Genomic DNA, 113744 nt, shown 5'->3' with positions numbered 1-113744 from the left:
TGGCAGCGCACCCCCGAGAGTCATCGCCTGCAGATTCCATCCATCCGGCATCTCCGCAAGCGCGCGCCCGGCCTGCGCTTGGCTCTCACTCACTTGGACGTGCGCGACTCGATGCGCTTCCGAGGTGGGTAGCCCGATCCAGGCGTCCCCGGTCCACTGAGCGGTTGCGCGTCCGAAGTGGTCGCCGATTGACTCGGATGTGACACGGCGGATGACCTCTCCGGCGAGCCACCCGTGCGTGATCGCGTGGTAGGCATAGCCGGTGCCCGGTTCCCAGAGCGGGTCCTGCAGGGCCAGCCGGGAGGTCACATAGTCCCAGTCGAGGATCTGCTCGGTAGTGAATGGAATACGGGGAGCCGACAGGCCGGCCCTGTGGGCGAGGAGCTCTCCGACCGTGACATTCCCCTTGCCCGCCGTGGCGAACTCGGGCCAGTAGAGGTGAACGGGGGCGTCGTAGCGCAGCCGGCCTTCCTGGACCAGCCGCGCGGCAAGAATCGAGACGAGTCCTTTGGTGCAGGAAAACACCACGGTAGCGGTGTCTTGCTCCCACAGAGATCCCGTTCTTTCATCGGCAACTCCACCCCAGAGGTCCACCACCGTTTCTCCACCGACGAGGATAGCCAGGGCCGCACCCATGGTAGGACGGCCGTCGAATGCTCGGATGAAAGCTTCAGCCACCGGCTCGTACCCAGGTGCGACGGTTCCTTGTGTCTGCGTATGCGTCACTTGACGGCCTGCCGCTCTTGAAGCTCTGGGGCGAGCACAAAACCGTGACCATTCCATTCCACATCGCGCGGATCGGAAATGCGCCCGACGAAGTCACCCGTACCGGAAAGGTTCTCGAAGGCAAGAAGAACCGGACGCCCTGAACGGTTATGCACGATCCGACCACTGTAGAGGTGCTCGTCTGCCAGAAGGCTGGCCTGGTCGAGGTCGAAGGGACCGAGCGGTGAGGCTGCAGGGGCGAGCCATATCCCGCCTGGTAGCCCGGCCCGGGGCCCGGCGAGATGACTCCCGTCGCATGAAAAAAGCAGCCAGTCGCTCCCGGACAGCTCGACAATCTGGGGAACTTCGAGGTGAGCGAACCCGGCACTTCCTGTCAGCGCGGTGCCCACACTCCAGTTTTCAAGGTCGTCGGAACGCGCGTATCCGATAACGCCCCGGTTTCGCTCGTCGGGTCCACTCCGGCCGCGGGCAGTGATGACCATATGCCAGGATCCCGACGCGCTCTGAAATACCCAGGGGTCGCGCCAAGCTTCTTCGTGCCAGACGCTGTCGTCCAAGGTTTCATAGCCTCGCGGATCAGCATTCAGGGCGAAGTCAGCGGACTTGTGCCAGGTGTGCAGGTCGCGAGAAACCGCTACGCAAATGGTCTCGATATTAGTGATGGCGTCCGGACGTAGGAATCTCGAACCGGTGTAGAACATCCGCCAGAGCCCATCATCGCCACGTACGACACTTCCCGTCCAGGTTGCCGAGGCATCCGGTTCCGACGGTCCTCCGTGGACGAGAACCGTGCCGTGGTCCCGCCAAGTATGCAGATCCGCGGAGGTGGCATGGCCGATGGATGCGTTGCGGTGTCGAAGCTCGGGGTGGCCGAGCGATTTCGGGGCCTGCAGGTAGTAGAGATGGTAAGCCTCGCCATCGTCGGCGATCCAGAAATCCCACACCCAGTGGTCGTTCTTTGCGAATGTCATCGAGCGAACACCTGCTGGCGCGTCGCATCGAAATCTCGGCGCCGGGGAGCAATCGAAAGCATGAAGGAGTCCTTGTCTTTATCCGAAGAGTTGCCCGAAGAGGCGGTTTAATTCCTTGGCTAAAACCATTTAGCACCATATTCATGTCCAACCAGCAAGATGTCAAGCTCCACGGAGCACCTAGGTCGCGCTGGTTCCGTGGCGCCGCGCAGTCAAGTCGAAAGGCTGGTGCGATACGAGGAACCTGCAACCCGGCAAAAACTACGGTGACAAGGCAGTCCTGAAGGAGAAGCCGTCCATCACGGAGCAAACCAGCCCTGCCGAGGGCACGGTCGTGACCTGGCTCTTCCATGTGAAACCCACGGCTATCTGCACGGCTCGCGCTTCACGGCCGCGGGCAAACCGCTGGAGGGGCCGGCCACGCACAATTTGTTCAAGCTGCAGTAGGGGTTGGCGGGCTGGAACTCAGCGCGGGTTGAGGCCCAATCGTGCCGCCAGCTCGCCGGGGCGGTTGAAGCGGTAGAAGAATGGACCGAGTTCTCCCCTGTCCAGCGTTGAGGTCAGGGCGATGAGGCTTTCCAGCAGTGGAGCCTTCGTCAAGTCGCCGAGGTGGATCGGCTCGAATCCTGCGTCCCTGATGAGCTGCTCGGCCACCTGGCGAGCATCGGCGTCGGACGCGTAGAGGGTTCCTGGTGGCATTGGCTCGGCGTCGACCGCCTCATAGATCGACGCGAAATTGGTGTTGAAGGCCTTTGCGGTTGGGCCGCCGATCATCGCTTTGACCTGATGGGCGATCGAGTCGTAGCCCGGCAGCCGATCGCCGAAGGCATTGCTGGCATCGATGGTCACGTTGCCGTCGAGGCCGGCAATGTTGGCGAGCCCGACGGCGATCGAGTCTCCCGGGATGGCGACCACCACGACGTCGGCGCCGGTGGCATCACCGCCGTCACGGCTGAGCGCAGCCGCGTCGTGGCCTGCGGCTGTCCAGCGTCGAGCGAGGGCGCCGCCGACGTGACCCCGCCCAATCACGGTAATCCGCATGGATTCCACCTATTCATTTCGCGGCAAGCACCGACGACGGGCGCCTTCCGGAGGCAGCACCGCCGACTATTCGCTGGGGCACACCGGCTCGTGGCCACCCGATTCACCACGTGAATTTCGTTCGGCGTCGAGGCAATCATCGCAGCGACCAACGAATTGATGTGGGCAATCGGGGCCGCCATCGCCCTCCCCGCGGAGCAACGTAACTCTCATTCCGGCATCCTAGTCCCCCGCGCTGATCGTCGGAAGGCGTCCTTGCCGTGTCCTTCCTGGGAACAGCGAATGACCAGCCAGGCGTAGGGCGAGAAAACGCACCCGCAGTCGACGACGCTAATCCTCCTTTTCAAATGCCAAATTAATTACTCAGGTAGTAGGATTTCGCACGAAATTCTCTTTCAACAAAGACAAAAACGCCGTATGATTACTTGCAAGCTGTGAGTCTCAGGGGGGCACCTATATGAATAGGAGTTTACCTTGCAGCGTCTACATATTATTGCCTCAGCTACCGCATGCCTGTCTTTGATTGCGACCATCCTTATTGCCGCACCGGCACAGGCAGGTACTGCTCAAAGAAGCACGACACTACAGGAACGGGTAGATCAGCCGATACGGGCCGATACCAGCCTTGGAGTCCAGTCTGTCGCGTGGGATCAGGGGCTGTCGCCCGGGCGAAGCGCCAGTCCACTGCATGAAAACGCCAAGAAGCACGACGGCGTGTATGTGATGGACGGGAACGCCCCCGGAAGTGCTACTGTCCAAACGCAATCCCCCTCGGGTTCGGTACGGATTACCGTTCCCGGCAAAAAGTCAGAGACGAAACCTGCCCAGCTTAAGGGCGTCCCGATCGGGCACTTCATTGGCGAAGGCGCACCACTTTTGACCACCGCCCTGACCGGCGCGACAACGACCACCTACAGCATTCCACACGGCTCGCAAACATTGATCACAGTCGAATCGGACAAGGCACCTCGCTATTACCGATTCCCATTAGCTCTCTCGGCCGGATCCACCGCGAAGGTGGAAGCTGACGGTTCGGTACTCATTCGAGACGCCGCGGGAAGAGTTACAGGCACATTCGTCTCCCCGTGGGCATTCGACGCCGACGGCAAACCGGTGCCAACGACATTCAGGATTGAGGACGGTACCTTAGTTCAGCGCATTGACTTCAATTCCTCGAACGCATTTCCCATAACGGCCGATCCGAGCATTCAGTGGGTACCGTGGCCAGTCCTCGCGATCAGCGGCGCCGAGTTGCAGGTACTAGCGGGCCTCACGGCCACGGTTTTCGTCGGCGGAACGTGGGCAGGCTGCACATTCAGCAAGCTGACCGGGTGGATCGCAAAAGTCGTGAGCCAGATTTGTACCGTGATCGGCGTGGGTGGTGTTGCGTCTGTGATCGCTATCATCAATGGCACGTTTAGGGGTGCCAACCTTGTTGCCACAAAGTGCTATGGCATTAATCTTTCCAACCCGTCCTCTCCGCTACGGGATATGCCTGGGCGAGACTGCGGCTTCTGAGAGAAGGCAATCGTGAAATGGTACAGCTACGCGCATCCGCCGATCTTTATGGTTTCCCTGGCGATCCTTTTTATGACCAATTGGGACCTGTGGCTTCGAATCCTCTTACCATCGGTGGTTCTGGTGTTGTACGTGGTCAATGAAGCAGTTCTTCACAGGAGGAAGAAGGCCGCACGTGCACTCGCAGCCGAGCTCGAGCGCACCGACCCGATGGTGCACGCCTACCGGGAGCCGCCTTCCTAGTCCCTCGATCGACGATGCCCAATCATGGCGCGGAGGGGAGCGTCCCACCGCAGGGTGGGGCGCTCCTTAGGTCAGGCGGGGACTAAAAATGAATCGGAACTTCAATCGCAAACACCACATATTTTTTACCCAGGTAAGAAACCGGCTGCTCATTGTTGGCGTCATTGTCTGCACGGGCGGAATGCTCTTCGAAACGTTGGCCACAAACTTACGTTCGCTTCTTTTCCCCTCCAAGGCGGGGCCGGCGCGGGCGTCGGGCTATGGCTGACAGGCTTCATCGGTTCAGTCGTGCGCGTCTGGCTTGCCCTACTGAGCGCATCACTCGTAGCTCTGGGCATCGCAGCACACATACTTCGAAACCATATCCCGGACCTTCTCAACAACGATGGGAAGGACGGGTAGGCGGCAGCCAACCCGGTCGCAATACCCGAACCCCGGCAGGCGAGCGCAGATTCAGCGGCGATATCCTCGCGGCATGGGGAACTACAGAACGGGATATCTGGCCAGGGATGAACGGCGTGAGCGTCGGAGAAGGTTTCAGCGGAGACTGTCCTACGTTGGATTGGCGATTCTGGCTGTCGCCACGGGCGTCGTTGTCACGATCGCCCTCCGCCACTGAGACCGTCGCCTGGGGCAAGCACTCCGGCAGGCGGCGTCGCGAAGCGGACCGCGAGCGCGCCGCCGTCGTAATCCATCCTGAGTTGTAACAACTGGCTGCTGCCGGTGAATCGAAGGGCGTGCTCGGATAGCCTTCAACCATGGGGGCTGTGGGGTGGGTTCGGCGGGTGCTGGTTGTCGAAGATCAACCATTCATGCGCGGGCTGGTCGCCGAGGCCTTGAGGGGCGCGGAATTCGACGTCCATGACTGCGCGTCCGCGTCCGAGGCGATCTCCATGTTTGCCGCCGTCGATCCCGATGTTCTTGTGACGGACATCGATCTGGGAACCCGGCCCAACGGCGTCGAACTGGCGCATGTGGTGAGGTCGCTCTCGCCGGGGTGCGCGATCGTTTTCCTCACCAACTATCCGTCGGAGGCTGCCTTTTCCGAGTTGCCGGCGGGATCGACTTTCGTCAACAAGTCGTCCCTTGACTCCGTGGACGGCCTCATCAATGCCGTGAATTCAACCTTGGTGGAGCTTCCGGTCACCGTGACTCCCACTTTGTCGGCGGACGCAGCGCGGATCGGCGCGTTGACGCGTGTACAGCTGGATATCCTGCGCATGATTGCGGAGGGCTGGTCCAACGCTGAAATCGCGAAACAACGGGGAAGCAGCATGCGATCCGTGGAGAAGGCCGTTTCGCGCACGTTCGAGGCGCTCGGCTTGAACCGAATTCCGGGCGTGAACCCGCGTGTTGCCGCAGCGACGCTGTATGCGCGCACGTTCGGGTGGCCGGACCCTGCCGATAGCGACAAATGAGCGGCCGCTCCCCTGCACTCTGGGCCCGGGGCATCGGCGGTGACAATGCCCTGAGTCTCTGGTCGTGGCTTCTGACCCTGCCCTTGTCGCTGACTGTCATGAACGTGTTCGCCGGATCGAACACGCTGTCCGGGACCGGATCGGCCACGATGGTGGGGGAAAGTGCCGGCATCGCGATCCTGCTTCTTGCGCACGTCATGCTTGGTCTTTTGGGGATACTCCTCCGCCCTTTGATCACGGCACGCCCGAGCCTTAAGGGCAGGATCACGACGGCGTTCGGCACCTTCGCGTTGTTGGGCGCCTGCCGCCCGGTCCTCGTCGCCTGGTCCGCGCAGGTTCTGAACATTGCGGACCTCAGCGAAAATCTCTGGGCCCGCATCCTCATCAACGTCGGGATGGCCCTGGTTTTCCTTTCGGCGATTGCTATTCTGACGGACTGCATCCGCGGGCACGCCGTGCTTGAACGCCGGCTCCGCGCCGCGCGGGCAGCGATCGAGACGCAGCTCGGATTCGATGAGAACCGTCTGCGCTCGATCCGATCCGACTATGTCACCGAACTCTCCTCACGCCTTGACGCGGCCCTCCCTGCCGGGATGATGACAAGCCTCGACAGAGCCGAGGCCTCACGCCTGCTGCGGACGATCTCCGATGACGTCGTCCGCCCGATGAGCCACCAGCTCTTCCACGACCACTCACCTTGGCCCCATGACACGGCCCCTCCGCAGCGGCCCTCCCGGGCAGAACGCACCGAGCGACTCACGGATTTGATCCAGGCTTCACCGCTCGCATTGCCTGTGCTGCTCTTCGAATCACTCATCTCAGTGCGTCTGCTGACCGAATACGACGTTCTCTTCCTGCTGGTTCAGTGGGTTGTGGGCGGGGCCATTCTGCTCGCCGGAAACGCCGCGACGGCCCGGACGGTGCGGGGGATCACCAGTCCCCTGCGGCGAATCTCCGCCATGACCCTCTGCTACGCGGGCACGGCCGCAATTGGAGCGTCGGTGACCTGCCTGCTGCAGGACGCATTCGGCTATGCCCCGTACTTCTACTGGTCCGCCATCTGGGCCTATCCGCTGACTGCGCTCACGGTGGCGGTTCTTCGAGCTGCCGAGAGCCAACGACGGCGGCATGAGGTCAGGCTGGCACGCTCGCTCAACGAGCAACTCAAGCTAGCCGACCGCGCGCACCACAAGCTGCTCCACACCCGCCGGCGGGTCGCCCGGATTCTGCACACCAACCTTCAGGGAAACCTGGTTTCGAGTGCCCTCGCATTGACTGCTTCCGGAGGGAACGATCACGAAAAGGATCTTGCCCCGCCGCGGGTGAGGGACATCCTGCGGTGTGCCATAGCTGCTGCGGAAAGTGAGATCCTGGAGGAGTCGCCCGGGCAGTCGGTGCGCGGAGCAGCGAGTATCCAGGACCTGCTGAGTACCTGGGGGCGCGTTCTGAAGCTGTGCTGCGACATCGACCCTGGTGTGTGGGCCTTATGTGACGAGGACGCTGCCAGGGCTGAGGCAGTCATCGAAGTGCTCTCAGAAGGCTTCACCAACGCCATCCGCCACGGTGAACGAAACAATGTCCGCGTCACAATGTCAACGGACAACGGGGCCCTTCACATAAGCATCAGTTCGCCTGGCCGTCTCAGGGGCCGGATCCGCCCCAACCTCGGAATGACGACGCTTCAGGCCCTGTGCAAGGAGGTAACGCTGAGCCAGGATGGCGGCGACGTGGTTCTCCGTGTCAGCCTTCCATGAGTCAACGATGGGTCTCCGTGCCGGCAGATAGTAGTCTTGGACCCAAGTGCAGCACTGCCGCCCACATCCCGCTTTGGTAAGAGGACGGTATGACCCTTCTCCGCGATCCCGAAACACAGGCCACACCGCCTACCCGAAAGAAGCGTTTGTTCTTTCGGTCGATTGCTGTCGTTGCAACCTTGGCGATCGTCTGGGCCGTTGCCGGAATCTTTCTTTATGTGGCTCCGCCGTCTGATGAGCCGCAACACGCGGATGTGCTGTTCGTGCTCGGGCCGCCAGATCAACGCATGGTTTATGCCGAACAGTTGATGCAGCAAGGCTATGCACCCACGCTTGCGGTCTCAAGCCCGGTGGATCAACACGGCCGATTCGAGGCCGGCATATGTGGTGATCACCGCTCGTACCGAATTATCTGTTTCAACCCCGATCCATTCACTACCCAAGGCGAAGCGCGGGCGCTTAAAAATCTGTCTGTCCAGTATGGCTGGAAAAGCGCCAACGTCCTGACGGCCCAGTTCCACGTAACTAGGGCCCGCGTGATCGTCTCCCGCTGCTACACAGGTGACCTGCAGATGGTCGCTGACCGACGGAGTTTGCCGGTAATTTCTTTGATCAACCCCACCGATTCGTGGGCCTACCAGTACCTCTACCAAACAGCGGCATTCGTGAAAGTTGCGATCCACCCGAGTTGCTGAAGGTCAATGAGTGAGCGCGATAGCCGACACCACGGCGGCGATAACGAAGAACGTCACCAGCCCTAGATAGACAAACAGCTCCTGGCGAGTCCTCCGCGCCCGCTTGCGTCGCCATCCCGAACGGTATCCCCCATTGTTCATGGTGTCAGGCTAGAGGCGTCCAAAGAGTCGAATTAAGAGTGATGAGTACCTGTTCTTCCAGTCGCTTTTGAATTCGAGCTTGAGATTATTGAAGGTATCGGACTACAAATCCGCCAGCACTGTCCCCGGGTTCTCGATCGCGTCCGCAACATACCTCAGGAACCCAGCAGCCGTTTCCCCATCGCAAACCCGGTGATCGAACGCAAGCGTCAGCTCGGTGACCTTCCGGACGGCAAGTTGCCCCTCCACTACCCAAGGCTTGTCGATGATGCGGCCTACGCCAAGCATCGCTACTTCGGGGTAGTTGATGATCGCTGCAGAACCGTCCACGCCGAACACGCCGTAATTGTTCAAAGTGAAGGTGCCGCTAGCCAACTCCGTCGGCGTTGCCTTTCCCTCACGGGCGACGGCGGTGAGACGGCGGATCTCAGCATCGAGTTCCCGGGCGTTCAACAAGTGGGCATTGCGGACCGCCGGAACCACGAGGCCCCGGTCCGTCTGCGCCGCGAAGCCAAGGTTGATGCCGTCGAACGCGATGATCTCCTGCATTTCGCCGCCGGCCGTATCCTCTGCTGTGACAAACCGGGTGTTCAGCTCCGGGAATTTTTTTAGCCCAGCTGTGACAAAACGAGCGATGAACGCGAGCAGCCCAGGAGCGCCGTGCGGATCACGCTTCTTGAGTTCGGCACGCATCTCCAGGAGCGCAGTGGCGTCCACGTCGACCCAGACAGTTGCTTCGGGGATCTCGGCGCGGCTGCGGGTCATGTTCGCGGCTACGGCCTTCCGTATCCCGCGGACCGGAGTGCGCGAAGCCACCGTCAGGCCGGTACGCGAATCCTGGTCTCCGGTAGAGGACTGGACAACGGCGGGCACCTCTACCGGCATGGTCTCGCGCGTGGCCCCTCCGATGGCAGCCTCAATGTCGCGACGCAGGATGAGCCCGCTCTCCCCCGAGCCAGGCACGGCGTCCAACGAGACACCATGGTCTCTGGCCATCTTCCGCACCAAGGGGGAAATCACTGCAGAGAGCTTCCCCGGAATCCGCGTACGGGACAAAGAGAGTTCGGCAAAGTCTGGCTCCGGGCTCACCGGAATGGCAGAACCGGCAGAAACCTTCCGCGGCCTGGTGCGGCGGGCCTCGCCACCTCCGGATGTTCCGTAGCCAATGAGGACGTTCCCGGATCCGGCCTTCTCTTCGGTGCGGTAGGTTTCGGCAGCTGCGGCGACCGCGGATGGCTCGGAGACCTTTTCTTCCACAGGCTCGGGCTCAGCCTCTGGTGCAGCCGCAATCGAAGCACCAACAGGAGCGACTGAGATCAGCGGCTTGCCGACGTCGAGTGTCTGGCCGGCTTCGCCGTGCAGCACGGCGACGATGCCCGCGTACGGCGAGGGCACCTCCACCATGGACTTGGCGGTCTCCACCTCGGCGATCGGCTGGTCGACGCGGATCTCGTCGCCCACGGCCACAAGCCAGTTGACGAGTTCAGCCTCGGTAAGGCCCTCCCCGAGGTCCGGAAGCAGGAACACCTGCATTTCTGCGCTCATGGTCAGTTCTCCCATTGAAGGTCGTCAACGGCGTCGAGGATGCGGTCGACGCTTGGCAAGTAGTAGTGTTCCAGCTTCGGAGCCGGGTACGGGACGTCGAAGCCGGTCACCCGGCGGATCGGCGCGGCCAGGTAGTGGAAGCAGCGTTCCTGCACGCGGGCCACGATTTCGGAGGACACGGAGGCGAATCCGTGGGCCTCGGCGATCACCACAGCGCGCCCGGTCTTGCGCACCGACGCGCAGACGGTTTCGTCGTCGAAAGGCACGATCGAGCGGACATCGATCACCTCGAGGGAGCGGCCTTCCTCAGCGGCTGCAGCCGCGGCGGCGAGCGCCGTCGGGACCGAGGGGCCGTAGGCAATGAGCGTTGCATCAGTGCCGGGACGCGCGACGGCGGCGCGCCCCTCACTGCTGGAACCTGTCTCAGCGTTCGCGGCATGTTCGGCCCGGAGTGCGCCCAGGTCCACTTGGTCTTTGGACCAGTAAAGCTTCTTGGGTTCCATGAACATGACCGGATCGTCGGAATCGATGGCCTCGCGGAGCATACGGTAGCCGTCCGCGACGGTCGCCGGCGTGTAGACCTTCAGGCCTGCGGTGTGGGCGTAGTAGGACTCGGAGGAGTCGCAGTGGTGCTCCACGCCGCCGATCCCTCCCGCGTAAGGGACACGGATGACCATGGGCAGCTTGACGGCGCCCTTGGTCCGGTTATGCATCTTGGCGACGTGGCTGACGATCTGTTCGAAGGCCGGGTAAGCGAAGGCGTCGAACTGCATCTCGATCACGGGACGCATTCCGTTCATGGCCATACCTACGGCCATGCCCACAATGCCTGACTCGGCCAGAGGGGTGTCGAAGCAGCGCTGTTCTCCGAAGGTGGCCATGAGGCCGTCCGTGATCCGGAAGACGCCGCCCAGGCGGCCAACGTCTTCACCGAATACAAGGACGGAAGAGTCGGCTTCCATGGCGTCCGCCATCGCGGTGTTGAGCGCTTTGGCCATGGTGATGGTCTGGGGACCGGAGGCTTCGGCTACGGCTGCTGCACTTGCGGCCGCACTGGCGGTGGCGGAGCTGACATCGCCTGTTGCTGCGCGCTCGGTTGCCTCAGAGGATGTGGTAACGGCGGGGCTCATTTGCCTGCCTCCTTCTGGCTGGATGCCTCACGGGCGAGTTCATCGGCGAGCAGGGCGGACTGCTCTTTGAGTTGCGGGGTGGGTGTGGAGAAGACGTAGCGGAAGAGATTCTGTGGGTCTACCGGGACGTCCTCCCCCAGGCCTTCGCGGAGCTGGGATGCAACGGCTTCGGCCTTTGCCGCGATCCGGGTGGAACCGTCGTCGTCGAGGAGTCCGCGGTCGGTGAGGTACGCCGTCATGCGGGTAATGGGGTCCTTGGCGGTCCATTCGGCAACTTCGCTGTCCTCTCGGTAGCGGGTGGCGTCGTCGGCGTTGGTGTGGGCCTGCATGCGGTAGGTGTGGGCCTCGATGAGGAGGGGACCGGAGCCATCGCGAGCGAGTTTCACTGCCCGGTCCAGCACGGCGAGCAAAGCGACGAGGTCGTTGCCGTCAACGCGCTCACCGGCCATGCCATAACCGACGGCCTTGTGCGCCAGCGACGGCGCCACGGACTGCTGGCTCAGGGGTACCGAGATAGCGTACTTGTTGTTCTGTACGAAGAAGATGACAGGCAGGTGGAAGACGGCAGCGAAGTTGAGGGCCTCGTGGAAGTCGCCTTCGCTCGTGGCACCGTCGCCGCACATCGCCAACACCACGGTGTCCTCACCGCGCAGTTTGGCGGCATGCGCAACGCCGACAGCGTGGAGCAGCTGGGTGGTCAAAGGCGTGCACTGGATGCCCACCTTGTGCTTGGTGGGGTCGTAGCCGCCGTGCCAGTCGCCGCGGAAGATGGTCATGGTCTCCACAGGGTCGACGCCCTTGGACATGACTGCTACGGCATCACGGTAGGTAGGGAAGAGCCAGTCGCCTTCGCGGAGGCACAGGGCGGCGGCTACCTGGCACGCCTCCTGGCCGTGGCTGGAGGGGTAAACGGCCATGCGGCCCTGCCGGACGAGGGCGGAGTTCTGGCCATTCACGCGGCGCCCGACGACGAGTTGTTCGTAAGCAGCCATGAGTTCAGCGTCGCCAGGGATGGGATATTCGTGACCGGGCTCCGTACCCTGCTCAGCTTCGGGCTTGAGCACACCAGAAGGATTGACCATCTGGATCTGATGGCGTGCAGGCAGCATGTAGTCTTCCACGCTGATTCCGAACTTGCGCCGCACTTCGGAAGCCTGGTCGTTGGCTTCGGTATCGTCCGGCCGAGCGTCAGCCAGACCCTGGGCCTCATGGTCCGCGGAGATCGTCATTGGTCCGTCCTTCTGTATCCACTATTTGTCACCAGTATGTTCCCTGGAGAAGTTTCGTATCCAGCTCTGGGCAGAATCGTGGAAAAGCTTGCCTGAAACCCTTAGTCTGGAAGACGGATTGCAAATGTGAGCTGGGTAACGGGCCCACGCTGTGGACGAATTGGAGATGCAATGGCCGAGGTCGAAGCGGATCAGGCAGAGGTTCCTCTCGACCAAGTGGACAGGGACATCATTGCCGAGCTGACGCGGGACGGCCGCATGTCGGTTACCCAGGTGGCGGAAAACGTCCACATCAGCCGGGCGCACGCGTACTCAAGAATTTCCCGGCTGACGGGCGAAGGCGTGCTCACAAAGTTCACCGCGCTGGTGGACCCCATCAAGGCCGGCTTGAAGTCATCGGCCTACGTCACGCTCAAAGTGCAACAGCACTCCTGGCGCGAGCTTCGTGAAGAGCTTCGGCTCATTCCGGAGGTACAGCACATCGCACTGGTGGGTGGAGATTTCGACGTCATCCTGCTGGTCCGCGCCACCGACAATATTCACCTACGCAGGGTCATTTTCGACAGACTGCAGTCAATGCCAGGGGTGCAGGACACGCAGACGTTTTTGGTGTTCGAGGACTTGGATACGAGGTAGGACTGTATCCAGCCTCAACACACGACCTAGGACTTCCCCTTTCAGGCAATCACAACGAACGCCGAGCAGTGCCGGACCGTTGCGTGATGATTGCCATCGATAACAGGCCGAGCAGAATCCCCAAACTGCCCCATGCTGGGGCAGTTTCTTGCAGAGCCGGAAATGCAACGTATACGAAGACGAGCATTACCGTCACAAACGTACCCGTGACAATCGCAGCAGTCGTGATCAGAGCCTTTTCAGACATTAGAAATTGAGCCACTTCTCTCCGTTGCCGACTAGATCGATACCACCAAAACATTCATCGGCCCAACGCCTTCCGCGAAAGGGCGGCCGTCCATGTCGGTACGTTGGCTGACATGGCAAAATAATCACTCCCTCCACTGTCCAAGGATTCGGCTCCGTAAAATAGACACCGCTCGACGCATGAAGCGAGGGTGTCTTAGAACACGAGCGACTAGTTTGACAATGTTTCTTAGCTGCGCAGTTCGAAGTGAGACCATTGAAATCGGAGTCGCAGTCCGGTGTACAACAAAGTGCTCCAAGAGTTGCCTCGGCGATGTCCGGATTCCACGAACCTCGTTTGCAAGGTTCTTTCCGTGAATCATTTGGAGCCACATGGGATGCGGATCGAGGCCTCGAATGTTCCCATAGTTTGTCAGCTTGTCATGCCCGTCAATATGGACTGTTCTGGGCGCGCCGTCTACCGATCTTTTCTCGATAAGCGATATGAACGGACCCGATAGGTCCGTCCACCTGAACACGGCTCCGTCCTCTGCGAGCTGAAGGCCGGAGTTGAAGTTGATGAATTCAAAATCCTGACGAGCAAACTCATGCTGAATACGTTCAATAAAATCCTTGGCAACAGCATCATCGTTGTCCACACGGGTGGTGATTAGCCACGGGGAGGATGATCTTCCCTGAACCTCATCAGAAATTAGGTCCGTGGTGAGCGCGCCATCCACCCAAATCGGCTCAAACGCACCTTCGGAAAGCCTGTCGACTTCACGCTGGAACCATTGATCGCGTTCAGAGTCGAAAAACACTAGCCACCTGAAGGAATCGCTTGACTGCGCCCTCACAGAGGGCAGACAGAGGTCTTCAAAAAGTTCTAGTCGATGACGCAGCCATCCGTCACCGGCCCGCGCAGGGCCCTGTCGGGCATTGAAACGGGTCAACAAGAAATGATCGAAGTCAGTCATGATATCCCGCACCCTTTATGTCGAATGTTACAGACCAAAATCGCGTCTCCCTAAATCTCTTCTATGAAGGTTCTCAGCCCTTCCCCCCAAAGAGAATAGTTCCAGCTCTTCTCGGCAAATTCGCGTCCGCGCTGTCCCATTTCCCTCCGTAGTCCTTCGTCCCTTAGGAGATTCAAGGCTGAAACCCAGCCATCGATGTCACCGGGATCCACAAAAATGGCGGCGCCAGACCTTTCTATAGCGAGGGGGAGGAAACGGGAACGTGTCACGATCATAGGTTTCCCTAACGCCAGCGCATCATTTATTTCCGTCAAACCGGTCAATCGATTCGGCAACAGGGCCGGAACGGCCACAACGCTTGCCCTGGCGATGTCACCGATGACCTTTCTCGCTAAGTACACTCCGGGCGAGGCAGGATCTTCTTCAGAAAGGCCCGGCCGCACCAGATGAACGTTGGAAGGTGGGTCCGAGATAAGTTCCGCAGGATCGTAAACGACCGCCGCGTCGCCGGATCGGGCTAATCCCTGAACAAGCGTCGCAAGGTCCCGATTCGACTTACCCGCGCTTACGATGCCAAGCGATTCGTCTTTGGACTCATAAAGGGAACTGTTGAGTTCCGGTCCCCATGGGAGCGTGATCGACCTGCGCCTGACACGCATCGGAAGACACGAGCGGACATGCTCCGAGAGACAGATGAAACCAGCATGCAGTTTGGTACTTATGTTGCTCAATGCGCCAGGTTGAAGGGAATGGTGCATCACCGAAATGACTGGACGTCTTCTCAAAAAGGGAAGCGCTCTTGCGCTCCCCTGGTCGGCCGAGTAGTAAATATCAGCTTCCGTGCCAAGAGCGAAGGCTTCTTGATCCAGCTGGCCGAGAGCATACCTGGTTTTCCCAGAGAACTTAGCCAGCAGACCGCGTTCGTGCGGTTCTTGGAAGGGCGCCAAAATCATCTCATGACCCGCCGACGAAAGAGTATCCACTCCCCATGCGTGTTGCCGCGGTATACGGCCTTGATCGGCCATTCTCCACATTTTGTCGAGTGGGTAGTTATTCAGGCAGCAGATGCGCATGGCTCGATTCTAGGGGTACTCGAGCAAGGAGCTATGGCCAACATTTCGCATGAACCGTCAAAAAAGTCTTACTCAGCCCGGGGAGGAGGCGCGAGAGCAAATCATAACGACCGTTGCCCCACCGACGTGGTCCTTGATCAGACTAGTCTGAGCCCGGGTTGGCGCCGCTGACAGCAATTCACAGTCGGGTGCCCGTGTGACCGTCTCGGATAGCTTCCGAAACGTGAGCTGTACCGTGACGGAGTCGGCAATGAGGACAGTTACTATTGGAGTGACAGCACGCACATCACATTTCCTAGGTCGTGCCTGCGGGCGCCAGCCATAGCAATTGACTCAGGGGGACCTCAATTTGGACCTACGCGATTACCTTCGCATCGCACGCCGAAGCTGGATCTTGATCATCGCCTCAGCGCTTGTTGGTATCTTGGTCGGCGGCGCCGCGTCTGTGCTCATCCGGCCGACGTACACGGCAAAGACTCAACTGTTCGTTGCAATACAGAGCTCTGGATCAATTCAAGAACTCCAGCAGGGCAACACGTTCAGTCAGGCGCGAGTGCAGTCGTATGTCAAAACAGTCGACTCTCCGATCGTGCTGCAGCCCGCTATCGACGCTCTGGGGTTGACAATTTCGCCCGAGGAGTTGGCCAACCAGGTACAGGCCAAGACTGACCTGAACACCGTGCTCATCGACATCGACGTCTCTGACAGTTCTCCAGTTCAAGCGGCAGCGATCGCCCAAGCTGTGGCTAAGAGCCTTATTTCCGCCGTCGACTCCTTGGAGAGGCCAAAAACCGGCGGATCGTCGCCTGTTAGCCTTTCTATCATCAGCCCGGCGACGGCGCCAACCGCGCCATCTGCTCCAAACACTCGGCTTAACCTGGTTCTCGGTCTCTTGATTGGACTGGCAGCCGGTATCGGCTCCGCCATCCTGCGTGCACATCTCGATAACAGGATCCGGGGCGAGGCCGACCTCCGCCGAGTGACCGAGGCCTCTTTGCTAGGGGCAATCTCGTTCGATCAAGACGCGACTAAAAAACCGCTACTGACCCAAGCACCGGCACAAAGCCCGCGAGCCGAATCATTCCGCCAGTTGAGAACCAATCTTCAATTCGCCAACGTTGCTGGCCATGCACAAACCATTCTGGTTACTTCTTCGCTTCCTGGGGAGGGGAAAAGCACCACGGCAACCAACCTCGCAATAGCTCTCGCCCAGGCTGGGCAAACCGTATGCCTTGTCGACGCCGACCTCCGTCGTCCTATGGTCGATGAATACCTCGGGCTCGATCGAAACGCTGGCCTTACGACCGCTCTGGTTGGGGACGCGGATGTCGCCGACCTCATGCAGCCTTGGGGGGAAGACAACCTCTTCGTTCTCACATCAGGAAGGATCCCACCAAACCCGAGCGAACTTCTGGGATCCGGCGAAATGCAGAATTTGATCTCCAGGCTTGAACAGTCGTTTGATTCTGTGATTATCGACGCGCCTCCTCTCCTCCCCGTGACTGATGCCGCTGTTCTTTCCCAGCACGTTGGCGGAGTAGTCGTGGTAGCCAGCGTTCAAAAGATTCGTCAACACGATCTTGAGAAGTCACTTGCCGCGCTTCGCTTGGTAGATGCGAAAATCCTAGGTGTAGTGCTGAACCGCCTCCCGGCGAAGGGGCCGGATTCATACGCCTACGGGTACTACGCCGACACTGAGCGACCGAAGCAAGGATCCTTCCGTGTCGAATCGCGCGAACGACCGGAGTCGCTCAACCAATGGGTCTTGGATTCAGGTGATCCTGATGTCACTGAGGAGTCGAGGCCGGCCTCCCATTTCCCGTCAGACCGGTTGAGGCGCGGATAACATCCGCCACGGCCCTAGGGAGAAAGCAGCAGTCTCTCTGGGACTGCCCTACATATGCAGCAGTTAGTCGATGCTTGACGGTGCCCCCCGGTCTGCTCGGTCGAACCGTTCGACTGCTAACCGTGCGACGAAGTGACGGCATGTCACAAACCCAGCCAACGAGCGATCACGTTCGGTCCATGCTGACGAGAACACTCGCGACGACGGGTGTCCCCTCTGTGGGGGCATTTGGCCGCGAGTCGCGCGGAAAAATGCGAGCCGAAGCAGTCTTCGCTCTCGGGCGTTTTCGGCGCCGGCCTGCCGGTAGGAATGCGGCCGTCACCCCCTCGGACTGGCTCAGGTAGCGGACTCCGTCATCGGCGAGATTGACCTAGTTGTGGAGGCCGGCTTTGGTGGCTCTTCACGGTTCGTGGTGATTGTTCTGCCGTGATGGATGTTCATGCCGCTGGTTTGGCGGCACTGCGCAACAGGATACGCGTCTTGTAGTTGCGTGCGTTGGTGAATCCCCGGCCTGTCCGTTTGATGTGTTTGATGGCTGTGTTGTTGGCTTCTACTTTCGCCGTGGTCGCACCGGTGACAATGAGGACTTCGATTTCTTTCCACCACCGGCAGATCGTGCGCCAGAGCCGGTTCGTTTCCGGCTGCGCGGCTCGTTCGACCAGTTCCTTCAGGTGGTCTTTCGCCGCGGCCGCGTCGGCAAGAGACCCGGTGGCGAGCAGCGTCCGGAGCTGTTCTTTGACCAGCCACGCAGCCTGCAGCTTCCCGGTGGCGAACACGGTGCTGAGCCTGTTCCGTGCCCGGTCCGAGAGCGTGTCGGCGCCGCGCAGGAGCAGCCGTCGGTTGGCCCAGACCGGGTCGATGGAGCGTCCCCGCCGGCCGTGGACCTGCTGGGTGAGTCGTTGCCGGACTTCGGTGAGCATGTCGAGCGCCGGGCTTGACCAAATGGAACGCGTCGACCGAGACCGCGGTGCGCGGGAGCCACATCCGCAGTGCCTTGCGGAATGCCGCTGACGGGTCGATCGCGACGACCTGCACGCCCAGACGCCACTGCAGCGGCCGGGCGAACAGCCAGTCCCCGACGCCCTCACTGTCACGCCCGTCCACGATCCCGAGCACTTGTCCGCTGTCCAGATCGACAATAGTCGTCATCCAGGGTAAGTACCGTTTCCAGGCGTTCGTTTCGGGATCCCGGAAGAACCGCACGGACCGGTAGCGGTGTTCATCGATGCCGAGCATCCGTGGCGCCAGGCCGTCGACATCGGGCAGTGTCAGCGCCGCGGAATCCAGGGCCCGCTGGACCAGCCACCATGAGACGCCGAACGATGCGGCCGCTTCCGCAGCGGCCCTTCCGGATCCAATGACGGCGGACACGAGGGCATCGCGAAGCCGGCGGGTGGACCGGGCGCGGCGCGGCACCTGGGCAGTCTCCTCCGCGAACGTCCGCCGCGGGCACAGATACTCATCGCAGAAGAATCTCCACTTGGACCAGATCACTTCGACCGGGCCGGCCACCGGGATGTCACGCAGGCGTTGGGGGCGGCGTGAATGCACGCGGGTACTGATGACGCCACAGCACGGGCACCCGGCCTCGGCCGTGGCTTCGACGCGGACCCGCCGCTGCCCGAAAGCGAGGACCTCAGCTCGTAGCTCCTGACTCTTGATGAATGCGTAGAGAACATCCATCACAGCAGGGCTACGAGCCCTTCAGCTCTCAAGACACGGAATCCGTTTCACCACGAACCACGGAGAGCCGCTTTGGTGGTGGAGGGTCAAGGAACAGCTGCGGGTCTTGCTGCGCACCGGCTCCCTGGAAGACGCCGCGACGGCGAAGAAAGAACTCGAAGAACTGGTCAAGGCAGCCGCTCGACCGGAGACGAACAGGCTCTACCGCACCTTCTGCAGGTGGTGGAAAGAGATTGAGGTACTGATCTTTACCGGCGCCACGACGGGCAAGGTCGAAGCCAACAACACAGCCACAAAAAAATATCAAGCGCACCGCCCGTGGCTATCGCAACCCCGCCAACTACAAATCGGTTATTCTCTTGAGAAGTGCTGCCCGGGCGGCGGCATGACGCCCATCCCAGGGATCTATTTCCCCACGAACCGTGAAGAGCCCTCAAACATCACCGCGAGCCCACCTCAGCTTCCACGACCCGCCGAGCAATACCAGCCGATCATTCCTCGAGACCAGCAGATTCAGGACCCAGATAAACACTCAAATACGACAAACTCTTAGAACTTAGTGTTTTGGCGTCCGAGACCTTGAACCGAAAGACCATTCGTCGAAGCGCGGGACAGTATCCCGAACGCGATACCGAGCAACGCAGGCCACCGCGAAGTTGTCATCATGAACGGTGCAGTGAAAGATGCAATCAGATAGATCGGAATAAAGTATGCTGCACAATAAAATATTGTGCTAAATTCCAATCTAGGACGCAAAACAACCGCGAACGATGTCCTGGTAAATATATAGATGATTACGGCACTTAGTACGAGGCCTGTCAGCCCAAAACGAAGCCAATTCAGCAGCACCTCGTCATGAACATATATACTCGACCCCTGGGTTAGAAAGCCAGGAAGCTGGGGCGATGCTGGACCGTATCCCCCTGGATTGGCAAACGCATAATCTAAACCAATTCTAATGTCATCAACGTGCCCCTGGGTGGATTCATCCGAAGCGGCACCGCCTAGTGTCTCGTACGATGAAACAATACGATCCCAGAAGGAAACAATCAGGTTTTGAACGGTCAACAGGCCCAAAAGTACTAAAGCAGTGCCAACCGCGATCACCCTTAAAATCACTCTGCGAAACGCTCTATTGACCAGGCCAGTTAGCAGTAATATCAACACGAGCGCGACAAGGACTGATCTCCTAAAAGACACCAGCAAAACGACCGCCGAGCAAATCGCGGCAGCCACCGTCACCGCCGACCGAGCGCGTTGGCGAAGAATTGCCAAGAGAACGGCTGCAGCAACCGCCGCCGTAGCCGTGTCATAGTACACAAGCCGGCCGCCGAGACTCAATCCGCCACCCGTCGCCGCTACCGGAAGACCAACCATCGCCAGCCCGACCATGCTCAGTCCAACAACCACCGCAAGGGATTTACCACCGGCCTCCTGCGGAGAGTATGCACCTACGAGCCAAGCGAGTAGAAAAAGCATGAGCGGGCGAGCGACTTGGCCAAACACTGAGGGGATATTCAAACCGGCGAAAAGTCCGATTGAGATCGACAAAGCCAAGAATATTAGTATAACCAAGAGCGGTCGCTTGTCGGATGCAGCGCTAAGCTTGTCCGACCAGTCGTATTTTATGGCTGCTACGACCGCAGCCGCGACGAAGAAATAGAAAACAATTGGCAGGCTTCCGAACTCTACAAAATAGAATTGGTAGCCTAAGACCGTTAGACCGCCTTGGCCAAACTTAGGATTTATCTCTTGACACACAACCAAAGCGAGTGTCGAAAAAAGTAAAGGTCGCCAGAAAAGTGCAGCACAACCTACAACAGCGGCAATAACCATCAATCCGGTTGAGGTAGTTGCCCCAAATGCCCCGATTGCAGCGATAATAATCGTTATGAAAACAGCTACGAAACTCATAATCGGATCCGAAATCCCTCCGGAAAAGATCCGACGGACATTCCGACCGCTATCATTCCCTTCAACACGGGCACGCAATTCAGTTATCATAACGCCCCACATCGCACATAGCTGCCGGACTTCTCAAACAGGTGGGAGCCACATGTCTGGAATAATAATCCAATCCAGAGTTCGTTATTCCGAACCTACTCGGAGTCGTGATCGCGACACCCACCTCAACAACTGCTCTCTCACAAGGTCCCATCGACCGAACCAGACTTGGAGGCTAACAGCCGATCCAGCATACAGCACATTTCGGCAGTTCGTTCTCTGTACGTATATTTGGATGCCAACGTCCGAGCGTTATCGCGCCAATTCCGTGAAACCGTGGAGGCTACCTTCACATACTCGACGAACTGTTCGTCAGTGTCTGCGATGAAAGCAGAGTCTCCGAACTTCTCTAACGCGGGAATTCTCGTAGACACGACCGGTATTCCGCATGCGAGGTATTCGAAGAACTTCATGGGAAACATTGACCTGGTGTAGGGGTTGATCGGTACCGGAAGCAGCGCGACATCGAAAGTCGAGATTATCCCCGGCAATTCACTATAGGGTTTCGGGCCAAGGAGCTTTACGTTCGTGAGATCCTTCAGCTCTGCGAGTGTTTCACCAGGCTGGCCTTCGCCGATCTGGCCAATAAGCACAACGTCCGCATCCGGATATTTTTCCGCGACGCGCCTCAGTAGTTGCAGGTCGACTTTGTATCTGCTGAGCGCTCCTACAAACCCAATCGTTCTTGGACTTGGACGCCTCGAAGACTCCGAATCATCACGCATCCGGTATTCCTTACCAAAGTGTTCAAAGTCGACCACATTTGTATGTTCAATGACGTTATCGGCGCCCATCCGACGCAGGCGGTCGGTAAGATCTGGAGCGGTCGAAAAAATGAGATCGGCTGTATGAACCAGTTCCGTTTCGTAACGATCGATGGCTTCGGCGGGCATCAAGGGCTGGGCGGCGATGTTGTCGACGCAGTGATATAAAACCGGGCGTGAATCGGCTGAGATCGCCGCGGTCGTGATGGGACTGTAGGTCCAGATTGCGTCCCACTTGCCCCAACTGACCTTCCAAAACCACATTTGAAGGCGCATTAGGATCCGGTTTAGGGCGACAATGCGTTTTCTAGACCAAAGCGGGATTACCAAAGGAGAAGCAACGTGGATGGACTGCGCCACCGACCGTGGGCGTCTCAAAAACCGTCTAAGTCTCCGAAACACTCTCGTAGCGTCCTGAACAGATTCTCGGCTGAAGGAACGTATGCCGAGGCTTTCAACATACAAAACTTCGTGACCGAGTGAAGCGAGCGCCGTAGTTACATGTTGCTTGTTCGTCCAGAAAGGATGGTCCCAGTCGGCTGTCGAGAGCACCAAAATTCGCATTAGGCCTGCTTCCCTTTCATCCATCCACGCAATGATGCAGTCTCGAATTGCCAGTCGTGCTGCAAAGCGTATTGAGCGATTTTTTTCTCCACGATGTGACGATCATTGAGGTTCTGGATCTTTCTAATAATCTCAGCCGCGACATCGTCTGATCCGTTGATGGCATCATCCGGCAGTCCTGGTCTGCGTTCCCGATTCAAGAAGGGTGGCCCGACAACGGCCCTCGCATGCCCTAGAGCTTCAGCCACTTTCAGCTGTCGGCCGGCCCCGCTACGTGCGGGAGCGAGGAACAAGGTCGAATTATTGAAGAGCTCAGTCAAATCATCAGCAAAACCAACTCCGGCGACGTTGTTCAGATGGCTAAATCTCTCCGCGATTTCGACGGAACCGTTCCCTGCCAAGACCAGCTTGGCCTCCGGCAGAGCCTCCAATACGGTGTGCCAGTCTGTGTCTAAGAAGTAAGTCATTCCCTCCCGATTCGGTCCATAGTCCCAATTAGCGATCGACATCACGACGGCATCGTCGGGCGAGAGCTGCCAAGGGCTCCCTGGTAGGGCATTTTCTACCAACACGGATTTACCGCCGAAGCTGTTGAGGACTTTCTCGTCCGTTGAAGAAATGGCAACGCACAGATCCATCCCTCGTGCAATCCTACGTTCCCATCGGCATGCTTTGAGAAACTCTACGAATGCCGATGCGCGATGCTTAAGAGTCCCTCGCTTCGAGATTGACAAGAAGCGGTCGCGTTCGATGTTTGCAAACTCCACGATTTGATACGCAGAGGTTTCAAGCTTTCTTGATCCAACAGCTGCAAGGTAAGAGTGACTCCAATAGATGAAGTCGGGCTGGAAACTGGCCACCAGAACCTGGAGGTCGTCGAACCGCGGAAGCGTAAAGACACCGAGCCATGGTAGCCAAGTCAGCCTTCTCAATGGACTCACGGGTGACCACTTCAGGTCGACCTGTTCCACTCCGCACGGAGCCGGGCCAGAACGAACTCCCGGTCGCCTGGCGTATGCGACTCGCACGTCGAACCCGTCGCCAGCCAATGTTTCGACTATCTTGCCTGTCCTGACCCTGCCCCCATGCGTTGAAGGCCAAAGCGGTTCAACGGTAACTACCAAGACCTTTTGCCTCATGTGACGATGTCACTCCTTTTCTTCGGCCGTGCAGGCCCACTCAACGCGAAACTGATGAGCTGACTTTGGTATATAGATCTGAGACTTCCAACGCGATTTTGGCCCAGCTATAGGCACTCAGATCCGGTGATGATCCGTCAGTCTCAACGGCAGCCTCCAGCGCTGAGGCAAGTCCCTCGGGTGTGAGCTCCTCGTATGTCATTACCCACTCAGGTCCGATTTCATGCGCGAGCTCGCGAATGGAACCCTTGTTCGCAGCGAATACAGGACGGTCCAAGGACAATGCAAGGAGGGCGCTTCCGCTATTCACTATTTTTCGATAAGGCAGAACGACCAAGTCAGCTGCGCATACAAATTCCTTGATCTTTTCATCGCTTAGCAATTTCAGACAGAGCGTGATTCTGGGGTCGCCTGCTGCAGCATCGCGGACGAGGCGTTCCTCGTCGTCAGTTGCCATTCCTGCGATTACGAGCTGAATGCCATCTGAGGATAACAATCGGAAAGCCTGAATCAGATCCGTAACACCCTTGTAGGCTCGCACCTTGCCGCAGAACACCACAGTTCGCTTGTCCGCGTCGAGTTTCAAAGCCGTCCTCGCAACACTCTTCGAAAAGGCTTCTCCATAAACATCTCTGTAGTGTCCATGGTTCGTGACGGTGTACGGTTTCCCCGCCAGATCCGCATAGTGCTCAACGACCAGTGCTCGCGACGACTCGCTTATATAATGCACACCCGCGACCTGACGATAGAAAATGGGCCAAAAGATTTCTTCTACCTTCCGATTGCCGGTTTCATGGCCCCGAAGGTTGTGAGCTGTCCATACTATTGGCGTGCGAGATAATCGGGCTTTCTGCAGCAGCACGAGCAAGGCAATTAAACGTGCCCAGGCGCTCAATCGGCTACGCTGGCTGAATTGACCATCCGGCCAATGCCAATGCCAGAGGTTTGCACGTCTCACCAGCGACTTCAGGGGCGAAAACTCACGAACCTCCCAGCCAAGGAACTGCATAGCGTCGCTTAGCAAAGTTTGGAATGGGTTATGGGCCGCGTTCGATCGAGCCGGCCAGCCCTCTACGGTTCCTTTGAATAACTTCACGGCGTCAACGCTTCTTACGGCTCAGAGCTTCTGAATAGATATCGTCATACTGACTCCAGATACTGTCCCACCCAAAGTCTTGCGCTAGAGCATTAGCCGAGTCTCCCAGCCGAAGCCTAAGGTCACGGTCATCGATGAGCTGAGTCAAGGACTTGGAAACGGCCGCGTGAGAGTCCGAGTTTGGCACAAGTAATGCGTCGGCACCGTCCGTGAAAACCTCAGATGCCATGGCGACGTCCGTGGTAATCATCGCCAACCCGGCAGCGGCGGCCTCTAAGATCGCCAAACTTGCCGCTTCATATTTGGTTGGGAAGACGAAGATGTCCGACGCTCGAAGAAGGTTTGGAACATCCTCTCGATGCCCTAGAAATGTAGTCATTCCTTGCACGCCCAATTCGTTAGCCAAGGCTCGATACTTCGTGGTATCAGCACCGCCAACGACTAGTAAATGACACGCATCCGACCCAACACTGGACAACGCTCTCAAAACCACGCCGAGTCGTTTCCTCTCAAATTCATAGCCTACAAAAATCAACACAACCTTCTCTTGAAGATCGACTCCGATTTCCCTCGACAGGCGCTGCTTAGCCTCAGGTCTTCCAGAGGGCTTAAATTTTTCCAAATCGACGCCGTTATATACAACATGGATCCTCTCTGGAGCGATGCCGTGTTCTCGAATGAGCTCCGACTTAATCGATCCTGAGACCGCCACAATCTTTGAGCCTGAGCGATACGCGAGATTGGACATCATGATGCCGGCAACATGCGGGGGGAATACGTGGCTCAAGAATCTTCTTGGGATATCGGCCGCAAGTCGTTGACCACCGATGTAGCCCTTAAAGCAGCTATGCGCGGTATATATGTCAGCGCCAATAAGCTGAGGGTCGTGCGCGTGGATAATGTCTGGTAATGAAGCCGTTACTCTAGGACGTGCCGCTGCGGCAAAACTTGGAATCTGAGCCCAAGCCGGTTTAGTGATCATCGGTACGGGCACCTTGTGGAGATTTGAATTCCAATCCAAATACTCATTTGCTGCAACGGACACCCGATACTTAGAAGAAGCTCGAGTGGCCAGTTGGGCCATTACATTTGAGACCCCACCTTGCTGGTTGTAGTAGCGACCAACAACGGTAACCGAATTCTTCATCTCAGCGGGTCCGGCTGTTGGACTAACCATTCGGCTCTCCATCCTTCGCACGATGAACCCCGTGAATATATTCTGACCATGCCTTCCCAAAGGCTTCAAGACTATTGTTATTTCGCACAAAACGGCTCGCCTTTGAAATTCCATGATCGTTCCTATCAGCTTCGCGCAAGGCAGTTGTGAAACGACCAGTATCATTAATTGGCGAAACCAGTGCGGAATATTCTGGAACGGCCTTTAGTAGGTCCGGGACCCATCCCGCATCGGTCGTGACCACGGGAGTACCCACCGATAACGCCTCCAGGAACGCCAGTGAACATGCCTCGTACTGGGTCGGCATCAAAACAACGTTAACCGCGGCGATGGCAATCGAGAGCTGTTCTGGTGAGAGCTTCCCCAACCAATGCATTCCCTCATACGGCCGCCCAGCCGCTAGGTATAGCGTGTATCCGTTTTCTCGGGCCGCGGTGATGGCAATATCTGGCCGTTTCCTCCATTCGGGGCGCCCAACAAAGAGGGCCGCTCGGCCGTCTTGCGGAATACCAAGCCGATCTCTCGCATCCTCTCGATCACTTTCACTAAAAACTTTGGTATCAATACCATTCTCAATAACGTGACTGCTCAGGCGGTACCATCTCTTGAGCTCACTAGCGCAACTGTTTGAAACAGAAACACGATTGGCGCCCAGTCCGTTCTTTATCTCTCGAAAAGCGGCCTCGATCATGAATTTCAAGCGCCACTGAACAGAGGCCTCCGCGTGACTTCGCATAATTTGAGGAACGTGGCATCCATGATAGACATGGATTTTGGGAAGTCTCGTAGTTACCGACACTAGTGCGTTCGTCAAGACTACATCGTACTCCGAGGGACGAAAGCTCGCTTCTGCGATTACGCTTCCATCAATCATGTAAGGCGAAATACTGTCTCTAAGCGTGTGGCAAAACCTCTCAACACCCTGAGAGTTATCAGATGGGTCAGGGCTCACGATCGCGAGTCGCACTCTACTTGGCATGCTGAACTTCCTCTTCTTTTGCTGGTTCGAGCACATCTGCTCGGTGTAGCAGCGTTTTCATATCAGCCCATGTGACAACCCTAAATAACATCACCAATCCCGCCGCAACGGTGCCACCCAGAATGATCGTCAAGACCAGACCGAATTGCCGGAGATAAATAGTCACCACTGCGGTTACGGCGGCAGCCCCAAGAACTCGCAAAACAGTCGCAGCAGGAATCGCCAGTCGGGTGGTGCGATACACCAGTGCAATCAGCAGCACCATCACCAGTGTTTCAGTGCCGACCGAGATCCAAGCCGCGCCCTTGGCGCCGAACTCTGGAATTAAGAGGAGTGACGCGGCAACACTTAGAAGAGCCACCGAGAAAACGAGCTGAGAATAAGCCTTGACCTGCCCATGCGCAGTAATCACGCCGGTCAGAAGCCACCCCATGCACACGGGAGGAAACGCGAGCATCAAGATACCCAGGAGACTTGCAGATTCCGAGTATTCCTTCCCGTAGAGGAGATCGATTATCGGTTCAGCAAGCAGACCTACAAACAGCGAGGCCATCACCGCTGATGTCAGCAATAACTTGAGCGCCAACCGCCAAACCGTTTCAGCCCGATCTCGTGTCCGCATTGCGAAACTTCTGGCCATCAGGGGCAGAAGCGTTGCGCTGAGGGTCGCCGGGATGGCCTGAAGGACATCAAGAAAGCGAAATGCTGCCGAGAAGCTCCCTGCTGACTCTGGGCCTCCGTCTGCGTACAAGATGATTCCAGTTAAGCGGTAATACGCAGTCACAGCCAAGGACCCAAGCCCTAAAGGAAGGGCCTGCTTAACCAACGGCCAAGCTTCCTTTGTTCCAGCTCTCCAATCAAACCTCAGACCGTTTCCGCACAGGGCCCAGGTTGTTGCTCCTTGGACAACTGCGCACAAAAGGAAGGCAAGTCCAAACTGCGCCAGACCGGCGCCGACAAGCGAGAGGATGGAAACCGCTGCGAGCCAAAGGAAGTTTTGGAGGACGAGCAGAGAATTCACGGCGGCGAAATGCAAGTTGGCTTGGCTGAGCGCCTGCATAGCGGTCAAAGACCCCAGTGGTAGTGTAGCGAGGACCAAAACCGCAGTAGAGATCCCTTCCGGAGTCCGAATGAGGAAGGTTGAAGTCGCGATTCCTAGAAGTGAGAGTAGGACGCCGACCAAGAATCTCGAAGTCAGAAGGCCGCTAACTATCTTGGCGCGGTTGTCTGGCTCGGCGGAGAGCCGCCGAATGGCGGTGTTCATGATGCCCAGGTCGCTGAGTATTATTGCCATCGCGTTAATTGAAAAGATTATGGATAGACTGCCGAAGTCGGAGACAGACAGTGACCTCGCTTGCAACGCTGCGACAAGCGCCCCACTAAACATTCCCGCAACACGAATTACGAGTTGCACGAGTGAACCCATGGTTACGTCCCGGCGCTTAGGCACGACGACTTCCTTTCATGGGCGTGACCCGGCGACCACTTCTCGAAGCCAACCGGTCGATCAAGACCGCTAGTAAAACGCTGGCCGATACCTCGGGTTGTACTTGAGACTCGACGACCGCTCACCGACCCTCCTGGCTGGTACCCCCGCTACAATCTCGCGGGGACGAACATCTTGCCGAACTAACGAAGCCGCGGCCACAACGGCCCCTTCGCCGATCCGGCTTCCCTGCAAAATCGTGGCTCGGGAAGCGATCCACGCAGAGTTGCCGATGTCAACCGGCAGGAACACTGCGTCAAAGCCATCAGAGTGGACGTCGTGGGACCCCGTGATGATCTGGACATCACTCGCAACAACCACCCGATCACCGACGGTTAGACCGCCTCTTGAGTCAAGAACACACCTAAACCCAATCGAGGTATCAGCTCCAATGCGCAACTTGTCGGCCCCGAAGATCTTGGTCCCCATGAAGATGGACGAGCCGAGCCCTATCGATGATCCTGCTGTCTCCATCCAATGCTGCCGCACGAAATGTGATGGAACGTAGGTGCCAACCCAATTGAAAGTGACTTCGGCAGCGTACCTAATCCGGCGCTGAATCGCCTTCTTAACGTTCACGGACGTGTCCTAAGAACGTGGAAGGGATCCGCCCGACCAGAGGCGCACCTTGCCTGTCCCGACGGCGTAGAGAGCACGGCGCAGCCCGCCGATCTTCCGTGGAATGCATGTGCCAGTTACCCCCGTTGCGACTCACCTGCGCTGGTCAAGTCCAGCTGACCGCTCAGGCTCAAATGCAGATGCCCGTCATCTTATCGGGTATTTTGGTTTCAAAGGACATGACCAAAACAGTGTCGTCATGTCCGAGTCGAAAAATGCATCCGAGTCCAAGATCGGCACATATGAGGCTAAGATTTGGGCGAAAGACACAGGGCCGTCGTTAGGATCGCTGCCTCGGGGAGGCAAGGGGCGACGGGCACTCTGAATACACACCGATGGGGGCTCGGAATGCAGGGAGTTTTGGTCCACGAGTGGATCGATGTCAACGGCGGATCGGAAAAAGTCCTGGATGCAATGGCCGAGGCGTTTCCAGACACCGATATCCACTGCCTCTGGAACGACGCCCCGCAACGTTTCCCTGTAAGAAGGGTCAATGAAACCTGGTTAAGCCGCACTCCACTCCGCAGGCATAAGGCTCTGGCACTTCCGCTAATGCTCTTCACCTGGCGACGGCTTCGGTCTCAATCCGAGTTGGACTGGATGCTCGTTAGTTCTCATCTGTTCGCCCACCATGCGTTCTTCCCGCGAAACGTCGGAAGCCCACGTAAGTTTGTCTATGTTCACACACCTGCGAGATATATCTGGGTTCCAGACCTTGACGCCCGGGGCCATCATCCTTTGGCTCGGATAATTTCACCCGTCCTCAAGGCGATCGACCGCCGGCGGGCCAATGACCGCGAAGTCGAGTTCGCAGCCAACAGCCACTTCGTAAAAGAGAGAATCGCTGCCGCTTGGGGTCGAGAGGCCCCCGTGATATACCCGCCCGTTGATGTGATGGATATACAGTCAGTTCCAGACTGGAGGACCAGTCTGACCCACGATGAGAGAGCTTTGGTAGATCGACTTCCAAAAGATTTTGTACTTGGCGCATCGAGGTTTATCCCGTATAAGAAACTGGATCTGGTCATAAAGGCAGCCGATCTGGCGGGAGTGCCAGCTGTCATTGCAGGTTTAGGACCATGTGAGGAAGAGCTAAGAGCCCTCGCCGCGAAGGCGCAAGTCCAGGTCGAGTTCGTTATTTCCCCGAGCACTAACCTTCTGTATGCGCTCTACCAAATGTCCTGCGCGTTCATATTTCCCCCGATCGAGGACTTTGGCATTATGCCAGTTGAAGCTATGGCGGCGGGCGCTCCAGTCATAGCCAACAGCCAGGGCGGCGCCGCCGAGACGGTCGTCCACGGGGTGACAGGCTTGCTCTTGTCGAGATTGACCCCAGAATCAATCGCCGAGGCCATCGGTCAAATCCACGAGATCGACCGAGAGGCAGTCCGTTCGCGCGCTCGGGCTTTCTCTAGGGAGCGGTTTCTCGAGGAGATCCGCGCTTGGGTCGACGGTCAAGCAGGCTGACGTCTTTGCGAAACAAGGCAGAGCGCCAACAGTTAAGGCCAATAATCGCGAGAGGTCAGAGGTGAACGCATGACGTTATGCATTCGTCCAGGATCGCTAACACGACCTAAGGATGCCGAGGGAGGACACTCTTGATTCGGCAGACTCGACTTGGGGAAGCCCGAGTTATGAAGAGAATTGCGACGTGGCGATCGAAGTACGCAAGGCGCCTCAGGCTCGCAGACGGATTTGTGGTCCTTTGGGCTGTTGCAGGGGCCTTTGGCATACGGTTCGGATTCACAGACTTTGGCGCCGGCCAAACACACGACATAGACTATTTTTCCTTGGCAATAGCGCTGGCTGTTGCTTGGTGGCTCGTACTCGAGTTTTGGGGATCCAGAGAATCCAAGGTCCTCGGCTCCGGAACGGAAGAGTACAAGCGAGTCTTGGCAGGTTCGGCGTGGCTTTTCGGATTCGTGGCCGTCGTTTCCTACGCTTTGCGAATTGATATCGCCCGCGGATTTGTGGGATTGGCCTTCCCAGCCGGTGTCGTTGGGCTTCTCGCGGCGCGATGGCTCGTCCGGCAGCACCTCAGCCTCGAACGGAGACTTGGCAGAAGCAGTTCACGAGTCCTTATCATCGGGGACCGTCACTCGGCCGCTCACCTCGTTCGCTCACTTCAGAGCGTGCCCGAAGCGGGTTATGTTCCAGTCGCCGCCCACCTGCCTGGGGCCCCAGCCGACCGAAACATGTTCTCCGACGTATCCGTGCCCGTGACCGGGGTGGACACGGAGTTTGAGCGTATCCTCGCCGTCATTCTCGAATCGGAAGTCGATTCGGTCGCGCTATCGGCCGGTGTGAACATGCATCCGCGAGACCTTCGCAAGCTTGGTTGGGAATTGGCTGCGCGAGACATCGGAATGATTTTGGCTCCTGCACTCACCGACATTGCAGGTCCAAGAATTCATACTCAACCCGTGGCCGGTCTTCCCTTGATACACGTATCGACACCAAAGCTTACTGGTGGCAAGAAGGTGGCCAAACGGACTTTTGACCTTGCCATTGCGGGGCTGATGATATCCGCACTTTCCCCGATTTTTTTACTCTTGGCGTTGTTGATTTGGCTGGCTGATAGGGGTCCAGTGTTCTACCGTCAGGAAAGAATCGGTCTCGGGGGTACGACATTCCGCATGGTGAAATTCCGTTCTATGAAGATTGATGCGGACCTCGAACTTACTGCCCTTCTGTCAGCCCAGGGTTCGGGCCACACTCCACTTTTCAAGGTTCAGGAGGATCCCCGGATCACTCCTCTTGGACGGATTCTTCGCAAATATTCACTGGATGAGTTGCCACAACTTTTTAACGTGCTTGGGGGCAGCATGAGCCTGGTAGGTCCGAGACCTCAGCGAGAAGGCGAGGTGGCCCTTTACGATGACGCCGCACACCGCCGGCTCTATGTGAGTCCCGGTATGAGCGGCCTGTGGCAGGTGAGCGGCCGTTCGAACCTCAGTTGGGAAGAGAGCATCAGACTCGACCTCTACTATGTGGAAAACTGGTCGCTGATGGGTGACCTGATAATCCTATTTAGGACTTTTAAAGCAGTATTTAGAAGCACCGGAGCGGTCTGATCTGGATCCGATCCGGCCCGCGGCGCAGTGCCGTCATTCTGGTTATGTGGAAGGCAACATAATGCGTATTTCAGTCATCGGATGCGGCTATCTCGGCGCCGTACACGCGGCTTGCATGGCCAAACTCGGTCACGACGTGGTTGGCATCGACGTGGACGAGCAGAAGATCAGTAAGCTTTCCACTGCCAAAGCCCCGTTCTTTGAACCCGGGTTGGATGCCCTCCTCCGGGACGTTCAGGACACTGGGAGGCTGTCGTTCACCACAGATATGTCCGCGGCCGCCGGTAGCGCCGTCCACTTCATCTGCGTGGGAACACCCCAGAAGAAAGGAGAGAACGGCGCCGACATGCGCTATGTGGATGCCGCCGTGGAAGCGCTCCTCCCTCACGTGGGACCAGACGCCATCGTGGTTGGAAAGTCCACAGTCCCTGTGGGAACCGCTTCCCGTTTAGCTGACATCCTCTCCGAAAGTGAGCCTGGGGCCCATCTCGTGTGGAACCCTGAATTCCTGCGCGAAGGTCATGCCGTCCAAGACACCCTCTCACCTGACCGTTTGATCTACGGCGTCACTGACGGCTCGGAAGATCACGCTGCTGTTTCTATTCTGGACGATGTTTACGCCGTTCCGCTCTCCGCGGGAACCCCTCGATTGGTGACCGATCACCCGACGGCCGAACTCGTCAAGGCGGCCGCAAACTCGTTTCTGGCCACCAAGATCTCCTTTATCAACGCGATGGCTGAAGTCTGCGAAGCGACGGGCGCAGACGTCACCAGGCTGGCCGACGCAATCGGCTTGGACGACAGAATCGGACGCAAATTCCTTAACGCGGGCATCGGATTTGGAGGAGGATGCCTCCCGAAGGATATCCGTGCCTTTATGGCAAGGGCCGGTGAACTCGGAGCCGATCAAGCCCTGACGTTCCTGAGGGAAGTGGATTCCATCAACATGCGCCGACGCACTCGAATGGTGGAGCTGACACGGGATCTCTGCGGAGGAAGCCTTCTGGGGCAGCGCATCACAGTGCTCGGTGCCGCATTCAAACCCGAGAGCGATGACGTCCGCGACTCTCCGGCCCTTAACATCGCAGCACAGCTCCAACTCCAAGGCGCCGTTGTTACCGTCACCGACCCTAAAGCGTTGGAGAACGCCGCGAAAAGATTCCCCGAGCTCCAGTATGAGCCGGATCTAGATAGAGCGATTATGGGAGCCGATGTGCTGCTCCTGCTCACCGAATGGTCGCTGTACAAGGAACTTGATCCTTACGAGGTCGGCAGCGGCGTCATCGGATTGAAAATCCTTGACGGTCGAAACGTATTAGACCCAGCCAAGTGGCGCACAGCAGGCTGGCAATATCGTGGACTTGGAAGGCCCTAGCATGGCCAACACTCGACAATCCGAGACCGTTCAAGTCGAACCCGAACGCCGCCGGAAAAGAGCGAAATCGCTGCCCAACCAGCGCCGCCGTCGGCTTTGGACAGTTGGAATCTGCATCGGTGCCCTTTTCGTGATCGGCGTAACCGCCGTATTGTGGCTTAGCGAGAAGGCGACAACAATTATGTCAGAACTTGAGGCCTCCGCCCAGCTGGTGCCAAAACTGAAAGAGAGCATTCTTCAAAACCGTCCCGAGGATGCTTCCTCCGCAGCCGTCGAGTTAGGACGGCATACAGCGGCTGCCCGCGATGCCGCTGGCGACCCCCTCTGGTCTCTTGCGTCGGCCATGCCGTGGATCGGCTCGAACTTCTCGGCAACTGCTGAAATCGCCCGCTCGGCCGACGACGTCGCATCGCTTGGCGTCACACCCCTCGTGAAGGTCTACGACTCGGTCAACTGGGACAAACTGATCCCGAACGGAACCGGAACCGACCTTGGGCCTATTCGAAAAGCCGCCCCCACAGTTGCCTCCGCCGCAAATGCCGTGCGTGTCTCCGCCCATCGGCTTGACGGAATAGACACGTCGGGTCTCCTCCCCCAAATAGTCGGACCACTGACGACGGCAAGGCAACAGCTCGGGTCCGCTGCAGAAGAGTTGGACTCAGCTGCCGATGCCGCAGGCCTCGCTCCCGCGATGCTTGGAGCTGAAAAACCGCGACACTATTTGCTCCTCGTGCAAAACAACGCCGAAGCCCGCGCTTCCGGAGGGATTTCTGGCGCGTTGGTGGTAGTCACGGCGGACAAAGGCAAGATCAGCCTCTCCGGTGAGAGCAACGGGGGTGCACTGGGCACATTCGATCCCCCGATACCGGTAGACGACGAGCAGGAGCGCATCTACAGTTCCCGCATGGGCATGTTCATGCAGGATGTCAATTTCACCCCTGACTTTCCCACTGCAGCTTCTACAGCTCTCAAAATGTGGGAGAAGAAAAAGGGAGCACGCCTGGACGGCGTCATTTCAATCGATCCGGTTGCTCTCGGCTACATTTTGGACGCCACAGGTCCGGTCAATCTTCAAGACCCCGAACTCTTAGCACTGACTAGGGGGAAACTTCCAAGCCAGCTGTCGGGTAAGAACGTGGTGAAGACCCTGCTGTCGGATGTCTACGCCCAGATCAAGGAACCAAACGTGCAGGACGCTTACTTTGGGGCTGTGGCCAAGGACGTCTTCGGTGCTCTCTCCTCCGGTAAGGGCGAGGCGAAGAGCCTCCTCGCCGGAGTCGGGAAAGGCGTAGAAGAACACAGGATCTTGCTCTGGTCAGCGGACGCGGCCGAACAGTCCGTTCTCGGGAAGTACCCACTTAGCGGCTCCATTTCCGGCCCCAGCGTGCCGGCGGCCCAATTCGGCGCATACTTCAATGACGGCACTGGTGCAAAAATGGACTACTACGTGAAACGCACTGTTCAGCTCGTCCAGCAATGCACTGCCGCCGACGGCTATGGAACCGTCAAACTGCGGATCACCAGCACCAATACCGCACCGGCCGATGCGGCCACATCGTTGCCGGCATACGTAACTGGAGGTGGAAACTTTGGTGTGCCGGCCGGTACCGCCCAAAGCAACGTCATCGCGTACGGGCCCGCCCAGTCCCAGGTGGTAATGGCTACCCAAGATGGGAACAAAGTCCCCTTCGGCGCACAGCAACACGACAATAGGCCCGTTGCAACCCTTTCAGTGCGGCTGGCACCAGGGCAAAGCAGCACCGTGGAATTCACCTTCGGAAAGATCGTGCAGCACAAACAACCCGAAGTGGTCGTGACACCAACCGTCGAATCCGTTGACAAGGTGGTTCTCCCCACCAAATCGGAAACATGCGGCGCCGCAGGATAGACGGCACGTTAACCCTTTGTAACGACTTTGGATTAACTTTGCGGTAAGTACCCTTAGGATGGTAGCTTCTCTCTTGGGTAGGTCTCAGATTTCAGTTCACGTGTTCGTGGTGGATGAAATCACGTCAACACCAATGAATTGCGCATCAGGTCTCAAGCACGTACCAAGGTCTCAGGGGGACAAAAATTGAAGAAATCACTTGCAGCGATCGCGCTTGCGGGCAGCATCGCACTTTCCGCTTCGGCTCCAGCAATGGCCGTTGATTACCCGGCGCCAGCACCGGGCACCGTCTCAGGTTCCATCGTTACGCCCGGCGCAACCATCACCTTCTCCGGCACCGGCTTCAAGCCCGGCGAAACCATCCGAATCACCATCGTCATCACAGCACCCGGCGGGCCGCAAGGTGCAGCAGCACCCGGCGCAGGCGCGGCAGTCATGGCAGTTGGCAGCTCGCTTTCGCTCGCTCCGACCGAAGTAAATACGACTGCCGACGCCAACGGCGCTTTCGCTGTGCCGGTCACGCTCACCGAAGCAGGTACCTACCAGCTGACCGCAGTGGGCGCACAATCCGGGCACACCGTCACGGCGACCGTCGTTGCGGCCGCACCGGCCGCTCTGGCAAACACGGGTGGAGCAGCACTGGCAAACACCGGTGGCGTCGGCCTGGCCAACACCGGCGTCGACTCCAGCCTGATTCTTTGGGGCTTGGTCGGCGCTGGCGCACTCGTCGCCGGCACGGCCTCCGTAGTGGTGGTTCGCCGCCGCGCAAAGAACGAACCCGTAGCAGCAGCCTAGACGCTAAACAAAAGGAGGGGTTGTTTCCGGTGATCCGGAAACAACCCCTCCTTGTTTGCGCCTACGGTAACTTATGAACATGGGGAGACATTGGCGACGCCGCAAGAGGCTGAGCTTCAGAGTGGAGTTGCCTACGATTCCACGTATTCCGGCCATTCCGGGTGAGGCTTGGCCCGTCATTTTTCTGATCCTGCTGGCCATGGTTTCCATCGGCGTCGCTGCTTTCGCACTGATGCGGCATTCCTGATCACGACTCCCGTGTTAACTTGTAAAACACAGGTGCCACGCACGCCTGCCAGCTAGTGAAAGAGCTATACCTTTGGAATCGCCCCAACCCATTCGGATCTTGACCGTCTGCACCGGAAACATCTGCCGCTCCCCCGTGGCCGAACGACTGCTTCAGGCAGGCCTGGACCAGGTCCTCCCCGGCGGCTTCGAAGTCCGCAGCGCCGGTACCCGCGCCATGGTCGGCAGCCCGATCCAACCGCTGTCCGCAGACATCATCCGAACCTACGGCGGCACTCCCGAGGATTTCGCGGCCCGCCAGCTCACCTCGAAAATCCTTCGGGAATCGGACCTGGTACTCACTATGGCGTCCCACCATCGCGGTGAAGTGCTGCAGCTGGACGCCTCCCTGCTCAAACGGACGTTCACCATCAGGGAGTTCGCACGGATGGTGACGGCCCTTGAAGAACGAGGCGACGCGCCGCCGTCGGACTCTGACTACACCCAACTATGGCGGGAACTGCCGGCACGGGCATCCTCCGTGCGCCACCTCGTCCTGGCGGCAACATCCTCGGACAACGACGTCGCCGACCCCTACAAGCAGGGCGCCGAGGCGTACCTGCGGATGGAAGACGAGCTGGCTCCGGCCATCCTCAGGATTCTCCGCTACGCCCGGCTAAGCATGCAGCATTCCTAGCCGAGGAACGCCTTCATCCAGGTTTTGAGGTCTTCGCCGAATTCGGCCCGCTCGGACGCCATGGTGATGACGGCCTTCAAGTAGCTGAGCTTGTCTCCGGTGTCGTAGCGGCGTCCGCGGAAGACGACCCCGTAAACGCCCGCGCCTTCGCCGTCGCCCTTTGCGAGGGTCTGCAGGGCATCGGTCAGCTGGATCTCGCCGCCGCGCCCTGGCCCGGTCTCTTCGAGGACATCGAACACAGCCGGGTGCAGGACATAGCGTCCTATGACAGCCAAGTTTGATGGCGCCTCCTCAACGGAAGGCTTCTCCACAAGGCTGTTGACCCGGACGTAATCCTCCCCCGTGATGGGTGTAACGTCCGCGCAGCCATATGCGCTGATCTGCGACGGATCCACTTCGATGAGAGCAATCACCGAGCCGCCGGTCTTCGCGTGGACGTCAATCATGGTTGACAAGAGCTGATCGTTCTCGTCAATCAGGTCGTCCCCCAAAAGCACGGCAAATGGTTCATCCCCGACGTGCTGCTTGGCGCACAGCACGGCATGCCCCAAGCCCTTCGGTTCGCCCTGCCGAACATAGTGGATGGGCCCGAGCCCGGAGGCATGCTGCACGGCGTCCAAACGGGCTTCGTCGCCCTTTAGCTCCAACGTGCGCTCAAGATCTGGTGCCCGGTCAAAATGGTCTTCAAGTGCGCGCTTGTTACGACCGGTAATCATCAACAAGTCAGTGAGGCCCGCCTCCACGGCCTCCTCGACCACATATTGGATGGCCGGTCTATCCACCACCGGCAACATCTCCTTTGGCATCGCCTTGGTGGCAGGCAAGAACCGCGTGCCCAAACCGGCGGCCGGAATAACTGCTTTACGAACTGATCTCCCCATAGACATAGGCAAATCCTACGAATGGATTATCGAAAGTGCGAATCCCGGAGGCAAGATTCCGGCGCGTCCGGTCGGGAAGTCCTTAGCTCCGGGCGCAAAGCGTGGCCGTCGACAGGTGGTCCGGAGCTTGGTTTGCTGTCCGGCGCCTCCTGCACCAGGCGACCTGGGCTAGCCGACCGAAGTTTGCCGCGGGCCGTCCAGCCCGGACCACTGTCGGCTCGCTCCAGCCCATGGATGGGTGTGGATCTCGGTGGCAGATGTTCGGGCGCTGACTGCATTCGGGAGGTCGGTAACCACCGAATGAGGTCCCATGGATCCCATGCCAGACGAGCAGAGGAGATTGTAAGCATCATTATATTTGCCTGACCACACTATCATTGAATAAACTCCTATTTTCTGCTACCTTCGGGGAACTCACAAAGACGTTTGGAATTTCGGGGGGAAATTCATGCGCACGTCAATAAAAACAACCATTCTCCTTGGTGCAGTCTGCGTTTCCGGCATCACACTTACTGCCGCAGCGCTCAACGCTCCTCCGTCGATATCATCAGCCTCAGACGTCGTCCCGGCTTTCTTATCGCGTCAGGCGGAGTCTGATAAATTACCGGACACATTCATTGCCACCTTTGCGCCAACCGGCGCCGATCTCACAAACGCCCGGTTTCTAGGGGCCGGCCAGAACGCTCGATACTTCGCCGTCACTCGCGGTTCGGACAAGATTTGCATCGCAACCATCGGGAAAGCTGCCGAGCCGCTCGGTTTGGCCTGCACCAACGTCAAGGGCTTCGAGGGCTATGGGCTTCGAGTGGGCAACGATGACCGTAGCGAACAGGCTTGGTTGATATCTCCCCACGGCGCGGCCGGAAATACGCTGAAGAGCGCCGACGCCGTTGCGGCCACGAGCAAGGGCGGCCAATGGAAGCAGATCGCCCCCAGCCTTCTTGTACTGGAGCCGAGGAACCAATAGTACAAAGCGTATTGCACCGTTTGCCTCGGGACATGTGTACTTTGCTGGCTCCGCCAGGACATCGCCGAAACTATTCAAAATTAGGGGAGTTTGACGTGAAGAACAAATTAATTCTTGAATATGTAGGGGATTATCCTTCAGGGGAGTCTCCTGATCCGAGTAACAAGGGAATAATCAGCCTAGAGTTCGCACTCCAACATCATGGCGGATATACATTTGACATGGAACTACCAGACGGCAGCTTCATCCCTGTCTCCCTCGAGGAATTTCGCGGCAAAAATCCTAAAACCACGTTCATTGTCCTCGGGGTTGAATTAATCGACGATGGTCCAGAGGACCTCGCACGTTGGGAAGCCAGGGTCGTTGCCAAGCGCGGGCCTTTTCGGAAAACACCGCTTAGCTAGTCAATGACGTCCTGCGGATCGGATGCTGGGGTCTGTACCTGTGGTGGCACATTAGGCGGAAGAATTCGAGCACCAAGCCTCCACCAGGCTGAGAGGAATCCTGCGACTCCGCGCCCTTCAGGACGACGGACGGGCCTTGCGCACAGGGTGCTCGCTCAGGATAGACAAGCGGTTGAACGCGTTGATGCCGATGCACGCCATGCAGAGCACGCTGATCTGTTCTTCGGTGTAGACCTTCCGCGCGCGTGCGAACAGCTCGGGAGTGGGACGGGCAGTGGTCATGCGCGTGATCTGTTCGGCAAGCTCAAGCGCCACCTGTTCGGCCTCGTCGAAGAGCCCCACCTCGCCATGCACCGACACCAGGGAAAGCCGCTGCTCGGTCTCGCCGTAGCCGATGGCGCGGCGGTGATGCAGGTCCAGGCAGAAGGCGCAGCCGTTGATCTGCGAAGCCCGGTAGTTCAACAACTCGAGTGTGCGGCGCGGGATCCCGGTCCTGTCCGCCTCGGCAGAGACCTGACCCGCGTAGTCGGAGAGGGCCTGATAGAGTCCGGGCTGCTGCTTGTCCAGATAGCCTGCGAGCTTCGGGGTATTTTCACTCATTCGCCGAGCCTATCGGAGAGAGCTACCTAGTTGCTGCGCTACTTGACGCAGGGAATGGCACCGCCTTGGAGCGCCCCGGTGGAATCCGCGTAGACGTTGCTTGGGGGTGCGGGCGGAGCGGCTGGCGCTGCAGCCCCTGGGGCGGGTGCCGCGGGCGGTGCGGTCGCCGCCGTCGAGGCAGCCGCCGTCGTCGGGGTCGCCGTCGGGGTTGGTGCGGGAGCCGGCGGGACCGGGGTGAGGAGATCCTTGACGGTGGCCTGCACCTGGTTGATGTCCACGGTGTTGATGGAGGCGCCATCAGGGGACGTGCCGAAGCCTGTGATCGGCAGGGTGGAGAAGGAGATGTTGCCGCCGGTCAGGGACGTGGCCTGCTGGGCGAGTTCAATGAGGTTCAGCTCGGAATCGACCACGATGTTCTTGCTCACGGCATCCAGGACACCCTGCATCTTCCCGATATCGGTGAAGGTCCCGGCGTCCTTGAGCTGGTGGGAGACCGAGGCAATGAAGGCCTGCTGGCGGCGCTCACGGTCCAGGTCCGAGAACAAGTACGTCGGGTCTGACGTGTCCCGGCGCTGCCGCACGAAGGCCATGGCCTGCTTGGCATTGATCTGCTGCATGCCCGCTTTGAAGTCGGCCCCGGAGAACGTGTCCTGGGTGGCCTTGTTGACGCACACGGTGATGGGCGCGATGGCCTGGGCCGTCTGGTAGAACGCCGCCATGGTGACTTCGAGGAAGTGGTCGATGTGAACGCTGCCCAGGAACGAGGTGACGGTGGCGATTTCAGCCTTGCGCCCGGCGTCGCGCGCCGCCTGGTAGGTGGTGTCGTCGTCGGGCTTTCCCGAGTTGATCAACGAAGTCTTCTCCGCCGCGAAACCGTAGCCGTACGCCTCTTTGATCTTGGCCTTGAACGGGCCGCTCCCCGGGATGCCGTCCACCTGGACGTAGTCATCCCGGGGAATGGAAATGCCCGTGGCTTTGGAACCGTCCGCGGGGATATGGATGAGCATCAGGACGTTGGAGTTGTAACCACCGATATTCTCATCGCCCGCGTGCAGGGCGTCGTACATCTCCGGAGGAAGGGGCTTGCCCTTCTCGTCAACCCTTGTATCGAGGCCCATGACCAGGATGTTCGTGTCCTGGGTCAGTTTCGGCACCGCCGCAGGCTGGGTTTTCATGTCCTTCAAGACATCCGAGCGATGGACGTTGTTGTTGACCGCAACCGCCGTCGCGCCCACATAGGTGACAGCGCTGGCGGCTGCCAGGGCCACGGCGGCGACAACCGCCGTGGCCGAGATCAGGATGATGGATTTACGCCGGGACTTGCGGCGCATGTGGCGAGGGCCCGGCGAGCTTGCCTGGTGTCCATCACTCATGAAATTCTCCTGTCCCCGCCGTTTTGGCGTGGTGGCTCGGTCCGCGGCGCGACCAGCGGGTAAGCAGATTGTAATCGGCCATCCCGGTTATGGCCCCGATGACGCGGGAAACCGTCAGGCGCCAAGCGCGAGCTGAACCACCCGCACAATCACCAGGACCATCGCGATCAGCAGATACGTGCGCAGAACCGTCAGGCCGATCCGGTGCCCGGTGGAGAGTTTGGGGGCAGTGAGCAGGGCAATCGGGGGCATGCGCCACGTCTGCCGCTGTGAGCGGTCGACCGCGTCCGCGCTCGGCGCTGCGGGGTGGATGCCGCGGTAGACCAGGAAAACGGCCCCCGCGACGGCGGAAACGGCGGCACCGCCGACGAGGATGCCCAGGATGGCGTCCGAACCCATGTCCGGAAACAACACCCCGGCGGTCAGGACCAAGGAAAGGATCACCAGGACCGCAATCACGGCCGAGGTGAAGAAGTTCATGAACCGTCCGTTCACCCAGGGCCCCAGCACTTGCTTGTCATTGCACAGAAGCAACAGGAATACCGTGGCCGAGGGAAGCAGGACCCCCGCCAGCACCTGGACCCCGACCGTGAGCAAACCCAAAGGGCTGCCCGGGATCAGGACCACAATGGCCGAGAGGAGCAGGACTCCCGCGAACACTGCGTAGAAGCCTTTGGCGTCCGACACTTTGCGGTGCAGGGAGTGCTTGAGCCCCAGGACGTCACCGAGGGCATACGACGTCGAAAGCCCGACGGCGGCGGCACCGATGATCGAGGCATCGATCAGTGCCAGCGCGAACAGGACACCTGCGACCTTTCCGATGTGCTGTTCCAGGCCGACGGCGACCCCGCCGGCGTCCGTGAAGTTGCCGAACTGTGGGGTACCGGCAAACGTCGCCGCCGTGAAGGAAATGATCGCGGCTGCCCCCACGATGACAATGACGATTCCCAGCCAGAGATCAGCCTTCTCGTACTTCAGGAAGCGAGGGGTGATGCGCTTATCGATGATGTACGACTGCTGGAAGAACAACTGCCACGGCGCCACCGTGGTTCCGACGATCCCGATGATCAGCAACGTCACCGTGGACAGGTCCGCGCCTTTGGGCATGCCGGGCACCACGAAGTCGTGTGCGACTTGTCCGACGTCGGGATGGACCATGAAGATGATCGGCACCAGCAGCAGGGACCCGGCCACCAGGGTCAGGCACACACGCTCGAAGCGCTTGAAGGAGCCGGTGCTTGCCGCGCCCACGATCACCGCGGTGGCCAAGAGGATTCCAGGGATCTTCGGGATGCCCAGGTAGTCCAGGCCCAGGCTGATGCCGATGAATTCGGTGACGATCGTCAGGGCGTTGAGGATGAACAGGTCGATGACGCTGAACGCGCCCCAGAATTTGCCGAACCGCTCCAGGATCAAACGGGCATGCCCCACACCGGAGACCACCCCCAGGCGCAGCACCATTTCCTGATTCACGTACAGCACCGGGACCAGAAGGAGCAAAGTCCAAAGCAGCGACGTTCCGTAGTTCTGACCGGCCTCGGTGTAGGTCCCGAAAGCGCCGGCATCATTGTCGCCGACCATGACGATCAGCCCGGGCCCGATGATCGCCAGCAGGGTCTTCAGGCGCGATTTGACGCCCGAACGCGGCCTTTCGTCATTGACGCGGATAGTACCGAAGGCACCCTTGATGTCACCGACATGGGCTGTGTCGAGGGCTGCGGAGGGAGCTGGCAGCGTCTTGGTTTCGGTCATGATGCACCGGCTTTCTGCCCGGAACCGGGCACAAAAAAGTCGTGGATAAGCCTCACCGGACCAAAGGGCGCGGCGGGCGTGGGTGGGCGTTGCTAAGTAAAGGGGGCACGTTGCGTGCCGTGTGGATCAGGCTCCGGCTGGGTCAGGCTCCGGCGTGGGGGAATGAGTCAGCGCAGGGTTTCAGGAAGCTGAAACGAAGTCCGGAAAACGGGACGGGAGACTGGGTTTATGACCATCGTTCATGATGGAACCGTCACCTCCTGCTGCCGTTGGACGCGCCGCGGGGAGGGCAGGCATTGGAGCCTGCACATGCCCCTCCTCGTAAGACCTTTGGCACTTCGCGGCGTGAACCCGGACTGTGTCCAGGAGCCAATCGGGGCCACCCCTTAATGCCGGGGCGGCCTGTCCTGACCCGGGGCGTCTCTCGACGTTGGGGGTCGCTGGCATGTTTCCGCGAAGGAGCCTCAGCTAACGAACGGCACCTTGCTCAATATGTATACCTCATTTTATCCGTATGAAACAATATAAGCATGGATGCAGATAACGCCGTGTGCGGCCGGGAGCCGGACAGCCAGTACGTCGAGTTAGCCGTCGAGGTCTTTGCGATGCTCGCCGACGCCACCCGGGTCCGCATCATTCTTGCGCTGCGCGACGGTGAGATGCCCGTCAACCAGCTGGCCGAGCTGGTCCACAAATCCCAGGCGGCCGTATCCCAGCATCTGGCCAAATTACGCCTCGGCCGCGTGGTCACCACGAGGCAAGCCGGAACCCGCGTGTACTACCGCCTCGCGAACGAGCACGTCCGCCAGCTCGTCACCGACGCGATCTTCCAGGCCGAGCACTCCCTCGACGGAACCCCGCGCCACCACCACGCCGACGTCTTGGACGAGGTGTGAGCCGCCCACCCGCAATGGCGAGCCTCACCGGCGTCGGGGTTCAGATCCCGGGCCACGGCAGCTTCACGGTGACGGCGGAAGCAGTGCACATGATCGACGTGTTCGGTGGAACCCTGCACTGCTACCAGGGTTCTGCTGGCTGCCGCAAACAAGGCCTCTACTTCTCCCGTACTGAGCCCAAAAAATACCTTCGTTGCCTCCTTGCGGAAGGGCCCGCTCCGGGTTTCGAAACCGAAATAGCCCTGAGTGTGAGCCATAATCTCGCGCCGAAGCTGGACGGTGCGGTTTTGCACTTCGGCAACTACAACAAAATGCAACGGTTCATCTGGCTATCGATGCCGGCAGTCCCGGGACACCCCTGCGTCTGCCGCAGATCCATCGGCGCCCCGGCCGGAAAACGCTCGCCTTGCCTCGATGACTCAGGGGTCGGGCTCAGCGATATCTGAGTTCAGCGGCGCTTGAGCAACACCGCAACCGCGGTCACAATGCCCACTACGACGGCGAGGACCCCGGGCCCGGTCACGGCCTGACCGCGCCACCCTTCCCATGATGGGGCTGTCGGCAGAAGCAGCACGGCAGGGATCCCAGCCAGCGCAAGCGCCGTAATGTTGGCCGCCAGGCGTATCCGGCATCGCAACCGCTCGGGTTTCCCGCGCTTCTGCAGAGGGGTGGGGCGCCAGTCGTCGACGCGACGAGCAGCGGAGCGATCACTCGCAGAAGCGGCCGGGGCGGCCCCTTGCGGCGGTAGGCGGGATCCCGCGAGTAGTAGCGAATGAACCGCCAGCCGGTGCTGGCCGTCTTGGCCACCACCGGGCCCGCCAGGAGCACGCCAACGAAGAAGTGGGCCACCATCAGGCTGCCCAGGGTCGGAACGGTAGCGATCTCCGCCACCGACAGCACCAGCACCACCGCACCTGTCAGTGCGGTGAGGCGCTCGTTGCCGACGACGCCGGAAGCCTCGCCTCGCGCTCGATCCGTCACGCTTTGACGTCCTGGCGTGGGAAGACGACGGCGCTCACCACAACGAAGACGGCAATCCACAAGAGTGCTGCGCCCAGGGCCGCCGGGTAGCCCTGGGGCGGTTCCGGGCCAACCAGGGGCACAGCGGTCCCCACAATGGTGTTGAACACCCGGCCCGGGAACCACTGGGTGACCTGCGGCAATACCACCGCGATGATGCCTTCGACCACCAGGATGTAGGCCAAGGCGATTCCGACGCCGGCCGCGACCGAACGGGTGAGTATGGCGATGAGCATGCCCAGGGCACTCACCCCGACGAGGCACAGCACCTCATTGCCCAAGAACGCCAGGAAGACCCGCAGACCCTCCGGAGAGGTCCAGGCAGCCGTCTGAATCCCTTGGCCTTGGGCAACCACGAGGATGAATGTGCCGCTGATGAGCAGGGTGAGCAGCATCGAGAGCAGCACGAAAAGCACTAGTGCCAGCATCTTGCCCGCCAACCACCGCAGCCGCCGCGGCTCACAGACCAACAAGTTGCGCAGCGTCCCTTGGGACCATTCCGCGGCGAGATTGGCTGTCACCATCACCAGCGCGATGGCAATGATCAAGGATCGGGCCTGGCCAATGATCGAGACCAATCCCTGGGGTGTGGGGAACGCGGTAATCAGGCCTGCCATCTCGCGCCCCGTGGCTCCGGATGCGATCTGGTGGAACGTCAGATAAGCGATAAAGGTGCTCACCACCAGCATGGCTCCCGCGACCGCCAAAACACTCCAACGGCGGAACTTGGGCACTTCGCTGCGGAACGCACGGATCACGGAAATCATGGGTGGTCTCCCTTTATCAAAGCCAGGAACAGCTGCTCGAGGCTGGCTTCCCGTATCCGGAGGGTCAGGTCCGGCGCGCCGGTTTCCCCGGCCATCCGGTTCAAGGTCTCGGCAAAACCGGCAGGACAAGCGATGCGCAAGACTCCGTCCTCCCTCGTGACCGCATGACCGGCGTCGCCCGCAATCCGGGCCACCACATCCAGCTGGATCGCGTCCTGGGATTCGACAACTACTTCGACGCGTTGAGCCAACAGCTCCCGCGCCGGCCCGCAGAACAGGACCTTCCCTTGATTGAGCATAATCAGCCAGTCAGCGAGCTGTTCCAATTCGCCAAGCAAGTGACTGCTGAGCAGGATGGTCTTCCCTTGGCCGGCCAAGCGGCGCAGCATCTCGCGCATTTCGATGATGCCGAGGGGATCAAGGCCATTGGCTGGCTCGTCGAGAATGAGCAGCTCCGGATCGGGCAGCAGGGCCATCGCCACTCCAAGGCGCTGCTTCATACCCAGCGAATACGTCCCGACCCGGTCTCGCGCCCGATCGGAGAGTCCCACCACCTCCAGCAGTTCGGCCACGAGGGATCCGGGATGGCCTCCAAGGCGGGCAAGCACCTCCAAGTTGGTCTGCCCTGAAAGGCCCGGATAGAACGCCGGCGCTTCGACCAGCGCTCCGACGCGCGGCAGGTAGCGCTCGGGTTCCGCGAGTGAGTGGCCCAAAACCGTGGCGCTGCCTGCGTCCGGCCGCACCAGCCCGAGGAGCAGGCGGATGGTAGTCGTCTTGCCTGCCCCGTTGGGACCGATGAAACCCGCAATGGCTCCCGCCGGCACACGCATGGTGAGGCCCTCGACGGCGGTTTGGCTGCCAAAGCGCTTGCTCAGGCCTTGTGTTTCAATGGCGAAACCTCGTGCGGGCTCAGAGGAGAGGGACATAGGAAAGAATGTATCTTGAGGTACCGAAGGGAAGTGTCATGACAACGCAATCGGCTCAAACAACCCTGCTCGACCGGACATTCCGCGTGAGCCTCGTCCTGAAGGGCCTGGATGGTGTTCTGGAACTGATCGGCGGCGTCCTTCTTTTGCTGGTGACGCCCAAACAAATCGGTGATCTGGTCAGGTTCCTCACCCAGCATGAACTCGCCCAGGATCCCCACGACTTCGTGGCGAACAGCCTGGTGCACATGAGCTCGAACCTCTCGGTATCGGCATCAGTGTTCGGCGCGATCTACCTGCTGCTCCACGGCCTGGTCAAAATCGTCCTGGTCTGGGCCGTCCTGAAGGACAAGCTCTGGGCCTACCCGTGGATGATCGCGTTCCTGCTGGTCTTTATCCTTTACCAGGGCTACCGGATCGCCGTGGCCTTCTCCTGGGGCCTTGTCCTCCTGACCGCCTTCGATATTTTCATCGTCTGGATCACCGCCCGCGAATACCGGCTCCACAAGGCACGAAGTCAAGAGTCCTCCCCCACGGCTCAGCCGGCGGACTGAGGTACCGGCCGCAGGTTGAGCACGCGGCCCTGTCACGGGAGGGTCCGGCGTAGGGCTGTGACCATGGCCTGAGCTGCCGGCAGGCCGCCGATCAGCAACAAGGCCAGCGCAACAACGCCGACGGCGGTGCGGCCGCCGTCGTGGAAAGCGAACGCGACGATCGTCAGGGGGCTGCTGGCGATCATCGCCCAAGCCGCCCAAAGCGGGATGGCCCCCGCCCGGTACAACCCGATTCCGAACAGCACGTAGGCAACCAAGTGGCAAACAACGTAGACCACCAGATACGTGTTCATGACCGTGTCATTGGTGAACTGATCCAGCAACGCCGCATAAGAACCGCGGTCCCGAAGCTGAGCCATGGTGCTCGCGAGATCATCCAAGGCGGCCAAGGCAGAGAAGGGCAGCCAGCCCACCACGCCCAGCAGCCCACCGATCGTGGCGAGCCACTGCATGCGACGGTAACAGAGGTAGGCGAGGCCGGCGGCTCCAACGGGGAGCAGGAACGAGGCGATCACGAACGCTGCCACGTGCACGGCGTTCGTGACCGGATCGGCCGCCGCATTCGCTTCAATAGTTGAGGCTCCGGAAGTGTGGATGGCCGGGGCTAGCAGCCCGCCAACGAGGTAGCCCAAGGGTCCGCCGACGATCGCAATCGCGAGGACTATCCGCAACACCCGTTCGGTCCCGCGCATCGCCGGGGCGCTCATGGCCGCGAGCCACTACGTCGATGCACCCTCAGTGCCCCGAAGATTTCGATCAGCAAACGGACCGCGTGATATCCCACCACAAGGGCAATGATCGCCGCGACGACTGGATCAAGCCAATAAAGGCCCTGCGTCACGTAGATGACGGCACCGGCCAGTGCCACCCCGGCCGCAGCCGCGGCGTCGCCGGCGGTATCAAGAAGGACGGCACGCATGTTCAGGTCGCCGCCGGCTTTGTTGCCGCCGTCGCCGTCGTCGTCGTCGCCGCCGCCGTCGTCACCGCCGAGGATAAGGGCGCCGACGAACATCACGACGGCGGCAATCCCGCTGACGATGAGCACCGGCAGCCCGCGAACTTCGCTGGTGCCGGTGATGAGCCGTCCGGCGGCGCCCGCCAGAATCGCGATGCTCAAGACGAGCAACCAGCCGGCATTTACCCCTGCAGCCCACGTCGTGGCCATTGGGTACCCGTGTGGACGCGTGGGGGTCGGCGGCAGCTTCGACACCCGGACAGCCAACAACGACACCCCGATAGCGGCAGCATCTGCCAGATAGTCCGCGCCCTCCGCGAGCACCCCCAACGAATTCGCCGAGATCCCCACGACAACCAACCCGGCCACCAGCACCAGGTTCAAGATCAGGACGACGCTCAGCCGACGTGTACGAGTCACCCCTTCAGGGTAACCATGCGGGACTGCGGGCCCCTTGAAGACCGGCAAGGCTGTGGTCCATCAGCGGTCCCGAAAAAGTTCTACTAATTTTCCTGTTTTTGGGCGCGGGAGGGCCTTTTTGAGCCCATTACTGTCGTACCCCTCTGGAATGCTTTGGTTATGGAGGGGACTCGGGGAACGCAGCTGATCGGAACCGGCGCGCCAGCGGGCAGCGCGGCAGCGGGCAGCGGGCAGCGGGCAGCGCGGTTCCGGTGTCGGGTGCCTGGGTGCGGGACTTGATCGATGCCATGACCTCATTCCGGCCAGACCTCCCGAACGGCACGGCACCAGTTGACCGCGCCGAACTTATCGACCAGTTGCGTGCCCTGGAGGACTTGAAGTCCGCGGCAGCGGCCGCGCAGGCCAGGATCGCCGTCGCGTTCGATGCCGTCCAGCGCAGCGCCGACGCCGCGGCCGGTGTCCCGGCCAACGAACACGGACGCGGCGTCGCAGCCCAGGTGGCTTTGGCCCGGCGGGAATCCCCCGCCAAAGGATCCCGGCTCCTCGGACTCGCGAAAGCGCTGGTCACCGAAATGCCACGCACCCTCGCCGCCCTGAATACCGGGCAGTTGAACGAATGGCGCGCCACCCTGCTCGTGAAAGAAACAGCCTGCCTGTCCGCCGAAGACCGCTGCGCCGTGGACGAGGAACTCGCCCCCGACACCGGAACCTTCGACGGCGCCGGAGACAAAGCCATCCTCGCGGCCGCCCGGGCCGCGGCCTACCGGCGTGACCCCCGCACCGTCACCCAACGCGCCAGCCACGCCGCCACCGAACGGCACGTCAGCCTCCGCCCGGCACCGGACACCATGACCTACCTGACCGCCCTGCTTCCCGTCGCCCAAGGAGTGGCCGTGCACGCTGCCCTGTCCCGGCACGCCGACACCCTCCGCAACGCCGGCGAGGACACCCGCACCCGGGGACAGATCATGGCCGACACCCTGGTCGAACGCACCACCGGCACCCCCGCAGGAATCAGCGGGGTCGAGATCCAGCTCGTCATGACCGACCGCACCCTCTTCCAAAGCGACGCCGAACCAGCCCAGCTCCCCGGCTACGGCATCGTCCCCGCCGGCTGGGCACGGAAACTCCTCAACGACAGCAGCGGCCATGGAACGTCCGCTCCAGGTCAGACCGAGGACGGCCAAGCAGGTCCCGGCCACAATCACGAATTGAAGCTCTGGCTCCGGCGCCTCTACACCGCACCCGCAACCGGGGAACTGGTCGGCGTCGACTCCCGCGCCCGGCTGTACCCGCCCGGGCTGCGGCGCTTCATCCAGGCCCGCGACGACACCTGCCGCACCCCCTACTGCGACGCACCCATCAGACACATCGACCACATCATCCCCTGGCACCACGGCGGCACCACCAACCTGACCAACGGGGCAGGACTCTGCGAAGCCTGCAACCACACCAAAGAACTCCCCGGCTGGACAGCGCGAACCGGTATCGGAACACGGCACGTCCTCGACATCCGCACCCCCACCGGCCATACCTACCGATCAACAGCCCCGCCCTTGCCAGGAGACGGGATGCGGGGCACAGATCCGCCCTATACCGTCGCTTCAGATTCCAGGCGCCACCGACGCAAGCTACCGCACCACGCCAAAGCGCTCAAATACGGCCAACCCGCCAAACCGCAGGCCGCGTGAGTAAACTATGCCGGGCCCGGCGCCGTGTCTTTCGGAGAGGCGTCCTTCGCAGTCGTATCTTTCCCAGCAAGCGGCAGCGTGATCTTCATGACCGTTCCCTGTGGCCCGCTGCGTTCAACCTCCACAGCACCGCGGGCTGCCGTGATGATTTCACGGACCAACGCCAAGCCGATTCCGAAGCTGCGCTGCCCAGGTGCGCCCTCAGGACTGTGTGTCCTCACGAAGCGGTCAAAGATCCGGGTCTGGTCCACTCCCTTGATCCCGGCCCCGGAATCCGCGACCGTGACCACCGCACGGTTGCCGAGTACCGCCGTCGTAATTCTTACTTCGCCGCCGGCAGGGGTGTGCGCCAGCGCGTTGTCGGCCAGGGCAAGGAGGGCGCGGCGGAAGCCATTGCCGTCTATGAGCGCGAAAGGGCGGTCCTTTTCCGTCAGGATGACGCGGACGTTTTTCTCCCCCGCGAGTTGTTGCAGGCTTTCGACGACGGCGCGCGCCACCTTGGCGAGATCGCTCGGCTCTGCGGGGGCATCCGCGGGCGAGCCTGTCGCCGCGACAAGCAATTCGTTGACGATGCCGGTGAGGGTCGCGGTGTCATTGCGGATGCGAGCGAGTGCTTCCCCGGTTTTGGAGTCCGCGGGGGCATCGCGCTGGGCGAGCTGGACGCGTGCGTCGAGGATGGCGAGGGGTGTGCGCAATTCGTGGCTGGCGTCCTGCACGAACCTTCGTTGCAAGGCCAACGCTTCTCCCAGGGGCCTGATGGCACTCCGAGCGCTGAGCCAGCCGATGGCCCCGGCAAGAAGGATCCCCGCAATCCCGGCAACGATCATGGCCTTCAGAAGGTCCTTGGTGTCCAGATACGCGTAGACGGAGTTGGATTCGCCTGGTCCAGGCAGGGATGGATGCTGTGCTTGGTTGAAGAGGTAGATCGCCGCGGCCGCCAGCAGGCAAAGAACTAAAACCGCACACGCCGCGCTGATACGCACCGCGATCTTGAGCGACGCTTTGCGGAGCGTCGCCTGGTCCGGGTTCTCACTCATGGGAATGGTCCTCAATCATGGGGCTCGCCGATCTGGTATCCGAGGCCGTGGACCGTCCGGACCACCGATTTGGAGATCTTGCGGCGCAAGTGGTGGACGTAGGTGTCGATCACGCCGGGCTGGTCCGTGGGGTGGAACAAGGTGTTGATGAGGTCTTCACGGGTGAAGACACGTTCGGGTTCGCCCGCCAAGGTTTCGAGGAGCCCGGCTTCCTTCGCCGTCAGCGTGACGACAGAACCGTACACGGAGCGCATGGAGCGTGCACCGGCGTCGAGCTCCCAATCCCCTATTTCCAGGGTCTGGGGCGGCTGGGCATACGTCCTGGTGAGGGCACGCAAGCGGGCGGCAAGTTCCATGGCATCGAACGGCTTGCTCATGTAGTCGTTCGCACCCGCGTCGAGGCCCCGGATCTTCTCATCGGTGGCACCGAGCGCCGTCAGGATGAGGATCGGGGTGGCAATCCCTTTGGCACGGATGGCCTTGATCAATGCGATGCCGTCCATGACCGGCAGCCCCCGGTCGATGACCATCGCATCCCAACCCTGGGTCAACGCGAGGTGGAGCCCATCGCCCCCATTCACAGCCAAGTGGACAGCGAAGTCCGGCTCCAGGAGTTCGCTGATAAGCGGCCCCAGAGCGGCGTCGTCTTCGACCAGGAGGAGGCACGGCCGCTCAGCTGTTGTCATGCTGTCTATTGTTCCCCGGCGTGCCCGTTTGCGGCCCCCACTTTGACCTTGCGTCGCTTTTTGAGGAACTCGACTCCCCACGGAAGGACTGAGATCAGGACCATGATGACGGCGATCGCATCAATGTTCTTGGCAACGAACTCGTAGTGTCCCAGCCAGGAGCCCAGGAGTGTCACGGAGGTCGCCCAAATGACGGCACCGGCGATGTTCCATAGGGTGAAGGATTTGTAGTTGTAGCGGGCGATGCCTGCACTCAGCGGCGCGAAAGTCCGCACAATGGGGACAAAGCGGGCCAAGACGATCGCCGGGCCGCCACGGCGTTTGAAGAAATCTTCGGCCGTGTCCAGGTGGGCGGTCTTCAGCACGCGTGCGTCGTCCTTGAACCAGCGCCGTCCGAACTTGCGCCCGAGCATGTAGCCGATCTGGTCTCCGGCGATGGCGGCGGCCGATACGACGGCGATCAATACCGGCAATTCAAGCTGCAATTGCTGGTGAAGCAAGCCGGTAGTGAAGAGCAACGAGTCACCGGGCAGGAAGGGGAACAGGAGACCGGACTCGATGAAAACGATCAGCGCCACGACGCCCAGCGCCGCGGGGCCCATGCCCTGGAGGAGGGTGGTGGGATCGAGGAACGCGGGCATGGCGGAAAGTACGTGCATGGGGTCCTCCTCAGGATCCGTGTGCGTTGGTTGCGGTGGCTTCCGACGCGGTTGCTTCCGGGCGGGCTTCAGAACCCGCACCAAACGGCAACCGCGCGAAAACGCGCGGTGAGTACCGGTTCCAAAGCCCGGCCAAGACGATCACTGCGGCGCTGGTGGCCAGGAATGACGCCACAACATCGCTGGGGTAATGGACTCCGATGTAGATCCGGGACCACGCCACTACCACTGCCAGCACGGCACCGGCCCAAGCGGTGATGACTCCCCACCGGGTTCCCCGGACCAGGAAGTACAGGGCGAAGGCGAGCGCTACGGCAAAGGCGGTATGGCCGCTGGGAAAGCTGTTGGAACCCGTCTCCGGAGCCAGGGGGTCGAAAAGAAGCGCGGGGTTGGGCCGGTGGCGGGCAACGATCAGTTTGAATGCCTCGCTGGCAACCCAGCCCGAACATGCGAAGAGCACAAACATGACCGCACGCACGAAGGACTTGCGGACCAGGAGAAGGTAAAAGCCGATCACCAGGACAATGCAAGCTCCCGCTGCGGGGGCGAAAAGGAAATTCAGTGCCATGGCCACGGTGGTCAGTGCACCCACGTGATGGCGGCTGAGTTCCTGGTCCACACCGAATTCACTGGTGGTCAGGCCCGCAACAGACTGAACGCTGAAGCCAATGGCCAGTACTGCCGCGGCCAGGACAATGCCCCACAGAAGCCAGTACCTGGGCTGGGGAAGCAGCGGCACACTGTGACGGACGACGGCGGAAGGGCGGCCTTCCGTGGAAGTGTTGTGCTTGGGGTGTGATCGCATGGTGTCTCCGGTTCGGGGGTGACGGCCGTGGTGCGGCCTGCTTCCACTCTGGCGCCCAGCACTTAAGAAGCTCTTAAGAACTCCTTGTCACCGCCTTTCCCCTTGACCCGCACGTGGCTGGGCCGCAGAGTTTAGGAACCGACTGTCCGCCACATCGAAGGGTCTGGAATGTCCGAATTTGCGATCTCGAAAGACGGTACCCGCATCGGCTACGACCAACACGGCGAGGGGCCTGCCGTGATTCTGGTCGGCGGCGCGATGCAATTCAGGGGCTTCGACGCCAACACGGTGGAAATGGCCAAACTCCTGGCCGCCAAGGGATTCACGGTGCTGAACTACGATCGGCGCGGCCGAGGGGAAAGCGCCGAGGCTCCGTCATTCACCCTGAAGGACAACATCGACGATCTCGCCACGCTCATCGACATTGCGGGCGGCCAGGCCGCGCTCTTCGGGAGTTCTTCCGGCGGCTCTATTTCCCTGGCCGCCGCGGCAGCAGGCCTGCCCGTCACGAAGCTCGCGCTCTGGGAGACTCCGCTGAGCGAAGAACTCGGCACCGGCGGGGCTGAATTCTTCGCCGGGCTCCAGGAACGGGTCGCCTCCGGCGACAAGGCCGGCACCATCGAGTACTACATGAAGGACATGCCGCCGGAGTGGCTGGCCGGCGCCAAGAACAGTCCAGGATGGCCCATCATGATCGAATTGGGCCCAAGCCTTTTGGCCGACGCCGAATCCCTCGCGTGGTCCCAGTCCGCGCCTCGCGCCGAATTGTGGTCCGGCATCACCCAGCCAACCCTCGCGATCGTCGGCGAGCAAACCATTCCGATCATGCCGAAAGCGGCCGACTCCATCGTGGCCAACATCCCGAGTGCCCGAAAGGCCACCATTCCAGGCGCCAACCACGGCTGGGAACCTAGCGTCATGGCCGACGCCTTGGCCGAGTTCCTCGCCGAGTAATACTGCAACCGCTTCCACCATGGAACTGGCCGCGGTCGCCGTCGAGCTCTACACGCTGGTTCCCTCGGCCTTCACGGCAGCCCGCACGGCGCGGGCCAAGGAAGCCAAGTCCGCGGGGGACGCCGAACTGGCGAAACACATCGCCCACTTGCCCAAGCCCTCGACCGCGGCGTGGGCGGTGAACATGCTCGTCCGGCACGGCACCAAGGAATTCGCGGGGGTGTTGGAGCTGGGGGCATCGCTCGGGGAGGCACAGGAGCAGCAGGATCACGACCGTCTCCGCACTCTCGGCCAACAGCGCCCCCGCGTCCTGGGTGCCGCCGTCGAGCAGGCCCGGACAGTGGCGGAAGGCCTCGGCGTCAAGGTCAGTGGCGCTGCCGCCATGGAGATCGAGGCAACCTTGAGGGCCGCCATGACCGATCCCGGCGCTGCCGCGGCGCTCCGCAGCGGGCAGCTTGTGCGTTCGCTCGCCACGAATGGATTGGAACCCGTGGATCTCTCGGGCGCGGTGGCGATTGCGGGCACGCTTCCCGTGGTGGGCCCGGGCAAAGAAGAGCCCGACGACGGCGGGCGGCAAAGCGGGAGGGCAGACTCACAGCGGGCTCGCGCCGACTCGGAGCGCGAACGCGAGAAGGCGCAAACCGCACTCGCGGAAGCACAGCGCAGCGCGGACAAGGCCGACCTGGAACTCGCCCAGGCCGAGCGCGAAAAGTCGGAGGCCGTGCGCCGGAGCGAACAACTCGCCGTCGACGTCAAAGCCGCCAAGGACAAGCTGGCCGCATTGCAACAGGAGCTTGCCGAGACGGAGTGGGCGATCACCCTGGCCGAGCGGAACCGCAAGCTGGCAGCCCGGCTAGCCGAGCGGGAGCGTCGGGCCGCGGAGACGGCGCGGGCCCGGCTGGCGGGGTTCTCTTAGCGGGTCGAACGTCCGGTATACCAGACAATCCGAGGCGTATTCTGGGACGATGTACAGTCACTCCGTGCGGCCCAAGGCGCCGGCCGCGGCCCAGGTGCTGGCGGTTCTTAGATACGTCGCCGGCCAGGCCGGCCCGGTCAGCGCATCAATCATTGCGCGCGATGTTGGCCTGCCTCGGTCCACCACGTATCAGCTCATTGCCTCATTGATCGACGACGGCTTCCTGGTCCACCTTCCCGAGGAGCGGAAGTATGCCTTGGGGGTGACCGCCCATGAGTTGGGGACCGGGTATTCGCGGCAGGCTCCCATTCAGCGGATCGCCCGGTTCCCCCTGTCCCGGCTCGTCGCCCGGACCCGCCGGACTGCACACCTTGCCGTGATGCACGGGCGGGACGTCGTCTACGTGATCGAGGAGCGGGCCCCGCGGCAAAGCCCCTTGGTCACCGACACAGGAGTGCGCCTTCCCGCCCATCTCACGGCGAGCGGCCGGGCGATGATGGCCCAAATGGACCCCGCGCAGGTGGCCGCGCTTTTCCCAGGACCGGAGGCCTTCGCGGAGCGCCACAGCAACGGCCCGCAATCCTTGCCAGCGCTGCAGGATCTCTTGGCGCGGGCACGGTCGCTCGGATACGCCTGGGAGCAGGACGAGGTCACAGCGGGATTTTCCTCAGTGGCCGTCGCCGTCCTCGACCGGCAACGCTATCCCGTGGCCAGCGTGACATTGACGGTGTCGAACCGGGCATTCCCCGGCGGGAGCACAAGGCACAGGGCAAAGGACGCCGAGACGCCAGAGGAACGGGCGGTCCGCATCGAAGACGTCGCCAGGGAGTGGATTCCGGAAGTGACCCGGTGCGCCAGGGAGATCTCCCGCAGGCTAGGCACCCAAGCCTGATCCCGACGTCGTTCCCTCCTTGGCGTCGGGACGCCCGCTCACCTCTACGGCCAAAAGAAAGGACGCCCGCTCACCTCAGGTGAGCGAGCGTCCGCCGAAAACACCCCAAAAGTGAGCGAGCGTCGGAGGGGGCAGAGACTAAACTGACGCGGCGTTCGGCACGGAACCGGCTAGCGGAGCTTCTGCCTCCGAGGCGGGTTCCGTCGGGTAGACCATCTCGGCCGGAGCGTTGGAGTTCCTCTTGGCCAGCGGATAGAACACGATTGCCGTGACCACGAGGCCTACGAGCCAGGAGATGTCCGCCCCGCCCAGAAGGTCCGTCATCGGTCCGGTGTAGAGGGTCTGCGCCAGGAACGGGATCTGGACGACGATACCGATCGCGTAGCTGAGCAGCGCGGTCTTGTTCCAGCGCCCGTAGCGCCCGTTCAGGTCATACAGGGCCGGAATGTCCACCTTCTCCTTGGAAACCAGGTAGTAGTCCACCAGGTTAATGGAGCTCCACGGGATGAAGACCATCAGCAGGAGCAGGACGAAGTTCTTGAAGTTGGCGATGAAATCCGGGGAAGCAAGGACGGCGATGAGCACCGAGAGCCCGATAAAGCCGATCACGTAGGCAAACCGGGTCCATGAAGCTACTGCGGACTTGCGGGTGAACGCCGTGACCGAGGTGAGCATGGTCATGTAGCCGCCGTAAGCGTTCAGCGTGTTGACGGTAAGTTTTCCGGTCACGATCACCAGGTAGATGACCACCGCGATCAGTCCGCCGCCACTCAGGTTCCCGAGGAAAGCGACCTGGCCGTCCAGGAACCGTGCCCCCTTGGGCAATGCGAGGGCAGCGAAGAGCGCTCCCAGGGTCATCGACCACTGGGACCCAATCACCGTGCCGAGGTACGCCGACATGAAGGTCTTGCGTGCCGGGGTTTTGGACGGCAGGTACCGGGAGTAGTCGGCCACGTACGGGCCGTAGGTCAGCTGCCATCCGGCGCCAAGCGAGATGGCGAGCAGGAAGGTGGGGAACTCGAAACCGCCGGCACCCAGGAGTGCGCCGACGTCCTGGCTGGTCAACAACCTGATGCCCAGGTAGGTGAAGCCGAGGACACCCACGACGGTCGCAATGCGGCCCAACATGTGGATGTACTTGTAGCCCAGGGTCGCCACGACGATGGTCAGCACCCCGAAGACGACCATGCCCACCGCCGGGGTGTCCGTGTGGAGGATGAGGCTGATTGCTTGTCCTGAGAGGACCGTTCCGGTCGCCGCGAAGCCGAGGTACATCACGACCACGAGCACCAAGGGAATCACCGCCCCGAAGATCCCGAACTGCGCACGGCTGGAAATCATCTGCGGCAAGCCGAGCTTCGGCCCCTGGGCCGCATGGAGCGCCATGACCGCGCCACCCAAGAGGTTTCCGACCAGGAGGCCGATGATCGCCCACAGCGCATCGGCGCCGAACAGTACGGCCAAGGCGCCGTCGACAATGGCCGTGATCTGCATGTTCGCCCCGAACCAGAGCGTGAACTGCTGGCCCGGCGAACCATGGCGTTCATTTTCCGGGACAAAGTCGATGGAACGACGCTCAACGCGTGGCCCGCCTGATCCCGTTTTTCCTGTGGCCTGCATGCCTAATCCTCACTTTGACAACCGAAGTCCGATGTCCCCAACTGAGAATCAATCAGAGCATGCCAAGTGATACCGATCACGGAAAGGCGTCCAGGATTAGTCCGAAATCCCGGACGATAAGGCAAGAGCCGTCGTTTACCCCATTTTGCGGCCATCGCCGCCGGCTAGGCCCATGAACATCGTCTTGTGCAACACGTCCACGTGCCGCCGCGATACCTCCACGGCCGCGCGATCGTCGCCATCCCGCAGGGCGTTCACGAGCGCTATGTGGTCACGGTTGGATTCGTGGAGGAACTCGATCGGGTACGGGATGAAGTAGGCATAGAGTTCCGCCAACGCCTCGTTGTAGACGTCGACCGCCGCTCCAAGGCCCGACGACGCCGCGACCAGCCTGTGAAACCGCTCGTCGGCCTGGTGGTATTCGGACCAATTGCTTGACCCGGCCATTTCCTGGGTAAGCCGTTCCAGCTCGTCAAGTTGGGCCACCGTGGCATTGACTGCGGCGAAGTGGGTGACCGCGCATTCGAACAGCAGCCGGCGGTCCACCAACCGGTTCACGGCAAGGGATTCCGCGGGCGAAGCAGCGAGCTGCTCAAGCACCTTCTGCGGCGGCTCATCAGCGACAAAGGTTCCGCCGCCGCGCCCTCGACGGCGGACAACGACGCCCTGGTCAGCCAGACTGGCCAGGGCCCTCCGCGCGGTGATCGGACTGACCGACAGGCCCAGCGCGACGTCTTGCTGGTCGGGCAGCCTCTCCCCCGGCTGAAGCAGCCCCAAGGAGATGGCCATTCCGATCCGCAACCGTACGGCGTCGATGGCGCTCCGGCGGTCGATACCGAGCAAAGGGGCAGCATCGATGGGAGAGTCGCCGGTGGCGTCCTCGAGCTGACGGGTCATATCCGCTACTTTACGTGGCAAAATCCACCTTCCTTTTATTTGATCATTATGATCTAATATGAGGCGAGTCACAACGACAACGTGGAGAAACCAGTGCAACGCATCCTTCCCCTCATCGCCGCCCAAGCGGCACCCCGACTGATCGGCGAGCCGATCCAGGCCTTCGCGGACGAGGTCGCGGCCGCCGTCGCGATCCAACCGGAAAGCAAGCTCGTGGTCTTCCCGGAACTGCACCTTTTCGGGGATTCCAACCCGGACCTGCAGCGCACGGAAATGCTGCAGGACGCGGCCGAGCCGCTTGACGGTCCCCGCGTCAGCGAGCTACGGCAGCTCGCCGCGGACCTGGGGATCTGGCTGGTTCCGGGCAGCGTCTGCGAGCGCGGACCCGAGGGGCAATTGTTCAACACCCAGTTGGTCCTTTCCCCGGAAGGCGGCCTTGCCGGGTACTACCGCAAGATCTTCCCTTGGCGCCCCTTCGAACCCTACGACCCCGGCGACCGGTTCACGACCGTCGACCTGGAAGGGATCGGCCGGGTGGGCCTGAACATTTGCTACGACGCCTGGTTCCCCGAGGTGACCCGCCAGCTGGCGTGGATGGGCGCCGAAGTCATCCTCAACGTCGTCAAAACCACGACGCCGGACCGCAAGCAGGAACTCGTCCTCGCCAAGGCAAACGCGATTGTGAACCAGGTCTTCATGGTCAGCGTCAATTGCGCGGGCCCCACCGGCAAGGGCCTCAGCCTGATCGTCGACCCCGAGGGAAACACGATAGCCGAGGCCGACGACGACGCCCCCACCCTTCTCGCCGCGGAACTGGACCTCTCCGCCGTCGAGCATGTCCGCACGCACGGGACCGAAAACCTCAACCGTCCCTGGTCCCAATTCCGCCCCGGCGAGCCGCCCATTGACCTGCCCGTCTACCAAGGCCGCATCGACCCGACCACGTGGACCCCGCGGTCCTCCGACTCCTAAGGAACCACCGGTGACAACACAACCGAGCCTCACGCGCGCCCTGAAACTGCCCTCGCTGGTCCTGTTCGGCCTCGCTTACCTGACCCCGCTCATCGTGCTGGCGATCTTCGGGGTGATCGCCGAAACCACCGGCGGAGCATCCCCGTCGGCGTATCTGGTGGCCATGGTCGCCATGCTCTTCACCGCGCAGAGCTACGGCCGCATGGCGGTTGCCTATCCGGTGGCCGGCTCCGCGTACACCTATATCAGGCGCTCCATCGATTCCCGGATCGGCTTCCTGGCCGGTTGGGCCGTCCTGCTGGACTACCTGTTCCTGCCGATGGTCATCTGGCTCATCGGGGGCTCCTACCTCACGGCGCAGTTCCCGGATATTCCCATCGGGGTCTGGATTGTCGCGTTCATCGCAATCACCACGCTGCTCAACGTGGTTGGCGTCAAGGTGGCTGACAAGGCCAACTACCTCCTGATGGCATTTCAGCTTCTGGTGATAGTCCTTTTCGTGGCCTTGTCGGTTGGAACCTTGGTCTCGACCTCCGGCGCGAGCGCCCTGGTCAGCACCGCTCCGTTCTTCAACGACACGTCGAGCTTCGACAAGATCACGGCCGGCGCCGCCATCGCCGCGTACTCGTTCCTCGGCTTCGACGCCGTGTCCACCCTCACCGAGGAGACCATCGAGCCAAAGAAGACCGTGCCGAAGGCGATCATGCTCGTGGCACTCATCGGCGGCGCGATCTTCGTGGTCGTGTCCTACACGACCCAGCTGATCCATCCCGGCGGGGTGTTCGACGATTCGGCGTCGGCGGCGTCTGACATTGCCCTGAAGATCGGCGGGCAGTTCTTCGGCGCCGTTTTCCTGGCGGGCCTCGTGGTGTCCCAGTTTGCCTCCGGACTCGCGGCACAGGCCAGCGCCTCACGACTGCTCTACGCCATGGGCCGGGACTCCGTCCTGCCGAAGAAGATCTTCGGAGCGCTGAACAAGTCCTTCCACACGCCGGTATTCAACCTCGTCATCACCGGCGCCGTGGGACTCATCGCCATGTTCCTGGATGTCGCCACCTCGACCTCGTTCATCAACTTCGGCGCCTTCACCGCCTTCACCCTCGTCAACGTCTCGGTCATTGCCTACTACCTGCGCCAACGTCGCTCGGGGCACCGGCTCAGCGTATTGTTCTACGTGGTCATGCCGGCGGTGGGAGCCATCATCGACGGGTTCCTGCTCTCCCAGCTCGATTCGAATGCCATCACGCTGGGCCTGATCTGGCTCTGCGTCGGCGTCGTGGTGCTGGGCATCATCACCAAGGGGTTCCGGAAGGCGCCGCCGGAGATGGTGATGGAGGAAAAAGAACCCGCCCTTGTGTGAAGACTGGCCACAGTGTTTCCCGGGTCACAGCACATAGGGAGAAATGAGGAGTACGTGCGCATCACCCTAGCCCAGATCGATTCCGGCACGGACGTCAGCCGTAACCTCGACCTCATCGCGGATTACTGCGCACGGGCAGCCGACGAGGGCTCTGAACTCGTGGTGTTCCCGGAGTACTCGACGTACGAGAAAAGCCGGGTGGACCGGAGCTTCGTGGACATGGCCGAACCCCTTGACGGCCCGGTGGCCGCACGACTCTGCGCGACGGCGGCACGTGACGGGATCGCCGTCGTCGCCGGCCTCCTGGAAGCGTCCGGTGAGCCCGAAGCGTCCGGTGAGCCGGACCGGGCGTTCAACACCCTGGTGGCGATCGGTCCGGACGGTTCCCGCCTTGCCAGCTACCGGAAGATCCATCTGTTCGACTGCCAAGGCTTCCGCGAGTCGGACTACATCAAACCGGCACCTGAGCCGGTGCCCGTCACTTTTTCCTGCGGCGGCATGACCTTCGGATTGATGACCTGCTACGACCTCCGCTTCCCCGAGTTGGCGCGCGTCCTCGCCGACGCCGGCGCCGAGGTGCTCCTCGTCTGTTCCTCTTGGGTTCCCGGCACGGCCAAGACCGAGCAATGGGCAACCCTGGCCAAAGCCCGGGCCATCGAGAACGGGGTGTACGTGGCGGCAGTCTCCCAGACTCCTCCGGTGTCCATCGGCTACAGCATGCTCATCGATCCCCTGGGCACTGTCCTGCATGGCCTCGGCACGGAGCCGGCCTTCGCGACGCTTGACCTTTCACCGGATGCCGTCCAAGCAGCGCGGGACCAGTTCCCTACGTGGCGGCACCACCGGATCCCCTAGTAATCCCGCGACCTCTTCTAGGCCGCCCCACTCTGTGCTAAACCAAAGTCAAGATGCACGATGCTCCGAAGGAGAAACGCGATGAGCACTACAACGGACAAAGGATCAGGCCGAGGGCTGGAGGTCCGCTCGATCGACTATGTTCCCTTGGACGAGCGGCACGGCAAGGTCTCCCACATCGGACCGCTGTGGTTCGTCAGCAACGCCCAGATCGCCACCTTGGCGGTGGGATTGATCAGCATTACCACCGGCGGCAACCTGATCTGGTCCCTGCTCGCGATCGCCATCGGCGTGCTTGTGGGCACGCTGTTCATGGCGGCGCACTCTTCGCAGGGCCCGCAGCTCGGCTTGCCGCAGATGATCCAGTCCCGGCCTCAATTCGGGTATATCGGCGCCCTGCTGGTGTGGCTCTTTGCCTATCTTCAGTACGCTGGCTTCAACATCTTCAACACCATCCTGGCCGGCCAAGCCATCTCGGAATCAGTGAACTTCGGATCCCAAAACCTCTGGTTCTGGGTGGTCACCATTCTCGCCGTCGTCATCGCATTGTTCGGCTACGACCTCATCCATGCCTTTGAGCGATACCTCACGTACTTGACCATTGTCATGCTGGCGCTGCTCACCATTGCAGCCGTCAAACTGGTCATGCCTGCCGGCGCATACAACCTGGCTGACTTCCACTTGGTGCCGTTCCTTGGCCAGCTGGGTGTCGCGGCCGGCTACCAGATCTCCTGGGCCATCTACGTCTCGGACTACTCCCGCTACCTTCCGCCGGCCAGCGGACGGGGCACCTTCCGGTGGACGTTCTGGGGCAGCGCACTCGGCGGTATCTGGGTGATGTTCCTGGGCGCGTACATCGGTGCTGCGGCTGGGGAGAACTTCGAAACCATCGGCTCGATCAAATCCACCGCCGACCAGCTCTTCGGCGGCTTCGGTGGAATCGCCTTGTTCGTCGCCGCCCTGGGCCTGCTGTCCGTGACGGCTTTGAACATGTACGGCGGTTCGCTGACCCTGATTTCGTCCATCGACAGCGTGCGCCAGATCCGGCCGACGCTGAGGATCCGGATCATCACGATCTCCATCACCGCCCTGATTTCCGTGGTCCTGGCGAACCTTGCTTCGGCCGACTTCCTCGCCAACTTCAACGACTTCCTGCTGTTGGTGCTCTACTTCTTCATCCCGTGGACTGCCGTCAACCTGACCGACTACTTCATTGTCCGCAAGGGCCACTATGCCATCGCGGAGATCTTCAAGCCTGACGGGATCTACGGACGCTGGGGCTGGCCTGGCATCATCTCCTACCTGGTCGGCTTTGTGGTGATGATCCCCTTCTTCTCTGCCGGCAAGCTCTTCGTCGGATTCATAGCCCACGCCCTCGACGGCGCCGATATCTCGCTGTTCATCGGACTCCCCGTCTCTGCCGGGCTGTACTGGCTGATGACGCGGCGCATCGACGTCGACGCAGAGACCCGCCTGGCCAAGGCAGAAGCGGAGGAGGTAGAGGCAGCAGCGCACGAACACCTGCTGCCGTAACGCGGTCCGACAGACTCAGGCCGTTGCGATCTCAGGCGGTTGCGATGACCGTCGACCTCGCCAAAACGTTGCCGGACTTGTCCAAGGCCTCGACGGCGGCCCTCGGCGCGGCGGCCACCGCCGTCGAGGTTTCAAAGCCGCGACGCGGCACCGTCACTGCTTCGGACAGCGGCCCGGAGCCGGCTCCGGTCAGGAACCTCCACTTGGCGACCTCGGTTGCGCCATTCCAGCTCGTGTAGAGCTGCATCGTGGACCCGTTGCCCGGAACCGCGGCCAAGTCGGGGACGGTGTCCGGCCGGCCCGTCCACGGCGAGCGGTAGGTGCGGTAGGAGGCGTCACCCAGTCCGGTCGCCTCGAACACCGCTTTCCCATCGGGAGTGAATTCAGTGGCGGCCGGATCTGCGCCCCAGCCGACCAGGACATGCCCGTTATCCAGGAACTGCAGGTTCCCTTCGGCGTCGCCCCGGTGGCCGCCCCGGCTGAACTCCTGCTTCACGACGGCGGTGCGCGCCTTTTCGTCGACGGCGAGGAGCAGCCCGCGCGACGTTCCGGTGGTGCCCTGGTTGTAGTGGTTGTCGAACATGCTGATGATGCCGTTGGGCCGGCGCCGAACATCATGTTGCCAAGCGAAGACCGATTCAGGGGTCATCGAGAAGTCGCTGCGCTTCCCGCCCAGCCGCCAACGGATCTTCCCGTCGGAACGGCCGATCAAATAGGCGGTGTGCGTGTGGCGGGACGAAACCAAGAGTGCGTCCCCGCTCTCGTCCACGGAATTGAGATGGAACGGATCGAACGCTTTCGTGGCATCGGAGCCGTCGGCCTTGGGGTTGTCGGACGGGCGCAAATAGGACTCAATCAGGTCGATATGGTCCGAGGCGGTCCAATCGAAGAGGACCTTGCCGGAACGGATGGCGACTTCCTGCACATGGCAATCAAACATGTAGCCCTGCGCTGGACCGCCCACTGATGTCAGGTCATGCTGGACGGTCGGGTAGGAGATCATCAATGCCGTCCCGGCGGGGGTGATGGTGAACTCGTGCAGATCCGCTTGCAGCCCGTTGCCTGTGTTGACCTCGGCCACGGTGCGATAGTGGATGTCCTTGACGACGCCCTTCCCCGCGCCGTGTCCGCCGGTTCCGATTCCCGTCCAATAAGTCAGTACCGGCTGGCCTTCGAAGGCTTGCACGCGAAGGTCCGTCACGCCGGAGCCGGTCGGTTCCATCCATATCGGTTCCCCATGGTTGTCCATGATCAGCCCGTTCGAGCCATGGCCCATCGGTCCCACGAACAGCAGGCCCGCGCCGGTAGGTCCGGTGGCCCAGCTGGCAACGCGGGCAGCGGTCAAAGCGGTTGAGACGAAGCTACGGATCGCCGGAGCGGAAGCCGTGCTGCCCGCCGACGGCGTCGGTGACGCTGCCGGCGTCGGTGTCGCCGCGCTGACCGGGGCCGTACCGCCGGGCAACACGCCCGTCCTCGCGATGCCTAGTCCGGCGACTATTCCCGCGCCTGCCATCCCCGCCCCGGTGAGGAATCCACGCCGGCTGACCCTGAAGCGGGACCCGCGGTTTTCCCGCAAATCTGCCCGATCGCCACTCCCAGACTCCGTGTTCTGCTCCATCCCCTCAGGATAGAACTGGAATACAGCACGGGAACCGGACAGAAGCTGCAAGTTTGCTGTAAGAGCGCGGAGCGGGACCTCGATGTGTGGCGGGGTCTGTCACGGCGTCACACGGAGCAGGTTTTTGTTCCCTCTCATCCACCGCGAGCCCCGGACTCCGGGGTTTCAGCGCAGCCGCATTGCCAAAAAGTTGCCTCACGTGACGCGGGTGGAGGCGGACTATTGGCTGATGTGGGCGTGCGCGGCTTGGTAGTCCTGGTCGCTGACGGGTTCAAGCCACGTGGCGCTCATTCCGTTGTCGTGCTCCACCAAGGCCACGTGGCACATCATGTTGTCACGTGTTCCGCCGTGCCAGTGTTCCTCGCCGGGCGGGGTGTGGACCGTGTCCCCGGCACGCATGAGGATCACGCCGCCGTCGCGCGTAGCGACGAAACCGACGCCGTCGGTGCAATGCAGGGTCTGGCCAAAGGGGTGGGAATGCCAGTTGGTGCGGGCCCCGGGGGTGAAGCGGACCATCGCCGCCACGAGACGCGACGGCGCCTCGCCGTTGTGGAGGGGGTTGAGATAGACGTCTCCCGTGAACCTCTCCGTCGGGGCTTTGGCCGTGCCTGCTGAAACGGGTACTGCAAGTGCCGGTAACCCAACGGCGCACCTCCGCACCGCCGTGGCGCATGGGACCGTGGAGGTGGATGTGACATGGGTGACAATAGTGACGTTTGGTGCGAAGCTTGTCACGCGAGTTGACTATTCTGTCAACTCGGGTCTCATTTGATCCTCAGGGAGAATTCGTGAAGAAGATTCTTAGCGTTTCCGGGGCGTTGTTGCTGTTGCTGGGTGCGGTCTCAGCAACAGCGCCGGCGGCAGTTGCCCAACCATCTCCGTCCGCCAATTGGCATGCGGAGAAGGCCTGCGCCGATGTCCCAGCCGGCTCTGCCTCGTGTTTTGCGCTCAAGTACGTCGATGATTCAACGACCGCGGGCCAAGCGCATGGAGGACAAGCCAAGCCTGCTTCGAGCACGCCACCCGCCACCGGCAAGACCCCTGCGGATATACAGAGCGCTTACAACATCACCGGCCTCCAGTCCGGCGGCCGAACGGTCGCCGTCGTGGATGCCTACGGCTATCCGAACCTTGAACGCGATCTCGGCGTTTACCGCTCACAGTTCGGCCTTCCGGCATGCACGGTCAGCAACGGCTGCCTCACGATCATGGACCAAAACGGCGGGAACAAGCTCCCCAGGTTCAATTCCGGGTGGGCTGACGAGACCTCCCTCGACGTCGACGCCATCTCGGCAGCGTGCCCGGACTGCAAAATCCTGGTGGTACAGGCGACAACAGCCGGCCTCACCGATCTTGGTACAGCCGTATCGACGGCCGCCAAGCAGCCAGGCGTCGCGGCGATCTCCAACAGCTACGGTGGCGGGGATTCGGCGGACTCCAGCTACGGTGCGTACTACAACCACCCGGGCATCGCCGTGACAGCGTCAACCGGTGACAACGGGTACACCGGCTCGTCCTACCCTGCGTCCTCGAGCTACGTCACCGCGGTGGGAGGCACCTCGTTGGTCAAGAACTCCAGTTCACGCGGGTGGGGCGAATCTGCCTGGTCCGGCTCTGGATCGGGATGCTCAAGTGTCAACGCCGCGTTGCCGGCGGCTGCCACCTTCGGCACCGGCTGCAGCAAGCGCGCCTCAGCGGACGTCTCCGCCGTCGCAGATCCGCAGACCGGCTTGGCAGTGTACGCACCGAGCAGCAGCACCACCTCGTCATGGGCCCAGTACGGAGGCACTAGCCTCTCCTCGCCCCTGATCGCGGCCATGTATGCGCTTTCCGGGAACACCGGCAGCTCCTCGGCACTGGCCAACTCCCTCCCCTACACAAACTCGGGGCACTTCAATGACGTCGCCTCGGGTTCGACGGGCACTTGCTCCACGAGCCAGTGGTGCCTCTCCGGCACCGGATGGGACGGGCCCACAGGCGTCGGCACTCCGAACGGGGTCGCCGGACTCTAGATATGCGGTAATCGCCCGAAGGGTGGCCGGCGTCCAAGGGTGCCGGCCACCTTGCTTTTAAAGGGCAGCATCACTAGTGCTTAAGGTTTGTCAACTCCTGGAGAACCTCATCCGAGGTGGTGATGATGCGGGCGTTGGCCTGGAAGCCGCGCTGGGCCACGATCAGGTTGGTGAATTCCTGGGAGAGGTCCACGTTGGACATTTCCAGGGCCCCGGCAGTCAGGGTACCGAGTCCCGCGGCGCCCGGGGCACCCAACTGGGCCGCGCCCGAGTTGGCGGTAGCCACGTAAGTCGAGCTACCGGCCTTTTCAAGGCCGCCGGGGTTGGTGAAGCGGGCAAGGGCCACCTGTGCCAACACCTGCTTGGCACCATTGCTGAACGAGCCGATGAGTGAGCCGTCGCCGCCCAGGGTGAAGGACTCCAGATTCCCTGCCTCGGATCCGTTCTGGCTGCCGACCGTGAGCGTGCTCATGGAGGCAAAGCCGGTCACGGTGGACATGTCCACCGTGATGCCGCCGACGGTCATGGCACCGCCCGAGGTCAGCGCACCGTTCGCGAACGTGAGGGTCGTGTTGCCTGCGGCGCCGTTGGCGTCCGCCCCGGCCACATCCCAACCGCCCGCAGAGCGGCTGAACGTAAGCGTCAAGCTGCGGGAGGCGCCGTCGGCGTCGTAGACCTTGACTTGGCGCTCCACGCTGGTCCCCACGGCCGCGTCGGACGGCAGGTTTCCGTCCAGAGAGGCCTTGGTGGTGGCGACCGCCGCCGACGTGGTGTTGGGCGAGAGGGCGATGGGGCCGATGGGACCCCCCTGGTTCACGACGCCGTTGGCGGCGGACCAGCCCTGCAGGATGCCGCCGTCGGGACTCACGAGCCGGCCGGCCGCGTCCATGTCGAAGGCGCCGGCGCGCGTGTAGAGCTGCTGGCCGGCCTTGCTGGTGATGAAGAACCCGTCGCCGGAGATCATCATGTCGGTGGCGCGCCCGGTGCTCTGCGATGAGCCCTGGCTGAAGTTGGTGCTGATTCCCGCCACGCGCACGCCCAGGCCGATCTGGGCGGGGTTGGTGCCACCGGTTTCAGTCTGCGGGGCCCCAGCGCCCTGCGTCATCTGGGAAAGCGTGTCCTGGAACTGGGTGGAGGAAGCCTTGAAGCCGGCGGTGTTCACGTTGGCGATGTTGTTTCCCGTGACGTCCAGCATGGCCTGGTGGGCACGGAGGCCGGAAATTCCGGAGTACAGCGAACGAAGCATGGTGTTGCCTTTCTTCGGGTGGTTCGGGGAGTCTTATGGAGCGTCAGGCGGTGGGCGACGGAGCCGGTGTGGGCGACGTTGCGGCCGTCATCCCGCTGATGGAATCGAGCGGAACGTTCACTCCCCCGACCGCCACGGTGGGGGTTCCGGCAGCGAAGGAAACCGAGCTCGCGACGCCGGAGCCCTTCGTCCCGTCCGGGAGATCGTAGCTGACGTTGTGGCCGATGATCTGTGCCGCAGCGCTGCGCATCTGGAGCGAAAAGCTCTCCTTGGCGTCGGCGGTGAGTTCCGTCATTTTTTCCATCATGGACAGCTGGACGGTCTGGCTCATCATCTGGTTGGTATCCATGGGTGAGCTCGGATCCTGGTTCTTCAGTTGTGTCACCAGCAGGGACATGAACATGTTCGAGTCCATGGACTGCGCGGGCGCGGACGCGGCGGTTCCGGCTGCGGTGGTTCCAGGCTGGACTCCGCTGCTTGCCGCGATGGCTTGGATGGTCACTATTGGGTCTCCTTCATCAGACAAGAATGTCCAGGCTGCTGGTACTGCTTCGGGGAGGTACGACGGCGGTCCGCGGCAGGCGAACCGGCTCGCCGTCGCTGCCGCGCGGGAAGGCGGGGCTATCGGCCGGGCGTCGGTCCCGGGGGTCCGAGCCTCCCGCGCCGGCATCGGCCGGAGCGTTGTGTTCGGACAGGTCGAGGCTGGCGCCGAAGCCTGATTCGCCGAGTCCGCGCCGCAGTTCCGGCAGGATGCTGCGCACTGCCTCGCGGCCTGCTTCTCCGGGGGCGAACAATTCGATCCGCACCCCTGAACCGTCGATATGGGCCCGGACCGTCAGCGGGCCGAGGTCTTCCGGGGACAGCTTCAAGGTCATGACATGGGCGCCGGGCGCCGCCGAGGCCAGGGAGAACAGCGGCCCGGACACTTGTGGCACGAGTTTCGCCGGGTCTGCCTGGGGCGTGAGTGGTGCCATGCCTGCGGGGGCCGCCGAAGGAGCTTCCTGGAGCGGCGACGCTGGCTGCACCACCACCGGTATCCCAGCCGGAATCCCCGCAGGAATCCCCGCAGGAATCCCCGCAGGAAGCGCGAGTGCCGGGGCGGCGGGAGTGTCCTGCCCGAGGATCCGCTGTGGCTCCTGCTGCGTCGCAGGTTTCCCGGCGGGAAGTGCGACGGCGGTGGCGGACTCGCCTGCCGGGGCCGCGGTCGCGTTGACCCCGGGTTCGGGGCCGGCGGGCAACGGTTTAGTGGGCAGCGCGGTTCCGGGGAGGGGGCTCGCGGGCAACGGGCTCGACGGTTGAGTGCCGGCAGGCTGCAGACTGGCCGGCAATGGGCTGGCCGGGATCTGACCGGTCTGGCGTGAGCTTTGACCAGGCTTTCCGACCAGCACTGCCGGCACAGAGGGAGCAGGGACCAAAAGAGGAGGGACCACAGGCCCTTGGGCCGAAGTACCGGGGGCGTTCGAAGGCGCCGGGTTTGCCGTCAGCGCCGCCTGGATGCTGCCCGTATCCACCCCTACGGCAAGGCCTGCCGTGGCCAGCGTGCCTGCAACCACTCTGGCCGGCGCCGTACCGTCAACCACGCCGACTTTGACCGGCACAGCGCCGCCCGAGCTGCCCGTCTGCGGAGCAGCGGTCCCGGCTGCGGGACCGCCGGCTGCGGCCGCGCCCGCAACAGCACCTGCCGCAACAGCGGCAACAGCACCCGCAACGACACCTGCCGCATCCACAGCACCCGCCGCATCCACCGTGTCCTTGGGGACCTTCGTCCCCTCCGGCTTGGCGGCTCGGGCGAGCGGCACGGTACCGTCGGCTGCGGGCTTCCCCTGCGCGCCGCCGTCGGGCGCTTGCTGCGCGGGCCCATCGGAGGTCTTCGCGTCCGATGCCAGCACGCTGTTCATCACTGACTCGAAACCGGCGGAGGCGCCAAGCTGCGGCACCAGTGGAGAGCCCGGAACAGCCGGACGCGGGGAGGCCGCAACGGCGGGAGGCAACTGCATCACGAGCCTCCCGCCGGGACTATGCGGCGGATCGCGGTCAAGTTGGACTGCTGTTCCCACGCATCGCGGATCTGGATGGTCTGGCCGGGGACGGGAGCGTCGATCGCTTTGCCGTTGCCAAGGTAGATGGAGATGTGTTCGCCGCCGAAACTGACCAGGAGGTCGCCGGGCTTGGCCTGGGCCAAGGACGCCACCGGCGTGCCTTGGCGCATTTGATCGCTGACGACGCGCGGCAGATTGACGCCGAGATCCTTGAAGACGCGCTGCACGAAGCCCGAGCAATCCATGCCAACGGCCGGGTCCGTGCCGCCCCACACGTAGGGCACGCCCACGTATTTCCTGGCGTCAGCCACTACGGCATCGCCGGTGACACCGCCGGCGGCCGTGCCGGTTCCGACCCCCGAAAGCACTCCGAGGCCCGCAATGCCGGAGAGCGCGGCATTGCCGGGGAGGGCTGCAACGCCGGAGAGGCCCGCAGTTCCCGCGAGACCCGCGGTGCCGTCGAGGCCCGCGGTGCCGTCGAGGCCCAAGGAAGAAGCGAACTGGCTGACGTCCGGCGTCGTCGATCCCCCGACGGCGGTGCTCAGCGCTTGCGCGAAGGACGCCGCGTCCGTCGAAGAGGCCGTACCCGCGGAAGGGTCGGCCGTCGCGGAAGGGTCGGCCGTCGCGGAAGTTGCTTGCGGGCTGATGCCTTGGCTAAGTTGCTGCAACACCGATTGGATGCTTTGGATGCGCCCGATGGCCTCCGCCATGCTCATGAGGTGGCCTTCCGGTGCCACGCGGAGGACGCGATCTCGTCCAGCACGCTTTGTTCGGCGTGCAGCGCGTAAGCCTCGAAAGCGGCGCCGTGACGGGTTTCGAGTTTCTCCAGTCCCACGGCCCGGCGCTTTGCCTCGGTGTATTCGGCACGGGCCTCGGCGGCTTCAGCTTCCGCGCTGGCGGCCAAGGCGTCAAGCTCAGCCAACATGCTTTGCGCGGACGCGCGGGAGGCCGCGATGGCCAGGAGCGACGCGGAGCTTCCGGGATCTCCGGCGGATTCGGCCAGCTCTTCCCGGGCGGTAGCGCGCCGGGATCGCAAGGACGCGGTCCGGGAGTTGGCGCGCGCCAGGCCGCTGGCAGCGGCATCCTGCTGGGTCTGGCGCAGGCGCAACAGCCCGGCCAGGGAGAACTGACGGTTCACGCGGCTCCTTCGAGGCTTGCGGAGAGGCGGAAGAGTTCCGGCCACGACTCGCTGTACGGGGTGGAATCGTCCATGCTTTGCTGCAGGAACCCGTTGATGGCGGCTTCATGGTCCAGCGCCGCGTCAACCAAGGGATTGCTGCCACGGTGGTAGGCCCCAACGTCGATCAGGTCCTGCGTGCTGCGCCGCGCGGCGAGGACCCTGCGCAGGGAGGCCGCGAGCGCAGTGCGATCAGCGGAGTTGACCTTGGAAGCCACGCGGGACACCGATCCAAGGACGTCCACCGAGGGGAAGTGCCCCGTGACGGCGAGCTTCCGGTCCAGGACCACGTGTCCGTCGAGAATCGAGCGGGCGGCGTCGGCGATCGGTTCGTTGTGGTCGTCGCCGTCCACCAGCACCGTGTAGATACCGGTCACGGATCCGGTTTCGGCGGTGCCGGCGCGTTCCAGGAGCCGCGCCAGCACGGAAAAGGTCGACGGCGGGTAGCCGCGGGTGGCGGGAGGTTCTCCGGCGGAGAGGCCGATTTCGCGCTGGGCCATGGCCACACGGGTCAGCGAATCCATCATGAGCACCACGTCCTGGCCGGCCTCGCGGAAGGATTCGGCAATCCGGGTGGCCGTGACGGCGGCGCGCAAGCGCATCAGGGCAGGTTCATCGGACGTTGCAATAACCACCACTGAACGGGCCAGGCCTTCGGGACCGAGGTCATCTTCCAGGAACTCCCGCACTTCGCGCCCGCGCTCCCCCACCAAGGCAATCACGGAGACTTCGGCGTCGGTGCCGCGGGCGATCATGGACAGCAGCGAGGACTTGCCGACGCCCGAGCCTGCGAACAGCCCCATGCGCTGACCGCGGCCAAGAGTGGCCATGGTGTCCAGGACACGGACGCCCGTCTGGAGCGGGGTGTCCACCCGGGCGCGGTGCATCGCGGACGGGGCTTCGTTGTCCAGGGGGACCATGGGACTCGCGGGCAATGGGCCCTTGCCGTCGATCGGACGCCCGAGCCCATCCAATACCCGCCCGAAAAGGCCGCGGCCGGTAGGGACCAGGATCGGAGCGCCTTTGGAACGGGCCGGGTCTCCCGCGGCCACTCCGGTCAACCGTCCCAGCGGCATGCAGCGCACGGCGCCACTGACTGAGGCGACCACTTCGGCGTCGAGTCCTGGGGCCTCACCGATGGTGACCAGATCTCCCACCGCGCAGTCCAACCCGGAGACCTCCAGGCCGAGGCCGAGCACGGACGTCACAGTGCCCACCCGCTGCGGTGCCGCGGCGGCGAGGGCTGCGCGGAAACGGCCTGCGTGCGGCCGGTATGCGGTAAGGCTCATGCGTCGTTCCCCAACAGGGCTGCTTTGGCCCTGTCCACCGCGGTACCGAGCCGGGCGTCGAGCCAGCCCTGCGGATACTCCGCGATCGCATCGCCGCGGTCCAGTGCGGGATCGGCCTTGAGTTCGACGCCGGCCACGCTCCCGATGTCGACGGCGGTCAGCGCGGCGAGGTCCTCCGGGTGGAGCCGGACAGTGGTCACTGTTTGCACGTCGGAAGCCGTTGCCAGGGCCCGGGCCAAAGCGGCGCGGGCGGTGTTCGCGCCGTCGTTGAGCTCGTAGCCCAGGATGGCTTCGGCGAGTTCCATCGCACCGGCTGCCAAGACGTCCTGTGCTTCCTCCAGCACGGCGCCGCGGCGCTGCCGGGACTCGGCGGCCGCCGCTTCGAGCGCACGGACAGCGTGCCCCACGGCCAGGCGCCCGGCGTCGAGCATTGCGCGGTGTTCGGCTTGAAGCTGTTCCCGGAGACCCAGCTGTTCGGCGGCCGCTGCCCGGATTCCGGCCGCGTAGCCTGCCGCGTGTCCCTGGGTGTACCCCCGGTCCTCCTTGCGTGAGCTCGTGGCCGGCTGGATGTCCGGGAAGACCACCCTGCGGAGTCCGGCCTCAGTAGACATAGTCGTCTTCTTCGCCGCGCCGGACCACGATGGCGCCTTCGGCCTCAAGCTCACGGATGGAACGGACAATCTCTGCCCGCGCCTCTTCAACCTGGGAGGCGCGCACAGGCCCGGCGGAAGCCATCTCGGCTTCGAGGATTTCGAGGTTGCGCCCGGAAACGTTGGTGCGCACTGCCTCGAGCACCGCGGCGGGCGCACCCTTCATGGCGACGGCGAGCACTTCGGCATTAACGCCGCGCAGGATCTGCTGGATGTCGCGGCGTTCCAACTTCACGATGTCCACGAACGTCAGCATCCGGGCGCGCACTTCCGTGGCCAGGTCCGGATCGAGGGTTTCCAGGCCTTCCAACACGGAGCGCTCGGTGTTGATGTCGGATCGGTTGATGATGTCGACGAGGGGTTGGATGCCGCCCACAATCTCACTCGACTTCCTCTGCGACATGACGGCTCCGGCGCGAACCTTGAGGGTCTCGGCCACGATGCCCACGGCTTCCGGCGAAGCCATCCCCATGGTGGCGATGCAACGGGCCACCTCACTCCGTTGCACGTCGCCCAGGCCGGCCATGACGGCGGATGCCTTGCCCGGCCGCAAATGCGCCAGGATCAAGGCAATGGTCTGCGGCATTTCGCCGTCGATGAGGGCCAGGAGCTGGCCCGGATCCATCATTTCCAGGAATTCGAAGGACTTCCCGGCCATCGTGGATGCGAGACGGTCCATGAAACCGGCGGCTTTGTCCGCACCGAAGGACGCTTCCAGGAGCCCGACGGCGAATTCCTGGCCGCCGCGGGCCGTGCGGCGCCCGCTGACCGCAAGGTCGTGGAATTCTGTCAGGACATGGTCCGCCACGGCTGACGAGACGCGGCGCAAGCGCACGATCTCGCCCGCGATGTCCTCGGCCTCGGACTCTGAGAACTGGGTCATGAGGGATGCTGCGCTGGCCGGGCTCATCTGCATCAGCACCACGGCCACCTTCTGGGCACCGGTCAAGCCGCCTACGTCCAACTCCCCGGCCCTCATACCGGCTGCCTTTCATCCATGAGTCCCCGCAGGTAATCGGCGGTCCGTGCCGGGTTCTCGGCAACCATGGCCTCAATCTGCGCCCGCCGGCGTTCGCCGTCGAGAGCTTCGGCTCCAGACATCGGCAACGCCGGAACCGGATGCACAGGCGGCAGTTCGATCGCAGACGTGGCGGGGGGCCCTTCGAGCGCCGGAGCGGACACCGCTTGGGGCAGCATCTCGTAGTCCATCCGCTCGCCAAGATCGACGGGCTCGCGGCGCTGGCGGCGGCGCAGGAGGATCAGCACCAGCACAATCAGCGCGACCACGGCCAGCAGGACGCTTCCGGCCAGGATGAGGGTATTCATCAAATCCGACTGTTGCTTGGCATCGGCTTGCGCTTTTGCCGCGCCCAGCGCCTGTGTCGCTGCGTCTGCAGCGGAAGTGCTGAAGGGCAGCACCTCAACCGTGACCACGTCGCCGCGGGTGGGATCGACACCGGCCGCGGAAGTGACGAGCGCCTTGACGGAGTTGACGTTGAGTCCTGCCGCCGCGGCCTGGTTGATGGCGACGGAGATTGTCTGGCGTTTGAGGGCGCCTTGCGGAATGGTGCGGTCCTCCGTGACCTTGTTGACGGCGTTGTTCTTGGTGGTGTCGCTGGAGTCGAACGTCCCGTTGCCGTTGGTGCCGCCCGGCACGGCAATGTTGTCCGGGCCCAGGACACCGGAGGCGCCGCCGCCGGTTCCCGTGTACTTCTCCGTCTTGGTGCTCTCGCTGAGCGGAGCGGCATCCTTGGCGGTGGAGAAGGTCTCGCTGCGCTGCTGCGCGGACTCTGCAGTCACGTCGGCCGCGACGGCGACGGTGGCGTTGCCGGGGCCGACTACCCGGTCCAGGACGGCCTTCACCGAATCGGAGGTGCGCTGCTGGTAGTCGGCGGCTTGCTTGGACGAGGATCCGGTGGCTCCCCCTCCCACAGTGGAGAGGACGTTGCCTTGGGAGTCCACCACGGTCACGTTCGTTGGCTTCAGGTTTTCGATCGCCGCCGAGGTCAAGTGGACGATGGCCTGGACCTTGTCTGCGGACAGGGTGATACCCGGCTGCGTTTCCACGAACACGGATGCCGTGGCGTCCGGAGTCGTAGCGGTGAACACCGTTTTTGCCGGAAGGGCGAGCTGAACGGCGGCGGTCTTGACGCCGTCCATGGCCTGGATGGTGGTGGCGAGTTCGCCCTCAAGCGCGCGCTTGTACGTCACGGTCTGCTGGAATTCGGAGGAAGTCACTCCGAGCTTGTCCAGCAGCGAATAGCCGGTGGCCGCGGCCGCCGGCAGGCCCGCCGCGGCCGCTTTCAGCCGTTCGTCGTTGACCTTGTCGTCGGGGACAAGGATGGTGGAACCGCCGTTGCTGAGCTCGTACGGGACGTTGTCCTTGCGCAGCTGCTCCACGATGCTGTTGGCGTCCGTGTCCTTCAAGCCCGAGAACAGCGGCGAGTAGGACGGCTTCCCCAACCATGCTGACAGGGCCACTCCGCCGAGCACCAGGACGGCGATGCCGATGATGGCGATGGTGCGCTGCCCGGCGGTGAAGCCCTTGAATCCATCGCCTATCTTGCGGAAGAAAGCGGCAATCTGTGGGGGCATCAGGCCTGCATCCTCATGATCTCGTTGAACGCGTCAACGCCCTTGTTCCGTACCGTGGAGACAAGCTCCATGGTGATCTGGGCGCGCGTGGCGGCGATCGTCGCTTTGTGGATGTCGTCGAGGTTGCCCGTCACCGCAGATACCGCCAGCTGGTTCGACGTCGATTGCAGTGACTGGAGGTTGTCCACGGCACCGGTCAGCGCCGTCGCAAAGCCGTTGCCGCCCGCCGCCCCGGTGGTTCCGCTGACGCTGTCTGTGCTGCCCAGGTAGCCGGTGCCGGTGACGCCCTGCACGGAAAGACCTCCGCTGCCCTGAATTGCGCCGATCGGGTCCAAAGCCATCAGGATTTTCCTATCTCGAGCGCTGCTTGGTAAGTCTCACGGGCACGGTCGACAACTTGCGCGTTGGCCTGGTAGCCGCGTTGCGCCACAATCAGCGCACCCATTTGTTCGGAGAGGTCGATGTCCGGATAACGCACGTACCCCTGGGCGTCGGCAAGGGGATGGTCCGGTTGGTACACCAGCCTGCCGGTGGCACTGCCCTGGGGGGTGCTCTTGACGTACACACCGTTTCCATCGCTGCCTTCGGCGGCTTCGACGTAGCGGGCTTGGAAGGCCTTGCCGCTGGTGCGGGACACGTCGTTGATGTTCGCGAGGTTGTCCGAGACGGCATCGAGCCACTTGCGGTGGACAGTCAGGGCGGAGCCGGCAATGCCGATGGCGTCAAAAGTCATCAGCTGGTCCTCAGTGCCGTGCGGATCGCGGTGAATTCGTCTCCGACGGCCCGGGCCGCGAACTGGTAGCGCAGGACGGTGTCCACGTTGGAGAGGGTTTCCGTGTCCAGGTTAACGTTGTTGCCGTTGAGCTGGGTGGGTTCCTGCGACGTTGACACCGTGGGTGCAGCGTAACCATTACCGGCGCTCACCGAGGCCGCGAGCGCGTCTTCGAACTGCACCCTTTTGGCGTGGTAGTTCGGGGTATTGATGTTCGCGATGTTGTTGGCGATGGTGTTCTGGCGCAAGGAGAGCCCATCCAGGGCGCTGCCAAGCGCAACAGAAGTCACTGAGTCGAACACGTCGGCCTGCCTTCGCGAATAGATATGAAGAGGCCGATCCGTGGCCGTGCATCGAGCAATCCCTGCTCAACTTCCACCATCGGCACGCGCCGAGGATCCGTTAGTCGATTCAGGGATAGTTTTCGGTACTTTTCTTCAGCCTTGGACGTCGAGGATCAACGGACGCGAGGCATCGCGGCTTCCAGGGACTGTGCTGAGTGCGTCCAGGTGGGCAAGGGCGTCGTTCCGGATTTTGCCGAGGATGTTCACGGATTCCAGCTGCGCGTCAAGGAGCCTCCGTGCCCTGTCCACCAGAGCCGGCGGAAGGGGCCCGGCCTCGGCAGGGGGATTCCAGGGCACCGGCTCTCCCCCGGAGACCGCGACGGCGATATCGGCTTCCAGCCGGTCCAGGATGTCGGACCATTCCCGCATCGGGTCAGCCGACACCGAGGGTGCCGATCGTGCTGGCGGTCGCGCCCTGGGCAGGAAGCTGCGAAGAGGCGTCATGCCAGCCTTGCCGCAGCGGTTCCAGCAGCGCGATGCATTCCTTGGTCCGGTTGACGTCGCGGTAGATGTTGGCCCCGATCAAGGCTTCCATCGAGTACTGGTAGATGCTCAGCAGTCCGGGGGCGCCATCCCAAGCGTCGGTCTTCAAGGTGGAGGACAACTCCGTGACGATCGCCTGGGCATGCAGGAGGTTTTCCCTGGCGACGCCCCAATCGGCGTTCTCCTGGGCGAATTGGGCGCGGCCCAGGTCCAGCAGGAGGCGGTCGTACAGCATGGTGAGGAGCCTGGCCGGTGGGGCCGAGAGGATCGCGTCGGTGTTGTACTTGCTGAGCTGGCTGGCTCGAAGTGCTGTGGCTGTCACGGTCTAGTTTCCTGACGACGAGGAGGATGAGGACGAGCTGGACAGGGCGGAGATCTGGCCGGTGAGCCACGATGCCTGGGACTTCAGGCCACCGAGCAGGACCTCCATGTTGGTGTAGACAGCCTTGAGGGAGGCGCGGCGGTCCGCGAGCCTAACATCCCAATCGGCGATCTGGGAGGTCAGATCCGTCACTTCGGACTGCTGCCCCTTGATCAGCTGCGGTATGGAGCCGCTCACCGGGTCCGAGGCGTTCGTCGCGGCCGAGGCGACCCTCGTGGCGATCTGCGACAAGGCGGACTGGGTTCCGGCCGGGTCGGCCGCCATCGCCGAGGCGAACTTGCCGCTGTCGAAGGTGAAGGTGCCGTCCTTTTCGATGACGATGCCGTATTCGGAGGGCGATTTGCCGTTCACCGGGGCCACCACCGCTTCGGTAACGGCGTCGCTGATACCCCGCACGGAGCTGTTTCCGGTGAAGATACCGCCCTGGGCGCTGGCGACACCGGCGGCGCTCGTGGTCGTGCTCACCGCGCTGCTGGTCGCGATGTAGCCCAAAAGATCGTTCACCGATGAGACCAGGTCGCTGGCCTTCTTTGTAATGCCGGCCGTGTCGCTTGCGACAGTGACGGTGACCGGTGAGGAGCTCACGGCCGTTGCGGTCACCGAAACCCCGGGAAGGATCTCGCTGAACGTGTTGTTGGACGAAGTGATGGTCTGCTGCGCTGCGGTTCCGGCATACAGGACAGCCTGGGCATCCGCGGCCGGTTTGACGATGGCGGCAGTCGGCGCGGCAAACAGGTCCGTTGCAGTCCCTGCGGTGACATCGGCGGCAGTGCCCTGATAGGCCTGGAAGTCGCCCGCTGCGCCGCTCGTGCTGGAGGTCAGTTGCAGGCGATAAGTGCCGTTGCCGGCCGGGACCTTCACCGCGGTCGCTCCCCCGGCGGCGGCATTAACGGCCTTGACCACATCGTCAAGGCTCGTGGAAGCGGGGGTGATTTCGGTGGCCTTGCCGCTCTTGTCAACCAGCGTGAGGTGTGCCGGGTTGCCGGACGCATCGGTGGGCCACGTGGTGAGGGCTTCGGTGACACCGACTTTCGTGGACGCCAACTGGGTCACCGTCACATCGATCGAGCCCGTGGTCGCCGTGGTGGACGCGGTGGCCGTGACGGCCGGGTTGTTCGTGGTGGCCGTGAACAGATTGGTCGCGCCCGGCGCTGAGATGGACGTGGCAAGGGAGTTCAACACTGTCACGCGGGTGTTGAGGCTGTTGAGCGCGTTGATCATCGACTGGTCGGAGGTGACCTTGGACTGCAGCTGCTGCTGGGGCAGTGCTTCCACGGCCATCTGCGCGTCGATCATCGAGGTGGTGTTCAGGCCGCTGGCGAGGCCGTCAATCGATGTTCCCACTCGGGGATTCCTTCCAAAGTTATGCTGCTGCGCTAACGGCCAATGGCGGCCAGTCGGGAACAGGACCCGAGCTGACCGCCACCGGCGATGGATCCGCTAGGCGGTCCGGTTCTAGCCGAGCAGCTTGAGGACACCCTGGCCGGACTGGTTGGCCTGTGCCAGCATGGCCGTACCGGCCTGCTGCAGGATGTTGGCCTTGGTGAACTTGACCATTTCCTGGGCCATGTCGACGTCGGTGATGTGCGACTGTGCGGCCTGCAGGTTCTCACCGGAGACGTTCAGGGTGTTGATCGCGTGCTGCAGGCGGTTCTGGGTGGCACCCAGACCTGCCTGCTGGGTGGTGATGTTCTTGATCGCCGTGTCGATCTTGGCGATCGTCGCCTGAGCGTTTGCGCTAGCTGTACCGTCGCCAGCCACCGTGTCGGTGACGTTGAAGTCGGTGGCCCCGGCTGCGCCGGACAGGTTGCCGACCGCCGTGGCTACGTCGCCGACCTTGATGTCGATCTTGTCGTTGCCGGTGCTGCCGGTGCCGACCTGGATGCTCAGGGTGCCGGTGGCGGAAACGCCGGTGCCGGTGTTGCCCTTGAGCAGGTCGATGCCGTTGAAGTTCGTACCCTTGGTCAGGCGGTCGAGTTCCTGGCCGAGGGAGTCGCCTTCGGTCTTGATGGCTGCACGCGCATTGGCGTTGTTCGTGTCAGACGAGCCCTGTACGGCAAGGTCGCGCATGCGCTGCAGGATCGAGGTGACTTCGCCGAGTGCGCCTTCCGTGGTCTGGATGACCGAGATGCCGTCCTGGGCGTTGCGGGCTGCAACGGCAGAACCGGAAACCTGGGACTTGAGGCCTTCGGAGATGGTCAGGCCGGCAGCGTCGTCAGCTGCACTGTTGATGCGCAGGCCGCTGGAAAGCTTCTGCATCGAGCTGGCCACGTCGTTCTGGGTGTTGCTGAGGTTGCGGTAGGCGTTGTTCGCCATCAGGTTTGTGTTGATTGCCATGCCCATGGTGTTTCCTCCGTGATTGGGTCTGCTGGTACTCCAGGCCGTCCGTGGCCTGTCACTTCTGGTTATCGGAACAACGTTCCTTTTGGTTAGCAAAAATCCGCAGGGAAATTTTGCGGCAGCCCACAAAATCCGCAGGGCGCCGCTTGACTGGACAAAGCAGACAAATCATGTATGAACAACGCCTAACGCGTGGGCGACTGCAGCCGATAGTTGTCATTGGCGCGGCGAAGGCACAGGGGAAAGTGCCTTCTCGCGGCAATGCACCCGAAAAACCAACCCGGAACTGGAGTTGACCCGACATGGCCATCCATGAACTGTCGGCCCTGCTGTGGCGGGAACGTGAGCTATTGGACCTGCTGACGTTCAAGCTGGAGGAAGAGCAGCTGCTCCTCACAGCGGGCAAATCCCGATGGTTGCCGCATGGCACGCGGGAAGTCGAGCAAGTACTGGAACATTTGTCCAAGGCAGGCCTTGCCAGGGCGGTGGAAGTGGCTGCCGTGGCAGAGGAATGGGGCCTGCCAGCGGAGTCCTCGCTGGGCACGCTTGCCTCGTCCGCGCCGGAAGCGGCCTGGGCCGACGTCTTGTCCTCGCACCTGAATGCGATGCAGCAGCAGACCGCCACCATCAAGCAGTTGCGTGATTCAAACGAGCAGTTCCTCCGCGCTGCCGTCCGTTCCACCCAGGAAACCATGGCGGATCTGAAGCCGGCCGCCGGGACCTACGACTCCCATGGCCGGACAGGGGTCCAAGGCAGGACCCCGGACTCAACCCCCTCCCGTCTTTTCGACCAGCAATTCTGACCGGAACTCATCAAACACGGACGGCTAAGCAAAGGCCGGACCACTAGAGGTCCGGATCACCCAAAGGACAAAGCAGTGAGCACATTCGGCGGACTCAATACGGCCTACTTGGGCCTCACCGCAGCGCAGCAGGCGATCAACGTGGCGGGGCAGAACATCGCCAACGCCGGCACGGACGGCTACACAAGGCAACGCATCGAACAATCGGCCCTCAGCGCGCCGGTCCGGACGGGCCTTGTCGCGGCCGGGGTCCAGCCGGGCCAAGGCGTATCCGTCGATGGAATCGCCCGTCTGGGCAATAGCTTCCTCGACGCCGGCGTCCGTTCCACGGCTGCCCAGGCCGGCTACGCCGGATACCGTTCCACCGAGCTCCAGCAGCTCGAAGGCTCGCTGAACGAGCCGGGGCCTTCCGGGATATCCACGGCGCTGCAGACTTTCTGGTCCTCCTGGCAAGGCATCTCCAACAACCCGGGAGAAGCCGCGCCCGCCGGCATGCTGCTTCAGGCAGGTACAACCCTCGCCAATGCTGTTTCGAACGGTTACAAGGCCGTGGACGCGCAGTGGACCCGCGTCCACGGAGAAGCCCAAAGCACCGTCTCCACCCTGAACGACGCCGCCGCCCGCGTGGCCAACTTCAACGCGACCATCCGCTCTGTGACGGCCTCGGGAGGCTCCGCCAACGAACTTATTGATGCCCGCAACCAGGTGACCGAGACCATCTCGTCCTTGGCCGGAGGCACTGTCCGGGACAACGACGACGGCACGGTGGACGTTTTCGTCGGAGGGAACGCCATCGTCTCCGGCACCTCGCACCGCGACCTCGCGCTGGCAGGCCAGACAAGCATGGGCGCGCCCGGCGCGCCAGTCCAGTTGGAGTGGGCGGACCGCCCCGGTGTCGCGGTACCGCTCGACGGCGGAAAGCTCGCCGGTGCGGTCTCCCTCCTCGCCCCGGCCGCTCCGGGAGGTGCCGGCGGGGCCATCGCCGAAGCCGCCGCGTCCTACAACGCCTTCGCCACCAAACTGATGAACGACGTCAATGCCGTGCACCGTACCGGACAGTCCACCACTGGTGCCACCAACCTCGACTTCTTCGCCACCAACCCCGGCGCTCCGGCTGCGTTGTCCCTCAGCGTCGTCCCGACGAGCGCCGCAGGAATCGCCACCGGCAGCCCCGGCTCCGGCGCCCTCGACGGCAGCATCGCGGACGCCGTGGCCCAAATCGGCACCGGGCAGGGCTCCCCCGACGTTCTATGGTCCGGAATTGTCACAGGAATCGGCACAACGTCGCGTTCGGCACAGCAGCACCAGCAGCTCGCCGACGCGGCGAGCGCTGCCGCCGTCGGGCAGCGTTCCTCAGGAGCCTCCGTAAGCCTCGACGAGGAGAACATCAGCCTCCTCACCAACCAACACGCCTACCAGGCGGCCGCCCGGGCATTGACTGCGGTGGACGAGACCCTCGACGTCCTGATCAACCACACCGGATTGGTGGGAAGGTAAGCCATGCTCAACAGAGTCACCACTCAGACGATGGCCGCCGCCGCGCAGCTGAATCTCCAGGCGGGTTCGGCCAAGCTCGCAGCCCTGCAGGACAAGGCCACCAACCTTACCAACATCACCCGGCCCTCCGACGACCCAACGGGCTTGGCGAATTCCTTTGCCGTGCGGGGACAGATCAGCGCCGCCGGACAGTATTCGAACAACATCAACGACGGCAATGGTTGGCTGACAACCGCCGATTCGGCCCTCGGCCAGGCCACCAACATCCTCAACCAGGTCCGTGACCTCACAGTGCAGGCTGGCAACGGTTCCCTGAACAGCACCGCCAAGGAGGCGATCGCCGTCGAAATCGAAGGACTCAACAACGACCTCCTCGCGCAGGCGAACACGCAGTACCTTGGCCGCAATGTCTTCGCGGGAAGTTCCGATTCGGCCGGCGCCTTCAGCAATGCCACGCCACCCGTCTTCAATGGAACGCCGGGCAGTACGGTGCAGCGGCGCGTCGATGCGAACCAGACGGTGCGCGTAGACGCCGACGGCGGTGCGATCTTCGGGAGCGGCGCCACCTCGGTCTTCGCCTTGGTGAGCAACGTCGTCGCCGACATCCGCTCCGGTGCCGACGTCGGCAGCCGCTTGACGGCGCTCAGCGACAGCATCAAAACTGTCATCAGCGGACGGGCAGACGTCGGAGTGCGGCAGACGAAGCTGATGAGCGCGCAGAACTCCGTGGACGGGCTGAAGGCCTCGCTTGAGGTCCAACGCTCCGGCATTGAAGACGCAGACATAGGAAAGGCGGTCATGGACTTGAAGCTGCAGGAAACCAACTACCAGGTTGCCCTCGCTGTCACTGCCAAGACGTTGCAGCCCACGCTCATGGATTTCCTGAAATGAGCACGGCACAGGCTTCCCGCGAATTGAGCTTCACGGCGCCCATGCCGGGGCTCGAAGCCTCTGCCGGCTTCGCCTTGCGGGGAATCGACGGCGCCCCCGGGCTCTACGCGATGGAATCGGCCAGTCCGCGCATCCGGATGTTCCTGGCCGAGGCCGCCGTCTATCTTCCGGACTACGCGCCAGCCATCCCCCGCACGACATTGGAAGACCTCGGGCTGGACCGGGCCGAGCTGGCAACCACGCTGGTAGTGGTCAACCCGACTCCCGAAAAGACAACGGTCAATCTCGCGGCCCCCATCGTACTCAACCCGGAAACCGGACGCTGCACGCAACTGCTCCTCGACAGCAAGGAATACCCTCTCCGGGCCGAGCTGAGCGCCTAAGCAAACGCGCGCTCACCTTTAGGCCCCTCCCGGCAGACGCCCGCTCAGATGATCTGAGCGGGCGTCTGCGCTTTTGACCGCATATCCGAGCGAGCGTCGCCGGTTTTTACTGCATATGTGAGCGAGCGTCCTGTCTTGCGCTGCGGGATCGTCGCCCGACCCATCGGCCCTCCACAACGCCCGCTCACCTTTGGGCCATTTCCGGCGAACGCCCGCTCAGGTGATCCACTCCCAAACCAAAATTGTTTCGGCAAACCACTTGCGCCCAGGCTTCTGCGCGTTCATACTAAATGAACGTCATTCATTTAGTGACTCCCGTCTCACCGGAGAACAGCCATCATGATCCACACCACCAACCCGGGCGCCCCAACCTCTCCCGCCCGCCATCAGCTTCGATGACCCCACAGACGGCTTTCACTGCATCACCCAGCAACAATCTTCGGCCCATCTAGAAAGAGCCAGGCACATGACTCAAATAACCCGCCCAAGCGCCAGGAAAACCGTGGAGGCCCACGATCCCGCCGGCACCGAACACGGCATCAGCGGCAAAGGACTCAAGACGGGGCAGCTGGGGCTCCTCGCCGTCGTCGTCCTGGGTATTTCCTCCGTGGCACCCGCCTACAGCCTGACCAGCTCACTCGGCCCGGCGGTCAATGCGGTGGGCCTTCAGCTGCCTGCGATCTTCATCGTCGCCTTCATCCCGATGATCCTCGTGGCGTTCGCCTACCGGGAGCTCAACGCGGACTCCCCGGACAGCGGCACCACCTTCACGTGGGCCACCAAGGCATTCGGCCCGTTCATCGGCTGGATGGGCGGTTGGGGGCTGCTCGCGGCGAACATCATCGTCCTGTCCAACTTGGCAGGCGTCGCGGTGGACTTCTTCTACCTCTTCCTCGCCCAGGTGTTCGGCAATCCCGATCTTGCCGACCTCACCTCCAACAAAGCCTTGAACATCGCCACGTGCCTGGCTTTCGTCGCGCTGGCTGTCTGGGTCAGCTACCGGGGCCTGCATGCCACCAAACTGGTGCAGTACGCCATGGTGGGATTCCAGGTTGTGGTGTTGGGCGTCTTCGTCGTCATGGCACTCACCCACGCTTCCTCCGGTGACACCCCCACGGCCATTGCTTTCAGCTGGGACTGGTTCGACCCCACGAAGATCAGCAGCTTTGAGCAATTCGCTGCCGGCATGTCCCTGGCGGTCTTCGTCTACTGGGGCTGGGACGTCTGCTTGACGGTCAATGAAGAGACCAAAGGCGGCAAAGGCACAGCCGGCAAAGCGGGCACCACGACGGCGATCGCCGTGCTGGGACTCTACGTCGCCGTGATCGTCGCGACCATGATGGTGGCAGGCGTCGGTGGAGACGGCATCGGGCTCAACAACCCGGACAACCAGTCCAACATCTTCGCCGCACTCGCTTCACCCGTGATGGGCCCCCTGGCCATCCTCATGTCCTTGGCCGTACTCGCAGGCACAGCGTCGTCCCTGCAGTCCACCATGGCCTCACCGGCCCGAAGCCTTCTCGCCATGGGTCACTACGGCGCCCTCCCGCACAAGTTCTCCACCGTGAGCAAGCGCTTCGGTTCCCCCGGATTCGCAACCATCATGGCCGGGGCTATCTCCGGCGGGTTCTACGCCATCATGAAGGTGGTCAGCGAGAACGTCCTCAACGACACCATCCTGGCTTTGGGCTTGATGATCTGCTTCTACTACGGAATGACCGCCTTTGCCTGCGCTTGGTACTTCCGGCACAGCGTGTTCAGCAGCGTCCGCAACTTCTTCATGCGCCTGCTCTTCCCGGTGGTCGGCGGCGTCGTGCTGACCCTCGTCTTCATCCAGACTGCAGTGGACAGCTGGTCCCCGTCGTTCGGCAGCGGTTCCGAGATCTTCGGCGTCGGCCTCGTTTTCATCATCGGCGTGGGCATTCTGGTCCTCGGAGCGGTGGTCATGGTGATCATGGCCCGCGTCCGGCCCGGCTTCTTCCGCGGCGAAACCCTCCGCAAGGACACTCCGGCCCTCGTAGTTCCGGAGTAACCCTTCAGCGCGCGAGAAGCCCTGTTCCGGAATCACCCGGGGCAGGGCTTCTTTTGTGGTCGCTTCACCACATGTGCGCGACGTCGATCACCAGGCGCGATCCCGTTCCCGGACCGGCCAGAGTGACGACCCTGAACGGGAGGCGGGCGCGAAGACCCAGGCCAAGGCTGGTGTATCCCTCGAAGCTGCCCGCGTAAGCCACCTGACGGAAGGTCTTGTAGCTTGAGACGTTCGTCAGTTCGTTCTTGTCGGCCGGGGTGTACGTGGCATTGCCGCCGGCGGAGTACGCCGGTGCGTTGACTGTGATTTGCAGGAACGCATTGCCTCTCAGGTCAACGGGAAGTCCCGAGCCGTCCTGCAGTACCTGTGGAACGTAACGGATCGAGTAGCCGGCAACGGCGCCGTTCAGGTCGATCACCAGGCGGTCAAAGCATGGTTGCGGGCCCGTCCTGACATTGACCACTTGTGCCTGGGCCAGCGCCGGGTTGGACTTCGCCAGCGATCCCCACACAATCCCGCAATACGGAGCGGCGGACGCTGGTCCCGGAGCCACGAGGCCGAGCCCGACGGCCACTAACACTGTTCCCAACCACGCGTGAAACCTTCTCACCGGGACCCACTCCCCTTAGATACTTGAGAGATCCGATACCTCAAAGCGTAGGAGTGTCCGGGACCTTTCGGTGGCTTCGTTTCCGCTTCGGCCCCCAACCGTTAGTGGAGATCGCGAAGGGTCACGGGGACGTGATGACGCAGCCTGGATTCTGCGTCTTTCCCGGGCTTTGGCGCTGTTTCGCGCCCCCGTTCGTTATCCCGGATAACGACGCCGAATGGGTTACTGCTGAGGGGTCGCGAGGTGCGGGCACGATCTGCCAAAAGTCTGCTGGGCGTGACATGCAAAAGCCCCACCCGGCTGGTGTGGTGTTGCTGGATTCCAGTCGTGCGGGGCTGCTTTGCGTGCGGGGTTTAGCCTTCGCACTCGCGGCAGTACTTGAGGCCGTTCTTTTCCAGCGCGATCTGCGACCGGTGACGGACCAGGAAGCACGATGAACACGTAAATTCATCGGACTGCTCCGGGACAACGATGACGGTCAGTTCTTCACCGGACAGATCGGCGCCCGGAAGGTCGATGCCTTCGGCTGTGTCGTTCTCGTCGATGTCGATCACAGCAGTCTGGGCACCGGAGCCGCGCGATGCCTGAAGGGCCTCGAGCGATTCGGCGGGAGACTCTTCTTCGGTCTTGCGTGGGGCGTCGTAATCGGTAGCCATTGTTGTGGTTCACTTTCGTTGCTGCATAGTGCCATTTCAGGCACCTCAGTGAAGCAGTTTAGGGCATAGTACACGCCATCAACGAATAGTGTGTCCAACGAGACATTTGGCCACGTAAAAACCCCGGAATCCCGGGGTTTTCGCTACTCCCCAGCCCGCATTTTCCTGGCCTGAGCGTCCGCGATGGCCACACCGCTGAGGGCCGGGAGCCAGCCGTAGCGGGTGGTTTCGGTAGCTCCGGAGGCCCCCAGCTCGGCGGCGTCGTAGAAGTAGGCAGCTTCGATCCAGGCGCTCACCTTGGACATGATGGAGACGATCATGCGGCCAAACTACCGAGGCCGCATTCAGGACCCGTTTCCGCCCTGTCACAGCCGTGTTAAATGATCCTGTAGCTCAGTATCCGCGTGCCGCCGTCGTCGTGGCCGTCATCCGGAGCAGCGTGAATCAGCAGTCCGGATTCATCCGAGGTGACGGTGACAGGGTTGCGGGTGATGACGTGACCCGCGCCGCTGAACACGCTGATGGGCACGTCCCGACTGACTCTTCTCCGAACCGGTTCCACCAGCGCCAGTCCTCCGAGTTCAAGGACACCGCCATCGGCCTCCGGCAAGAGGGAAATACCGCTGCACAGCAGGAGTCCCGGGCCCAGGAGTTGGGCATCCTGGTAGTCGACGAAGTGCCCGGGGTTCTCCCACTGATCCAGCAGCCGCCCGTCCGTGTCCCAGGTGTAGAGCTGCCGGGAACCCCAGCTTCCGCCGAACACCAGGTCCAGTCCGGGATCGCGGAGGATCCAACCGATGTGGTCGTCCACACGGAACCGCTCGCTGACCTCGAAGGTGTCCGGATCGATCGTATAGACGATGCTTCTGCTCGCGGCCCGGTACTCGGCGACGGAAACCCACACGTGGTCGCCGTCGAAATCGATACCACCGGGGTGATACGCGGCGTCCTCTCCCACGGGAATATCGCGCAGCAGCCCGCCGTCCGGTCCGAGGACGAACACGTGCCCGCTCCCCCGTCCGGGAGTGCGCAGTGCGGGATCCGCCGCGGGGCGCGGCGCATCGAGGATCTCAACGGAGGACAAGAACGTCAGTCCCCTGGCGAACGCCATGCCCTGCGGGTGGTGGGTCGGAAAATCGAGGCGGATCTCCCCGAGCGGTTCGAAGCGGCTCCGCCGGTCGAGCGCGGAGAGGAGCTCAGTCTCCCGCATCGGCATGCGCCTGCCTCCACAATTCGTAAAGCTCGGCTGCGTATTCCGGACGGGCGGCAAGGACCCCGCCCTGTTCCGGGAACGTGTCCATCTCGCCTTCGGAGTTGAGCACGACGCCTCCAGCCTCCTGAACAATAAGCGTCGCCGCCAGGTGGTCGATCGGGCTGAAACTCCCGATGATCGCCCCCGCGCCGCGCCCGGCGGCTACGCCCACCACCGTCATGGTCGCCGAACCCATGATCCGCATGATGCAGTGCCGCTCGCCCAGCTCCGCGAGCAGTTCCAGCATCCCGGGCCACGGCAGGTGTCCCGCGAGTTCGGTCGCCACCACGGTTCCGGCCAGGGCCGCCGTCGAACTCCCCCCGGGAGCCAGTGCTAGCGGTATTCCGTTGAGCCAGGCGCCGTGACCCGCCCACCCCTCGAAAATCTCGCCTCGCCAGGGATCAACGACGACGGCGACAGCTGGCTTGCGGTCCACAGCCAAGGCAAGCGAGAAGGCCGTCCACGGAATCCGGTTTACGTAATTGGTCGTCCCGTCGACCGGGTCAAGGTACCAACATGGTGCGCCGGGCACCGCGACTCCACCCATTTCCTCGCCAACCACTGTGTGGCCGGGAAGGCGGGCGGCAATCACTTCGCGGACGTGGCGCTCGACGGCGACATCGACTTCCGTGACCAGGTCGGCAGGGTGCGCCTTGGTCGAGACCTGGCCGCGATCGGCGTCGCGCATGTACCCGACGACCCATTCGGCCAGCTCCAACGCGACTTTCCGGGACTCAAGAACTTCATCTCCGGCGAGTCCCCCGGGAGCCCGGGCCGAATCCCACACCTGCGGGTCTTCGGCGATGGCGCTTTGCAACAGGTCCAGCTGGTTGCTCGTGATCGAATCCACGCCGAGTCCCAAGGCCCAGCGCATTGTTTCGAGATCATCAATGGTCCAGCACGCAACCTTGGCCCCCGCGGCGTGGATCTGTTCCACCATGTCCTTGCTGAGGACCACGTGCTCGGAATTGACGAACTCGGGATTCAGCTCGGCGAGCAGCTCGTCCGGCGGGGCCGTCCTCTTGCTCCAGGGCAGCCAAATCCGGGCGTCCTGGTCGAGGGCACGGATGATCCGCATTCCGTCCAGGTTCCCGCACCAGGCCACTTCGATGCCGCTTTCGCGCACGACGGCGGCAGCCGCCCCTGCGGGGCCGGGCTCGTCCATGTCGATGAGCAAGGTTGACCGGCGGCCGCGGAAAAGCTCTATGGCTTCGGAAAGCAGGGGAATCCGCTCCTCGCCGGCGCCCAGTTGCCTGATGCGGTCATAGTCGACGTCTGCAGCGTCGGCGTCGAGGCTCCAGATCCTGAGCAGGGAGGCATCGTGGAGCAGGATCACCTGCCCGTCCTTCGTGACCCGGACGTCCACCTCCACCAGGTCCGCACCCGCGTCGACGGCAGAGGCGATGGCGGGCAGCGTGTTCTCCAGATGTTTGCTGGAGTCGCCGCGATGGGCCGTGGCGCGGGTCCTTGTGGTGTCAATGGTGTTGCTCACAGTGAGGCACCTGCCTCTGCTACCAGGCGTCCGTCCCGGAAGGTCATGGCCTTGCGGATGCCGGCATAGAGCTGTTGGCCTGGCCGCATGGGCTCGCCGCTGACAAAGCTGCGGAGCTGGGCGTCGGCCCTGCGCACGTACACTTCCTGGAAGTGTCCGCGCGGGACAACCCTCTCGACCGTCGCCGGAACCGCACCCGCGAAGGGCGCGTCCGCCAGGATGACGTCCTCGGGTCGGATCCCGAGAATGTCCGGGCCCGTGGCAATAAGTCCGTTGTTGAGCGAGCCTTCGATGCGGTTCATGCTGCCGATGAACGTGGCCACAAACTCGGTTTCCGGGCGGGCATAGAGGGCTTCCGGTGTGCTGTATTGCTCGATCCGGCCAGCATTCATGACGGCGATGCGGTCGGACATGGACATCGCTTCTTCCTGGTCATGGGTGACGATGACCGTGGTGATGCCCAGTTCCTGCTGGATCTTGCGGATGTCTTCACGCACTTTGACCCGCAGTTTCGCGTCCAGGTTGCTCAAGGGTTCGTCCAGGAGCAAGAGCTTCGGCTCCTGGACGAGTGCCCGGGCCAAAGCCACGCGTTGCTGCTCGCCGCCGGAAATGCGGGCGGGCTTGGAATCCCTGTGATGCAAAAGGCTGACCAGCTCCAGGACGGCTTCCACCCTGTCCTTGATCTCCGCCTTGGACATTTTGCGGAGCTTCAGCGGGAAGCCGACGTTTTTGGCCACGGTCATGTGGGGCCACAGCGCGTAGTTTTGGAACACCATCGCGCTGGGGCGGTTCTCCGCGCCGAGGTGCGATACCTCTTGGCCTTCCACCTCGATGGAGCCGGAGTCCGGTTCCAGGAAGCCGGCGATCATGCGCAGCGTGGTCGTCTTGCCGCAGCCGGAGGGCCCCAGCAAGGACACCAGTTCGCCCTCCTTGACCGAGAGATCGAGGTTGTCGATGATGGTGCGGCCGCCGAGGACCTTGTGGAGGCCGCGGATGGCCAGGCCACCGCCCGACGCCGGTGTGCCCGGCTTTGTGGGGCTGGCGGGCAGTTCGGTCAATGGTTCATGGATTGTCATGGGTAGGTTCTCTGTCTGACATTGAGCGCGGGGCGCTATTTGATCTGGAAGCCTTCGGCGAGCTGGCCGCCGAGGATGTGCTTGTGCGCCGCGAGCATGAGGGCCACGGAGGGGATGGCCAGCAGGATCGAGAACACGGCGGCCACTTGGGTGGGGTAGTTCAGCACCAGGCTGTACATCTGGGTCGGCATGGTCATGAACGCCGGGGCACCCACCAAGTACGTTCCTTGCGCTTCGTCGAAGGACGCCAGGAAGGACATCACGGCCGCGACGATAATCCCGGGCAGTGCCATGGGGAGAGTCACTGAGGCGAACACGCGCAATGTGGAGGCTCCGGCGTCGCGGGCTGCTTCCTCAAGGTTCCGCGGCACGGCAGCGAACGCTGCAGCCGGGATCCACGTCATGAAGACCACTGTGCCCAGCACGTGCACCACGAGGATTCCCAGCACCGTGTTCATCAGGTTCAAGGCGTAGAAGAGCGCCGCAAGGGTAACGAACAAGCCCATCTTGGGAAAGGCGTTGGTCGCGAAAAGGCTGATCAGGAAGAAGCGTCGGCCGGGAAAATCGAAGCGGGCGAAGGCGTAGGCGGCGGGCAAGCAGATGATCGCGGACACGAGCACCGTCAGCGGGGCGAAGAACAACGAGTTCTGCACCGCGATGCCGAGCGCGCCGTCGTTGACCACCACCTGCCACCAGCGCAGCGTCCAGTCGTCGGGAAGGAGGTTGGGGAAGGTCCAGTTGCCCGCGAAGGCGCGGACGCCCAGCCAGAGCAGGGGGCCGAGGATGAACACGACCATAAGGACCACGAACAGGCCCACGACGGCACCGCGCACAATCGAGCCCAGCGTGAGCGGCCGGCGGGTGCGTGAGGCAGTAGTGACAGCCATCAGGCTTTCCCCTGTTCCTTGGCCGAGCGGAAGTTTGCCCACACGTAGAGCGCGGCGATTCCGGAAGCGATCAGGAAGACAGTGAAGGCCATGACCGCGGACTGCTGGGGCTGGTTGAAGGCAGAGAAGTAGTTGGACATGTCCACTCCGAGCATGTTCGGTGAATTGGGCCCGGTGAAGTACGGCACCGTGAACGAGCCAACAATTCCAATGGCCGTAAACGTCGTCGCGATGATGATGGGAACTGCCGCCATGGGAACGATCACCGAGACGATCGTGCGCAAGGAGCCGGCACCGGCGTCGCGGGCTGCTTCGATCATGGCGTTCGGCACGGACTGCAGTCCGGAGGAGACCATGAGCACGGCGAACGGAAGCGACGTCCAGACCGAGCCGATGATGACCGTGACCATGGTGAAAGCCCATACCGGGAAGTCAAGCCCGAACAGGGCAAAAACGCTCCGCAGGAAACCCGTGCCGGAGTAGAAGGTCAGGATCGCCCACGAGGCGATGACCACCGGGATGAACAGCGGCACGATCGCCAGTCCGGAGAGGAGCCGGGCCATTCGACCGCCCTTGAGCTTGAGGTAGAGACCAATGCCCAAGGCCAGGAAGATGACCGTTGCCGTGCTGGCCAGCGTCACGATGACCGTAACCAGAAGGTCCCCGAGGAAACGCTTGTTGGTGAACATCTCCTGGTATGCCGCCAGCGTTCCCCACCATGAGTCCGCCTCGTGCACGTTCTGGCCAATGGTGGCAATGGTGTGGTTCAACCCACCGGTGAGGCCGATGCTGAAGCCGAAGGCAAGCACGATCGGGAAGCCGACGAAGATCGCGATCAGCAGGATCGGCGGCAGGGCCATGAAGAATCCGACGGCGCGCTGGCCCAGGCGCTTAGGGCGCGTGGTACGGGCCGGCGGAACTGTTTGTTCCAGTTCCGCCGGCTTGTGAAGCGTGGTTGTCACTGGCCGGGAACCTTCTGGTCCCAGAGGTTGTTCAGGTCTTTGCCCATCTGGTCGAAGTAGCCCTTGCGCAGGTTGTTGGTGTCTGCGTCCTTGAACTTGTCCTTCACGTCAGCCGGCAGTTTGTCCAGGCTGATGGCCGGGAAACCGGACATGTCCTTGATGATCATGGTCTGCGCGTCCGGAGAGAGGACGAAGTTGGCAAGCTTCAGTGCCGCTTCCTGGCGGGGCGAGGACTTGGGAATGCCAAGGTAGGCGGCACCGCCGGTGAAGGACGGGTTGCTGATCTGGGTGGCCTTCACGGTGGACGGGATCTGGCCATTGGTCAGGCCGGTGATGAACTGGTCAGACCATACCGGTGCCATGGAGATCTGTCCCTTGGCGAGCAGGTCAAGGGTCTGCTGGTTGCCGTTGGGGTAGACACCGCTCTGGAAGACGGATGAGTTGAGGTCCTTCAACGTCGCGAAGCCCTGGTCCCAGTACTTCTCGAGGTCCTTCTCGTAGCCCACCGTCATCTTGGCGCGGGCGTCGGCGGGAACGAACTTGTCCAGGACCGTGGCAACGAATGCGCCACCGGACCCTCCCGACTTGGGCGAGTTGTAGGTGAACTTGCCCGGGTTTGCCTTAATCCAGGCGAGCAGATCGTCGAGGGTCTTCGGCGGAGTGGCAACTGTCTTGGTGTCATATGCGAGGAGCACCGCGGAGCCGCGGTACGGGATGCCACCGGTGCCGCCGGCCTTGATGACATCCTGCGGTACATCGTTCAGTGCCGGAATCGTCTGCGAGCTCACGGAGGTCAGCAGATTGGCCGCAGAGGCCTTGGAGACAAAGCCGCCGTCCACGAGGTCGAAATCAGGTTCCTTGTTCTGCTCCGTGGCGCTGGTCAGTTTCGCCAGGGTCTGGGCATCGTGCTCGCCGTGCAGATCGAGGGTGACCTTCACGTTGTAGCCGGGGTTGGCCTTCTCGAAGGCGGGAACGAGGCTCTTTTCCCACAAGTTCTGGACGTTCGTGTCCCCGCTGATGAACACGGTGATCGTCTTGTCCGGAGATGCGCTGGCGCCATTGTTCTGCGCCGAAGCAGTACTGCTTTGCGCGCAGCCGGTCACAGCGGTGGCTGCAACGACGGCGACGGCGGCCGCTGCTAGAAAGCGGTTGGTCATGGGTGTTCCTTCATCTTGTCTCGAAAAGTCCCCCAAGTGCAGGAACTACCTTCCAAGGGCAAGGTGAAGGAGCGGGTCTTCCCCCATGAATCCGTGGTGAACCGCAGACAGAATTAACGCAAATATGTCAGGACATACGAACAACCATAAGAAGCCGGAAATCCCTACTTTTCGGCACGCTTCCACTTGATGGTCAGGAACGTGACGAGGACGGCTATCGCCGCAGCGAGGGCCAGGCTGACGGGGCCGGTGCCCCAGTCGAGTCCCCCTCGGTCAGGGGAAACAGCGGTCCAGTCAGAGAAGGACGCCCCCAAGGGACGGGTCAGGATGTACGCGAACCAGAAGGCGGGGATCGCCGCCAGCAGGCGACGCCAGCGGGCCAGCGCCGGGATGGCGATGACAACCGCGAACATGATGCCCGAGGCAAGGTAGCCCAGGCCCAGCGAGTAGGCGGTCAGGTCTCCGGTCGCGGTGCCGAGCGCGAACGTGGTCAGCACCGCAGCCCAGTAGAACAGCTCCCGACGCCGGGTGGTGATGCTGTGGATGGAGAGGGTCTTCTCGCTCCGGTGCCAAAGCAGGAAGACGACGGCGAGCGCCACGGTGAAGAAGAGGGTCGACGCCAGATAGGGGACGCCAAGTCCGACGTGGACTGCGTCGGCAGCCATGGTCCCGAACACGCTGACCATCGCGACGGCGGTCCAATACACCCAGGGGATGTACCGGCGGACGCGGAACTGCAGGACCAGCGAAATCGCCAATGCCGCGAACCCGAGGCCCAGGGCGATCTCGGGTTCGAATCGGTGCACCAGGAAATCGGACGTCGTTTCGCCCATCCCGGTAGTGAGGATCTTCACGACCCAGAACAAGACGGTGACCTCGGGTACTTTCGAGGCGGAGGCTCGTGAGACGGCGTTTTGCAGTTGATCGCCAACAGCTACGGTGTCCTTGGCCCGCGGGCTAGCGGTGACTTCTTCGGGCATCATGGCCCCCATTGTTCACGGCCTTCCCGAGCGTTTCCCGAATGTGACGCATGTGGCCACGCCCTGACACGGTGACGAAGCCCCAAGCCACCCGGCCCCATTCGCGGGATAATGGAGCCATGGCCGATCAGGATCAGGACCCTTGGGATGAGTTCGACAGGCTCAAGCCCGCAGGACACGATCGCGTCCAAGGCTATCCCGGAGGAGAACCCTTGGGCTTTGGCTTCCGCACGGGCGTGCGGAGCGCACGAGTGGCCCTGGGTTTCGCCGTCTACGCACTGGTCCTTGGCACCGTGCTTGTCCTCGTCGGGATCATCGACTTCATCGGCACGGGCGAGGTGCTCTGGCTGGCGTTGATGGTGCTTATCGAGGCCGTCTTCATCTATGGCTTCATCCAGTTGGCGCACCAGGCGCGCAACCGGCGTTCGACGTAGAGCACTCTGTTCCGAAGAACTACAGTCCTTCCGCGATCTGCTTGATAGTGGACAGGCGGCGGTCCCATTCGGCGCCGATGCGGTCGAGGTTGCGTGCCGTTTCGCTCAGTTGCGAGCCGAGCACCCTGTAGCGCAGTTCGCGGCCCACGCGCAGCGATTCAACGAGCCCGGCCTCCTGCAGCACGGCGAGGTGCTTGGCGATGGCTTGTCGCGTGACCGGGAGCCGCCCGGCGAGGGCCGACGCCGATGCGTCGCCTTCGCCGAGGGCAGCCAGAATGCTCCACCTCGTCTCGTCTCCGAGCGCGGCGAATACTGGAACCAGGGTGCTCGTGGTCACGACCCACCCTCGACATAAGCGGCCAGTTCGTCCAACTCCGAGTCCCAGCCTTGGCGGTGGCTCTCCATGTTGAAGGCCGGATCGCTCGTCGTGCCGAAGCCGGTCTCGACGACGGTGAGCTGCGTTCCGCCGTCGAGCACTTCAAGCGTGAAGCGGAACACGGTCGAGTGGTCAGGGTCGACCTCGGCCGGCTGGGTGCCGCGCGCGTCGTCGTTGCTCCAGCGGTAGGCGATCATTCGCGGCGGGTCGAGTTCCTCGATCAGCACCGGGAAGGCGCCGTATCCCTCGAAAGAAAAGACACCGCGGCCTCCAACGGCCACCTCGTCAAGGACGGCGGTTTGTCCGAACCAGCGCGCAATGTGCTCGGCTTCGGTGATCGCGGCCCACACCTTCTCGATGGGTGCCGCGATGGTGATGGTGCGCCTCACGGTGAATTCGCCGGCGTCGACGACGGAGGCCTGGTTTGCAGTCATAGCCATGATTCTGGTCCTTTCAGCCATTTACTGCAACTAAAGGGTTGCATTAACTGAAAGAAAGAGCAACCCTTAGGCTGCAGATCGAGGCTTACTGGGGTCGCCAAGGGCGGATCTTCTGCGGCGTCCCGCGGCCACGATGAAGACCGCGACGGCGATTGTCACTATCGCGGCGCCGCCGCCGATTGCGGTGATGATGCTCCAGGGGCTGAGAGTCCCGACGCCCGATGGCGTTCCAGGGACGGCGGGTTTCGAGGCTGTGGAGGTTGTTGCGCCCGGGGCAACCGCGGCGTAACGGGACACTGAGCCGTCACCGTTACCGCTGCCCGGGCTTGTCACGATGAGCGTCCCGTCCGGAGCCACCGCCAGATGCCCGGAGTTCTTCTCAGTTGGGATGGAGGATCCCACAGCTGTTGCGCCCGGCGGGATGACTGACAACACGCGGTCTTGGACCGTGGTCACAAAGACGGTACCGTCCTGGCCGACGACTGCCTCTTGGGGTCCTCCCGGGACGAAGATACGGTATGCGACCGTGTCAGCGCCCGGTTTGATGACTGCGAGCTGATTGGAACTGATGTTGGTGACATAAATTGTTCCGTCAGGGCCCGCGGCGATCCCGTGGGGATTCTCTGTGCTTCCTGACGTCGCGCTGACCTGAATGGTCCGGGAGACGGCGCTCGCTCCGGAAGGAATGACCGAGACAGTCCCCGCGATTTGGTTTGCTACGAACGCGGTGCCGTCCTTCGTGACCGCGACCTCCACCGGTCCTTCTCCGACAGGTACCGTCCGGTCCACGGTCGATCCGTTCGCCGCGATGACCGACACGGTGTGCTCCAACGAGTTCGGAACATGGATCGTCCCGTCAGGTCCAGCGGCGATCAGATGGCTCCCGCTGGAAACCGGAATTCGTCGCGCGACACCGGTCGCGCCGGCAGGAATCACGCCCACGTCGTACTGATTGCTGGCGCTGTCTCGTTCAGCGACGTACAGGGTGCTGTCCGAGGCCATTGCCAGGCCTGACGTGAACCCTCCCGTGCTGATGGTCCGGGATGGCCGGACCGCTCCGGGAGGTATCACGCTGATGCCGCCGGCCGCTCCGTAGTTGCCGACATACGCAGTGCCGTCAGGACCGACCACCACGCCAACGGGCACCCCGCTCACGTCAAGAACGTCCGAAGGTGCCGCCATCGCAGGCACAGCGCCCAGATAGGCGAACGCGGTCGCGGCCACGACGGCCAGGCTCCAAATTTTCACTTTCTCCCCCGAGAATCCCCAACGGCGCTCGACGCCGACCCAGCGGAGCGAGCTCCGCGTCTGCAGCATATCCCGCCGCCGGCCCTCAACCCTTGCGCGGCAAGTACGTGTTCACCGGCCGCCCGGTCGATCCGTAGGCCAAATGCAGGTCAACGAGTCCTTTGCGTTCGAGTTCACTGAGATAGCGCTGCGCCGTAGGGCGGCTGATTCCGACGCTGCCCGCGATCTCCGAGGCACCCAAGGGTTCCGTGGAATGAACAACCATGTCGAGGACTTTTTGCATCGTGGGTGGCAGCCGCCGGGTCGCTTTGGAGGGCGGAGCCGTCCGGCGCAGGCTGAACAGCTGGTCAACGGTCGCCTGGTCGGCCACCGTCCGGGATTCCGCCTCCTGCCGCCAACGCCGATATGCTTCGAGCTGGGTCTGCAGCTGCTCGAAGCCAAACGGCTTGACGAGGTAGTACACCGCTCCCCCGCGCATGGCGGCCCGTACGGTCTCAAGGTCGCGCGCGGCGGTGATCATGACGGCGTCGAGTTTTTCCCCGGCCCCCTGAAGGGACCGCAACAGGCTGATTCCGTCTTCATCCGGGAGGTAGACATCCAGGAGAAGAAGGTCCGGTTTGAGCCGCTGCACGGCTTCCCTGGCCTCTGCCGCGGTGTGGGCCTCGCCGACGCATTCGTATCCCTCGATTTTGGCCACGCGGCTTGCGTGGATGCGGGCTACGCGGAAGTCGTCGTCGACCACCAAGGTACGGATCATTCGATTGATTTTCCTGTCATGACCGGGGTTTCGGATTCCATGTGGGGTTCCGGCAACCAGATTTCAAAGCGTCCCCCGGGGCCCGGGAAAACATCCATGGTGCCTCCTGCACGGTGAACGATCCTGCTCACCAGCGCAAGGCCTATCCCGCGTCGCATTCCCGGCCGCGGTTCCTTGGTGGTGAACCCGTCGGCGGTGATCGTGCCCACCAATTCTGCGGGGACACCGGGCCCATTGTCGGTCACGCAAATGAAAATGCCCGAGGAATCGTCCAACTGGATGCTCACCTCACGGGGCGTGGGCTGCTCAGCGAGGATCTCGACGGCGTTGTCGAGGAGGTTCCCGACGATCGTCAGCAGCGCTTGCGTTTCGAGGAACGGTTGGCGCAGCTGCGAGTCGTCAGTGACCGATATCGTGACGTCCTGCTCAGCGGCCACGGTGATTTTCGCGAGCAGCAAAGCCGCGAGCTCCGGCGGCTCGATCCGCGAGCGCAGGCCTTCGCCCAGCGAACGAGAGGTGTCCGAAATCCGTGAGACGAAATTCCGTGCCTGGTCCACATCTCCGAGTTCCAGGAGTCCGTCCACCACGTGGAGACGGTTCGCGTACTCGTGCTCCTGGGCGCGCAGGGCCTCCATGAGGCCTTCGACAGAGCGAAGGTCGCGCACCAGCCCCTCAACCTCGGTGCGGTCGCGCAGTGTGACCACCGAGCCTATGCTCCTTCCGGCCAAGGCAACGGACATCCGGTTCACCACCAGCAGGGCGTCCTCGGTGATGACGATCTGGTCGGTTCCGCTGATCTGTCCGGTCAACAGGGAACGCAGCCTCCCGGCTGGAAGCAGATCCTCGATCTTCTCCCCCAGCACGTTTTCTTCCAAGTGGAGCAGGGAGCGCGCTTCGGAGTTGATGACGGTGACCCGGCCGTCGTCGTCGAACCCGATCATCGCTTCGCGGATGCCGTGCAGCAAGGCTTCGCGCTCCTGCAACAGGGACGCGATCTCCACCGGTTCGAGATCGAAGGTGACCCTCTTGATCCTGCGCGCCAGCAGGGCAGAACCCATGGCGCTGATCACGAGCACAACGGCTGAATAGCCGGCAATCAGCAACACCTGTTTGGTGAGCTCGCTGCTTTCGGTGGTCTCCAGGATTCCCACTGAAACCTGCCCGACGACGGTCCCGTCCGCCGCGCGCACCGGCGCCTTGGCGTTGACTGAGTCGCCGAGGCTGCCTTTGTCGATGCCGACATGGGTCTGCCCGTCGAGGACTGCGACGGGTTCTTCCAAGGTCTGCCCGATGAGGTTTGGATTCGGGTGGGAGTACCGGACACCTTTCCGGTCGGTGACCACGACGTAGTCCGGCTGTGCCTGGGACTGGACCTTGCTCGCGATCGCCTGAATCGAGTGCGTGGGATCTCCGTTCCCCAGGGACGTCACGATTTCCGGCATCTGCGCCACCGTCGTGGCGATCCCCAGCGCCCGGAGCCGGTATTGGTCCTCGAGGGTCTGGTTGCTGATCTGGGTGTAGAGAAGCGCGCCCAACGTGACTGTCACAAAGAGGATGCAGAGCAACCACACGAGGATCTGGGAGGCAAGGGGCCGCGCCTTCCAGCGCGCGCCGAAAAATCGCAAGCCACGCAACTCTGGGTGCACCGCCAACCTCTTCCTACTCTCCTAGTAGCTTATGTGACAAAGTTCACGGCTACTACGGATCAGCGCCGGACCGGCACACGGGCGTGCCACGAAGTGTGTTTCTCGTAGACGTGCGCGATGCCCAAGAGATCTGCCTCCGCGAATTCCCGGCCCAGGAAATGCATCCCCACCGGCTGTCCTCCGGCAAATCCGCAGGGGATGCTCAATCCGGGCATCCCTGTGAGGTTGGCCGGCGAGAGCATCATGAGTGCGCTGGAGAGGGAATCCTTCCCCGTTGAGCCGGTCAGCGAATGGGACATGTCCGCTTCGATCGGCGCGATGGACGGCAGCGTCGGGGAAACCAAGGCCTGGACCCCTGCGTTGTCCATGGCAGTCCGCAGGGAGGCCCGAAGATACGAGCGCACCTGATGCGCGAACTGGACGTCCTCGCGCGGCACCAAGGCACCGGTTTCGATCATGATGCGGGTTCCGCGAAGATACTTGTCAGCGCTCCCGGCCAGCAGTTCGCGATGGTGCTCGACCGATTCGGACAACGAAATCGCCAAGCTCGCGGGCAGGGCCATCTTCAGTTCGGGGAGGGACACCTCAACTACCTCCACTCCGAGTCCTTGCAAAACAACCAAAGCCTGTTCAAGGACCGCATCCACTTCCGGAGTGACCTCCCACTCGGCCCAGGCGCCACGATCCACCGCCACGCGGGTCAGGGCCGGCATCGCCTGTGGGAGCACCATCTCCGGCAGCCGGGCCGCGTTCTCCGGCCCCACCATGCCACGGAGCATGGCCGCACAATCCGCCGCGCTTCGAGCGATGGGACCGATGTGGTCGAGAGTATGGCTGACGTTGAGCACGCCTGAACCGTCCACCAGTCCGGCCGTGGCTTTGAGGCCCACCAGCCCATTCACCGAAGCCGGATTCCGCACCGATCCGCCGGTATCCGTGCCCAGGGCGCCCGGTGCACTCCCGACGGCCACGGCCACACCCGAACCGATGCTGGACCCGCCGGCGTAGCGCTCCGCCCCCCAGGGATTTTTCGACGGCGGGGTTCCCTGTCCGAAGGCGAACTCATGGGTCACCGTCTTGCCCAGGATCACCGCCCCGTTCCGCCGCAGGTGCCGGACCACGCCGGCGTCGTCGGACGCAACGCGGCCCTTGAGCGCCGACGAGCCGCCTTCAGCAGGCATCCCCCGCACATCGATGACGTCCTTCACACCCAGCGGAATCCCGTGGAGCAATCCGAGGAACCCGCCGCGCGCCGCGCTATTGTCCGCGGAGCGCGCCGCGTTTCGAGCGCCGTCCCGGTCGACGTAGGCCCAGGCATGCACTGCATCTTCCGTGGCTTCAAGCCGTCCGATGACGGATTCGACGAGTTCGGCCGCCGAGAGCTCGCCGCGGCGCAGGAACCCTGACGCCTCGGCGATTCCCAATTCCCATGCTTCAGTCATTCGCTCCACCTTCCGGGGCTTCCTGCCAACGTCCGGGGTCGAAATCGGCCCTCAACGCGGCCATGCCGCGCTGAAAGTCATTGAATGAGCGTTCGACGGCGGCGGCGTCCTCTTGCTGGATCGCCTCGCCGACCAGCTCGATGAGCCGCGCGGACTGCTCCGGAGTCAGCTGCCCGCTCACCGGCGCGCCGCCGGAGTCAGGCGACCGTCCCGCACCACGCAGACGCCACCGACGAAGACGAAGCGTACGTCCCGGAAGTCCGCAGCGCTGGCGATGACGACGTCGGCATCGCGCCCGGGCTCAATCCGCCCACCGTTCGGCGCAATCCCCGGAATCAACCCGGCCACTGCCGACGTCGCCATGGCCACCGCTCCGGCCAAGTTTCGGTAACCGCGCTCGGCCACATCCTGCACGGCCGAGATCAGCTCGTCGTGATGGCCCTCGTGGCCGTAGTCGGTGGCGAGGACCTCGACGAGTCCGGGCTCCTGGAGCAAGACATCCCAGTGCTCCCGCGTGGTCACGGTCTGTTTACGGTGCAGGAGGTCGAAAACGGAAACTTCGGCATACCAGCCACGATCCCTGCCTAGCTTGGCCAGCGCGAGGGCTTCCGCCGGAGTGTGCGAGGGGTGGTTGGCGTGGGAAGCGATGACACTCGCCGCCGCCCCGGACGTCTTGGGGCCGCCTGACGTGATCCCGCGTGCCCCATCCATCAGTTCGCGCATGACCCGAGCTGTCGCGGCTGCACTGTGCAGGATCGCCGGCACGCCATATCGCGCCGCGGCCTGGACGCCTTCCCGGATGCCGTTGAGTGCCGGTTCGATGGAAGGCAACACGGAATCCGCGATGATGTTCCGCAATTCGACGAGCTCGATCTGACCCTCCAAGCCGGCTTCGGCGGCCGCGACGCGGAGTTCGGCCATGTCGCATGCGTCCGGGTCGATGAACCGGCCAAGCACGGCTTCCTTCATGCGCCGGGCCTGCGCCGAGTGCACGCGCACCCCGCTCGCACTTTCAATGGCGCGAGGGATGTAGCTCAGGTCCTGCCCTCCCCCGCCGAGGGTCTGACCGCCGCCGAGCTCACCGATCGCAATCGCGCCATCGTCGAGCATCTTCTCCACAGTGCTGTGGCCGGACTGCGCAGGCAGCCCCCTGCCGTCGGCCATACGGGCGGCCCGCTCGGCTTCGGGCAAGTAGGTCGTCGCTCCCCGGACGTGGACAGCATGGCGGCGGTCCGCCTCCCGGACATGGCCCATGGTGCAAAAGCCGCAAAGGTTCAACACCGTGGTGGTTCCCGCAAGAAGGTGGCGGTCAAGATTCGCCAGCCACTCGTCGTCGGGCAGCGCGGGGGCACCGCTGGGCATGAGCGGGCCCGGAGTCACCCCGTGGACGTGGCTATTGATGAGACCGGGCATCACGACGCATCCGCTCGCATCGATGACCTCGCCGTCGAAGGCGTGATCGAGGTCCCAACGCTCAAGAACGTCGGCGACGCGCCCGTCACGCAGGATGACCGCTCCTGATTCGACCACCGTCTTGCCTGTACCTGGCACGACGGTGCCACCGAGGATGAGCGTAGACATTCGACTCCCTATCGATTACGTTCATAATATCGAAGTATCTTCACTATAACCACAGAGTGCAAGTACCAGGGTATAAGGACAGAGGAGATTCCACAGTGCCACTCCCCACCACCGCTCGGGATTTCGTAGGCTACGGCGAACATCCACCGGAGTTCAGCTGGCCTGGCGGTGCGCGCGTCGCCGTGTCCGTGGTCATCAATGTCGAAGACGGAGCCGAGCGCAGCATCGCCCGCGGAGGACCTGCAGACGATCTTGGCGCCCACTGGATCAAGCACCCCGCCCACCCTACGGTCCGGAACCTCACGCTGGAATCGGCTTTCGAATACGGATCCAGGGCAGGCATTTGGCGGGTGTTGCGCATTTTGAGGCACCACGACGCAAGAGCAACCGCTTTCTGCTGCGCCACGGCACTCGAGCAAAACCCGCAGATCGCGGCTGCGCTCGTCAGGGATGGCCATGAAATTGCCGACCACGGCTACAACTGGGACACGCACGCCGGGCTCGCTCCCGAGGAGGAGCGCGCGCTCATTGCCGCGTCCCGCGACTCGATCTCCAAGAGCACCAGCGTTCCGCCCACGAGCTGGTACTCCCGAGACGGACTCAACCCGGGCACGCGGGACACTCTCGCCGCCGCTGGATTCACGTATGAGTCCAATTGCTTCAACGATGACTTGCCGCATTTTGGAACCGGGATGGACAACGCGGGGAAGGACGGAGCCGGGTTGCCGGTGTTGCCCTACGCCGGTGACACCAACGACTCGGGCCTCTTCAGGCAGTTCCCCACGGCCACCGCTTTCGCCCGCCAATTGTGCGGCACGCTGGACATGATGCTCACTGACGGCAGGCCCGGCCCGTCCGTCATGAACGTGGGCCTCCACCCGCGCCTTATTGGCCGGCCTGCCTACGCAGCCGCCCTGGACACGTTCCTGTCCCATGCGGGCAGCAGCCCGGCGTGGATTGCAACCCGATCGCAGATCATCCAGGCCTGGCTGCTCACAACGAGCCCTAGGCGCTAGCGAGCAGCGCGCCCCATCCCGTGATCCGGCGCGCAGTTCCGGCCAGCCGGAGGAGATGCCACAGGGTCGCTGTTGCGCTGTCGACGACGGGCACTCCGAATTCGGATTCGAAGCCGGCCGCCAGATAGGCCGAGCGAAGGTTCGTCCCAATACAGACGACGGCATCGACGTCGGAGCCAAACGCGGGCCTCATCAGCGCGCCGATTTCCGCGCCGGACAATCTCGAGATTTCCGGGTTGGACATTGACGTCATGGGCACCGAGGAGCGGACTACTTCGAGGCCGCTGGCGGCGTACTCACGTTCAATAAGCGCCATGATGCTCGCGGGGCCGGGAAAAACGACGGCGACCCGTCCGGCGTCGAGCGCGTCGAGTGCGGCCACAAGAGCCAAGGATGCGGTGGTGGCCGGCGCACCGGTGGCCGCCGTCAATGATTCGGCGAGTGCCCGGTCCCCTTCGAGGCCGGTCCAGGAACCCGACGTTCCGTGGAACGCGATGGCATCCAGCTCCGCATCGCTGAGCAGTGACGGCGCATCGCCGAGAACCTTCGCATCGATGCGGTCATCGAGGTCTGCCGGGAGCCGGAAACGGCTGTAGTGGACCCCGACGTCCGGCGATCCGGCCAGGATATCGGAAGTCAGCGACTCCGCGTTGGAGTTCGACGACGGCACAAGCATCCCCAAGCGGGAAGAGGGGCCGGGCGGGCGGTTCGTCAATGGGACTTACCCAGCGACGGCGGCGTCGAGATCGCCACCATGACTGCCGCGGTGTCCGTGTGGTTGCTCCACCAATGCGGCAGGGTTGCGTCATAGGTCAGGCTGTCGCCCTCGCCTAAGGTGAATTCCTGCCCGCCGACGCTCGCCACGAGCGTGCCGGTCTGGACAACAACACATTCCTCACCCTCGTGCGAGTGCGGAACCTCTGCGCCGTCGAAATGCGCAGGGATAGTCATGTTGATGACGCCAAGCTTCCGGTCTGCATCGGGCACGATCAGTTCCATGACGATCCCTTGGGAAGGAATCTCAATGCGGCGGCGATCGGCTCGGCGCACCAGCATGTGGTTCTGCGTCTCGCTGGGGTCGGTGAACATGCTCGCCAGCGGCACCCCGAGGGAATTGGCCAGGCGAAGGAGCGTGGCGAATGACGGATTACCGATACCGCGCTCGATCTGGCTAATCAGGCCGGCGCTCACACCGGCCCGGTCGGCCAACTCTTCCACCGTGAATCGCCCGGCACGCTGCTCCTTGAGCATGGCGCCCAAGTGGGTGATCCACAGGTTGCGGTGCAGAGTGTCATCGTCGTCGACTTTAACAACTTCCGTGCTTCCCAATACAGCTCCTCAGTGTTTCAGCACTCATCAGTATATCGAAGAATCGTCAACTAAACGAAGAATCCTGGCAGGATCCTCCGGCGTCGAGCCCGTCTTCATCGTCACAGCATGCCAGCATCGGTGTCGCTGCAGAAGAACCACGCGGCTCATTTTTGGGACTAACACCTCGTCACGCGCGTCTCGGGAGCGACGGCATCAGCCAGCTGCGCGATCCTCGAGGCAAGCTCCCGCTCCCAATACACCGCGGCCCGATCGGCGCCCCGGGCATGGACATCACCGGCACTGGCAATGTCGGCCGCGGGAAGGCCCACGCTTTGGCCGGCAGCCCCGAGGATATCGACGACGCGCTGGACGGATTCTTCGAGGGGGACCGCCCCCGGCCTCCCTTGTTTCAGCAATTCGCCGGCAAGGTCCGTGGGACCCACCCAGCCGCCGTCGAAACACTCCAAAGCCACGAAATCCTCGACGGCATCGACGGACTCCGTTGTCTCAAAAAGCACCGTGAGCCGGGGCTCCAGCGAATAGTCCGCACCAAACGCCGAGGCGAAGGAAGCCTGTTTCGGCCTGGACCCGTGAGGACCGAACCTCGTCGCCCGGTGAGCCCGTTCAAGTTCTTTCGGATGCCGCACCCTGGGCAGGACAATCTCGTCCACGCCGGTGTTGGCGAACGCCACCAGGGTCATGTCATCAAGGTCAGGGACACGGACAGCGACCCGGGTATTGGCGCCGGACAGCCGCTGCACCGCATCCGCGCATTGCTGCAGCGTCAACGTTGTCTGCTCTGCGTCGAGGACCACGAAATCCAGGTTTCGGTAGGCAGCCACGGACAACAGCGTGGGAGTCGGCTCGGCCGTAATGAGTCCGACCTGGCGGACCAGCGATGGCGCCGCCATCACTCGTCCGCCACGAACTGCCAGTCGGCGGGCTTGCTGACGCCGACAACCATGTTCACGTCGTCGTCGCCGTCGTTGGTAATGCCATGGGTGGTGCCTCGGGGAATGTAGATGCCATCGCCAGGCTTGGCCCGGTACTCGGCATCGCCCAGATGGACGAGGGGCTCGCCCGAAATGACCACGTAGAATTCCGAGGCATCGGGGTGGTGATGGCACAAGTGATGTTGCCCGGGGAGGATCCTGCCCCAACTGACGCACAGATCGTCGGAGCCGCTCAGGTCACGCGAGATGAGCGTGGAGACGAGGCCTTGGTCCCTTTGTCCGCGAAGTCCTGTTTTCTCCAGCGCCGTGAAGCCTTGTTCATCCACGTTGTGGACCAGGCGTGAAATATCCGTGGCCATCGGAGTCCTTTCTCGCGGCATTGACGTCTTCACGCGCGGCCTTCGTACGCTGCTTCGAGCTGGCCGGCGGCAGGCGGGTTGGCGATCCACCATCGGGCAATTTCCTCCCTTGTGGCAAACCAGACATCGTTCCGAGCACGGGCATACTCCAGGAAGCGCCTGACCCCCAAGGCGACGCTCGGCCGCCCGCCGATGCGCAAGTGCACTCCCACAGACATCATCCTGGGCACGGTTTCCCCTTCGATCAGAAGGCAGTCGAGGCTGTCCTTCAGTACGTTGAAGAAATCATCCGCGGTTCCGAGGCTTCCCGGGCCCCAAAACCTCGCATCATTCGTGTCGCCCGAGTAAGGGACAACGAGGTGGCGGGATTCCCCGGCGGAGACGAAGTACGGCAGGTCGTCCGCATAGGAATTCGAGTCATAGAGAAAGCCCTCGTCCTTGAGGATCGCGCGGGTGTTCTCCGTGATTCCCTCGCGGACGTACCAACCCACGGGCCGGATACCCGAGACTCCCTCTATCGCCTCCACGCAGGCACGGATTTCGGCGAGTTCTTCGGCCGGAGTCATCCCGACGGTTCCGCGCCATTTATAGCCGTGCGCGCAAATCTCGTGTCCATCGCGGACGATCGCCTGGGCGGCCTCGGGGTTTCGTTCCAGGGCTGCGCCGCACGCCATGAATGTCGCGGGGACGTTGTAGTCACGGAGCAAAGCCAAAAAGCGCCAGATACCCACCCTGCTGCCGTACTCGAAGAAGGATTCCTTCATCAAGCTCCGCCGGCCCGGATCCGAAGACCAGCCACCGAAAATCGTGACGTCCTCATCGTTTTCATCACCGGCTTCTATGGAGCTCTCCGCGCCTTCCTCGTAGTTGATGACCATGGAGATGGCCACCTTTGCACCATTCGGCCACGTCACGACCGGGGGGTTTTCCCCGTATCCAATGAGGTCTCGCATTGACTCACTCCTTGCCGTTCGTCGCTACCAATCGAAGCGTCGAGTTTCTTGAATTCATTATATTGAATCAAATTTCACTATACAATCAGTGGCCTTCCGCATAGACCTTTCTGTGCGCGGCCAGTGACGTCCTGAGCATTCCGTCGACGTCGTCGATCACGTTGCCGTGAGCCGGGCCGATCAGTTTCGTGGGAAGCGTGTCCAGTACCGCTTCGATCGCCTCGAAGGCATCGCTGACGTCCACGAACTTCGTCCAGTAAAGAGCCCGGCCCGTGCCATACGCCGCTTGGTCCACGGTGGGAGGTACAGGCATCTCGCCCGACAACAAGCGGCATTGGCCCGGAAGATGGACCGGTTCGTCGTCCTCCTCTGCGTCCACGTCTCCGCCTAGAGCGGGGACATCGTGGATAAAGGAGAAGCCGTCCGAAACGAACATCATCCGGGCGGCGTCGTCGTGGCCCCAAAGGGTGTTCTCCAGGTCCCGGATGAAAGCCGGGAGGAAGCGGAACTCACGGTCTCCGAGATCGATCCGGCTGCCAGCCGCCTGTGTCCGGAACCGGGAGCGGTATTCCGGGAAATGCAGCTGATAATCGCGGACGTCACCCACCACGAGCGCCTCGGGATACCTGTCAAGCAGGGCAGGAAGGTTCCCGGCGTGCGGGATCTCGGGATGGGTCGGGAAGACATAATCCAAGGGCCGTCCATCGAGAACCAATTCCAGCTGGGCAAGAAGGAGGGTCCGGTGAGCCGGATCCCCGGTGTCCACCAAGAGCGTCGCTTTGGAACCCACCACCAGGTAGGAGGACACGTGGTAGTGGACTTCCTGCCCCTGGGCGTTGGCCGAAAGGCACCCACCCAGCCAGTAGGTTCCGTCGGCAAGCCATCGGAGATCGACCGCATCGTTCTTCACTGGATCCCCATCTCCTCGATTGCCCACGCAAGCTCCGAAGCTTGCGCAAGGCACACGTCCGCGCCAACAAAGGGAGCCCCGTAGCCGGGGCCGACGGCGCGGACTTCGCGGTCCCGGAAGATGTCCCTGATATTCCTGGCGATGGGCCCGGTATCCGCCCCGGTGAGCCAGCGGAATTTCCGGAGTCCCTCGCGGGTCTCCAGCTCGGCGCTCCCGCCGTGGGTAAACGCATCCGAGGTCAGGAGCCCGCCGGATTCCGGATCGAAGACCCAGAGCGTCGGCAGGAGCCTGAGCAGCGGTGAGATGAGTTCGACGACGACTCCATCCAGCACTTCTACACGCCTTGATGTCCCAGGATCCACGGCAATCCGCTTGGATTCGGCCTTCGAACGGGGCACCGTGATGCCGCCGGTGTACCAGACCGAGCCAACCGCGAAGTGCTCCTCGATCGCCGGGATGTTGAGGCAGCATTCCATTTCGGTCCGGGTGAGGACAATGGATAACGGCTCTCCGGGTGAGAGCAGCCGGTCAAGCTGTTCGATGATCTCCTCTTGGTGAAGGCGAATCCCGGTGTCCACCAGCACCGAACCGGACGGCCCCCTGAGCAGGTAGCTGTTCATCGCCTGCGTACGCCGAACGCCGGGCGGGCACCAGCTCACGCGCTCGTCCAGTTCGATGTCTCCGCCGACCCGGTGGATCCGGCCGCTCAGTAAACCGCGCATTGTCACTCCTTCCCCTGGATCCGGATGGTTCAGGAGGTGCTGGCTGTCTCCCAGACAGCAATTGCTTCATCGAGGGTGCAGACGTCGTGCCGGGCCCGCATGACGGTCAACGCGGCGTCGTGCACCACCGTGTCGTAGGCTCCCACCGCGTCCTCGAGCAGCACAGCGTAGAAGTCGTTGTGCACGGCGTCGCGCAGGGTTGCTTCCACGCAGCCACCGGTGGAAACGCCTACGAGCGCCACCGATTCAATCGCTTGACTGCGCAGCAGCAGGGCAAGTTCGGTGGCGATGAAGGCGCTCGGGCGTCGCTTGGTGATCACGACTTCCCCGTCTTCGGGCATGCAGGGTCCGCAGAATTCCGTCGCGGGGTCGCCTTTGGCACTGAGCTTGCCGAGGTCTATGGGGCGTCCGTTCGCCGCGGTATAGAGTGCACGCAGCCAAGCGGCCGGGGAGCTCGCGCCGTCGGGAAGGTTCTCGACGCGAATGTGGAAAACCGGTACCCCATTGGCACGTGCCGCGGTAATGGCCCGCCCGCATTTTTCGACAACGGACGGCATCATGCTCATGTCATGCCCGGAGTCCCCGATTGCGCCTCCGTGCGAAACAGCTCCTACCTGCATGTCGATGACAACCAGGGCCGTGGTGGCGGGATCGAGCAGTTCCTCGAGGGTGTCGCGGACGGTTTTGCCGCAGATTTCAATCATGGCTTTCTTCCTTCAGGGGATCTGGGGTCAAAGCGGATCCGGGGTCGGGTGAGTCCTGGCCGGCGGTCGCCCGCCGGCCAGAACCAAGTGTTTCTTGGGGTTGCTACTTGCCCAGACCGGCGAAATACACCTGGTCGTTGGTGAGCGGGACCGCGCCCGTCAAGGTGTCCTGCTTGACGATCAGGTTGCGGACCTCCACCAGGGAAAGGATCGGAGCGCCTTGGTCCACCAGTCCGGCCATCTTCTTGAGCAGGGCTGCCCGCTGGTCCGTATTGGTGCTCGGGGTAGCGGCCAGCTGAGTCCGGGTGGCGTCGAATTCAGGATTGGACCATCCGGTGCTGTTGCTCGGAGCTCCCGTGGAGTAGAACGCGTAGGTGTAGAACGCGGGATCGGCAATGACGATCGGCTCTGAGTACAGGACTGCCTGGAAGCGGCCGTCAATGAGCGCCGAGGAGAAGTCGGTCGGGCTCGCCACGTTCAACAGCTGCACCGTGATGCCCACCTTAGCCAACATCGATTGGATGAGGACGGCTGAACTCTTCGCGACGGGGCCCGGGCGGCTTACGCTGTAGCTTAGCGTCAGCGGGAAACCGTTCGCGTACTGGGTCTGAGCGAGCAGCTTCTTGGCCCCGTCGGGGTCGTATTTGTAGGTGGGCGAATCCTTCACCGTGGGAAAGATCGAGCCCGCGGGGTCCGCGAGGCCGGCGTAGGCGCCCTTGGCCAAGGCAGCACGGTCGATCGCCATGGAAACTGCCTGGCGAACCTTCTCATCAGCCAGCGGACCGGTCTTCGTGTTGAACATCATCGTGTCGCGGGTCTGGCTGGTGCACTTAAGGACACTGACTCCACTGACGCCCGTCATGGAGCTGTATTGGTCATATTCGAAGCCGTTGGCAATCTGGGCCTCGCCCGTCTTCACCAATTGGGTCCGGGTAGCGGTGTCGGGAACAGCCTTGACCACAACCCTCTTCACCGAGCCCCGGTCGCCGCCCCAGTTCGGGTCAGCGGTCACCGTCAGGGACGTACCGGGAGTAAACTCCTCGAGCTTCCACCCGCTGTAGTCGGCCAGGTTTTTCGAGAGCCACTTGTTGGCCGTGGGGTCATCCGGGGTGACGTGAAGTTTCGCTTCCTTGCTGTCGTGGATGTAGAAGAGATTGTTCTGAAGTGACTCGAGCGTGTATGACGTCATACCCAAGGTGTTGAGTTCCACAGTGCGGTCATCGATCACGGTGACGAGGTTGTCCACGTTGAATCCGCTGCTCTTGAGCGTCCCCTTCATGACGGGCTGCCGGACCATGCCGATCGCCAGGCTCCATTTCACGTCTTCGGCCGAGAGTGTGTTTCCAAATTGGCTCGTCAGCTTCCGTAGCTTGACGATGACACCCTTGCCGTCCGGTGCTGGTGCGGCGCTCTCGGCGAGCCGACCGGTGACCGCGGTAGACGGCGTCGAGCATGATTGGTCATCCGTCGCGCCGGATTTGTACTCCAGCAACTGGGAACCGAGGCCACTGAGCACCACGTGCGATGCACTGCCGCCCCAAGGGGCGGGGGTGAGGCTGTCCGGGAGGGCGCCGACTGCGATGACGACCGACTCCGGCTTGGCCACCGCCGCGGTGGGAGTGGCTCCCCCGCATCCGGTGAGCGACACAGCTGCCGCGGCTGCGACCCAGCCGAGCAATAAACGCGAATTCTTCATAAGCCTGGTTCCAATTTCTGTACAGAGGGAAAGGACGTTTTACGAGTAGTGCGCTGCTGATGTGGGCAGTGGATTAGTAACGGTAGGCGTGCTTGTGGCCGGCCCGGATGATGGGCGCCACCTCCGGAATATTGGTGATCACGTTGCCGTGGGTGGGCGCTACGATCTTGACCCCAAGGTCGTCCATCAGCTTGCCGACACGGTCGTAAACCTGGTCGGCGTCATTGGCGAATCTGGCCCAGTACAACGCGCTGCCGGTAAAGAAGGCCGCGTTCTCGACCGCGATGGGTGCCGAGAGTTCATCTGTTGTCAGGCCACATTCGCCGGGGAGGTGCACCGGATCCTCATCATCGAGTTCCGGGCGGTGCATGTAGCAAAAGCCGTCGGCCGTGAAGAGCACGCCCGACTTCGGGACGAAGCCCCATTGGGTATTCGGCAGGTCCCTGATCATGGCCTCAACGATCACGAACTCGTATCCGCCGCCGAGATCTACCTTGTCCCCGGGAACCCGGGCGTGAAGGTTGGGCACGATCTGCGGGTAGAAGAGGTGGTAGTCCCGGATGTCGCCGACAACCATGATGTCGGGGTACTTCTCGACGAGGCGGGGAAGGTTTCCCGTGTGCGGAAGCTCCGGATGGGTCGGGAACACGTAGGTCAGCGGCTTGTCCCCCAGCAAACCGTCGAGGGTTTCCGAAATGATGTTCCAGCTGGAGGGGTTGCCCGTGTCAATGAGGATCGACGACTCGGTCCCCTGCGCGAGGTACGTGGAGGTGTGCCCGTGGATTACGCGGTCCTGGAGGTGGAACGGCAGGCAGGAACTCATCCAGGTGACGCCGTCGGCTACCTCACGCGGAAGGTCGCGGCTCATAGTTTCTACTAGTTCTTCCATGGGAATCCTCCTAAGCCTTTTCCGGTGCCAATGCGGCGAGCATGAAATCGAGGTGCCGGCGGACGAGTTCACGCCCGCGGATGACGCAACCGCGGGAAGGGGCGATCGTCTCGGGGTCCAGGGTCTCGAACTTGTCGGCGAGCCATTCCCGGAGCGGCTCGCATGTGGCCCGCGGGATCCACTCATATTTCGCGTAGAGGTGCTCGGCGACTTGCTCGGCGGTGGTGGTGTCTTGGGTGATCGAGCCAATGATGCGGGAACCGTCCGGACTCGCCATGGTGCCATGGGTGAAGGTGTCTGAGGTGAAGATTGTTCCGGTATTCGCGTCCCAACCCCAGAAGGTCGGGAGGAGCCGCAGGAGGGGCGACTCGATGGTCAAGCGACGTCCCGGCGCCACCTCGATCTCCGGAGTGCGGGCCATGGAATCTCCGCCCTCCCCCTTCTGGTCGATCTGCTGCCGACGGCCCCTGAGTGCGAGCCGGCTGAGGTCATCGAAGGCATCGAAGGGGTTGATGGCACCGCCGGTGAAGAGCCGCTCGATGTCGAATTTTCCGGCAATGGGTTCCAGGTTCGAAACGCAGTCCATCTCGCTCCGCGTGAAGAACATGGAGAGCCGGCCGTCGTCGTCGAGCAACTCCACCAGGTCATCGAGGATTTCCTGGCTGTGGACTGCGAGCCCGGTGTCGACCAGCAACCGGCCGGAGCCCTCGCTGAGGAGATAGCAATTCGACGGCTGGAAGCCGGTTGCTCCGACCGGTACCCAGCTCACGCGGCCGTCAAGCGGAATGGTTCCACCGAGGGCGATAACTTTATCTTCATGAACTTTAGTGAACATATCTTCAATCTATTGAAGTCGGGAGATGTCTGTCAAGACTTCTCGGGAGGTGGCTAAGCGATTACTAGGAGATGGCTGCCGGTGTTTCGGCCAAGCGCTTCTGACGGCGTCCGGCCACGGCTTTGCTGCGAGTGCGGGGATCCAGAAGGGTGATCAAGGCATCGAGAAGGACGTAGCCAAGCAAGCTTGTGGATCCCATGATGAGGACGAAGCCTTGAATGACGGGCACGTCGCCTTTGAGCACACCGTCGAGTGACCAACCGCCCACTCCAGGCCAGGAAAAAACACTTTCGACAATGGCCGCCCCACTAAGAGACGCGGCGAAAAGAAGTACCAAGTAAGTCATGAGTGACCCGCGGATGTCGCTGAGGGCATATCGGAAGACCTGGGCAGGACGCAGTCCGCAGGCCCTCGCGAACTCGATTTGAGGTGATTGGAGCACCTGCAAGAGCCCTGAGCGCACTGTCTTTCCGAACGGGGCGGCGAAGAACAAGCCCATCGTCACGATGGGAAGGACGGCGCGGCCAAGTATGGACGAAAATGTTCCCCACTGGCCGGCAATTATCGCGTCGACAGGGATTGATCCTGTGACGTGCGGCGGAGTGATTTGCGTACTTGAGAGCATCCCGATCGGCGCGGGCGCGATCCGCAGCTGTTGATAGAAAACAAACAACAACACGAGCGCCAGCACGAATTCCGGCATGGCCATAAGGATGGATATCC

General features: G+C 62.3%; 114 protein-coding genes, 1 pseudogene and 1 riboswitch (2 of these 116 cut by a window edge). Of the genes and pseudogenes, 35 read left to right on the top strand and 80 right to left on the bottom strand.

Translation table 11 applies throughout. From position 1 onward, the window contains the following. The 3 genes from QRN45_RS04985 to QRN45_RS04975 all read right to left on the bottom strand — a co-directional run. Positions 1-678 carry the 5' portion of a serine hydrolase domain-containing protein gene (locus tag QRN45_RS04985; protein ID WP_241706906.1) on the bottom strand. 432 nt of this gene lie to the left of the window's left edge, so only the first 678 of its 1110 coding nucleotides appear in the window; its start codon is at positions 676-678; its stop codon lies beyond the left edge, outside the window. A gap of 44 nt (positions 679-722) precedes the next feature. Then, entirely contained in the window at positions 723-1697 is a 975-nt protein-coding gene (locus QRN45_RS04980; RefSeq protein WP_284762543.1) for a glycoside hydrolase family protein, read from the bottom strand. A gap of 465 nt (positions 1698-2162) precedes the next feature. Further along, positions 2163-2738, bottom strand: coding sequence for an NADPH-dependent F420 reductase (locus QRN45_RS04975; protein ID WP_241706881.1), 576 nt, complete (start codon positions 2736-2738; stop codon positions 2163-2165). Between the two features lie 474 nt (positions 2739-3212). Here QRN45_RS04975 and QRN45_RS04970 point away from each other — a divergent pair, with 474 nt between their 5' ends. From QRN45_RS04970 to QRN45_RS04950, 5 genes are all read left to right on the top strand, one after another. Next, on the top strand, positions 3213-4256 hold the full coding sequence (locus tag QRN45_RS04970; RefSeq protein WP_241706879.1) for a hypothetical protein: 1044 nt from the start codon (positions 3213-3215) through the stop codon (positions 4254-4256). A 12-nt stretch (positions 4257-4268) separates the two neighbouring features. Next, positions 4269-4499 (top strand): hypothetical protein, encoded by a 231-nt coding sequence (locus QRN45_RS04965; protein WP_241706878.1) that lies wholly within the window; start codon positions 4269-4271, stop codon positions 4497-4499. A gap of 758 nt (positions 4500-5257) precedes the next feature. After that, the gene (locus QRN45_RS04960) at positions 5258-5917 is read left to right on the top strand and encodes a response regulator transcription factor (protein ID WP_241706876.1); all 660 of its coding nucleotides are present in this window, start codon (positions 5258-5260) and stop codon (positions 5915-5917) included. Continuing rightward, positions 5914-7671, top strand: a complete 1758-nt coding sequence (locus QRN45_RS04955; RefSeq protein ID WP_241706873.1) for a sensor histidine kinase — start codon at positions 5914-5916, stop codon at positions 7669-7671. Before QRN45_RS04960 ends, QRN45_RS04955 begins: the two co-directional genes overlap by 4 nt. An 89-nt stretch (positions 7672-7760) precedes the next feature. Continuing rightward, complete coding sequence (locus tag QRN45_RS04950; protein ID WP_241706863.1) at positions 7761-8366, top strand: YdcF family protein; 606 nt, start codon at positions 7761-7763, stop codon at positions 8364-8366. A gap of 3 nt (positions 8367-8369) precedes the next feature. Here the strand turns inward: QRN45_RS04950 and QRN45_RS04945 are convergent, their stop codons facing one another. The 4 genes from QRN45_RS04945 to pdhA all read right to left on the bottom strand — a co-directional run bounded on the left by QRN45_RS04945 (position 8370) and on the right by pdhA (position 12411). Continuing rightward, entirely contained in the window at positions 8370-8507 is a 138-nt protein-coding gene (locus QRN45_RS04945) for a hypothetical protein (protein ID WP_241706845.1), read from the bottom strand. A gap of 102 nt (positions 8508-8609) precedes the next feature. Further along, the gene (locus QRN45_RS04940) at positions 8610-10052 is read right to left on the bottom strand and encodes a dihydrolipoamide acetyltransferase family protein (RefSeq protein WP_241706843.1); all 1443 of its coding nucleotides are present in this window, start codon (positions 10050-10052) and stop codon (positions 8610-8612) included. A 2-nt stretch (positions 10053-10054) separates the two neighbouring features. Then, complete coding sequence (locus QRN45_RS04935) at positions 10055-11182, bottom strand: alpha-ketoacid dehydrogenase subunit beta (RefSeq protein ID WP_241706841.1); 1128 nt, start codon at positions 11180-11182, stop codon at positions 10055-10057. After that, positions 11179-12411: a pyruvate dehydrogenase (acetyl-transferring) E1 component subunit alpha gene (pdhA, locus tag QRN45_RS04930; protein ID WP_241706839.1), complete on the bottom strand. Its 1233-nt coding sequence runs from the start codon at positions 12409-12411 to the stop codon at positions 11179-11181. The genes QRN45_RS04935 and pdhA overlap by 4 nt, the downstream gene beginning before the upstream one ends. Before the next feature lie 171 nt (positions 12412-12582). Between pdhA and QRN45_RS04925 the strand changes: the two genes are divergently transcribed. Next, complete coding sequence (locus QRN45_RS04925) at positions 12583-13047, top strand: Lrp/AsnC family transcriptional regulator (protein WP_078107783.1); 465 nt, start codon at positions 12583-12585, stop codon at positions 13045-13047. Between the two features lie 371 nt (positions 13048-13418). On the opposite strand, the gene QRN45_RS04920 is transcribed toward QRN45_RS04925, so the two are convergent. Both QRN45_RS04920 and QRN45_RS04915 read right to left on the bottom strand, forming a co-directional pair. Beyond that, entirely contained in the window at positions 13419-14249 is an 831-nt protein-coding gene (locus QRN45_RS04920; RefSeq protein WP_241706837.1) for a glycosyltransferase, read from the bottom strand. Between the two features lie 50 nt (positions 14250-14299). Further along, the gene (locus QRN45_RS04915; protein WP_241706835.1) at positions 14300-15322 is read right to left on the bottom strand and encodes a glycosyltransferase; all 1023 of its coding nucleotides are present in this window, start codon (positions 15320-15322) and stop codon (positions 14300-14302) included. Between the two features lie 328 nt (positions 15323-15650). On the opposite strand from QRN45_RS04915, the gene QRN45_RS04910 reads away from it, so the two are divergent. Further along, on the top strand, positions 15651-17168 hold the full coding sequence (locus QRN45_RS04910) for a tyrosine-protein kinase domain-containing protein (RefSeq protein WP_443627208.1): 1518 nt from the start codon (positions 15651-15653) through the stop codon (positions 17166-17168). A 437-nt stretch (positions 17169-17605) separates the two neighbouring features. On the opposite strand, the pseudogene QRN45_RS20990 reads toward QRN45_RS04910, so the two are convergent. Continuing rightward, a pseudogene (locus tag QRN45_RS20990) lies at positions 17606-18806 on the bottom strand (ISL3 family transposase); the annotation flags it as partial. A 151-nt stretch (positions 18807-18957) separates the two neighbouring features. On the opposite strand from QRN45_RS20990, the gene QRN45_RS04895 reads away from it, so the two are divergent. Next, positions 18958-19404 (top strand): transposase, encoded by a 447-nt coding sequence (locus QRN45_RS04895; protein WP_241706833.1) that lies wholly within the window; start codon positions 18958-18960, stop codon positions 19402-19404. Here the strand turns inward: QRN45_RS04895 and QRN45_RS04890 are convergent. The 7 genes from QRN45_RS04890 to QRN45_RS04860 all read right to left on the bottom strand — a co-directional run bounded on the left by QRN45_RS04890 (position 19401) and on the right by QRN45_RS04860 (position 28000). Then, positions 19401-20765: an O-antigen ligase family protein gene (locus QRN45_RS04890; RefSeq protein ID WP_241706824.1), complete on the bottom strand. Its 1365-nt coding sequence runs from the start codon at positions 20763-20765 to the stop codon at positions 19401-19403. The two genes, QRN45_RS04895 and QRN45_RS04890, sit on opposite strands and share 4 nt — an antisense overlap. A 230-nt stretch (positions 20766-20995) precedes the next feature. Beyond that, complete coding sequence (locus tag QRN45_RS04885) at positions 20996-21895, bottom strand: glycosyltransferase (RefSeq protein WP_284762542.1); 900 nt, start codon at positions 21893-21895, stop codon at positions 20996-20998. A gap of 287 nt (positions 21896-22182) precedes the next feature. Then, a complete protein-coding gene (locus QRN45_RS04880; protein WP_350309753.1) occupies positions 22183-23043 on the bottom strand; it encodes a glycosyltransferase family 4 protein in 861 nt (286 codons plus the stop codon). A gap of 319 nt (positions 23044-23362) precedes the next feature. Beyond that, positions 23363-24418 (bottom strand): glycosyltransferase family 4 protein, encoded by a 1056-nt coding sequence (locus QRN45_RS04875; protein ID WP_241706819.1) that lies wholly within the window; start codon positions 24416-24418, stop codon positions 23363-23365. Between the two features lie 4 nt (positions 24419-24422). Then, positions 24423-25595 carry a glycosyltransferase family 4 protein gene (locus tag QRN45_RS04870; RefSeq protein WP_241706818.1) on the bottom strand — a complete coding sequence of 391 codons (1173 nt, stop codon included), beginning with the start codon at positions 25593-25595 and terminating at the stop codon, positions 24423-24425. Next, entirely contained in the window at positions 25588-26286 is a 699-nt protein-coding gene (locus tag QRN45_RS04865; protein ID WP_241707147.1) for a glycosyltransferase family 4 protein, read from the bottom strand. The genes QRN45_RS04870 and QRN45_RS04865 overlap by 8 nt, the downstream gene beginning before the upstream one ends. A 277-nt stretch (positions 26287-26563) precedes the next feature. After that, complete coding sequence (locus QRN45_RS04860) at positions 26564-28000, bottom strand: oligosaccharide flippase family protein (RefSeq protein WP_274619630.1); 1437 nt, start codon at positions 27998-28000, stop codon at positions 26564-26566. A gap of 1026 nt (positions 28001-29026) precedes the next feature. Between QRN45_RS04860 and QRN45_RS04855 the strand changes: the two genes are divergently transcribed. From QRN45_RS04855 to QRN45_RS04830, 6 genes are all read left to right on the top strand, one after another. Next, positions 29027-30145: a glycosyltransferase gene (locus QRN45_RS04855; protein ID WP_241706816.1), complete on the top strand. Its 1119-nt coding sequence runs from the start codon at positions 29027-29029 to the stop codon at positions 30143-30145. Positions 30146-30312: 167 nt separating this feature from the next. Next, on the top strand, positions 30313-31752 hold the full coding sequence (locus QRN45_RS04850) for a sugar transferase (RefSeq protein ID WP_284762541.1): 1440 nt from the start codon (positions 30313-30315) through the stop codon (positions 31750-31752). Between the two features lie 61 nt (positions 31753-31813). Beyond that, positions 31814-33127, top strand: coding sequence for a UDP-glucose dehydrogenase family protein (locus QRN45_RS04845; RefSeq protein ID WP_241706811.1), 1314 nt, complete (start codon positions 31814-31816; stop codon positions 33125-33127). 181 nt (positions 33128-33308) lie between these two features. Then, positions 33309-35015 (top strand): DUF4012 domain-containing protein, encoded by a 1707-nt coding sequence (locus tag QRN45_RS04840; protein ID WP_284762540.1) that lies wholly within the window; start codon positions 33309-33311, stop codon positions 35013-35015. Positions 35016-35201: 186 nt separating this feature from the next. Beyond that, a complete protein-coding gene (locus QRN45_RS04835; RefSeq protein WP_241706807.1) occupies positions 35202-35810 on the top strand; it encodes an LPXTG cell wall anchor domain-containing protein in 609 nt (202 codons plus the stop codon). A gap of 319 nt (positions 35811-36129) precedes the next feature. Then, positions 36130-36732, top strand: coding sequence for an arsenate reductase/protein-tyrosine-phosphatase family protein (locus QRN45_RS04830; protein ID WP_241706805.1), 603 nt, complete (start codon positions 36130-36132; stop codon positions 36730-36732). Here QRN45_RS04830 and galU read toward each other — a convergent pair. After that, entirely contained in the window at positions 36729-37619 is an 891-nt protein-coding gene (galU, locus tag QRN45_RS04825; protein WP_241706803.1) for a UTP--glucose-1-phosphate uridylyltransferase GalU, read from the bottom strand. The two genes, QRN45_RS04830 and galU, sit on opposite strands and share 4 nt — an antisense overlap. 442 nt (positions 37620-38061) lie before the next feature. On the opposite strand from galU, the gene QRN45_RS04820 reads away from it, so the two are divergent. Continuing rightward, positions 38062-38580: a hypothetical protein gene (locus QRN45_RS04820; protein WP_284762539.1), complete on the top strand. Its 519-nt coding sequence runs from the start codon at positions 38062-38064 to the stop codon at positions 38578-38580. Between the two features lie 95 nt (positions 38581-38675). Then, positions 38676-38984, top strand: coding sequence for a hypothetical protein (locus QRN45_RS04815; protein WP_241706792.1), 309 nt, complete (start codon positions 38676-38678; stop codon positions 38982-38984). 117 nt (positions 38985-39101) lie between these two features. Here QRN45_RS04815 and QRN45_RS04810 read toward each other — a convergent pair whose 3' ends face one another. From QRN45_RS04810 to QRN45_RS04800, 3 genes are all read right to left on the bottom strand, one after another. Next, on the bottom strand, positions 39102-39584 hold the full coding sequence (locus QRN45_RS04810) for a carboxymuconolactone decarboxylase family protein (RefSeq protein WP_241706776.1): 483 nt from the start codon (positions 39582-39584) through the stop codon (positions 39102-39104). A 38-nt stretch (positions 39585-39622) separates the two neighbouring features. After that, a complete protein-coding gene (locus tag QRN45_RS04805) occupies positions 39623-40957 on the bottom strand; it encodes an LCP family protein (RefSeq protein ID WP_284762538.1) in 1335 nt (444 codons plus the stop codon). A gap of 114 nt (positions 40958-41071) precedes the next feature. Further along, complete coding sequence (locus tag QRN45_RS04800; protein ID WP_241706771.1) at positions 41072-42709, bottom strand: NRAMP family divalent metal transporter; 1638 nt, start codon at positions 42707-42709, stop codon at positions 41072-41074. Between the two features lie 308 nt (positions 42710-43017). Then, a riboswitch (M-box (ykoK) riboswitch) is annotated at positions 43018-43192 on the bottom strand. Between the two features lie 47 nt (positions 43193-43239). Between QRN45_RS04800 and QRN45_RS04795 the strand changes: the two genes are divergently transcribed. Together QRN45_RS04795 and QRN45_RS04790 are read left to right on the top strand one after the other, a co-directional pair. Further along, the gene (locus QRN45_RS04795; protein ID WP_241706769.1) at positions 43240-43605 is read left to right on the top strand and encodes an ArsR/SmtB family transcription factor; all 366 of its coding nucleotides are present in this window, start codon (positions 43240-43242) and stop codon (positions 43603-43605) included. Beyond that, the gene (locus QRN45_RS04790) at positions 43602-44051 is read left to right on the top strand and encodes a peptidase (RefSeq protein WP_241706758.1); all 450 of its coding nucleotides are present in this window, start codon (positions 43602-43604) and stop codon (positions 44049-44051) included. Before QRN45_RS04795 ends, QRN45_RS04790 begins: the two co-directional genes overlap by 4 nt. 73 nt (positions 44052-44124) lie before the next feature. Here QRN45_RS04790 and QRN45_RS04785 read toward each other — a convergent pair whose 3' ends face one another. From QRN45_RS04785 to QRN45_RS04775, 3 genes are read right to left on the bottom strand one after another with little or no spacing between them, the layout of a single operon-like run. Further along, positions 44125-44586, bottom strand: coding sequence for a hypothetical protein (locus QRN45_RS04785; protein WP_241706748.1), 462 nt, complete (start codon positions 44584-44586; stop codon positions 44125-44127). Then, complete coding sequence (locus QRN45_RS04780) at positions 44583-45392, bottom strand: ABC transporter permease (RefSeq protein ID WP_241706746.1); 810 nt, start codon at positions 45390-45392, stop codon at positions 44583-44585. Before QRN45_RS04780 ends, QRN45_RS04785 begins: the two co-directional genes overlap by 4 nt. After that, positions 45389-46318 carry an ABC transporter ATP-binding protein gene (locus tag QRN45_RS04775; RefSeq protein ID WP_241706729.1) on the bottom strand — a complete coding sequence of 310 codons (930 nt, stop codon included), beginning with the start codon at positions 46316-46318 and terminating at the stop codon, positions 45389-45391. Before QRN45_RS04775 ends, QRN45_RS04780 begins: the two co-directional genes overlap by 4 nt. A 38-nt stretch (positions 46319-46356) precedes the next feature. On the opposite strand from QRN45_RS04775, the gene QRN45_RS04770 reads away from it, so the two are divergent. Next, positions 46357-46872 carry a DUF2127 domain-containing protein gene (locus QRN45_RS04770; protein ID WP_284762537.1) on the top strand — a complete coding sequence of 172 codons (516 nt, stop codon included), beginning with the start codon at positions 46357-46359 and terminating at the stop codon, positions 46870-46872. Between the two features lie 32 nt (positions 46873-46904). On the opposite strand, the gene QRN45_RS04765 is transcribed toward QRN45_RS04770, so the two are convergent. Then, a complete protein-coding gene (locus QRN45_RS04765) occupies positions 46905-47579 on the bottom strand; it encodes a hypothetical protein (protein ID WP_284762536.1) in 675 nt (224 codons plus the stop codon). Next, complete coding sequence (locus QRN45_RS04760; RefSeq protein WP_284762535.1) at positions 47576-48247, bottom strand: cation diffusion facilitator family transporter; 672 nt, start codon at positions 48245-48247, stop codon at positions 47576-47578. The genes QRN45_RS04765 and QRN45_RS04760 overlap by 4 nt, the downstream gene beginning before the upstream one ends. Positions 48248-48534: 287 nt before the next feature. Here QRN45_RS04760 and QRN45_RS04755 point away from each other — a divergent pair, with 287 nt between their 5' ends. Continuing rightward, the gene (locus QRN45_RS04755) at positions 48535-49938 is read left to right on the top strand and encodes an HNH endonuclease (protein ID WP_284762565.1); all 1404 of its coding nucleotides are present in this window, start codon (positions 48535-48537) and stop codon (positions 49936-49938) included. A 5-nt stretch (positions 49939-49943) separates the two neighbouring features. Here the strand turns inward: QRN45_RS04755 and QRN45_RS04750 are convergent, their stop codons facing one another. The 4 genes from QRN45_RS04750 to QRN45_RS04735 are packed head-to-tail and all read right to left on the bottom strand — an operon-like array spanning position 49944 to position 53125. Beyond that, positions 49944-50975, bottom strand: a complete 1032-nt coding sequence (locus tag QRN45_RS04750) for a sensor histidine kinase (protein ID WP_284762534.1) — start codon at positions 50973-50975, stop codon at positions 49944-49946. An 11-nt stretch (positions 50976-50986) separates the two neighbouring features. Next, complete coding sequence (locus QRN45_RS04745; protein ID WP_241708112.1) at positions 50987-51661, bottom strand: response regulator transcription factor; 675 nt, start codon at positions 51659-51661, stop codon at positions 50987-50989. 5 nt (positions 51662-51666) lie between these two features. Then, a complete protein-coding gene (locus QRN45_RS04740; RefSeq protein WP_078106327.1) occupies positions 51667-52320 on the bottom strand; it encodes a DedA family protein in 654 nt (217 codons plus the stop codon). Between the two features lie 10 nt (positions 52321-52330). Further along, positions 52331-53125: a phosphatase PAP2 family protein gene (locus tag QRN45_RS04735; protein ID WP_241708111.1), complete on the bottom strand. Its 795-nt coding sequence runs from the start codon at positions 53123-53125 to the stop codon at positions 52331-52333. Between the two features lie 168 nt (positions 53126-53293). Between QRN45_RS04735 and QRN45_RS04730 the strand changes: the two genes are divergently transcribed. From QRN45_RS04730 to QRN45_RS04720, 3 genes are read left to right on the top strand one after another with little or no spacing between them, the layout of a single operon-like run. After that, a complete protein-coding gene (locus QRN45_RS04730) occupies positions 53294-54079 on the top strand; it encodes an alpha/beta fold hydrolase (protein ID WP_241708110.1) in 786 nt (261 codons plus the stop codon). A 19-nt stretch (positions 54080-54098) separates the two neighbouring features. Further along, a complete protein-coding gene (locus QRN45_RS04725; RefSeq protein WP_241708109.1) occupies positions 54099-54995 on the top strand; it encodes a hypothetical protein in 897 nt (298 codons plus the stop codon). A gap of 49 nt (positions 54996-55044) precedes the next feature. Beyond that, positions 55045-55887, top strand: coding sequence for an IclR family transcriptional regulator (locus QRN45_RS04720; protein ID WP_078106331.1), 843 nt, complete (start codon positions 55045-55047; stop codon positions 55885-55887). 138 nt (positions 55888-56025) lie between these two features. On the opposite strand, the gene QRN45_RS04715 is transcribed toward QRN45_RS04720, so the two are convergent. After that, entirely contained in the window at positions 56026-57507 is a 1482-nt protein-coding gene (locus QRN45_RS04715; RefSeq protein WP_241708108.1) for a purine-cytosine permease family protein, read from the bottom strand. 135 nt (positions 57508-57642) lie between these two features. Then, the gene (locus QRN45_RS04710) at positions 57643-58404 is read right to left on the bottom strand and encodes a FadR/GntR family transcriptional regulator (protein WP_241708107.1); all 762 of its coding nucleotides are present in this window, start codon (positions 58402-58404) and stop codon (positions 57643-57645) included. A 93-nt stretch (positions 58405-58497) separates the two neighbouring features. Here QRN45_RS04710 and QRN45_RS04705 point away from each other — a divergent pair, with 93 nt between their 5' ends. From QRN45_RS04705 to QRN45_RS04690, 4 genes are all read left to right on the top strand, one after another. Continuing rightward, positions 58498-59376 carry a carbon-nitrogen hydrolase family protein gene (locus QRN45_RS04705; protein ID WP_241708106.1) on the top strand — a complete coding sequence of 293 codons (879 nt, stop codon included), beginning with the start codon at positions 58498-58500 and terminating at the stop codon, positions 59374-59376. 10 nt (positions 59377-59386) lie between these two features. Continuing rightward, on the top strand, positions 59387-60736 hold the full coding sequence (locus tag QRN45_RS04700; RefSeq protein ID WP_139359579.1) for an APC family permease: 1350 nt from the start codon (positions 59387-59389) through the stop codon (positions 60734-60736). 54 nt (positions 60737-60790) lie between these two features. After that, entirely contained in the window at positions 60791-61591 is an 801-nt protein-coding gene (locus QRN45_RS04695) for a carbon-nitrogen hydrolase family protein (protein WP_241708105.1), read from the top strand. Between the two features lie 81 nt (positions 61592-61672). Then, the gene (locus tag QRN45_RS04690) at positions 61673-63124 is read left to right on the top strand and encodes a purine-cytosine permease family protein (RefSeq protein WP_241708104.1); all 1452 of its coding nucleotides are present in this window, start codon (positions 61673-61675) and stop codon (positions 63122-63124) included. Between the two features lie 31 nt (positions 63125-63155). Here QRN45_RS04690 and QRN45_RS04685 read toward each other — a convergent pair whose 3' ends face one another. Then, positions 63156-64742, bottom strand: coding sequence for an arylsulfotransferase family protein (locus QRN45_RS04685; protein WP_241708103.1), 1587 nt, complete (start codon positions 64740-64742; stop codon positions 63156-63158). Between the two features lie 219 nt (positions 64743-64961). After that, a complete protein-coding gene (locus tag QRN45_RS04680; protein ID WP_308196778.1) occupies positions 64962-65477 on the bottom strand; it encodes a (R)-mandelonitrile lyase in 516 nt (171 codons plus the stop codon). 53 nt (positions 65478-65530) lie between these two features. Between QRN45_RS04680 and QRN45_RS04675 the strand changes: the two genes are divergently transcribed. Continuing rightward, a complete protein-coding gene (locus QRN45_RS04675; protein ID WP_241708102.1) occupies positions 65531-66754 on the top strand; it encodes a S53 family peptidase in 1224 nt (407 codons plus the stop codon). 73 nt (positions 66755-66827) lie between these two features. On the opposite strand, the gene QRN45_RS04670 is transcribed toward QRN45_RS04675, so the two are convergent. From QRN45_RS04670 to QRN45_RS04595, 16 genes are all read right to left on the bottom strand, one after another. Beyond that, the gene (locus QRN45_RS04670) at positions 66828-68000 is read right to left on the bottom strand and encodes a flagellar hook protein FlgE (RefSeq protein WP_241708101.1); all 1173 of its coding nucleotides are present in this window, start codon (positions 67998-68000) and stop codon (positions 66828-66830) included. Between the two features lie 43 nt (positions 68001-68043). Further along, entirely contained in the window at positions 68044-68502 is a 459-nt protein-coding gene (locus QRN45_RS04665) for a flagellar hook assembly protein FlgD (RefSeq protein ID WP_241708100.1), read from the bottom strand. Between the two features lie 16 nt (positions 68503-68518). Then, positions 68519-69997, bottom strand: a complete 1479-nt coding sequence (locus QRN45_RS04660) for a flagellar hook-length control protein FliK (RefSeq protein ID WP_241708099.1) — start codon at positions 69995-69997, stop codon at positions 68519-68521. Further along, positions 69997-70755, bottom strand: a complete 759-nt coding sequence (locus QRN45_RS04655; protein WP_284762533.1) for a C40 family peptidase — start codon at positions 70753-70755, stop codon at positions 69997-69999. Before QRN45_RS04655 ends, QRN45_RS04660 begins: the two co-directional genes overlap by 1 nt. Beyond that, positions 70752-71177: a flagellar FliJ family protein gene (locus QRN45_RS04650; protein WP_078106343.1), complete on the bottom strand. Its 426-nt coding sequence runs from the start codon at positions 71175-71177 to the stop codon at positions 70752-70754. Before QRN45_RS04650 ends, QRN45_RS04655 begins: the two co-directional genes overlap by 4 nt. Beyond that, a complete protein-coding gene (locus QRN45_RS04645; protein ID WP_241708098.1) occupies positions 71174-72505 on the bottom strand; it encodes a FliI/YscN family ATPase in 1332 nt (443 codons plus the stop codon). The genes QRN45_RS04650 and QRN45_RS04645 overlap by 4 nt, the downstream gene beginning before the upstream one ends. Next, positions 72502-73116, bottom strand: coding sequence for a FliH/SctL family protein (locus tag QRN45_RS04640; RefSeq protein WP_241708097.1), 615 nt, complete (start codon positions 73114-73116; stop codon positions 72502-72504). The genes QRN45_RS04645 and QRN45_RS04640 overlap by 4 nt, the downstream gene beginning before the upstream one ends. After that, positions 73106-74134: a flagellar motor switch protein FliG gene (fliG, locus tag QRN45_RS04635; RefSeq protein ID WP_284762532.1), complete on the bottom strand. Its 1029-nt coding sequence runs from the start codon at positions 74132-74134 to the stop codon at positions 73106-73108. The genes QRN45_RS04640 and fliG overlap by 11 nt, the downstream gene beginning before the upstream one ends. Continuing rightward, a complete protein-coding gene (fliF, locus tag QRN45_RS04630; protein ID WP_284762531.1) occupies positions 74131-75750 on the bottom strand; it encodes a flagellar basal-body MS-ring/collar protein FliF in 1620 nt (539 codons plus the stop codon). Before fliF ends, fliG begins: the two co-directional genes overlap by 4 nt. Further along, entirely contained in the window at positions 75750-76091 is a 342-nt protein-coding gene (gene fliE / locus QRN45_RS04625) for a flagellar hook-basal body complex protein FliE (protein ID WP_241708094.1), read from the bottom strand. Before fliE ends, fliF begins: the two co-directional genes overlap by 1 nt. Continuing rightward, complete coding sequence (locus QRN45_RS04620) at positions 76091-76483, bottom strand: flagellar basal body rod protein FlgC (RefSeq protein WP_241708093.1); 393 nt, start codon at positions 76481-76483, stop codon at positions 76091-76093. Before QRN45_RS04620 ends, fliE begins: the two co-directional genes overlap by 1 nt. Next, positions 76483-76824 (bottom strand): flagellar basal body rod protein FlgB, encoded by a 342-nt coding sequence (locus QRN45_RS04615; RefSeq protein ID WP_078106350.1) that lies wholly within the window; start codon positions 76822-76824, stop codon positions 76483-76485. The genes QRN45_RS04620 and QRN45_RS04615 overlap by 1 nt, the downstream gene beginning before the upstream one ends. Positions 76825-76959: 135 nt before the next feature. After that, positions 76960-77235 (bottom strand): hypothetical protein, encoded by a 276-nt coding sequence (locus QRN45_RS04610; protein ID WP_241708092.1) that lies wholly within the window; start codon positions 77233-77235, stop codon positions 76960-76962. A 4-nt stretch (positions 77236-77239) separates the two neighbouring features. Then, entirely contained in the window at positions 77240-77671 is a 432-nt protein-coding gene (fliS, locus tag QRN45_RS04605; protein ID WP_241708091.1) for a flagellar export chaperone FliS, read from the bottom strand. Positions 77672-77674: 3 nt separating this feature from the next. Then, on the bottom strand, positions 77675-79075 hold the full coding sequence (fliD, locus tag QRN45_RS04600; protein ID WP_284762530.1) for a flagellar filament capping protein FliD: 1401 nt from the start codon (positions 79073-79075) through the stop codon (positions 77675-77677). 111 nt (positions 79076-79186) lie between these two features. After that, entirely contained in the window at positions 79187-80074 is an 888-nt protein-coding gene (locus QRN45_RS04595) for a flagellin N-terminal helical domain-containing protein (RefSeq protein WP_241708089.1), read from the bottom strand. Between the two features lie 299 nt (positions 80075-80373). On the opposite strand from QRN45_RS04595, the gene QRN45_RS04590 reads away from it, so the two are divergent. From QRN45_RS04590 to QRN45_RS04570, 5 genes are all read left to right on the top strand, one after another. Beyond that, a complete protein-coding gene (locus QRN45_RS04590; protein ID WP_241708088.1) occupies positions 80374-80874 on the top strand; it encodes a flagellar protein FlgN in 501 nt (166 codons plus the stop codon). A 75-nt stretch (positions 80875-80949) separates the two neighbouring features. Further along, positions 80950-82371 carry a flagellar hook-associated protein FlgK gene (flgK, locus tag QRN45_RS04585; protein WP_284762529.1) on the top strand — a complete coding sequence of 474 codons (1422 nt, stop codon included), beginning with the start codon at positions 80950-80952 and terminating at the stop codon, positions 82369-82371. 3 nt (positions 82372-82374) lie between these two features. Then, the gene (locus tag QRN45_RS04580; protein WP_241708086.1) at positions 82375-83262 is read left to right on the top strand and encodes a flagellin N-terminal helical domain-containing protein; all 888 of its coding nucleotides are present in this window, start codon (positions 82375-82377) and stop codon (positions 83260-83262) included. Next, positions 83259-83645 (top strand): flagellar assembly protein FliW, encoded by a 387-nt coding sequence (fliW, locus tag QRN45_RS04575; RefSeq protein WP_241708085.1) that lies wholly within the window; start codon positions 83259-83261, stop codon positions 83643-83645. The genes QRN45_RS04580 and fliW overlap by 4 nt, the downstream gene beginning before the upstream one ends. 466 nt (positions 83646-84111) lie before the next feature. Further along, positions 84112-85677, top strand: a complete 1566-nt coding sequence (locus QRN45_RS04570) for an APC family permease (protein WP_241708084.1) — start codon at positions 84112-84114, stop codon at positions 85675-85677. 64 nt (positions 85678-85741) lie between these two features. Here the strand turns inward: QRN45_RS04570 and QRN45_RS04565 are convergent, their stop codons facing one another. The 10 genes from QRN45_RS04565 to QRN45_RS04520 all read right to left on the bottom strand — a co-directional run bounded on the left by QRN45_RS04565 (position 85742) and on the right by QRN45_RS04520 (position 94752). Next, complete coding sequence (locus QRN45_RS04565) at positions 85742-86287, bottom strand: AMIN-like domain-containing (lipo)protein (RefSeq protein WP_284762528.1); 546 nt, start codon at positions 86285-86287, stop codon at positions 85742-85744. Positions 86288-86640: 353 nt separating this feature from the next. Then, positions 86641-86943, bottom strand: coding sequence for a DUF4193 domain-containing protein (locus QRN45_RS04560; protein WP_078106360.1), 303 nt, complete (start codon positions 86941-86943; stop codon positions 86641-86643). A gap of 143 nt (positions 86944-87086) precedes the next feature. After that, positions 87087-87263 carry a hypothetical protein gene (locus QRN45_RS04555; RefSeq protein ID WP_171983423.1) on the bottom strand — a complete coding sequence of 59 codons (177 nt, stop codon included), beginning with the start codon at positions 87261-87263 and terminating at the stop codon, positions 87087-87089. Positions 87264-87319: 56 nt separating this feature from the next. Beyond that, positions 87320-88153 (bottom strand): DUF6454 family protein, encoded by an 834-nt coding sequence (locus QRN45_RS04550; protein ID WP_241708082.1) that lies wholly within the window; start codon positions 88151-88153, stop codon positions 87320-87322. Beyond that, a complete protein-coding gene (locus QRN45_RS04545; protein WP_241708081.1) occupies positions 88140-89687 on the bottom strand; it encodes an inositol monophosphatase family protein in 1548 nt (515 codons plus the stop codon). Before QRN45_RS04545 ends, QRN45_RS04550 begins: the two co-directional genes overlap by 14 nt. Beyond that, positions 89684-90763, bottom strand: a complete 1080-nt coding sequence (locus tag QRN45_RS04540) for an ABC transporter ATP-binding protein (protein ID WP_241708080.1) — start codon at positions 90761-90763, stop codon at positions 89684-89686. The genes QRN45_RS04545 and QRN45_RS04540 overlap by 4 nt, the downstream gene beginning before the upstream one ends. A 35-nt stretch (positions 90764-90798) precedes the next feature. Then, on the bottom strand, positions 90799-91650 hold the full coding sequence (locus QRN45_RS04535; RefSeq protein ID WP_241708079.1) for an ABC transporter permease: 852 nt from the start codon (positions 91648-91650) through the stop codon (positions 90799-90801). Further along, the gene (locus QRN45_RS04530) at positions 91650-92612 is read right to left on the bottom strand and encodes an ABC transporter permease (RefSeq protein WP_241708078.1); all 963 of its coding nucleotides are present in this window, start codon (positions 92610-92612) and stop codon (positions 91650-91652) included. The genes QRN45_RS04535 and QRN45_RS04530 overlap by 1 nt, the downstream gene beginning before the upstream one ends. After that, positions 92609-93769: an extracellular solute-binding protein gene (locus QRN45_RS04525; RefSeq protein WP_241708077.1), complete on the bottom strand. Its 1161-nt coding sequence runs from the start codon at positions 93767-93769 to the stop codon at positions 92609-92611. Before QRN45_RS04525 ends, QRN45_RS04530 begins: the two co-directional genes overlap by 4 nt. 164 nt (positions 93770-93933) lie before the next feature. Continuing rightward, positions 93934-94752, bottom strand: a complete 819-nt coding sequence (locus QRN45_RS04520; RefSeq protein ID WP_284762527.1) for a COG4705 family protein — start codon at positions 94750-94752, stop codon at positions 93934-93936. A gap of 116 nt (positions 94753-94868) precedes the next feature. On the opposite strand from QRN45_RS04520, the gene QRN45_RS04515 reads away from it, so the two are divergent. Then, positions 94869-95183, top strand: a complete 315-nt coding sequence (locus QRN45_RS04515) for a hypothetical protein (RefSeq protein ID WP_241708075.1) — start codon at positions 94869-94871, stop codon at positions 95181-95183. 19 nt (positions 95184-95202) lie between these two features. On the opposite strand, the gene QRN45_RS04510 is transcribed toward QRN45_RS04515, so the two are convergent. The 8 genes from QRN45_RS04510 to QRN45_RS04475 form a co-directional block, all read right to left on the bottom strand. Then, positions 95203-95520 carry an ArsR/SmtB family transcription factor gene (locus tag QRN45_RS04510; protein WP_241708074.1) on the bottom strand — a complete coding sequence of 106 codons (318 nt, stop codon included), beginning with the start codon at positions 95518-95520 and terminating at the stop codon, positions 95203-95205. Further along, positions 95517-95999, bottom strand: coding sequence for an SRPBCC family protein (locus tag QRN45_RS04505; protein ID WP_284762526.1), 483 nt, complete (start codon positions 95997-95999; stop codon positions 95517-95519). Before QRN45_RS04505 ends, QRN45_RS04510 begins: the two co-directional genes overlap by 4 nt. 66 nt (positions 96000-96065) lie before the next feature. Continuing rightward, positions 96066-97247, bottom strand: coding sequence for an NHL repeat-containing protein (locus QRN45_RS04500; protein WP_284762525.1), 1182 nt, complete (start codon positions 97245-97247; stop codon positions 96066-96068). Positions 97248-97332: 85 nt separating this feature from the next. After that, complete coding sequence (locus QRN45_RS04495; RefSeq protein ID WP_241708071.1) at positions 97333-98004, bottom strand: response regulator; 672 nt, start codon at positions 98002-98004, stop codon at positions 97333-97335. Continuing rightward, on the bottom strand, positions 98001-99650 hold the full coding sequence (locus QRN45_RS04490) for an ATP-binding protein (protein WP_284762564.1): 1650 nt from the start codon (positions 99648-99650) through the stop codon (positions 98001-98003). Before QRN45_RS04490 ends, QRN45_RS04495 begins: the two co-directional genes overlap by 4 nt. Positions 99651-99709: 59 nt before the next feature. After that, positions 99710-101092, bottom strand: a complete 1383-nt coding sequence (locus QRN45_RS04485) for an amidase (RefSeq protein WP_284762524.1) — start codon at positions 101090-101092, stop codon at positions 99710-99712. Continuing rightward, the gene (locus tag QRN45_RS04480; protein WP_284762523.1) at positions 101085-101273 is read right to left on the bottom strand and encodes a hypothetical protein; all 189 of its coding nucleotides are present in this window, start codon (positions 101271-101273) and stop codon (positions 101085-101087) included. Before QRN45_RS04480 ends, QRN45_RS04485 begins: the two co-directional genes overlap by 8 nt. Next, positions 101270-102673, bottom strand: a complete 1404-nt coding sequence (locus QRN45_RS04475) for an amidohydrolase family protein (protein ID WP_284762522.1) — start codon at positions 102671-102673, stop codon at positions 101270-101272. The genes QRN45_RS04480 and QRN45_RS04475 overlap by 4 nt, the downstream gene beginning before the upstream one ends. Positions 102674-102768: 95 nt before the next feature. Between QRN45_RS04475 and QRN45_RS04470 the strand changes: the two genes are divergently transcribed. Then, on the top strand, positions 102769-103689 hold the full coding sequence (locus QRN45_RS04470) for a polysaccharide deacetylase family protein (RefSeq protein ID WP_284762521.1): 921 nt from the start codon (positions 102769-102771) through the stop codon (positions 103687-103689). Here QRN45_RS04470 and QRN45_RS04465 read toward each other — a convergent pair. The 12 genes from QRN45_RS04465 to QRN45_RS04410 all read right to left on the bottom strand — a co-directional run. Beyond that, on the bottom strand, positions 103679-104359 hold the full coding sequence (locus tag QRN45_RS04465; protein ID WP_284762520.1) for a maleate cis-trans isomerase family protein: 681 nt from the start codon (positions 104357-104359) through the stop codon (positions 103679-103681). The genes QRN45_RS04470 and QRN45_RS04465 overlap by 11 nt on opposite strands. A gap of 41 nt (positions 104360-104400) precedes the next feature. Then, positions 104401-105018 (bottom strand): helix-turn-helix domain-containing protein, encoded by a 618-nt coding sequence (locus tag QRN45_RS04460; RefSeq protein WP_241708064.1) that lies wholly within the window; start codon positions 105016-105018, stop codon positions 104401-104403. 158 nt (positions 105019-105176) lie between these two features. Then, positions 105177-105911 carry an aldolase/citrate lyase family protein gene (locus QRN45_RS04455; RefSeq protein ID WP_284762519.1) on the bottom strand — a complete coding sequence of 245 codons (735 nt, stop codon included), beginning with the start codon at positions 105909-105911 and terminating at the stop codon, positions 105177-105179. Then, positions 105911-106312 (bottom strand): cupin domain-containing protein, encoded by a 402-nt coding sequence (locus QRN45_RS04450; RefSeq protein WP_241708062.1) that lies wholly within the window; start codon positions 106310-106312, stop codon positions 105911-105913. The genes QRN45_RS04455 and QRN45_RS04450 overlap by 1 nt, the downstream gene beginning before the upstream one ends. Before the next feature lie 29 nt (positions 106313-106341). Then, a complete protein-coding gene (locus QRN45_RS04445; protein ID WP_284762518.1) occupies positions 106342-107265 on the bottom strand; it encodes a polysaccharide deacetylase family protein in 924 nt (307 codons plus the stop codon). A gap of 85 nt (positions 107266-107350) precedes the next feature. Further along, positions 107351-108175, bottom strand: a complete 825-nt coding sequence (locus QRN45_RS04440; RefSeq protein WP_284762517.1) for an MBL fold metallo-hydrolase — start codon at positions 108173-108175, stop codon at positions 107351-107353. Continuing rightward, a complete protein-coding gene (locus QRN45_RS04435; RefSeq protein WP_284762516.1) occupies positions 108172-108897 on the bottom strand; it encodes an MBL fold metallo-hydrolase in 726 nt (241 codons plus the stop codon). The genes QRN45_RS04440 and QRN45_RS04435 overlap by 4 nt, the downstream gene beginning before the upstream one ends. A 29-nt stretch (positions 108898-108926) precedes the next feature. Next, entirely contained in the window at positions 108927-109601 is a 675-nt protein-coding gene (locus QRN45_RS04430) for a cysteine hydrolase family protein (RefSeq protein ID WP_241708058.1), read from the bottom strand. Between the two features lie 103 nt (positions 109602-109704). Then, positions 109705-111297: an ABC transporter substrate-binding protein gene (locus QRN45_RS04425; RefSeq protein WP_284762515.1), complete on the bottom strand. Its 1593-nt coding sequence runs from the start codon at positions 111295-111297 to the stop codon at positions 109705-109707. A 73-nt stretch (positions 111298-111370) separates the two neighbouring features. Then, the gene (locus QRN45_RS04420; RefSeq protein ID WP_241708056.1) at positions 111371-112186 is read right to left on the bottom strand and encodes an MBL fold metallo-hydrolase; all 816 of its coding nucleotides are present in this window, start codon (positions 112184-112186) and stop codon (positions 111371-111373) included. A 10-nt stretch (positions 112187-112196) separates the two neighbouring features. Further along, the gene (locus QRN45_RS04415; RefSeq protein ID WP_284762514.1) at positions 112197-113021 is read right to left on the bottom strand and encodes an MBL fold metallo-hydrolase; all 825 of its coding nucleotides are present in this window, start codon (positions 113019-113021) and stop codon (positions 112197-112199) included. 64 nt (positions 113022-113085) lie between these two features. Continuing rightward, positions 113086-113744, bottom strand: partial view of an ABC transporter permease gene (locus QRN45_RS04410; RefSeq protein ID WP_241708054.1) — the 3' portion only. Its footprint extends 403 nt past the window's final position; 659 of the gene's 1062 nt are visible here — the last part of the coding sequence; its start codon lies off the right edge, out of view; it ends in the stop codon at positions 113086-113088.

The organism is Arthrobacter sp. efr-133-R2A-63 (assembly GCF_030209795.1).
In the GTDB taxonomy this organism is placed as follows: domain Bacteria; phylum Actinomycetota; class Actinomycetes; order Actinomycetales; family Micrococcaceae; genus Arthrobacter; species Arthrobacter bambusae_A.
Note: the sequence above shows the minus strand (reverse complement) of the source record. Positions and strands in the feature narration are given on the sequence as shown.

Excerpts from the sequence above, each read along its gene's own strand:
- QRN45_RS04555 (WP_171983423.1), bottom strand. The coding sequence starts at position 87,263 with ATGATCGTCTCCATCATGTCCAAGGTGAGCGCCTGGATCGAAGCTGCC.
- QRN45_RS04560 (WP_078106360.1), bottom strand. The coding sequence starts at position 86,943 with ATGGCTACCGATTACGACGCCCCACGCAAGACCGAAGAAGAGTCTCCC.
- QRN45_RS04870 (WP_241706818.1), bottom strand. The coding sequence starts at position 25,595 with ATGGTTAGTCCAACAGCCGGACCCGCTGAGATGAAGAATTCGGTTACC.
- QRN45_RS04955 (WP_241706873.1), top strand. The coding sequence starts at position 5,914 with ATGAGCGGCCGCTCCCCTGCACTCTGGGCCCGGGGCATCGGCGGTGAC.
- QRN45_RS04610 (WP_241708092.1), bottom strand. The coding sequence starts at position 77,235 with ATGCGGGAATGGTCCGACATCCTGGACCGGCTGGAAGCCGATATCGCC.
- QRN45_RS04485 (WP_284762524.1), bottom strand. The coding sequence starts at position 101,092 with ATGACTGAAGCATGGGAATTGGGAATCGCCGAGGCGTCAGGGTTCCTG.
- QRN45_RS04435 (WP_284762516.1), bottom strand. The coding sequence starts at position 108,897 with ATGCGCGGTTTACTGAGCGGCCGGATCCACCGGGTCGGCGGAGACATC.
- QRN45_RS04445 (WP_284762518.1), bottom strand. The coding sequence starts at position 107,265 with ATGCGAGACCTCATTGGATACGGGGAAAACCCCCCGGTCGTGACGTGG.
- QRN45_RS04865 (WP_241707147.1), bottom strand. The coding sequence starts at position 26,286 with ATGATCGAGGCCGCTTTTCGAGAGATAAAGAACGGACTGGGCGCCAAT.
- QRN45_RS04980 (WP_284762543.1), bottom strand. The coding sequence starts at position 1,697 with ATGACATTCGCAAAGAACGACCACTGGGTGTGGGATTTCTGGATCGCC.
- QRN45_RS04805 (WP_284762538.1), bottom strand. The coding sequence starts at position 40,957 with ATGAGTGATGGACACCAGGCAAGCTCGCCGGGCCCTCGCCACATGCGC.
- QRN45_RS04735 (WP_241708111.1), bottom strand. The coding sequence starts at position 53,125 with ATGCGATCACACCCCAAGCACAACACTTCCACGGAAGGCCGCCCTTCC.
- QRN45_RS04590 (WP_241708088.1), top strand. The coding sequence starts at position 80,374 with ATGGCCATCCATGAACTGTCGGCCCTGCTGTGGCGGGAACGTGAGCTA.
- QRN45_RS04540 (WP_241708080.1), bottom strand. The coding sequence starts at position 90,763 with ATGACAATCCATGAACCATTGACCGAACTGCCCGCCAGCCCCACAAAG.
- QRN45_RS04455 (WP_284762519.1), bottom strand. The coding sequence starts at position 105,911 with ATGGCGGCGCCATCGCTGGTCCGCCAGGTCGGACTCATTACGGCCGAG.
- QRN45_RS04850 (WP_284762541.1), top strand. The coding sequence starts at position 30,313 with ATGAAGAGAATTGCGACGTGGCGATCGAAGTACGCAAGGCGCCTCAGG.
- QRN45_RS04525 (WP_241708077.1), bottom strand. The coding sequence starts at position 93,769 with ATGACCAACCGCTTTCTAGCAGCGGCCGCCGTCGCCGTCGTTGCAGCC.
- QRN45_RS04550 (WP_241708082.1), bottom strand. The coding sequence starts at position 88,153 with ATGCGGGAGACTGAGCTCCTCTCCGCGCTCGACCGGCGGAGCCGCTTC.
- QRN45_RS04855 (WP_241706816.1), top strand. The coding sequence starts at position 29,027 with ATGCAGGGAGTTTTGGTCCACGAGTGGATCGATGTCAACGGCGGATCG.
- galU (WP_241706803.1), bottom strand. The coding sequence starts at position 37,619 with ATGTCTATGGGGAGATCAGTTCGTAAAGCAGTTATTCCGGCCGCCGGT.
- QRN45_RS04685 (WP_241708103.1), bottom strand. The coding sequence starts at position 64,742 with ATGGAGCAGAACACGGAGTCTGGGAGTGGCGATCGGGCAGATTTGCGG.
- QRN45_RS04495 (WP_241708071.1), bottom strand. The coding sequence starts at position 98,004 with ATGATCCGTACCTTGGTGGTCGACGACGACTTCCGCGTAGCCCGCATC.
- QRN45_RS04890 (WP_241706824.1), bottom strand. The coding sequence starts at position 20,765 with ATGAGTTTCGTAGCTGTTTTCATAACGATTATTATCGCTGCAATCGGG.
- fliE (WP_241708094.1), bottom strand. The coding sequence starts at position 76,091 with ATGGCTTTGGACCCGATCGGCGCAATTCAGGGCAGCGGAGGTCTTTCC.
- QRN45_RS04520 (WP_284762527.1), bottom strand. The coding sequence starts at position 94,752 with ATGATGCCCGAAGAAGTCACCGCTAGCCCGCGGGCCAAGGACACCGTA.
- QRN45_RS04950 (WP_241706863.1), top strand. The coding sequence starts at position 7,761 with ATGACCCTTCTCCGCGATCCCGAAACACAGGCCACACCGCCTACCCGA.
- QRN45_RS04775 (WP_241706729.1), bottom strand. The coding sequence starts at position 46,318 with ATGTCCCTCTCCTCTGAGCCCGCACGAGGTTTCGCCATTGAAACACAA.
- QRN45_RS04420 (WP_241708056.1), bottom strand. The coding sequence starts at position 112,186 with ATGGAAGAACTAGTAGAAACTATGAGCCGCGACCTTCCGCGTGAGGTA.
- QRN45_RS04860 (WP_274619630.1), bottom strand. The coding sequence starts at position 28,000 with ATGGGTTCACTCGTGCAACTCGTAATTCGTGTTGCGGGAATGTTTAGT.
- QRN45_RS04725 (WP_241708109.1), top strand. The coding sequence starts at position 54,099 with ATGGAACTGGCCGCGGTCGCCGTCGAGCTCTACACGCTGGTTCCCTCG.
- QRN45_RS04795 (WP_241706769.1), top strand. The coding sequence starts at position 43,240 with ATGGATGCAGATAACGCCGTGTGCGGCCGGGAGCCGGACAGCCAGTAC.
- QRN45_RS04770 (WP_284762537.1), top strand. The coding sequence starts at position 46,357 with ATGACAACGCAATCGGCTCAAACAACCCTGCTCGACCGGACATTCCGC.
- QRN45_RS04535 (WP_241708079.1), bottom strand. The coding sequence starts at position 91,650 with ATGGCTGTCACTACTGCCTCACGCACCCGCCGGCCGCTCACGCTGGGC.
- QRN45_RS04660 (WP_241708099.1), bottom strand. The coding sequence starts at position 69,997 with ATGCAGTTGCCTCCCGCCGTTGCGGCCTCCCCGCGTCCGGCTGTTCCG.
- QRN45_RS04820 (WP_284762539.1), top strand. The coding sequence starts at position 38,062 with ATGCGCACGTCAATAAAAACAACCATTCTCCTTGGTGCAGTCTGCGTT.
- QRN45_RS04710 (WP_241708107.1), bottom strand. The coding sequence starts at position 58,404 with ATGACCCGTCAGCTCGAGGACGCCACCGGCGACTCTCCCATCGATGCT.
- QRN45_RS04840 (WP_284762540.1), top strand. The coding sequence starts at position 33,309 with ATGTCAGAACTTGAGGCCTCCGCCCAGCTGGTGCCAAAACTGAAAGAG.
- QRN45_RS04755 (WP_284762565.1), top strand. The coding sequence starts at position 48,535 with ATGACCTCATTCCGGCCAGACCTCCCGAACGGCACGGCACCAGTTGAC.
- QRN45_RS04915 (WP_241706835.1), bottom strand. The coding sequence starts at position 15,322 with ATGCGCATCTGCTGCCTGAATAACTACCCACTCGACAAAATGTGGAGA.
- QRN45_RS04960 (WP_241706876.1), top strand. The coding sequence starts at position 5,258 with ATGGGGGCTGTGGGGTGGGTTCGGCGGGTGCTGGTTGTCGAAGATCAA.
- QRN45_RS04515 (WP_241708075.1), top strand. The coding sequence starts at position 94,869 with ATGGCCGATCAGGATCAGGACCCTTGGGATGAGTTCGACAGGCTCAAG.
- QRN45_RS04505 (WP_284762526.1), bottom strand. The coding sequence starts at position 95,999 with ATGGCTATGACTGCAAACCAGGCCTCCGTCGTCGACGCCGGCGAATTC.
- QRN45_RS04690 (WP_241708104.1), top strand. The coding sequence starts at position 61,673 with ATGAGCACTACAACGGACAAAGGATCAGGCCGAGGGCTGGAGGTCCGC.
- QRN45_RS04780 (WP_241706746.1), bottom strand. The coding sequence starts at position 45,392 with ATGATTTCCGTGATCCGTGCGTTCCGCAGCGAAGTGCCCAAGTTCCGC.
- QRN45_RS04765 (WP_284762536.1), bottom strand. The coding sequence starts at position 47,579 with ATGAGCGCCCCGGCGATGCGCGGGACCGAACGGGTGTTGCGGATAGTC.
- pdhA (WP_241706839.1), bottom strand. The coding sequence starts at position 12,411 with ATGACGATCTCCGCGGACCATGAGGCCCAGGGTCTGGCTGACGCTCGG.
- QRN45_RS04715 (WP_241708108.1), bottom strand. The coding sequence starts at position 57,507 with ATGCAGGCCACAGGAAAAACGGGATCAGGCGGGCCACGCGTTGAGCGT.
- QRN45_RS04645 (WP_241708098.1), bottom strand. The coding sequence starts at position 72,505 with ATGAGCCTTACCGCATACCGGCCGCACGCAGGCCGTTTCCGCGCAGCC.
- QRN45_RS04620 (WP_241708093.1), bottom strand. The coding sequence starts at position 76,483 with ATGACTTTTGACGCCATCGGCATTGCCGGCTCCGCCCTGACTGTCCAC.
- QRN45_RS04580 (WP_241708086.1), top strand. The coding sequence starts at position 82,375 with ATGCTCAACAGAGTCACCACTCAGACGATGGCCGCCGCCGCGCAGCTG.
- QRN45_RS04430 (WP_241708058.1), bottom strand. The coding sequence starts at position 109,601 with ATGATTGAAATCTGCGGCAAAACCGTCCGCGACACCCTCGAGGAACTG.
- QRN45_RS04740 (WP_078106327.1), bottom strand. The coding sequence starts at position 52,320 with ATGCACGTACTTTCCGCCATGCCCGCGTTCCTCGATCCCACCACCCTC.
- QRN45_RS04730 (WP_241708110.1), top strand. The coding sequence starts at position 53,294 with ATGTCCGAATTTGCGATCTCGAAAGACGGTACCCGCATCGGCTACGAC.
- QRN45_RS04415 (WP_284762514.1), bottom strand. The coding sequence starts at position 113,021 with ATGTTCACTAAAGTTCATGAAGATAAAGTTATCGCCCTCGGTGGAACC.
- QRN45_RS04595 (WP_241708089.1), bottom strand. The coding sequence starts at position 80,074 with ATGGGCATGGCAATCAACACAAACCTGATGGCGAACAACGCCTACCGC.
- QRN45_RS04745 (WP_241708112.1), bottom strand. The coding sequence starts at position 51,661 with ATGACAACAGCTGAGCGGCCGTGCCTCCTCCTGGTCGAAGACGACGCC.
- QRN45_RS04670 (WP_241708101.1), bottom strand. The coding sequence starts at position 68,000 with ATGCTTCGTTCGCTGTACTCCGGAATTTCCGGCCTCCGTGCCCACCAG.
- fliW (WP_241708085.1), top strand. The coding sequence starts at position 83,259 with ATGAGCACGGCACAGGCTTCCCGCGAATTGAGCTTCACGGCGCCCATG.
- QRN45_RS04750 (WP_284762534.1), bottom strand. The coding sequence starts at position 50,975 with ATGAGTGAGAACCCGGACCAGGCGACGCTCCGCAAAGCGTCGCTCAAG.
- fliF (WP_284762531.1), bottom strand. The coding sequence starts at position 75,750 with ATGCCCCCACAGATTGCCGCTTTCTTCCGCAAGATAGGCGATGGATTC.
- QRN45_RS04945 (WP_241706845.1), bottom strand. The coding sequence starts at position 8,507 with ATGAACAATGGGGGATACCGTTCGGGATGGCGACGCAAGCGGGCGCGG.
- QRN45_RS04975 (WP_241706881.1), bottom strand. The coding sequence starts at position 2,738 with ATGCGGATTACCGTGATTGGGCGGGGTCACGTCGGCGGCGCCCTCGCT.
- QRN45_RS04800 (WP_241706771.1), bottom strand. The coding sequence starts at position 42,709 with ATGACCGAAACCAAGACGCTGCCAGCTCCCTCCGCAGCCCTCGACACA.
- QRN45_RS04425 (WP_284762515.1), bottom strand. The coding sequence starts at position 111,297 with ATGAAGAATTCGCGTTTATTGCTCGGCTGGGTCGCAGCCGCGGCAGCT.
- QRN45_RS04935 (WP_241706841.1), bottom strand. The coding sequence starts at position 11,182 with ATGAGCCCCGCCGTTACCACATCCTCTGAGGCAACCGAGCGCGCAGCA.
- QRN45_RS04640 (WP_241708097.1), bottom strand. The coding sequence starts at position 73,116 with ATGTCTACTGAGGCCGGACTCCGCAGGGTGGTCTTCCCGGACATCCAG.
- QRN45_RS04570 (WP_241708084.1), top strand. The coding sequence starts at position 84,112 with ATGACTCAAATAACCCGCCCAAGCGCCAGGAAAACCGTGGAGGCCCAC.
- QRN45_RS04920 (WP_241706837.1), bottom strand. The coding sequence starts at position 14,249 with ATGACTGACTTCGATCATTTCTTGTTGACCCGTTTCAATGCCCGACAG.
- QRN45_RS04940 (WP_241706843.1), bottom strand. The coding sequence starts at position 10,052 with ATGAGCGCAGAAATGCAGGTGTTCCTGCTTCCGGACCTCGGGGAGGGC.
- QRN45_RS04810 (WP_241706776.1), bottom strand. The coding sequence starts at position 39,584 with ATGAGTGAAAATACCCCGAAGCTCGCAGGCTATCTGGACAAGCAGCAG.
- QRN45_RS04845 (WP_241706811.1), top strand. The coding sequence starts at position 31,814 with ATGCGTATTTCAGTCATCGGATGCGGCTATCTCGGCGCCGTACACGCG.
- QRN45_RS04475 (WP_284762522.1), bottom strand. The coding sequence starts at position 102,673 with ATGTCTACGCTCATCCTCGGTGGCACCGTCGTGCCAGGTACAGGCAAG.
- QRN45_RS04450 (WP_241708062.1), bottom strand. The coding sequence starts at position 106,312 with ATGGCCACGGATATTTCACGCCTGGTCCACAACGTGGATGAACAAGGC.
- QRN45_RS04925 (WP_078107783.1), top strand. The coding sequence starts at position 12,583 with ATGGCCGAGGTCGAAGCGGATCAGGCAGAGGTTCCTCTCGACCAAGTG.
- QRN45_RS04655 (WP_284762533.1), bottom strand. The coding sequence starts at position 70,755 with ATGAGCATGGCGGAGGCCATCGGGCGCATCCAAAGCATCCAATCGGTG.
- fliG (WP_284762532.1), bottom strand. The coding sequence starts at position 74,134 with ATGAGGGCCGGGGAGTTGGACGTAGGCGGCTTGACCGGTGCCCAGAAG.
- QRN45_RS04720 (WP_078106331.1), top strand. The coding sequence starts at position 55,045 with ATGTACAGTCACTCCGTGCGGCCCAAGGCGCCGGCCGCGGCCCAGGTG.
- QRN45_RS04885 (WP_284762542.1), bottom strand. The coding sequence starts at position 21,895 with ATGCGCCTTCAAATGTGGTTTTGGAAGGTCAGTTGGGGCAAGTGGGAC.